General features: G+C 44.7%; 110 protein-coding genes (1 of these 110 running past the window's edge). 52 read left to right on the plus strand and 58 right to left on the minus strand.

Features of this window, described 5'->3' with window-relative positions:
• Both DK187_RS09060 and DK187_RS09065 read left to right on the plus strand, forming a co-directional pair.
• The coding region (locus tag DK187_RS09060) for a P-loop NTPase fold protein (RefSeq protein ID WP_111607035.1) at positions 1-1,016 on the plus strand (1,016 nt) is incomplete at its 5' end.
• Positions 1,017-1,126: 110 nt separating this feature from the next.
• Positions 1,127-1,489 carry a hypothetical protein gene (locus tag DK187_RS09065; RefSeq protein ID WP_111607036.1) on the plus strand — a complete coding sequence of 121 codons (363 nt, stop codon included), beginning with the start codon at positions 1,127-1,129 and terminating at the stop codon, positions 1,487-1,489.
• A gap of 19 nt (positions 1,490-1,508) precedes the next feature.
• On the opposite strand, the gene DK187_RS09070 is transcribed toward DK187_RS09065, so the two are convergent.
• Both DK187_RS09070 and DK187_RS09075 read right to left on the minus strand, forming a co-directional pair.
• A complete protein-coding gene (locus tag DK187_RS09070; RefSeq protein ID WP_442915034.1) occupies positions 1,509-1,820 on the minus strand; it encodes a type II toxin-antitoxin system RelE family toxin in 312 nt (103 codons plus the stop codon).
• Positions 1,783-2,031, minus strand: coding sequence for a type II toxin-antitoxin system Phd/YefM family antitoxin (locus DK187_RS09075; protein WP_111607037.1), 249 nt, complete (start codon positions 2,029-2,031; stop codon positions 1,783-1,785). Before DK187_RS09075 ends, DK187_RS09070 begins: the two co-directional genes overlap by 38 nt.
• Positions 2,032-2,234: 203 nt before the next feature.
• Here DK187_RS09075 and aphA point away from each other — a divergent pair, with 203 nt between their 5' ends.
• Positions 2,235-2,945, plus strand: a complete 711-nt coding sequence (aphA, locus tag DK187_RS09080; protein ID WP_111607038.1) for an acid phosphatase AphA — start codon at positions 2,235-2,237, stop codon at positions 2,943-2,945.
• Positions 2,946-3,016: 71 nt separating this feature from the next.
• Here aphA and DK187_RS09085 read toward each other — a convergent pair whose 3' ends face one another.
• The 3 genes from DK187_RS09085 to DK187_RS09095 form a co-directional block, all read right to left on the minus strand.
• Complete coding sequence (locus tag DK187_RS09085) at positions 3,017-4,066, minus strand: Stealth CR1 domain-containing protein (RefSeq protein ID WP_111607039.1); 1,050 nt, start codon at positions 4,064-4,066, stop codon at positions 3,017-3,019.
• Positions 4,067-4,583: 517 nt separating this feature from the next.
• On the minus strand, positions 4,584-5,399 hold the full coding sequence (gene dkgB / locus DK187_RS09090; protein WP_111607040.1) for a 2,5-didehydrogluconate reductase DkgB: 816 nt from the start codon (positions 5,397-5,399) through the stop codon (positions 4,584-4,586).
• Between the two features lie 19 nt (positions 5,400-5,418).
• Complete coding sequence (locus DK187_RS09095) at positions 5,419-6,606, minus strand: MFS transporter (RefSeq protein WP_111607041.1); 1,188 nt, start codon at positions 6,604-6,606, stop codon at positions 5,419-5,421.
• Positions 6,607-6,758: 152 nt separating this feature from the next.
• Here DK187_RS09095 and DK187_RS09100 point away from each other — a divergent pair, with 152 nt between their 5' ends.
• Complete coding sequence (locus DK187_RS09100; RefSeq protein ID WP_111607042.1) at positions 6,759-7,649, plus strand: LysR family transcriptional regulator; 891 nt, start codon at positions 6,759-6,761, stop codon at positions 7,647-7,649.
• Between the two features lie 75 nt (positions 7,650-7,724).
• On the opposite strand, the gene DK187_RS09105 is transcribed toward DK187_RS09100, so the two are convergent.
• The 3 genes from DK187_RS09105 to DK187_RS09115 form a co-directional block, all read right to left on the minus strand.
• Complete coding sequence (locus tag DK187_RS09105) at positions 7,725-8,498, minus strand: SHOCT domain-containing protein (RefSeq protein WP_111607043.1); 774 nt, start codon at positions 8,496-8,498, stop codon at positions 7,725-7,727.
• A gap of 311 nt (positions 8,499-8,809) precedes the next feature.
• Entirely contained in the window at positions 8,810-9,658 is an 849-nt protein-coding gene (gene yghU / locus DK187_RS09110) for a glutathione-dependent disulfide-bond oxidoreductase (RefSeq protein ID WP_111607044.1), read from the minus strand.
• Positions 9,659-9,703: 45 nt separating this feature from the next.
• Positions 9,704-10,480, minus strand: coding sequence for a ferredoxin--NADP reductase (locus DK187_RS09115; protein WP_111607045.1), 777 nt, complete (start codon positions 10,478-10,480; stop codon positions 9,704-9,706).
• Positions 10,481-10,794: 314 nt separating this feature from the next.
• On the opposite strand from DK187_RS09115, the gene msrA reads away from it, so the two are divergent.
• From msrA to nfsA, 3 genes are all read left to right on the plus strand, one after another.
• Positions 10,795-11,421 carry a peptide-methionine (S)-S-oxide reductase MsrA gene (msrA, locus tag DK187_RS09120; RefSeq protein ID WP_111607046.1) on the plus strand — a complete coding sequence of 209 codons (627 nt, stop codon included), beginning with the start codon at positions 10,795-10,797 and terminating at the stop codon, positions 11,419-11,421.
• Between the two features lie 274 nt (positions 11,422-11,695).
• Positions 11,696-12,265 carry a porin family protein gene (locus DK187_RS09125; RefSeq protein WP_111607047.1) on the plus strand — a complete coding sequence of 190 codons (570 nt, stop codon included), beginning with the start codon at positions 11,696-11,698 and terminating at the stop codon, positions 12,263-12,265.
• A gap of 144 nt (positions 12,266-12,409) precedes the next feature.
• Complete coding sequence (nfsA, locus tag DK187_RS09130; protein ID WP_111607048.1) at positions 12,410-13,147, plus strand: oxygen-insensitive NADPH nitroreductase; 738 nt, start codon at positions 12,410-12,412, stop codon at positions 13,145-13,147.
• Positions 13,148-13,152: 5 nt separating this feature from the next.
• Here the strand turns inward: nfsA and DK187_RS09135 are convergent, their stop codons facing one another.
• Both DK187_RS09135 and DK187_RS09140 read right to left on the minus strand, forming a co-directional pair.
• Positions 13,153-14,391 (minus strand): NAD(P)/FAD-dependent oxidoreductase, encoded by a 1,239-nt coding sequence (locus DK187_RS09135; protein WP_111607049.1) that lies wholly within the window; start codon positions 14,389-14,391, stop codon positions 13,153-13,155.
• A 103-nt stretch (positions 14,392-14,494) separates the two neighbouring features.
• Positions 14,495-15,445 (minus strand): LysR family transcriptional regulator, encoded by a 951-nt coding sequence (locus DK187_RS09140; RefSeq protein ID WP_111607050.1) that lies wholly within the window; start codon positions 15,443-15,445, stop codon positions 14,495-14,497.
• 157 nt (positions 15,446-15,602) lie between these two features.
• Between DK187_RS09140 and DK187_RS09145 the strand changes: the two genes are divergently transcribed.
• The 3 genes from DK187_RS09145 to DK187_RS09155 all read left to right on the plus strand — a co-directional run bounded on the left by DK187_RS09145 (position 15,603) and on the right by DK187_RS09155 (position 16,870).
• Complete coding sequence (locus DK187_RS09145; protein WP_111607051.1) at positions 15,603-16,259, plus strand: NAD(P)H-dependent oxidoreductase; 657 nt, start codon at positions 15,603-15,605, stop codon at positions 16,257-16,259.
• Between the two features lie 120 nt (positions 16,260-16,379).
• Positions 16,380-16,604, plus strand: coding sequence for an MBL fold metallo-hydrolase (locus tag DK187_RS09150; RefSeq protein WP_204355608.1), 225 nt, complete (start codon positions 16,380-16,382; stop codon positions 16,602-16,604).
• A gap of 86 nt (positions 16,605-16,690) precedes the next feature.
• The gene (locus DK187_RS09155; RefSeq protein WP_111607052.1) at positions 16,691-16,870 is read left to right on the plus strand and encodes an MBL fold metallo-hydrolase RNA specificity domain-containing protein; all 180 of its coding nucleotides are present in this window, start codon (positions 16,691-16,693) and stop codon (positions 16,868-16,870) included.
• A 103-nt stretch (positions 16,871-16,973) separates the two neighbouring features.
• Here the strand turns inward: DK187_RS09155 and DK187_RS09160 are convergent, their stop codons facing one another.
• Both DK187_RS09160 and DK187_RS09165 read right to left on the minus strand, forming a co-directional pair.
• A complete protein-coding gene (locus DK187_RS09160; protein WP_223232300.1) occupies positions 16,974-17,513 on the minus strand; it encodes a GNAT family N-acetyltransferase in 540 nt (179 codons plus the stop codon).
• On the minus strand, positions 17,510-18,004 hold the full coding sequence (locus DK187_RS09165; RefSeq protein ID WP_111607053.1) for a GNAT family N-acetyltransferase: 495 nt from the start codon (positions 18,002-18,004) through the stop codon (positions 17,510-17,512). Before DK187_RS09165 ends, DK187_RS09160 begins: the two co-directional genes overlap by 4 nt.
• A gap of 161 nt (positions 18,005-18,165) precedes the next feature.
• Here DK187_RS09165 and DK187_RS09170 point away from each other — a divergent pair, with 161 nt between their 5' ends.
• Positions 18,166-19,257, plus strand: a complete 1,092-nt coding sequence (locus DK187_RS09170) for an MBL fold metallo-hydrolase (RefSeq protein WP_111607054.1) — start codon at positions 18,166-18,168, stop codon at positions 19,255-19,257.
• Positions 19,258-19,279: 22 nt separating this feature from the next.
• Here DK187_RS09170 and DK187_RS09175 read toward each other — a convergent pair whose 3' ends face one another.
• Positions 19,280-20,173, minus strand: a complete 894-nt coding sequence (locus DK187_RS09175; protein ID WP_111607055.1) for a LysR family transcriptional regulator — start codon at positions 20,171-20,173, stop codon at positions 19,280-19,282.
• Between the two features lie 251 nt (positions 20,174-20,424).
• On the opposite strand from DK187_RS09175, the gene DK187_RS09180 reads away from it, so the two are divergent.
• The gene (locus DK187_RS09180; protein ID WP_111607056.1) at positions 20,425-22,461 is read left to right on the plus strand and encodes a TonB-dependent receptor domain-containing protein; all 2,037 of its coding nucleotides are present in this window, start codon (positions 20,425-20,427) and stop codon (positions 22,459-22,461) included.
• 164 nt (positions 22,462-22,625) lie between these two features.
• On the opposite strand, the gene DK187_RS09185 is transcribed toward DK187_RS09180, so the two are convergent.
• Entirely contained in the window at positions 22,626-24,002 is a 1,377-nt protein-coding gene (locus DK187_RS09185) for a glycine--tRNA ligase (RefSeq protein ID WP_111607057.1), read from the minus strand.
• Positions 24,003-24,317: 315 nt separating this feature from the next.
• On the opposite strand from DK187_RS09185, the gene DK187_RS09190 reads away from it, so the two are divergent.
• From DK187_RS09190 to DK187_RS09200, 3 genes are all read left to right on the plus strand, one after another.
• On the plus strand, positions 24,318-24,758 hold the full coding sequence (locus tag DK187_RS09190; protein ID WP_111607058.1) for a DUF3429 domain-containing protein: 441 nt from the start codon (positions 24,318-24,320) through the stop codon (positions 24,756-24,758).
• A 79-nt stretch (positions 24,759-24,837) separates the two neighbouring features.
• Complete coding sequence (locus DK187_RS09195; RefSeq protein ID WP_111607059.1) at positions 24,838-25,230, plus strand: thiol-disulfide oxidoreductase DCC family protein; 393 nt, start codon at positions 24,838-24,840, stop codon at positions 25,228-25,230.
• A 35-nt stretch (positions 25,231-25,265) separates the two neighbouring features.
• Positions 25,266-25,991, plus strand: coding sequence for an SDR family NAD(P)-dependent oxidoreductase (locus tag DK187_RS09200; RefSeq protein ID WP_111607060.1), 726 nt, complete (start codon positions 25,266-25,268; stop codon positions 25,989-25,991).
• 2 nt (positions 25,992-25,993) lie between these two features.
• On the opposite strand, the gene DK187_RS09205 is transcribed toward DK187_RS09200, so the two are convergent.
• Positions 25,994-26,722, minus strand: coding sequence for a DUF1826 domain-containing protein (locus DK187_RS09205; protein ID WP_223232299.1), 729 nt, complete (start codon positions 26,720-26,722; stop codon positions 25,994-25,996).
• Between the two features lie 79 nt (positions 26,723-26,801).
• Positions 26,802-27,062: a DUF5062 family protein gene (locus tag DK187_RS09210; protein WP_111607061.1), complete on the minus strand. Its 261-nt coding sequence runs from the start codon at positions 27,060-27,062 to the stop codon at positions 26,802-26,804.
• A gap of 273 nt (positions 27,063-27,335) precedes the next feature.
• Here DK187_RS09210 and DK187_RS09215 point away from each other — a divergent pair, with 273 nt between their 5' ends.
• From DK187_RS09215 to DK187_RS09250, 8 genes are all read left to right on the plus strand, one after another.
• On the plus strand, positions 27,336-28,025 hold the full coding sequence (locus tag DK187_RS09215) for a GntR family transcriptional regulator (protein WP_111607062.1): 690 nt from the start codon (positions 27,336-27,338) through the stop codon (positions 28,023-28,025).
• Positions 28,026-28,057: 32 nt separating this feature from the next.
• The gene (prpB, locus tag DK187_RS09220; protein ID WP_111607063.1) at positions 28,058-28,936 is read left to right on the plus strand and encodes a methylisocitrate lyase; all 879 of its coding nucleotides are present in this window, start codon (positions 28,058-28,060) and stop codon (positions 28,934-28,936) included.
• Positions 28,937-28,959: 23 nt separating this feature from the next.
• The gene (gene prpC, locus DK187_RS09225; protein WP_111607064.1) at positions 28,960-30,099 is read left to right on the plus strand and encodes a bifunctional 2-methylcitrate synthase/citrate synthase; all 1,140 of its coding nucleotides are present in this window, start codon (positions 28,960-28,962) and stop codon (positions 30,097-30,099) included.
• A gap of 40 nt (positions 30,100-30,139) precedes the next feature.
• On the plus strand, positions 30,140-31,627 hold the full coding sequence (prpD, locus tag DK187_RS09230; protein WP_111607065.1) for a 2-methylcitrate dehydratase: 1,488 nt from the start codon (positions 30,140-30,142) through the stop codon (positions 31,625-31,627).
• Between the two features lie 81 nt (positions 31,628-31,708).
• Complete coding sequence (locus DK187_RS09235) at positions 31,709-33,811, plus strand: tRNA(Met) cytidine acetyltransferase TmcA (RefSeq protein ID WP_111607066.1); 2,103 nt, start codon at positions 31,709-31,711, stop codon at positions 33,809-33,811.
• A 273-nt stretch (positions 33,812-34,084) separates the two neighbouring features.
• Positions 34,085-35,077 carry a TRAP transporter substrate-binding protein gene (locus DK187_RS09240; protein ID WP_111607067.1) on the plus strand — a complete coding sequence of 331 codons (993 nt, stop codon included), beginning with the start codon at positions 34,085-34,087 and terminating at the stop codon, positions 35,075-35,077.
• Between the two features lie 157 nt (positions 35,078-35,234).
• Positions 35,235-35,912, plus strand: a complete 678-nt coding sequence (locus DK187_RS09245; RefSeq protein ID WP_111607068.1) for a TRAP transporter small permease — start codon at positions 35,235-35,237, stop codon at positions 35,910-35,912.
• A 15-nt stretch (positions 35,913-35,927) separates the two neighbouring features.
• Positions 35,928-37,541 carry a TRAP transporter large permease gene (locus tag DK187_RS09250; RefSeq protein WP_111607069.1) on the plus strand — a complete coding sequence of 538 codons (1,614 nt, stop codon included), beginning with the start codon at positions 35,928-35,930 and terminating at the stop codon, positions 37,539-37,541.
• Positions 37,542-37,755: 214 nt separating this feature from the next.
• Here the strand turns inward: DK187_RS09250 and DK187_RS09255 are convergent, their stop codons facing one another.
• The 4 genes from DK187_RS09255 to DK187_RS09270 form a co-directional block, all read right to left on the minus strand.
• The gene (locus DK187_RS09255; protein WP_111607070.1) at positions 37,756-38,553 is read right to left on the minus strand and encodes an NAD-dependent epimerase/dehydratase family protein; all 798 of its coding nucleotides are present in this window, start codon (positions 38,551-38,553) and stop codon (positions 37,756-37,758) included.
• A gap of 25 nt (positions 38,554-38,578) precedes the next feature.
• On the minus strand, positions 38,579-39,865 hold the full coding sequence (locus DK187_RS09260; protein ID WP_111607071.1) for a TRAP transporter large permease: 1,287 nt from the start codon (positions 39,863-39,865) through the stop codon (positions 38,579-38,581).
• 1 nt (position 39,866) lies between these two features.
• Positions 39,867-40,424 (minus strand): TRAP transporter small permease, encoded by a 558-nt coding sequence (locus DK187_RS09265; protein WP_111607072.1) that lies wholly within the window; start codon positions 40,422-40,424, stop codon positions 39,867-39,869.
• A 119-nt stretch (positions 40,425-40,543) separates the two neighbouring features.
• Positions 40,544-41,542, minus strand: coding sequence for a TRAP transporter substrate-binding protein (locus DK187_RS09270; protein WP_111607073.1), 999 nt, complete (start codon positions 41,540-41,542; stop codon positions 40,544-40,546).
• A 259-nt stretch (positions 41,543-41,801) separates the two neighbouring features.
• On the opposite strand from DK187_RS09270, the gene DK187_RS09275 reads away from it, so the two are divergent.
• Positions 41,802-42,527: a FadR/GntR family transcriptional regulator gene (locus tag DK187_RS09275; protein WP_111607074.1), complete on the plus strand. Its 726-nt coding sequence runs from the start codon at positions 41,802-41,804 to the stop codon at positions 42,525-42,527.
• A gap of 119 nt (positions 42,528-42,646) precedes the next feature.
• On the plus strand, positions 42,647-44,407 hold the full coding sequence (ggt, locus tag DK187_RS09280; protein WP_111607075.1) for a gamma-glutamyltransferase: 1,761 nt from the start codon (positions 42,647-42,649) through the stop codon (positions 44,405-44,407).
• 9 nt (positions 44,408-44,416) lie between these two features.
• Here the strand turns inward: ggt and DK187_RS09285 are convergent, their stop codons facing one another.
• The 6 genes from DK187_RS09285 to DK187_RS09310 all read right to left on the minus strand — a co-directional run bounded on the left by DK187_RS09285 (position 44,417) and on the right by DK187_RS09310 (position 51,526).
• Positions 44,417-45,157, minus strand: coding sequence for a GGDEF domain-containing protein (locus DK187_RS09285; RefSeq protein WP_111607076.1), 741 nt, complete (start codon positions 45,155-45,157; stop codon positions 44,417-44,419).
• Between the two features lie 312 nt (positions 45,158-45,469).
• Positions 45,470-46,828, minus strand: a complete 1,359-nt coding sequence (locus tag DK187_RS09290) for a sigma-54-dependent transcriptional regulator (RefSeq protein ID WP_111607077.1) — start codon at positions 46,826-46,828, stop codon at positions 45,470-45,472.
• Positions 46,829-46,860: 32 nt separating this feature from the next.
• Positions 46,861-49,128, minus strand: coding sequence for an ATP-binding protein (locus DK187_RS09295; RefSeq protein WP_111607078.1), 2,268 nt, complete (start codon positions 49,126-49,128; stop codon positions 46,861-46,863).
• 49 nt (positions 49,129-49,177) lie between these two features.
• A complete protein-coding gene (gene epmA, locus DK187_RS09300) occupies positions 49,178-50,155 on the minus strand; it encodes an EF-P lysine aminoacylase EpmA (RefSeq protein ID WP_111607079.1) in 978 nt (325 codons plus the stop codon).
• Positions 50,156-50,256: 101 nt separating this feature from the next.
• Positions 50,257-51,231 carry a Fic family protein gene (locus tag DK187_RS09305; RefSeq protein ID WP_111607080.1) on the minus strand — a complete coding sequence of 325 codons (975 nt, stop codon included), beginning with the start codon at positions 51,229-51,231 and terminating at the stop codon, positions 50,257-50,259.
• Between the two features lie 85 nt (positions 51,232-51,316).
• Entirely contained in the window at positions 51,317-51,526 is a 210-nt protein-coding gene (locus DK187_RS09310; protein ID WP_111607081.1) for a hypothetical protein, read from the minus strand.
• Between the two features lie 149 nt (positions 51,527-51,675).
• Between DK187_RS09310 and DK187_RS09315 the strand changes: the two genes are divergently transcribed.
• Positions 51,676-52,497 carry a LysR family transcriptional regulator gene (locus DK187_RS09315; protein WP_111607082.1) on the plus strand — a complete coding sequence of 274 codons (822 nt, stop codon included), beginning with the start codon at positions 51,676-51,678 and terminating at the stop codon, positions 52,495-52,497.
• Positions 52,498-52,503: 6 nt separating this feature from the next.
• On the opposite strand, the gene DK187_RS09320 is transcribed toward DK187_RS09315, so the two are convergent.
• Positions 52,504-53,133 carry a LysE family translocator gene (locus DK187_RS09320; protein WP_223232298.1) on the minus strand — a complete coding sequence of 210 codons (630 nt, stop codon included), beginning with the start codon at positions 53,131-53,133 and terminating at the stop codon, positions 52,504-52,506.
• The gene (locus DK187_RS09325) at positions 53,133-54,023 is read right to left on the minus strand and encodes an EamA family transporter (RefSeq protein ID WP_223232297.1); all 891 of its coding nucleotides are present in this window, start codon (positions 54,021-54,023) and stop codon (positions 53,133-53,135) included. The genes DK187_RS09320 and DK187_RS09325 overlap by 1 nt, the downstream gene beginning before the upstream one ends.
• Positions 54,024-54,294: 271 nt before the next feature.
• Between DK187_RS09325 and DK187_RS09330 the strand changes: the two genes are divergently transcribed.
• Both DK187_RS09330 and DK187_RS09335 read left to right on the plus strand, forming a co-directional pair.
• Positions 54,295-55,719, plus strand: coding sequence for an aminotransferase-like domain-containing protein (locus tag DK187_RS09330; RefSeq protein WP_111607085.1), 1,425 nt, complete (start codon positions 54,295-54,297; stop codon positions 55,717-55,719).
• Between the two features lie 112 nt (positions 55,720-55,831).
• The gene (locus DK187_RS09335) at positions 55,832-56,824 is read left to right on the plus strand and encodes an NADP-dependent oxidoreductase (RefSeq protein WP_111607086.1); all 993 of its coding nucleotides are present in this window, start codon (positions 55,832-55,834) and stop codon (positions 56,822-56,824) included.
• Between the two features lie 98 nt (positions 56,825-56,922).
• On the opposite strand, the gene DK187_RS09340 is transcribed toward DK187_RS09335, so the two are convergent.
• Positions 56,923-57,651 carry an SDR family oxidoreductase gene (locus DK187_RS09340; protein WP_111607087.1) on the minus strand — a complete coding sequence of 243 codons (729 nt, stop codon included), beginning with the start codon at positions 57,649-57,651 and terminating at the stop codon, positions 56,923-56,925.
• 255 nt (positions 57,652-57,906) lie between these two features.
• Between DK187_RS09340 and DK187_RS09345 the strand changes: the two genes are divergently transcribed.
• Positions 57,907-58,344, plus strand: coding sequence for a DoxX family protein (locus DK187_RS09345; protein WP_111607088.1), 438 nt, complete (start codon positions 57,907-57,909; stop codon positions 58,342-58,344).
• A 121-nt stretch (positions 58,345-58,465) separates the two neighbouring features.
• Here DK187_RS09345 and DK187_RS09350 read toward each other — a convergent pair whose 3' ends face one another.
• From DK187_RS09350 to DK187_RS09385, 8 genes are all read right to left on the minus strand, one after another.
• On the minus strand, positions 58,466-59,101 hold the full coding sequence (locus tag DK187_RS09350; protein WP_111607089.1) for an RpiB/LacA/LacB family sugar-phosphate isomerase: 636 nt from the start codon (positions 59,099-59,101) through the stop codon (positions 58,466-58,468).
• A 48-nt stretch (positions 59,102-59,149) separates the two neighbouring features.
• Positions 59,150-59,470 (minus strand): cupin domain-containing protein, encoded by a 321-nt coding sequence (locus DK187_RS09355; protein WP_111607090.1) that lies wholly within the window; start codon positions 59,468-59,470, stop codon positions 59,150-59,152.
• Between the two features lie 211 nt (positions 59,471-59,681).
• Entirely contained in the window at positions 59,682-60,464 is a 783-nt protein-coding gene (kdgR, locus tag DK187_RS09360; RefSeq protein WP_111607091.1) for a DNA-binding transcriptional regulator KdgR, read from the minus strand.
• Between the two features lie 194 nt (positions 60,465-60,658).
• Positions 60,659-61,408, minus strand: coding sequence for a 2-dehydro-3-deoxy-D-gluconate 5-dehydrogenase KduD (gene kduD, locus DK187_RS09365; protein WP_111607092.1), 750 nt, complete (start codon positions 61,406-61,408; stop codon positions 60,659-60,661).
• Positions 61,409-61,567: 159 nt separating this feature from the next.
• A complete protein-coding gene (locus tag DK187_RS09370) occupies positions 61,568-62,854 on the minus strand; it encodes an ABC transporter substrate-binding protein (RefSeq protein ID WP_111607093.1) in 1,287 nt (428 codons plus the stop codon).
• A gap of 60 nt (positions 62,855-62,914) precedes the next feature.
• Positions 62,915-64,048, minus strand: coding sequence for an ABC transporter ATP-binding protein (locus DK187_RS09375; RefSeq protein WP_111607094.1), 1,134 nt, complete (start codon positions 64,046-64,048; stop codon positions 62,915-62,917).
• Positions 64,049-64,057: 9 nt separating this feature from the next.
• Complete coding sequence (locus DK187_RS09380) at positions 64,058-64,972, minus strand: carbohydrate ABC transporter permease (protein WP_223232296.1); 915 nt, start codon at positions 64,970-64,972, stop codon at positions 64,058-64,060.
• The gene (locus DK187_RS09385) at positions 64,972-65,853 is read right to left on the minus strand and encodes a carbohydrate ABC transporter permease (RefSeq protein WP_111607095.1); all 882 of its coding nucleotides are present in this window, start codon (positions 65,851-65,853) and stop codon (positions 64,972-64,974) included. The genes DK187_RS09380 and DK187_RS09385 overlap by 1 nt, the downstream gene beginning before the upstream one ends.
• Positions 65,854-66,131: 278 nt before the next feature.
• On the opposite strand from DK187_RS09385, the gene DK187_RS09390 reads away from it, so the two are divergent.
• Positions 66,132-67,280 (plus strand): oligogalacturonate lyase family protein, encoded by a 1,149-nt coding sequence (locus tag DK187_RS09390; protein ID WP_111607096.1) that lies wholly within the window; start codon positions 66,132-66,134, stop codon positions 67,278-67,280.
• A gap of 377 nt (positions 67,281-67,657) precedes the next feature.
• A complete protein-coding gene (locus DK187_RS09395) occupies positions 67,658-69,517 on the plus strand; it encodes a putative bifunctional diguanylate cyclase/phosphodiesterase (protein ID WP_111607097.1) in 1,860 nt (619 codons plus the stop codon).
• 235 nt (positions 69,518-69,752) lie between these two features.
• Here DK187_RS09395 and DK187_RS09400 read toward each other — a convergent pair whose 3' ends face one another.
• The 6 genes from DK187_RS09400 to DK187_RS21390 all read right to left on the minus strand — a co-directional run bounded on the left by DK187_RS09400 (position 69,753) and on the right by DK187_RS21390 (position 79,802).
• A complete protein-coding gene (locus DK187_RS09400) occupies positions 69,753-71,375 on the minus strand; it encodes a methyl-accepting chemotaxis protein (RefSeq protein WP_111607098.1) in 1,623 nt (540 codons plus the stop codon).
• Positions 71,376-71,804: 429 nt separating this feature from the next.
• The gene (locus DK187_RS09405) at positions 71,805-73,190 is read right to left on the minus strand and encodes a diguanylate cyclase domain-containing protein (RefSeq protein WP_111607099.1); all 1,386 of its coding nucleotides are present in this window, start codon (positions 73,188-73,190) and stop codon (positions 71,805-71,807) included.
• A gap of 128 nt (positions 73,191-73,318) precedes the next feature.
• A complete protein-coding gene (locus tag DK187_RS09410) occupies positions 73,319-75,109 on the minus strand; it encodes a sensor domain-containing diguanylate cyclase (RefSeq protein ID WP_204355609.1) in 1,791 nt (596 codons plus the stop codon).
• 498 nt (positions 75,110-75,607) lie between these two features.
• Entirely contained in the window at positions 75,608-77,434 is a 1,827-nt protein-coding gene (gene glmS / locus DK187_RS09415) for a glutamine--fructose-6-phosphate transaminase (isomerizing) (protein ID WP_111607101.1), read from the minus strand.
• Between the two features lie 127 nt (positions 77,435-77,561).
• The gene (gene glmU, locus DK187_RS09420) at positions 77,562-78,923 is read right to left on the minus strand and encodes a bifunctional UDP-N-acetylglucosamine diphosphorylase/glucosamine-1-phosphate N-acetyltransferase GlmU (protein WP_111607102.1); all 1,362 of its coding nucleotides are present in this window, start codon (positions 78,921-78,923) and stop codon (positions 77,562-77,564) included.
• A gap of 372 nt (positions 78,924-79,295) precedes the next feature.
• On the minus strand, positions 79,296-79,802 hold the full coding sequence (locus DK187_RS21390; RefSeq protein ID WP_223232295.1) for a hypothetical protein: 507 nt from the start codon (positions 79,800-79,802) through the stop codon (positions 79,296-79,298).
• A 205-nt stretch (positions 79,803-80,007) separates the two neighbouring features.
• Between DK187_RS21390 and DK187_RS09430 the strand changes: the two genes are divergently transcribed.
• The 10 genes from DK187_RS09430 to DK187_RS09475 all read left to right on the plus strand — a co-directional run bounded on the left by DK187_RS09430 (position 80,008) and on the right by DK187_RS09475 (position 90,797).
• Positions 80,008-80,355, plus strand: coding sequence for a metalloregulator ArsR/SmtB family transcription factor (locus DK187_RS09430; protein WP_111607103.1), 348 nt, complete (start codon positions 80,008-80,010; stop codon positions 80,353-80,355).
• Positions 80,356-80,383: 28 nt separating this feature from the next.
• Positions 80,384-81,400: an ACR3 family arsenite efflux transporter gene (arsB, locus tag DK187_RS09435; protein ID WP_111607104.1), complete on the plus strand. Its 1,017-nt coding sequence runs from the start codon at positions 80,384-80,386 to the stop codon at positions 81,398-81,400.
• A 73-nt stretch (positions 81,401-81,473) separates the two neighbouring features.
• A complete protein-coding gene (locus DK187_RS09440) occupies positions 81,474-82,484 on the plus strand; it encodes an ArsJ-associated glyceraldehyde-3-phosphate dehydrogenase (protein ID WP_111607105.1) in 1,011 nt (336 codons plus the stop codon).
• A 6-nt stretch (positions 82,485-82,490) separates the two neighbouring features.
• Positions 82,491-83,726, plus strand: coding sequence for an organoarsenical effux MFS transporter ArsJ (gene arsJ / locus DK187_RS09445; protein ID WP_111607106.1), 1,236 nt, complete (start codon positions 82,491-82,493; stop codon positions 83,724-83,726).
• 176 nt (positions 83,727-83,902) lie between these two features.
• Entirely contained in the window at positions 83,903-85,006 is a 1,104-nt protein-coding gene (locus DK187_RS09450; RefSeq protein WP_111607107.1) for an ABC transporter ATP-binding protein, read from the plus strand.
• Between the two features lie 126 nt (positions 85,007-85,132).
• Positions 85,133-86,017, plus strand: coding sequence for a carbohydrate ABC transporter permease (locus DK187_RS09455; RefSeq protein WP_111607108.1), 885 nt, complete (start codon positions 85,133-85,135; stop codon positions 86,015-86,017).
• Complete coding sequence (locus tag DK187_RS09460; protein ID WP_223232294.1) at positions 86,004-86,891, plus strand: carbohydrate ABC transporter permease; 888 nt, start codon at positions 86,004-86,006, stop codon at positions 86,889-86,891. The genes DK187_RS09455 and DK187_RS09460 overlap by 14 nt, the downstream gene beginning before the upstream one ends.
• A gap of 21 nt (positions 86,892-86,912) precedes the next feature.
• Positions 86,913-88,217 carry an ABC transporter substrate-binding protein gene (locus DK187_RS09465; protein ID WP_111607109.1) on the plus strand — a complete coding sequence of 435 codons (1,305 nt, stop codon included), beginning with the start codon at positions 86,913-86,915 and terminating at the stop codon, positions 88,215-88,217.
• 61 nt (positions 88,218-88,278) lie between these two features.
• Complete coding sequence (gene melA / locus DK187_RS09470) at positions 88,279-89,688, plus strand: alpha-glucosidase/alpha-galactosidase (RefSeq protein ID WP_111607110.1); 1,410 nt, start codon at positions 88,279-88,281, stop codon at positions 89,686-89,688.
• A gap of 74 nt (positions 89,689-89,762) precedes the next feature.
• On the plus strand, positions 89,763-90,797 hold the full coding sequence (locus tag DK187_RS09475; RefSeq protein ID WP_111607111.1) for a LacI family DNA-binding transcriptional regulator: 1,035 nt from the start codon (positions 89,763-89,765) through the stop codon (positions 90,795-90,797).
• Positions 90,798-90,828: 31 nt separating this feature from the next.
• Here DK187_RS09475 and DK187_RS09480 read toward each other — a convergent pair whose 3' ends face one another.
• The 3 genes from DK187_RS09480 to DK187_RS09490 form a co-directional block, all read right to left on the minus strand.
• The gene (locus tag DK187_RS09480) at positions 90,829-91,086 is read right to left on the minus strand and encodes a helix-turn-helix domain-containing protein (protein WP_111607112.1); all 258 of its coding nucleotides are present in this window, start codon (positions 91,084-91,086) and stop codon (positions 90,829-90,831) included.
• Between the two features lie 102 nt (positions 91,087-91,188).
• The gene (locus DK187_RS09485) at positions 91,189-92,127 is read right to left on the minus strand and encodes a DUF6933 domain-containing protein (RefSeq protein ID WP_111607113.1); all 939 of its coding nucleotides are present in this window, start codon (positions 92,125-92,127) and stop codon (positions 91,189-91,191) included.
• 277 nt (positions 92,128-92,404) lie between these two features.
• Positions 92,405-93,250 (minus strand): AraC family transcriptional regulator, encoded by an 846-nt coding sequence (locus DK187_RS09490; protein WP_111607114.1) that lies wholly within the window; start codon positions 93,248-93,250, stop codon positions 92,405-92,407.
• A gap of 261 nt (positions 93,251-93,511) precedes the next feature.
• Between DK187_RS09490 and DK187_RS09495 the strand changes: the two genes are divergently transcribed.
• Genes DK187_RS09495 through DK187_RS09505 form a run of 3 tightly spaced genes read left to right on the plus strand, consistent with a single transcriptional unit; the run spans position 93,512 to position 96,460 of the window.
• Complete coding sequence (locus tag DK187_RS09495; RefSeq protein ID WP_223232293.1) at positions 93,512-95,599, plus strand: TonB-dependent receptor domain-containing protein; 2,088 nt, start codon at positions 93,512-93,514, stop codon at positions 95,597-95,599.
• A 30-nt stretch (positions 95,600-95,629) separates the two neighbouring features.
• Complete coding sequence (locus DK187_RS09500; protein WP_111607115.1) at positions 95,630-96,022, plus strand: hypothetical protein; 393 nt, start codon at positions 95,630-95,632, stop codon at positions 96,020-96,022.
• 9 nt (positions 96,023-96,031) lie between these two features.
• Positions 96,032-96,460: a hypothetical protein gene (locus DK187_RS09505; protein ID WP_111607116.1), complete on the plus strand. Its 429-nt coding sequence runs from the start codon at positions 96,032-96,034 to the stop codon at positions 96,458-96,460.
• A gap of 120 nt (positions 96,461-96,580) precedes the next feature.
• Here the strand turns inward: DK187_RS09505 and DK187_RS09510 are convergent, their stop codons facing one another.
• Entirely contained in the window at positions 96,581-96,994 is a 414-nt protein-coding gene (locus DK187_RS09510) for an HPF/RaiA family ribosome-associated protein (protein WP_111607117.1), read from the minus strand.
• A 125-nt stretch (positions 96,995-97,119) separates the two neighbouring features.
• On the opposite strand from DK187_RS09510, the gene nhaR reads away from it, so the two are divergent.
• Entirely contained in the window at positions 97,120-98,016 is an 897-nt protein-coding gene (nhaR, locus tag DK187_RS09515; RefSeq protein WP_111607118.1) for a transcriptional activator NhaR, read from the plus strand.
• A 20-nt stretch (positions 98,017-98,036) separates the two neighbouring features.
• Here nhaR and DK187_RS09520 read toward each other — a convergent pair whose 3' ends face one another.
• The 7 genes from DK187_RS09520 to hutU form a co-directional block, all read right to left on the minus strand.
• The gene (locus tag DK187_RS09520; RefSeq protein ID WP_111607119.1) at positions 98,037-99,209 is read right to left on the minus strand and encodes a hypothetical protein; all 1,173 of its coding nucleotides are present in this window, start codon (positions 99,207-99,209) and stop codon (positions 98,037-98,039) included.
• A gap of 117 nt (positions 99,210-99,326) precedes the next feature.
• Positions 99,327-99,575 (minus strand): nucleotidyl transferase AbiEii/AbiGii toxin family protein, encoded by a 249-nt coding sequence (locus tag DK187_RS21570; RefSeq protein ID WP_111607120.1) that lies wholly within the window; start codon positions 99,573-99,575, stop codon positions 99,327-99,329.
• Positions 99,571-99,915, minus strand: coding sequence for a hypothetical protein (locus DK187_RS09530; protein WP_204355610.1), 345 nt, complete (start codon positions 99,913-99,915; stop codon positions 99,571-99,573). The genes DK187_RS21570 and DK187_RS09530 overlap by 5 nt, the downstream gene beginning before the upstream one ends.
• A gap of 303 nt (positions 99,916-100,218) precedes the next feature.
• Positions 100,219-101,034 (minus strand): N-formylglutamate deformylase, encoded by an 816-nt coding sequence (hutG, locus tag DK187_RS09535; RefSeq protein ID WP_111607121.1) that lies wholly within the window; start codon positions 101,032-101,034, stop codon positions 100,219-100,221.
• Positions 101,034-102,314, minus strand: a complete 1,281-nt coding sequence (gene hutI / locus DK187_RS09540; protein WP_111607196.1) for an imidazolonepropionase — start codon at positions 102,312-102,314, stop codon at positions 101,034-101,036. Before hutI ends, hutG begins: the two co-directional genes overlap by 1 nt.
• A gap of 122 nt (positions 102,315-102,436) precedes the next feature.
• The gene (gene hutH / locus DK187_RS09545) at positions 102,437-103,975 is read right to left on the minus strand and encodes a histidine ammonia-lyase (RefSeq protein ID WP_111607122.1); all 1,539 of its coding nucleotides are present in this window, start codon (positions 103,973-103,975) and stop codon (positions 102,437-102,439) included.
• A gap of 111 nt (positions 103,976-104,086) precedes the next feature.
• Positions 104,087-105,784 (minus strand): urocanate hydratase, encoded by a 1,698-nt coding sequence (gene hutU, locus DK187_RS09550; protein WP_111607123.1) that lies wholly within the window; start codon positions 105,782-105,784, stop codon positions 104,087-104,089.
• A gap of 303 nt (positions 105,785-106,087) precedes the next feature.
• Here hutU and DK187_RS09555 point away from each other — a divergent pair, with 303 nt between their 5' ends.
• Complete coding sequence (locus tag DK187_RS09555; RefSeq protein WP_111607124.1) at positions 106,088-107,488, plus strand: formimidoylglutamate deiminase; 1,401 nt, start codon at positions 106,088-106,090, stop codon at positions 107,486-107,488.
• Entirely contained in the window at positions 107,481-108,074 is a 594-nt protein-coding gene (locus DK187_RS09560; protein WP_111607125.1) for a HutD/Ves family protein, read from the plus strand. The genes DK187_RS09555 and DK187_RS09560 overlap by 8 nt, the downstream gene beginning before the upstream one ends.
• 102 nt (positions 108,075-108,176) lie before the next feature.
• Here DK187_RS09560 and DK187_RS09565 read toward each other — a convergent pair whose 3' ends face one another.
• Complete coding sequence (locus tag DK187_RS09565; RefSeq protein WP_111607126.1) at positions 108,177-109,019, minus strand: SDR family oxidoreductase; 843 nt, start codon at positions 109,017-109,019, stop codon at positions 108,177-108,179.
• Between the two features lie 102 nt (positions 109,020-109,121).
• Here DK187_RS09565 and DK187_RS09570 point away from each other — a divergent pair, with 102 nt between their 5' ends.
• Positions 109,122-109,460: a winged helix-turn-helix transcriptional regulator gene (locus DK187_RS09570; RefSeq protein ID WP_111607127.1), complete on the plus strand. Its 339-nt coding sequence runs from the start codon at positions 109,122-109,124 to the stop codon at positions 109,458-109,460.
• Between the two features lie 156 nt (positions 109,461-109,616).
• Here DK187_RS09570 and DK187_RS09575 read toward each other — a convergent pair whose 3' ends face one another.
• Entirely contained in the window at positions 109,617-110,507 is an 891-nt protein-coding gene (locus tag DK187_RS09575; protein ID WP_223232292.1) for a GlxA family transcriptional regulator, read from the minus strand.
• 135 nt (positions 110,508-110,642) lie between these two features.
• Between DK187_RS09575 and DK187_RS09580 the strand changes: the two genes are divergently transcribed.
• On the plus strand, positions 110,643-111,539 hold the full coding sequence (locus tag DK187_RS09580) for an MBL fold metallo-hydrolase (protein ID WP_188322952.1): 897 nt from the start codon (positions 110,643-110,645) through the stop codon (positions 111,537-111,539).
• Between the two features lie 127 nt (positions 111,540-111,666).
• Here DK187_RS09580 and hutC read toward each other — a convergent pair whose 3' ends face one another.
• Both hutC and DK187_RS09590 read right to left on the minus strand, forming a co-directional pair.
• A complete protein-coding gene (gene hutC, locus DK187_RS09585) occupies positions 111,667-112,422 on the minus strand; it encodes a histidine utilization repressor (RefSeq protein WP_223232291.1) in 756 nt (251 codons plus the stop codon).
• 94 nt (positions 112,423-112,516) lie between these two features.
• On the minus strand, positions 112,517-113,176 hold the full coding sequence (locus tag DK187_RS09590) for a cytochrome b/b6 domain-containing protein (protein ID WP_111607130.1): 660 nt from the start codon (positions 113,174-113,176) through the stop codon (positions 112,517-112,519).
• A gap of 166 nt (positions 113,177-113,342) precedes the next feature.
• Here DK187_RS09590 and DK187_RS09595 point away from each other — a divergent pair, with 166 nt between their 5' ends.
• The 3 genes from DK187_RS09595 to pepQ form a co-directional block, all read left to right on the plus strand.
• Positions 113,343-114,374, plus strand: a complete 1,032-nt coding sequence (locus DK187_RS09595; protein WP_111607131.1) for an SRPBCC family protein — start codon at positions 113,343-113,345, stop codon at positions 114,372-114,374.
• Between the two features lie 60 nt (positions 114,375-114,434).
• Entirely contained in the window at positions 114,435-114,635 is a 201-nt protein-coding gene (locus DK187_RS09600; protein ID WP_111607132.1) for a hypothetical protein, read from the plus strand.
• A 118-nt stretch (positions 114,636-114,753) separates the two neighbouring features.
• Positions 114,754-115,343: the 5' end (the start) of a Xaa-Pro dipeptidase gene (gene pepQ / locus DK187_RS09605; protein ID WP_111607133.1), read on the plus strand. 700 nt of this gene lie beyond the right edge of the window; 590 of the gene's 1,290 nt are visible here — the first part of the coding sequence; its start codon is at positions 114,754-114,756; the stop codon falls past the right edge of the window.

A 115,343-nucleotide genomic window follows, 5' to 3' on the forward strand; every position in this document is an offset into this window, starting at 1 on the left:
AGTTTAATGCTTGGGAATACGAACATACGGACAACCTACAAGCCGGTATCGCCCAAGAAATGATCAAAGCGCTATCTAGCCCAGAACCTAAACCTGTTTATTGGGAAAAAGCAAGTTGGCCTTTGAGAAAAGTCTTGTTGACAGCTCGGTTCGCATTGAGCTTACATGGCTTCAAAGTGCTCATCCCCTTGTCACTGTTTGCAGCCTCCCTTGCTCCTTTATGGGTGCCCGATTCGCTAAAAGGCGCTTTTACAAGCCTGGTTCAACCATTAGGAAACGGTGTCGCATCCATTTTACCTTATGCTTGGGTTGGTGCGTTTTTGATACCTACATTCAAAAAAACCAAAGAAGTGTTTGCAGGACCACTAGCAAAAGAGCTTTTAACCTATTTGAAGTTACCGGATTATGGCAAACACTTAGGCACGATTCCTGTGATGCGCGAGCATATTAAAAAACTCACCAAGGTACGTTTGGGTAATGAAAAACGCTTACTCTATGTGGTGGATGATTTAGACCGTTGTGGACACAAAGGGATTGTCAAAGTGCTTGAAGCGGTGCGCATGGTATTGGACTTGGACAATGTGATCGTAGTGATCGCCGTAGACCAACGGATTGCCTTAGCGGCATTAGCACTTAATTATAAAGAACTCGCCACACAACATCATATTGAAGACCCAAGGCTGATCGCTCGTGACTATTTGGCGAAAATTATCCACCTTCCTATTGTGCTCACTGAGCCAGATGAAGCATCTGTAGCTAGTTACCTAGCTAACCTTTGGGATGAAACCAGCTCACCCGAAAGTAAAGCGCTAGCCAAAAAAGCAGGCACCTTACTTCAAGAGGATAGTAGCTTTATTAAAAACAACACCAACAACACAGATGAAGCAAACCAGACAGATGGTATTGGTCAAGAAGCAAAGACTAAAAAGAAGGAAACGTCATTAGACAGAATACTGAAAAAACCAACACAGAAACGTCGGAAACAGACTCTCCCATTGAAAAAAACGAAACAGTAGCTCCCACAAAAGATATTAAACAAATAGAGCAACTCACCGAGCCACAAAAACGTGCCTTCACTTATTGGCTTAAGCATTTCGAGTTATCTAACCCTCGTCAGATAAAACGTTTGAATAACAGTTTTAATCTACTTCGTAATTTTTACTCCGGAGAGGATAAAGAGCCAGTAGAAGTAACAACCGAAGAAGCAGGAAGTGAACATGCCTTTCCCATGATGGTGACGCTGTTTGCTTTTGAATACCTGAACAATCTTGATGACATACAAAAGCGGCAAAAATTAAAAAAACTGAGTAATAAAGAAAGTGATGATTTAACTGAGAAGGAAGAGGCATATCTAACAGACTACAAAATAACGCCATTGGTAATTGAGCTGGCAAACCTTAGCTTAAAAAACACCACCATGATCCTAGGTATTGAGCCCTTCGTCCTTCCAGGAATTGATATGATCGATAAAACAACAGAAAGTAGCTAATCACGCACGACTACGCTATCTAAACCCGTTTAATAGCATTTTTATAAACCTCATTACGCTCCCGCTTTCCTACTGCCAACACAGTGACAATAACGACATCGTCTTGTACTTCGTAGACAAGGCGATAACCTGATTGGCGTAATTTGATTTTGTAAAGGTTGTCAGCCCCTGAAAGCTTTGAAGCAGGAACATGTGGATGATCTAAACGTTCGATCAGTTTTTTCTTAAATTGCTGTTGCAGCGTAGCACCAAGTTTTCGCCACTCCTTCAAGGCGCTCTTTTTGAATTCGAGTTTATAAGTCAGCGATGCTGACTGAGATACTTTCTTCATTGACGCGTTCCTTCGCGAGTGAGATCAGTTCCATATCTTCCAATTTATCCATTAAGGCTTCATAAGCTTCAGCAGGGACACAGTAAAACGCAGGTTCATTGCGATTTAATACTGCAACCGCTTTACCATGTGCGCTTGCAGCGACTTTCATCGGGTTGGCTTTAAACTCAGTAATGCTTGCAGCCACGTCGGAAAGGATTCTAGAAGTCATTTAAAAGCACCTTTAATCGACCTATTAAAAGATCATTTTAATTTCCATTTGATCACTTATCAAGCAGAAGTTTATTAACTAGCTCTAGATAAAGTATTTGCTCTGCCCTCCAATCAAACCAAACCAAACCAAGTTGATAGAAAATCTTATTTTTTAGGGATAAGATAAACAAACCATCAATAATGAAACCTATAGGAAACATTGTGAATTATACTCTACGCTCGATAACACTTGCGCTGGCTTGTATCGCCAGTCTCTCTGCTCACGCAGATCCAAAAACACCAGGCACTCATAAAGGTTATTCCACCATTGATATGACCACGGCGGGTATGCCATCAGATGTGACCATGATCTCTGTTGCGGACATTCAGCAAGAGCTGCAAGGCAAAGCGCCGTTTGCGGTGGGCTTTGATATCGATGATACGACCCTGTTTAGCACGCCGGTTTTTTATCGTGGCCAGCAAGAGTTCTCGCCAAATGGTTATTCTTACCTAACGAATCAAGACTTCTGGGACAAAGCAAACTGTGGCTGGGACGCCTTCAGCATGCCTAAGAACATTGCTAAAGAGTTAATTGCCATGCACCAAGAACGTGGTGATAGTATTTATTTCATCACAGGTCGCACTGGTTCTGATTGTAATTTCACGACAGAATATCTAAAAAAGACGTTTGATATCAAAGATATGCACGATGTCATTTTTGCAGGATCGAGTCGTACGGAATACACAAAAACCAAGTACATCAAAGAGAATGGCATCAAAGTGTATTACGGCGATGCAGATGGCGACATTATTTCTGCCCGTGACGCGGGTGCCGAGGGAATTCGAGTCATGCGCGCGGCCAACTCTAGCTACACACCGATTCCAAAAAATGGCATCTATGGCGAACGAGTGTTAAAAGACTCTCAGTACTAACCTATCTTTCGATGAGTATCAGATAACAAAAGCCAACAATCATGGAATTGTTGGCTTTTTATTTTCTACCCTTACGCGACTGACTCTATCGCTGCAGCTTTTGGTGGCAAACACAATGTATCAAGAGTTGTATGTTCAGCGAGCTCAGAAAAGCCACCTATTGCCTGCGTCACCCATTCAGCGGCATTTGGGATGATTTCTACCAATTGAGGGAGATCATTCACACATAAAAACTTGATATCAGGATCTGTCGCTCTGCTAAGCAAGGCTAGCGTGTCGCTGGCTGGTTGCCCTTTCCCCTGCCCGCTTGAAATATGAAGATGATCATCTACCAGGCTGATTTTGGCTTCTTGGTCATGGATACAAGCATGGTTGTGTAACCCCTGCGGGAGAAATTGCGCCAAGTTGCGAAATCGATACGTTATGTTATTGAAAAAGTCATCAGGATAACGGGCAAACAATTCGGCCATCTTTGAACGCCGAAAGGGATGCACAACATGCGCCGCAGAAAACAGTTTTGTAGCAGGATATCCTATGATTTGCGCCGCATTGATCTGCATAAAACAATGAAATTTCGCGGGGTCTTCTCGCATTTCAGCGCAACCAAGCACGCCGCTATAATCAACCCATTTGCCTCGCAGAACAGGAGTAAGGCCATCAAAAACATCTGCAGGACTTAAAGGTGCCGTCAAGAAAACATCGTCATTGAAGTACATAAATCGCTCGCTCAGCCCTTCTATCCGCCAGAGCATGCTCTCAATCGCCAAGGAATTGAAAGTCGGCAAAACCTGTGCAAAGCCATCAAAAATTTGCGAATGATAGGCAAGATGCACTTTAGCTCTAATGCTTTCTGAGAGACTGGATAAATCAGGGCCATCTTCATCCACAACCACCCAAATTTTGTTTATCCATGGCGCGTGGTTTTCAATGGATTGAATGCAGAACAGAATCTCATCGTTACACATCCAACGATGTGGATTAGACGCATTTTCGTGAAGTGGCAAAGACTCCAGTGCCATATATTTTTGTCTTTTTTGTTGATGTTTCGCAGCATTCCCATCGACCCAAGTGATAACCGCATCGATTGGGTCAAGCTCGCGCTCGATTGCATTACTTAGCATATCAGTATCCGTATACATTGATGATATTTTAGCTGATGCCACTACGGGTTCAGGCTGATCATCGAACGAGTCAATTCTAGGTGAGTCAGCTCGTCACTGAGATGACTTGATAGTGAATCTATCTTTATTCTCCAACCCTTTAGAAGGGGTAGATGTTTGTCTTAGGTGGCTTCTTCAACAGGATATTTGCTTCTTATGAGGGGGGGTTCTCTCGCTTTATAGTGAAGAAATACATAAAAACAGACGTTTGATCAGCTTACTTGTCTAACCTATACATACGCAAATATACAGAAAATGGATCTATAAAGAGCGGTATAAGCACACGATTCTGGTTTCATGCCACTACAATTCGTCATCTTGGTAAAAAAGAACGTAGCATCAAACAGGACTCAGACTCTCTAATTTTTGAGCTAAACCTAGACGAGTACAAAGCGAATCAAACGCTTGCTGATGGATAATGACAGAAGAAAAACGTGATAAAAGCCCATCAGTGGGCTTTTATCACTAGACTGAAACACTAACGAGAGGTGTCCCATAGGGGAGCGAAATCAGGATTAGCCTGTCGGTCATTACAATCCAGTTCCGCAATGTCCGCCATTTCATCTTTGCTTAATCTAACACCAGTTTCTTTAAGATTAGACACTAAATTATGACGCTTAGTAGATGATGGAATGGTCACTATAGCACGCTGAGCAAGCCACTGAATCACCAATTGTGCTGGACTAATCTGATGCTTCTCAGCCATGCTGTTTAGCACATCATCGACCAGCACTTTGCCATAAGCAAATGGCATGTAGCCTGTCACGGTAATCTTGTTGGCCTGACAAAAGTCCACTAATTTAATGTTTTGCAGATAAGGATGAACTTCAATCTGATTGGTATATATATTGTCCACACCAAGGATCTCAATCGCTTTTTTTGTTTGCGCAATGGTAAAATTAGAGATACCAATTTCACGTGCCAAACCCATCTCTTTCGATTTCTTCAATTCATTTAGATACACCGCCATATCAATTTCATCTTTCGGTGACGGCCAATGAATCAAGAGTAAATCCACATAATCGGTTTTTAACTTCGTAAGGCTATCTTTAACACTATCAATGAATTTATCCTCGCTAAAGGCTTCGAACCACACTTTTGTCGTGATGAACAGTTCATCTCGTGAAATATCGCTGTCTGCAATGGCTTGCCCCACCTCGGCCTCATTACCGTAGATTTGTGCGGTATCAATATGGCGATAACCTTCTTCTAACGCCATTTTTACCGAGTCGTAAGCGACTTGGCCTTGTAGTCGAAAAGTGCCCATTCCCATCGTAAAGCTGGTATTTTTCATAATATTTTTTCCATTCCTGTTAAACGTTATTTAATTGAGCAGTAAAGCGATCTTTTTTATCTAAATAGCCACTAAAACGTGTTAGAGCCAATGCCATCAAAACAATCACGGCACCAACCCAAGCCGTATCAACAAGACGATATTGATCAACAATATGACCGCCAACAAGCGCCCCAAACGCAATGCCGACATTAAACGCTGCGATGTTTAAACCAGAAGCCACGTCTACCGCATGTGGCGTTTCTCGCTCCGCGATTTGCACCACATAGACTTGCAAACCTGGCACATTGCCAAAAGCAAAAGCCCCCCAAAGTAGTACCGTTACCAAAGCGAACCAAGGATATGGCGCAGTAAAGTAAAATAGCAAAAGCACCGCCGACAAGGCCAAGAAGATGTACGATAAAGCACGAATTGGACCAATGTTGTCAGCCATTTTGCCGCCCCAAATATTGCCAAATGCGACTGAAACACCATACACCAACATGATCAAACCAATAGCAGAAGATGGAAAACCACTCACAGACTCAAGAATAGAAGCAAGAAAAGTAAAGGCAACAAACGTCCCGCCATAACCCACAGCTGTCATGGCGTATACTAAAAGCAAACGCGGTTTGGTTAAGACTGACAGCTGTTTTACTAAACTCGCACTCGGTGATTGCTTAAGATTATTGGGAACCAAGAGCGCACTACCGATCATAGCGACTAAGCCTAATGCCGATACCACTAAAAAAGTCGCACGCCAGCCAAAATGCTGACCAATCCAAGTACCTAACGGTACACCAGTGACAAGCGCAACGGTTAAACCTGTGAACATCAAAGCAATAGCACTGGCCTCTTTTTCTTTCGGTACCAAACGAGTCGCAATCGTTGACCCTATGGAGAAAAATACACCGTGAGCCAAACCGGTTAAGATCCGCGCCACAATGAGCGAGTGATAGCCTGGTGCCGCCCACGCCAACATATTGCCGACAATAAACACACTCATTAATCCGATCAGCAACCATTTACGGTTCAACTTCCCAGTCAAAGCCGTTAGCACTGGCGCGCCAACCGCGACACCTAACGCGTAAAGACTGACCAATAAGCCAGCACTAGGTAAAGACACAGACAAATCATTGGCAATGGTTGGAATCAACCCAACAATAACAAATTCCGTGGTTCCAATAGCAAAGGCACTGAGTGTCAGCGCCCAAAGAGCAAGTGGCATGATTATGCACTCCTAAGTTGAAGAGATACTTTATTAAAAAACATCTCATGTTTTGTTGGAGTGGAGTATGAAGCTTGCTAATATTCACAAAAATAGCATTAATGACAAATCACTTTATCAAAAACAGCAACAATAATACGATGGAATACTCAATGAATGGCATTCGATCTAAAACGGAAGACTTAGAAATATTGCTTGCAGTCGCTGATCATGGCGGTTTCTCAGCCGCTGCCAATGCACTAGACATTCAAGTGGCAAAAGTCTCGCGCGCGATTGCTCGTCTTGAACAAGAGCACGCCTGCAGCTTATTTACCCGTACGACTCGAAAAGTCAGCCTAACCCAGGAAGGCGAGCAGTTTATCATCGCGATTCGCAGCGCAATGGAGCAAATTGCGGGTGCAGAGTTTGCCCTCACAGCTCAGAAAACTCGCCCTAGTGGACGATTGCGCGTGGATGCCGCTAGCCCCTTCGTACTTCACCAATTGGTTCCACTCGTGAAGCCTTTTCGTACCGCTTATCCAGATATCGAGCTAGAGTTGGTATCAAATGACAACATTATTGATTTAATAGAAAAACGAACAGACCTTGCTATTCGCATTGGCGGATTGAGCGACTCGGGATTGCATGCAACCTTGTTAGGTAGGAGTCCACTCCATCTAGTTGCAGCACCGGATTATTTGGCACTACACGGCACCCCAACCACAGTTGACGCACTTACCTCACATACCATTATCGGCTTTTCCGACACGGCCAATCTCAATAAACTGCCCACTACCCCAACAATTCAACTTTCGGTGAACATAAAGGCCAGCAGTGGTGAAACCGTTCGACAACTTTGTCTCGAAGGCAATGGCATCGCTTTGCTCTCTCATTTCATGATCAGCAAAGACATTCAATCAGGCCACTTGGTTTCGCTGCTACCAGGGCTTATCGATAGCCCTAATCCAAGGGAGCAAGTCCAAGCGGTCTATTACAAACACTCCACTCTGGCTTCACGCATTGAGGCATTCTTAAATTTCATCAAAAACAAATTAACGATGTAATATTTATCACCCAAAAAAAAGAGATTGATTCACAACCTCTTCTCAATAGATGACATGCTATAACGTGTCTTTACATCAAATTCGATTCAGTAGATCGGTCTTTTTTGAATTGTATTCATTATCCGAAATCGCGCCCATATCTCGTAATTTCGCCAACTTCTCGATCAGCTGAATCACTTCATCAACAGACGATGCATTAGTCAAATTCTGAGGGGCTTGTATTGCCGGAGCTGGCGTAAACACCGTAGGCGCAGGCGGTTCAACAAAGTTATTGTGTGGTGCAGGCATAGGAGAAGAAGCAGAACTTCCGCCAGACACAACAGGTAAAGAGCTGACGAGAATGGTGCCGTATTGGCTGGAAAACGTCAGTGACGAATTACCGCCCTGCTGCTGGCTAATACCGCCAATATTATTGTCCAAGGTGTCATACACAGTCACCTGACCATTGACTTCCACCGCCAAACGATTCGGGAAAATCGCGTAACGTGTGCTATTTTGCGCACCACTGCTAAACGGCTGACCAAGATCACCAGGCCACCATTGATTGCTTGAGAGTGAGCCTTTGGGTAAAGGCATAAAGACTTGCATGCTCGCCAAGCCGTTGGCAAGCTCGTTACACAGGTTATCCACCATCGATTTCAAACCATAATTAAACATGTCGCCGACCATGGTCATACCACCACGCATCCACTGGCCACCGCCACCGAGCTCAGGGCAATTAAACTGCGCCATAGAACCATTGCCATTATTGACAGCAATCAGCATGTGCATCACAGCATCAAAACTTAGGTTGTAACGACGGGAAAGGGAATGAACGAGATTTTGTCCATCTTGCGTTAAATTTTGCATTATAAAGCTCTCTAAAAGGGACGTAGAGCTGTTCTCTTTTATCTCGCCGCTGCAAAAAAAGAAGGCATACATCGCCTCATACATAGACACAAACAAAGAGTAGGTTGCAGCATCATGCTGGCCAACAGATTTCGTAAGTCACTACTCTAACATATTCCCACCTTACAAAACGGTGACAAACCGCAGAATAGACGCAAATAACGGTTTATTTTTTGAGCACATGTTTTGTACGACTATAAAAAAAGAGACAAGTCATTTAATCAACTTGTCTCTTTCACTTATCGAGAAGCGCTCTACTAACGCGTTATTTTTTATTCAATAAGCCCATCAAAATCGGATGCATCATGACGCTCAGCAAGGGAAACCTCTCCCCATGTCCGATTAACGATGCGACCTCGTTGCACAGCAGGGCGCTGCTCAATCGCTTTTGCCCAACGCAGTACATTGGTATAACTGGCTACATCAAGAAACTCAGCCGCGTCGTACAAATTCCCCAGTACCAAATTGCCATACCAAGGCCAAATAGCGATATCTGCAATAGAATACTCGTCACCCGCCATGTAGGTATGATCCGCCAAATGCTTGTCCAGTACATCTAACTGACGCTTAGTTTCCATGGTAAAACGGTCAATTGGGTACTGCATTTTCGTTGGCGCGTAGGCATAAAAATGCCCAAAACCACCACCTAAATAAGGCGCCGATCCCATTTGCCAAAATAACCAGTTACGGCATTCCGTCTTAGAGACCAGATCTTTTGGCACCAAGGCATCAAACTTTTCGGCCAAATACTGCAAAATAGAACCCGACTCAAACACACGCGTTGGTGGCGTCGTCGAATGGTCCATCAAGGCGGGGATTTTAGAGTTAGGATTCACTTCAACAAACCCAGAACCAAACTGGTCGCCTTCACCAATGTTAATCAAATACGCATCGTATTCAGCCGCATCGATGCCCAATGCCAACAACTCTTCCAGCATGATGGTCACTTTTTGACCATTTGGCGTACCAAGGGAATGAAGCTGCAGTGAATGCTTACCAACAGGCAAGACTTTTTCATGTGTGGCACCCGCAACAGGACGGTTGGTACTGGCAAACTTACCACCGTTTTCGGTATTCCATGTCCACACCTTGGGAGGAAGGTAATCTTGGCTAGAACTCATAACATCTCCTAAATATATTCATCAACGAAAGCATAACCCTCGCGACTAATGTTCGACAAACGCTCGCTCAATAACATAATCCCCAGGCACACCGATTTTTGGCGACTCGTTAAAGCCCAGCTCATCAAGCAGCGCTGACGTGTCTTTTAGCATACTGGGGCTACCACAAATCATCACTCTGTCATTCATGGGGCTAAGTTGCGGTAATCCAATGTCTTCGGCCAATTTCCCACTGCGAATCAAATCGGTCAGGCGACCTTGATTGCGAAACGGCTCACGTGTCACGGTCGGATAATAAATCAGTTTGTCACGAACTTGATCACCAAAAAATTCATTCTCAGGCAATACTTTCTCAATAAAATCCGCATAGGCTAATTCATTAATATGACGAACCCCGTGAACCAAAACAATTTTTTCGTATTGCTCATAGGCGTCAAAATCTTGAATCACACTGAGAAATGGCGCCAAGCCAGTTCCCGTTGATAACAAATAAAGATGTTTTCCTGGCAGCAAATCCCGCGTCACCAAGGTACCAGTCGGTTTACGGCTCACCAAGATGTCATCACCAACCTGTAGATGCTGTAAACGCGAGGTAAGTGGACCATTAGGCACTTTAATACTGAAAAACTCTAAATGTTCTTCATAATTTGGGCTGGCAATACTGTAAGCACGCATCAAAGGCCGAGTCTCGGTTTCCAAGCCAATCATCACAAACTGACCATTATCAAAACGTAAACTCGGATTACGCGTGGTCTTGAAGCTGAATAAACTGTCATTCCAGTGGTGAACGCTCAAAACACGTTCCGTAACAAATGCGCTCATAACGACCCCATTCAAATTTAAAGAAACATTAACGATTGATAGGCATACTATAAGACAAGCCTATATTTGTTTAATTGATTATTCAGATGTCTTTAATATGCTCAGCATATATAAAGAAACCACACTAGACGAACCAATGAATAAGCACAGTGTGCCATGAAAATGGCTAAAAAATAGGCGATTAAATAGGAAGAATAGAGCATCATGACAATTAGTCAGCACAAACTGTAAGAAAAATGCTTCTTGGCGCGTCAAAGAAACCAATCAACAAAATAGTCGCCTGACTATTTTTGAACAAGCAGAGGGCTTTCAAAATGACAATGAAAAATACGCTCACTCGCACCTTAGGGTTGCTGGTTTTTGGTGGCGCTGCCAGCTTAAGTAGCATGCTGCACGCTGCGCCACAAACCATGGTGGTTGCTGGCGGATGCTTTTGGTGTGTGGAGTCCGACTTTGAATTAGTACAAGGTGTCAGTGATGTGGTTTCCGGCTACACAGGCGGCCACACTGAAAACCCAACCTACAAGCAAGTATCTGCAGGTGACACTGGACACTTTGAGGCCGTGGTTATTTATTTTGATGATGACATTGTCTCGCTCAACACCCTTGCCAATTATTATTGGAAAACCATAGATCCCACCGACGCAGAAGGCCAGTTCTGTGACAAAGGAGCACCTTACAAAACCGCGATGTTTTATCAGAACGACCAACAAAAAGCGGTTTTTGAAGCCTCACTCGCCAATGTTAAAAAAACCAAACCGTTCAAAGACGATGTTGTGACACAGATTCTTCCTGCAAAAACCTTTTACCCTGCAGAGGAATATCACCAAAGCTACTACACCAAAAACCCGATCCGTTATGCGTACTACCGCGCCAGCTGCGGACGCGACAACCGTATTGAACGCTTATGGGGCGAAGTGGCCAGTCACCAGTACCATTAAAGCGACACACTCGAGCCCTTTCAATGCGTTGTATTCCACGAAAAAGATGCCAAACGACAGGCATCTTTTTTTATTTAAAGCCGCTTAGCCTCTTTTATAAAACGAAAAACGGCCCTCGCAAGTATCAGCAAAGTGTTTCTTACCTAGGTTTACCGCATAGAAAATGAAGCAAATAGGTAACTGAACGCGAAAACCTAGCCTTCGATCTCGTCATACGCCACATTAATAGCGCAACTCACGAAGTTCTCAAAAAGTAACTAAAAGGAGTTATAAAATGAAAAAGTTCATTCCCGTAATAGCAGGTAGCATCGCTTTAGCTTCTCTCAGTGGCGTAGCAAAAGCTGAAAACATGGCTAACAACAACAGCGGCCTTTATGTTGGTGGTAACTACGGTTACCTTAAAGTGGAAAGCGACGACGACTTTGATGACAACAACGATGTAGTACAGGGAATTGTCGGCTATCGTTTTAATTCATTCCTTGCGCTAGAAGGCAGCTACATTGACTTTGGTAAATACGGTGGCAGCGCCGCTAACGCCGAAACAACAGGTTATACAGCGGCTTTGAAAGGGACCATTCCGATCACCCAGACGGTTGAACTGTTTGCCAAAGCGGGTCAACTTTGGCATGACACCGACTACAATATTGCCTCAGTAAAAGGCAGCTCAGACGACAGAAGCTTGTTCGCCGGGGCCGGTGTGAACTTCAAAGTAACGGAAAACTTGCTCGTAAACGCACAATACACCTGGTACGACGTCGACTTGAATGCCGATAACGTCAATTCCGACTCTTCCTTCGACACCGACTTCAAACAAGCCAGTGTGGGTGCTGAATACCGTTTCTAAAACAGACGTTTCCCTTAAGGGAAAGACTTAGCCCAGCGGTTAGGTCTTTCCTTTGTTTATGCTTATTTCTTAACCTGAAGCTCTTTGACCCATCACCACTAAGCCTCTAGTATTTGTGCATCTCATTAATAAAAGTTGTGAATTATGAACCCGATTCTTCAAGCACAGTCAAATCACAAATCCATTCGTCAATACACAGATAAAACGATTGATGAATCCCTAATAAAACAACTGATCCAAAGTGCCCAAGGCGCTGCGTCTTCAAGCTTTATTCAGGCCTACTCCCTTGTCCAAGTGAGCAACCCAGAAAATCGCCAAAAAATTGCTACCTTGGCGGGCGGACAAAAATGGGTCGAATCGGCAGCGGAATTTTTCGTTATTTGCGCGGACCTGACTCGCGTTGAATATTGCAGCTTAAAACAAGGCTTGGGCGCATTAGAAGGCAATACCGAACACTTCATTGCAGCCACAACAGACGCCACGTTTTTTGCGCAAAACCTAATGCTAGGCGCGGAGTCGGTCGGTCTAGGGGCTGTGTTTATTGGTGGCATTCGTAACGATCCTGAGCAAGTCGCCGAGCTGTTAAACCTGCCAAATCAAGTGTATCCCATCTTTGGCCTTTGCTTAGGTTATCCTGACGCCCAGCCCGACTTAAAACCCCGTCTGCCCGTCGATGTTATATTGCACAAAGACAGCTACGACAGCCACCGCTGCGCCGACGATGTCAACGCCTACGATGCACAAATGCAAGCCTACTACCAAAGTCGTGGCGACAATCAGAAAAACAGCAACTGGTCTGAGCAAACCGCGGCTGCAGTTCAAAGGAAAAAGCGCGAACACATGCTCGACTTTTTGCAAGCGCGCGGTTTCTTAAAACGCTAACCGGCTTATCGCATTAAGCGTTTGGCAGGTGAAAGCGCCTCTAATAAAGGATGGCTTTCACCGTCCATCGCCTGCACCAATAACGCCGCAGTCGTTGGCCCAAGCGTAAAGCCCTGATGCCCATGACCAAAATGAAACCACAAACCTTTATGATTGGGGGCAGCCCCTACTAAAGGCAACATATCTGGCATGCAAGGACGCGTACCCGACCATTGTGGTTCGTCTACTTTTTTCCCTAAATCGATCATCTCATTTAACGCAGTGGCTCCACGCTCAAGCTGCTTAATGTTTTTCGCAGCCTTCATAGGCACCAACGCCGCCCCCGTTGTGACTCTGAGCCCTTGGCACATTGGCGCGGCTAAAACCCCATTTGCCACATCTAAAAATGGACGTTGGAGCGTGTTAGGGGCATGAAAATGCCCATGATAACCTCGCTTGTAAACCATAGGAATGCGGTAACCGAAGCGTTTCAATAGCTCTGGCGACCAAGGTCCAAGCGCCACCACCACTTGCCCAGCGGTTAACTCGCCATCACGCGTTAGAATTTTCCAACTCGACACACCATGCTGCAAGGTACTGGCATCGCCTGTCACAAATCGTCCACCACGTTTAACAAACAAATCACAATACGCCTTGGTCAAACCTCCCGGCGAAGTACAGCTCCAACTTTGCGTATAATGCACGGCCCCAGCTGGTGCCTTCTTCAGAGCCGGTTCTTTTTGCTGATAACTCTTACCGTCAAAAATATCGGCAGTAACACCATATTCTTGCCGCAAAAATTCGGCTTTCTTCACGGCTTTTTCAAATTCACGTTCATCACGATGCAGCATCACAAGACCACAATGGCTAATCAAGTGCTCAGATTCCGAGTCACGAATTAAAGGCTCATGATCCGCCGTAGAGCGAAAGGTTAATTGCGAATGAATGTGAGAAATCTTAGCGTGCTTTTCTAACGATGAATGACGAAAATACGACCACAAGGCAGGCGCCATTTGTAAGGCTCCAGACAATGTCCAAGTCACATCATTACTGATCTCGAAGGCGTATTTAAGCAGTGTCACCATGTCCCTTGGTAACGCATAAGGCTCCGCCGCCTCGACTTGAATCATCCCGGCATTGCCGTAACTAGTTTCCAGCCCTGCGCCTATGCGATCCACAATGGTTACCTGATGACCACGAGCCTGTAGCGCCAAAGCACTGCTCACACCCACCATGCCAGCACCCAACACAAGAAACTCCGCCATATCCCTACCTCGACAGCATTGCAAAGGAAAAATAATTTACTCTCATCACTATAGCAATGAAATGACGTGACGCAGCAAGAGACCATAATATTTAAATAAAACGCTAATCCGCCAAAACAGCCTCTGTGACAAACCTCCTGTCGACCAACTGTTTTAATAGTCCCTCGGTTCGTTCACGAAACATATCACGCAATAGCCTTACGGTTGGGGTAATAGATTGACGACTAGGGCAAACCAGCCACAGTTCACCGGAGGGAATGCTATAATTCAGCAGAAGTGGTACTAAACGCCCTGCCAGCAGGTCGTTAGCAATATCCAGCGACGACTTTATCGCCACCCCTTTTCCAGCCACGCACCAACGCCGTACCAGATCCCCATCGTTCGCCGCACAATAGGCTTTGGGCTTAATTTTGTAAGATCGTTCCGTCCCTGACGCTTTACACGAGAAGTGCCAAGTATCATTGAGTATATTCTGCAACTGATAAAACAACCCCTGATGTTGCAGCAACTCTTTAGGGTGTTCAGGCACACCTTGAGCTTCAAGGTAACTGGGACTGGCCACCAGCAAGCGTGGCACATTGCAGATTTTAAAACCGTATAAATTGGAATCAGCTGGCGGGCCGTAACGCAATGCGATATCCAGCGCATCACGATAAAAGTCAATGTTGCTGTCACTAACATGCACCCGCAAAGTCACTTTAGGATGCTGTGTCATGAACGCATCAACCCAAGGGATCGCCACATTTCGACCTAAATCAGACGACACCGCCAAACGGATTTCCCCGCTAATAATGTCCAAATCATTGTGTATCGTCTGCTTGGCTTGCTCTAACAAAGCCAGCGCCGCCGTACACTGTGGTAAATAACGCTCGCCCGCACTAGAAAGACGTAAATGACGCGTCGTACGGACGAATAGCTCGACACCGAGTGACGCTTCCACTCGCTTAACCGCCGCACTGGCCGTGGCCATCTGCATATCTAGATGAGTCGCTGCTGCCGTGATATTGCGAAACTCCGCTACTTTTAGCACAACACGAAGATCTTCCAGCTGCATAGCTTAACCCTTAAAGAAAAAATGATGGAGTTATTATCAAATATATTTTGATAATAACTCAATAAAAACCCTATTTTTCATTTAATAAAGTCTCGTTACCATAGTGTCATCAAGACTCGCCACGCGTGAGTCATCACCCTAATGATGGAAACAAAAAATGGCACACCCAATTATTACCGACCTGGAAAAACGCTACACAGCAAAACACTACGATGCCGCAAAACGCATTCCCCAAGCAGATCTAGAAATCATCTACGAAGCACTGCGCTTATCACCTTCTTCCATTAACTCACAACCATGGAAGTTCATCGTGATTGAGAGTGATGCCGCCAAACAACGCTTCCATGATACTTTTGCGAACAAATTCCAGTTCAACCAAAAACATGCTAAAAGCGCGTCACACATTGTACTGTTTGCACACAAAACCCACTACAAACGCGAGGACTACGCAAAAGTCGTTGACAAAGGCATTATGGATGGCCGTACAAAGCCAGAAAACAGAGAGCAAGCATTTGGTAGCTTCGCTTTTGCCGAACTCAACACAGAAGAAAACGGCAGCACAGCACAATGGACCAAAGCGCAAGCTTACATCGCTCTAGGTAACCTAATGCACACATTGGCACGTCTCAACATCGACTCGACCCCAATGGAAGGTGTAGATGCCGAATTGATTGGCGAGCTATTTCATAATGAGCTCGTGGGTTACCAATGCGACGTAGCACTCGCGATCGGTTATCACCACAAAGACGAAGACTACAACGCGACATTACCAAAATCTCGCCTCGCCTTAGAAGACGTCGTCACCGTATTGTAAAATCCACCACAAATTAGACATAGATGACAGTTCAGGTCTGCCCCTCCCATTGGGTTTTTAAGGGAAAGAGACGGTTGTTGTGAGGTAAGGCTATTTTTTGTCTGTTGCAGAGGGATTTACATGTTGGATATTAAGCATCATGGTGCGGTGCAGAGTGTGACTGGGTCTTGCCATGAGTTGTTTGTGGATGGTGATAACTCAGTTCTGGTGGATTGCGGTTTGTTTCAGGGGGCCGAGACGTCTGGTGCTGGGGCGAATTCGAATCGTTTGGAGATCGAATTTGATGTGTCAGTGGTGCGGGCTTTGGTGGTGCCCCATGTGCACATCGATCTGGCATGTCACTAAATTGGGAGGATATTGATATTATTATCGACTCCCCTCTCGCCAGTCGTTTTACTCGTGTTTATCGATCTCTTGAACCCTACTGAGATGTGGAAGCGAAACGCCGTGTGAACGCGGGGCAACAGGATTTATTGGATTTTATAAAAGGCATGCGAGTGCGCCCCGGAAAAGTGCACTTGGTGCATGGTGACGACCGTGCTAAGCAAGCCTTAAAGGGATTGATTGAAATAGCTCATCCAATGTGTAAGGTGGACGTACCTCAAATGTAATTTGATATCGATAATGCCTCGACTTAAATAGATGACATACAATATAAAAATATGGCGGTTGGCCTTGGTTTTAGCAAGAGAGGCTTGGTGGCAAACTCCTTTTTCAAGGCACCCGTCTCCTCATGATTTTGGCGTCTTCACCGTAGCTGTCGCTGGCCTGTTGACTCGTTACTTCATTAAAACCATGCTTCTGCCAAAACGCCACTGAGTCTTGCACGGAAACCAGTAAAACGCTGTTAAACCCTAATAGGGTAGCGGTTTCCAATAAATGCTTGACCATTTGAGAGCCAACTCCTCTGCCTGCAGCCCGTTTTGACAAGGCTAAGTCATGCAAAAATAAGATAGAACCATGGCTGCCTTCCGGTAAGGTTTGATAGAGTTTGGGCGGCGTTTCACTGTGCCAAGCATGAGCCAATAAGTATCCCAATATGCCTTGTGCTTCTTCTTTATCTTCTGGCCCATTTTGCTCTTCCAGCTCTCTTTTTTCGTCAAGGTAAGCAAAACAACACGCTGGCGATTGTTGCCATTTACTCTGTAATACTTCTAGGCTTTCAGGTTCGATTTCTGAGTAAGCTTCGGCTTGAATCTGGCGTATGTCATCCCACATAATTTGCGAAATAGGTTGTATGGGCATGTTTTTCATTCGTTTTCAGCTCCAATGCTGGGTTCAATCGCTTTCATCAAAATATGCTGTGGGCCCGCTGGCCCACCATGGTACAGGTTGTTGGTATCTTCAAAGCCGCCCTTTAAATAAAGTTCTTTAGCAACGGGGTTTTGGCAGTTTACGGTTAAATAAATAATCGAATGCGTTGGAAATGTTTCTTTCAGATAATGGGGCAATGCCAAGATGGCTTGCTTGGCGAAGCCTCTGCCTTGGAACTCTTTACTGATAAAAAAACTACGCAGTCCTAGACTGTGTTTTTTAGCAAAATCAAAGTGTTTTGCATAAATGGTATCAATTAAAAAAAAGCCAACAACGATACCTTCTACAAAAATCACATGAGGACGAATTTGCGCATTAGCGCTTTTTAATATTTCCTCGATACTGCCAACAAACCGCTGCTGTTCGTCTGCAACGCTTAGCAATAGAACATCAGCTAAGTGCCGAGTCGTCATTTTTTCAATGTGAATCACGTTGGCTCCTTTCTACCTTAATCAAACGTTTGGCTCAGTTTACTCAACTACCATACAGATCTGAAGTCTGGACACTTGCTTATTATTAACACAATTCTATGATTGTGTTTTATCCATTAGCCCAAATTATAAGCTGCTATCTAACCTAAAAGTGATTATCTATGTTTGTGGTCAAACTCTTTGTTGCCTTAATTGTTGCACTCGCTCTGGCGATTTACATCGTTAACCTAAACATTAAATCAAAGGTGCCTCCTATTACGGAGGTCACTTCTGCGCCTTATAAAGACGCTAAATTTCATAATACAGCACCGCGTCAGCCCATGACGTTTAGCGATACTGCTGCCCTATGGGTGCGTTTTTTCACGGAAAAGAAAGTGGATACGACGCCAGATATCAACATTCCAGTTAGCCGCATAAGTCGTGCCGATTTAGACGCACTGAGCAATAACACCTTACACCTGGTTAAGCTTGGACACTCTTCTATTTTGTTAAAGGTGTATGGTGAATACTGGCTAATCGACCCTGTTTTCTCAGATCGAGCATCCCCCTTTCCGTTTGCCGGTCCCAAACGATTCCACCAGCCTCCCATTAGTTTAGAAGACTTACCGCCTATCGATAAAGTATTGATTTCTCACAACCATTACGATCATCTAGATAAGGCAAGCATCAAGATTTTACGCACAAAAACACAACAGTTTTTAGTACCAAAAGGCGTGGATGGTGATCTCATTGCTTGGGGCGTTCAGGCCGACACAATCACCACGTTTGATTGGTGGCAAGAGCTGCAAACCAGCCAAGGATTGGTCGCCTTCACACCAACTCAGCATTTCTCTGGGCGTGGCATGGGCGATGGTAATGCGACTTTATGGGGCGCTTGGGTAATTAAAACAGCGCAAGAAAGTATTTTCTTTAGCGGTGACTCTGGCTATTTTCAGGGCTTTAAGGAAACAGGAGACAAATACGGCCCCTTTGACCTCACCATGATAGAAACCGGTGCGTACGATGCAGACTGGGCTGACATCCATATGAAACCAGAAGAAAGCGTTCAAGCGCATATCGATCTGAAAGGAAAGGTTATGATGCCCATTCATAATGGCACGTTCGACCTCGCATTCCACACTTGGCATGATCCATTTGATCGCGTGGTGACTGAGTCTGCAAACCGAAATGTGGTATTGAGCACACCTCAGTTTGGGCACATTTTTTCGATCAACACACTTCCACCACTAACACCTTGGTGGAAGTCTGAGTAATAACAAGATAGAGACCTTAGAATCAATAAAACGCTTTGGCTTCGTCTCTTAGATACTGAATCAAAGCGTGCATTTTCCTTGGTAAATGACCGAAAGGGTATTGTAGGTAAACGGGCTGTGACTTGCCTTTCCATTCCGGCAAGCAGGACACAAATACTTCAGGGTGGCGGGCCAAATGCTTTTCAGCAAAATAATGTGGCAGTAGACCGACGCCTTTGCCTCGAATGACGGCTTCGGCATGCAATATATATTGATCCACGGTCAGTCGTGACTTAGGCAAATCAAAAGATACATCGCCTTGCGTCTCATGCTCCAACACGATGCTATTTTGCTCACTTTTTAGTGTGTCGATCCAAGCGTATTGACTCAGCTCGCTCGGATGACTCAGCCTTCCAGTTCGTTCTAAATAATCGGCACTGGCATACAAGCCTTGACTTAACTGTCCAATCCGTTCAGAACGTAATTGATCGTTAGCAGGTTCACCAACCCACACACACACGTCGTTACTTTTTATCTCTTGGGATAACTGATTACCTGTACGAACATCTATATTAACCTGTGGGAATTCCTCCAAGAAATCAAACATCAATGCTGAAAACCAGCCTCGTACTAGCGTGGTGTGTACATAAACGACTAACGACCCACTAACTTCCTCTTTTAACTCTTCCACTGCTTTATGGCCTTCATCGGCCACATTGAGCATTTTTCGAGCAAAAGGCAAAAATTTAAGCCCCGCCTCATTGGCGATAAGCCGATTCGCTTGGCGACGTAATAAGGGTTGATTTAAGGCATTTTCTAAATTACTAATCCGGCGACTCAAAGTGGATTTTGATACCCCAAGCTTATGAGCACTGTCTTTTAAACTGCCCGTTTCCATGACAGACACAAAGGTCTTCACTTCATTAAGATCGTACATTCATACTCTCCTGACCTTCTACCTGATGTAACCACTGAAGCCCATTAAATCTCATTGTTAACACGCCTTATTTTGTCCACGGGATATATCACGTCTTATCAAACCTGCCATGTTGCAAAAAGAGGAACAATACGTACCACCACAAAAAAGCAATATTACTAGATAATACAAATGATAAGGATTCTCACTACAATTTACTGACAATATGATACGAAATAAGTTCGACCATAACCAAGGAGAAAATGTTCACAATGATCCCTTCACCTCGTCATTATAAGCTTACGGCCTTAGCCACTCTAATTAGCGCCGCCGCTCATTCTTCCATATTGCTTGCGGAAGACACGCTTACAGAAGATTCAATCAACTTAGATCAGCTAGTTGTGACAGCATCAGGAAATGATATTGATATAAAGGATGCTCCAGCCTCTATCAGTGTTATTACTCGTGAAGACATAGAAAGAACACCAACCACAAGTCTGTCTGAACTACTCGGTGAACTACCTGGTGCTTCAGGTGGCTACACGAATGCTGGAGCGGGTTCTAAAATTTCGTTTCGCGGCATGCCAAGCCAATACACTTTAATTATGGTTGATGGTAAACGTGTGGGCGGATCGTCATTAACAGGGTACCGAGCAAACCTTGTAGGACAAGATCTGGATTGGATTTCCACTGAAATGATAGAACGCATAGAAATTATTCGTGGGCCTATGTCTACTCTGTATGGTTCAGAGGCGATGGGCGGTGTTGTAAACATCATTACTCGCAAAATCCCAGCAAAATGGGGGGGATCAGTCTCTACAAACTATCAAAAGCCAGACAGTGGTTCGTTCGGTGACACCACTCAGGTAGGAGCAAATATTGCGGGGCCACTAAGCGACAGTGTAGGGCTAAAAATTGGGTTAAATAAAACGGAGCGTGATGCCGATACTAATGCGCGCGGGAGCTCTGGTTTCGACAACAATAGTGTAAATACTGCCTTAAATTGGGAAGTAAACAAAAACCACACACTAAAGTTTGACTTTAACTATGGCTTACAAAAGTCAGACTCAGCGCCAAATGCGGAGTACGAACAATATCGTGTCGGTGAACTAGAACATCGTGGCTACGGTATTGGTTATGAAGGGTATTTAGGAAACGTTAAAAACACGATCAACTTGTACCACAATCAATACAACAATAATGACCAAGCATTACCAAATGGACGTGGTGGATATAGCACGGGAGATTCTGAAGCCAACGAAACCGTACTTGACGCAAAAACCAATATCCCAATGTCGTTAGGCGTGGATCAGGACTTGACCCTTGGCCTGCAATACAAAACCGAAGATATCTATAATCGCTCTATTATTGGCAACCTAAGCGAAGACAAAGATGGTAATTCAATTACGCCTGAACTAAACCCAGACGGCTGGTCTGGCTCACTGTTTGCGGAAGATCAATTATATTTGAAAGATAATTTAACGCTAACATTAGGGGCACGTTTAGATAAAACAGACGGCTTTGATGCCCACCTAAGCCCTAGAGCCTATTTGGTCTATCACCCTTCCCATATTTGGACGATCAAAGGTGGTATCTCGCAAGGCTTTAGAGCACCGACGCTACTTGAGCGATCACCTAGTTCTGGAACGTTCTCACGGGGCAACGGTTGCACCTCATTAGTTGCGTTAGGCTACACTGGTGGTGGCTGTACTATGTTAGGTAACCCTGACCTAGAGCCTGAGGTTAGCACCAATTACGAAGTCGGCTTTATCTTTGAAAATGCTGGCTACCAATTTGATGCGACTTATTTTTATACCGACATTGAAGACCTAATCCAAAATAATTTATACGGAATCATTGATGGTCAGTGGTACACCATCCAACGTAACGTTGGGGCAGCTAAAACCAGTGGTATTGAAACGACCTTTACCGCACCGATCGTAAGCACAGTTAACCTAAAAAGCAACTTAACCTACATGATTGAGTCAGAAAGGAAAGACAATAATGAGCCGTTATTGCTGGTTCCAGAAGTGACAGCCAATGTTGGCCTATACTGGGATGTCAATGAACAATGGAACACCTTTACAAAAGTACAATATTTAGGCAAGCAAGCCTACAACACAGAAGACGAAATACGCTTTGCGAAAGCCTACACCACACTGGATGTAGGCACGACGTTCCAGGTCAATAAGAGTGTTAGCTTGCGAGCTGGCGTTGAAAATCTAACTGGCACTATCGTTAGAACAGGTGATGACCATGGCGATGGCAACCCTCGTGTTTATTACATGGGGTTGACCAGCCGTTTTTAAGCGCCAAATACTGTAAAACTTTTTCCCTTAGTGCTTATTTGCACACAAAGACCGCTTTTTTAGCGGTCTTTTTTTGTTTGTATTTTGGCAAAAGCCACATCACAGATATAAAAAAACCACGACTCTCAAACAAGAGGCGTGGTTTTTAGTCCATCAATAAAAATTTAGTTTTGATTGATGAAATAGTTAATCACGTACGCTGGCAAGTCCGCTGCGTTAACAACGATTTGCTCCATTGTGTCACGATCACGAACGGTCACTGGTGCGCCTTCTTTCTCAATAGAATCGAAATCAACCGTCACACAGATTGGCGTGCCTACTTCGTCATGACGACGGTAGCCCTTACCTACGTTACCCGTGTTTTCATAAAGAATACGACCAAGCCCCAATTTCTGCAGCTTGTTTTTCAATTCTTTAGCAAGCTCAACGATTTCTGGCTTATTCTTTTTAAGCGGCATGATAGCGACTTTAATCGGCGCTAAATGTGGCTTGAACTTAAGTACTGTACGAGATGTGCCGTTTGGTAGCTCTTCTTCTGTGTAAGCTTCTGTCATCACAGCCAATAAACCGCGGTCTAAACCGGCAGAAGGCTCGATACAGAAAGGCACTTCCCATTTGTTTTCATCTAGATCACGAATCGCCAACTTAGCCGTTGAATGCTCGTTTTTCTTAACCTTGGCAGACAAACCAAACTCTTCTTGTGCTTTAGTGTGTGAACCTAGATCGTAATCAGTACGGTTGGCAACGCCTTCTAGCTCTTCAAAACCATGTGGAAACTTGTACAAAATATCCACAGTCGATTTAGAATAATGCGCTAGATCATCACCCGTCACATACTCAAACTGGATATTCTCTTCTGTCAGGCCTTGATCCAACCACCACTGTTTACGAGCATTAACCCAGAATTCATGCCATTTTTCATCTTCACCTGGCTTACAGAAGAATTCCAATTCCATTTGTTCAAATTCACGAACGCGGAAAATGAAGTTACGCGGTGTGATTTCGTTACGGAATGATTTACCAATCTGCGCGATCCCAAATGGTAAGGTACGAGAAGTTGAGTCCACCACGTTTTTAAAGTTGGTGAAAATACCTTGAGCGGTTTCTGGGCGAAGATAAGTGTAAGACTCTTCGTTCACCATTGGGCCAACGTTGGTTTTAAACATCAGGTTAAAATCACGTGGTGGGGTCACATTGGTGGAGCCACAATTGTCACACACCTTGATGTCTTTCATATGATCGGCGCGCATACGAGACTTACACTCGTGGCAATCGACCATTGGATCTGTAAAGGTATCTTCGTGACCAGAATATTTGTAAACATGTTTGTTTTGGATGATCGCCGCATCTAAGCCTTCAACATCATCGCGCTCATACACCATTGAACGCCACCAAGCGGCTTTTAGGTTGTTTTTCAACTCAATACCTAGCGGACCGTAATCGTAAGCACCTTGCATACCACCGTAGATTTCACTGCCTTGGAAAATAAATCCGCGACGTTTACACAGGGAGACGAGTTCATCCATTGTTTTAGCTGGCATTTCTAAACACACCTTAAGCAAATTTGTTTAATAAGGACATGAATACCAATGTGGCACCACGTTCAAGACATAATAGCCGTCCATTGTACTCTTTGACCGTATTCTGCTCAATGGCGATTCCATGCAAGGGAGGAATAAGTCTTCGCTGACACAAAACAAGGGAACAATCACTTTTTACCATTCAAAGAGTAGACAAACATTTACACTTTTATGCCAGAAAATAGGACAAAACAAGGAAATTAATTACTGTTTTAAAGTCCATTTTGTTAGATAATCCGTATTGTTTACATATTCTTCTTTTAGTTAGGTACAGACATGCGTTCTTATAAGCCCGTAGTGATGACAGTTGCTACGTTGAGCATACTTCCTTTTGTGTTAGCGACCTATTTTAGTCTCGCAAATACGCCTTTGTTTGGTAAAGCTGGCGTCACACTTTTCGCCACTTATGGCGCTGTTGTACTCAGCTTGCTCAGCGGCATTATTTGGGGGCGTGTAATCGAACTTCCCGAAAATCTGCACGGCAGAAAACTGTTAATTTGCTGCAATCTTCTGCTACTCACAGCGTGGGGATCCTTATTGATGAACACCCCAGAACTGTCTGTGGTGTTGTTATTGCTTGGGTTTGTCAGCATCTACTGGGTTGAGGCACGTTGGCTCAAGCCGTCTAATGCCCACAAGCCTTATCTATCTATGCATTTTAGCCTCACCTCAGTGGTGTGTATCATGCACCTACTTGTTTTATACCCGCATTACTAGTCACGACCAATATTGAAAAACTGATCTAACACCCTATTTGCTGCGTATAGTGCTTATACAAAGCATAGGGTGGTTAAATATGTTAACAATTTTTTACGATGGCTATTGTCCGCTTTGCACAGCAGAAATGGACACACTTCGGTCTTTAGATACCCATAAAAAACTTCAGCTTGAAGACATTCATGCCAGCAATTTTCAAGAAAGATTTCCACATATAGACCCTGTTGCAGCCGATAAATTACTCCATGGTCAACTGGAAAACGGACAAATAATCAAAGGGTTAGATGTCACCTGCCTAGCGTGGAAATTAGTGGGTAAACACAAATGGATGCAAACGCTACGCTGGCCTGTGATACGTATTTTTGCGGATTGGGGTTATCATTTTTTTGCCCGTTACCGTCATCAGATATCTTCTTTTGTGACGGGAAAACCTCGCTGCGAACCCTGTCAAAAAAATCATTGTGACCTTTGAGTCATCTACTTTGACCTCTCATTAGGAAGCTCAGCATGTCCTCATTTTATGCCCTTGTCATTGGTGCAGGCAGCGTCATCGCTCAGGCAACCATACAGAAATTTGAAGCCGACCCGAATTGCCTTGGTGTGTTTGCCGTTAGTCGCTCTTTGCCCAAAATTTCAACCGAATCGAAAGCGTTATGGCTGGAATCTGATTATAGTGAAGAGAGTATTCATCAAATCTGCAAACGCTTGGCACTCTATGCGGGGAAAATCACTAAAGTATTGATCTGTAATGGCATGCTGCATGACGAAAGCATAATGCCAGAAAGAAAATTAGAAGAAATTAGTGCATCGCAACTGGAAGCGGTTTTTCATGTAAACACTGTCATTCCTATGCTTTGGCTAAGTAAACTACTGCCTATTATACAAGGGGAACAACCAACCCAAGTGGCCCTATTTAGCGCCCGAATAGGCAGCATCTCAGATAATAAAACTGGTGGCTGGTACAGTTATCGAGCCTCAAAAGCGGCTCTTAACATGTTAATTCAAACCAGTTCCGTGGAATACGCCAGAAGAGCTAAGAATGTTAAGCTAATCGCTTTTCATCCAGGCACAACAGACACGCCGCTATCCAAACCCTTTCAGCGCGCTGTCCCGCAAGACAAACTTTTTACAGCGGAGTTTGTCGCTACGCAGTTGTTGTCTATTATGGAAGGCATAACAATGGACAACAAAGCCGCGTATCTTGACTGGAATAACCAAACTATTGAGTGGTGAAGTCAAATTATATCCAAACTTAAAAACAGTCGTTTATCTTCAGCGCTTGCTGAAGGTGAACGATGTACGACTCCGCGCCCTAAAGACGTTGGCCACTCGTCTCCTTTCATTACCGCGACATCCCCCACGTTTAACTGATTAATACGACCCTGCTCGTGTAACCCGCTGTTATAGTCTTTAATATGACCACCACGACCTAATTGGTCTCTGACCACATGAGCATCGTGCAACCATTCACTGCCCGCACCAATATAAGTTGACACAAGACGACAAGGGATTTTGTCTACATGGAAACGCGGACACATCGCGCTAGACAGCACACTCAAACGCAGCCCCACTTCTTTGAGATCAAACAAACAAGCAAACATGTCGGTCAATAATGACACGTCCTCTATAAATTCCTTTTTACCTGGTGCGTCCGGTAAAAGCCGTGCCATCAAGGCGACCATATACTGGGAATCGCCCTGAAGTTTAAGCGTTAAATTAGGAGCTAATATTAATACTGACTGCGCATACCGCGATAAAATACCGAGTTGACGCTGCCATATCGCCATACTGATATTGTTTTGATAAATGTCTGCCAGTACGTCTTGATGAATCGATTTCACCACGCCAAATAAGCTTGGTGTTTTGGCGGTCGCATTTTCATTTACAGACCCACCATCAATAAGTGTTAACACAGCGTCTTTTAAATCAACCGATTGTGGGATCTTCTGTAAACTCAAACTCACGGCTCTATTCTCCAATGTTATAAACAATAAAATGATATGTTATAACATATTTAAAATAAAGCCTCGCTGAATAAAAAATCTACTTAAGTAATGGATCATCTTTTGGTAAATGCTTTTGAATCCACAACGCCAGTTTATGCTTCATACTAGGCAGATCCTCTTTGTCAGCAGGCAAGCCTACGATCAACTTATCCAGTACCAGTAAACGATAAATGGCCTCGGTTTTTTCATTCGCTGACATGGTCGCGGAAAAGCCATTGTAACCACGTTTCAACGCGTAGTTCTCACCCACTTGGATGGCTTTTTTACTTAACGCGGCTTCATTTTTAATTTTTTTCATGGTTTTCCCCTATCTGTTTTTCCGATAAATCAACAGTTATGTCGACAACTAAACTCTAGCAGCTTTTTATCTCCCGCCCAGCATACCATTAAGAAATACCTAAAAATGCTTAATAAACATCACGTTAGCAACCTATGACACAGATTAAAAAGAAGCGACATACGACCAAAGGATAAGAGAAAAAACAACAAATTGTCGACAATATAACTTGATAAAACCCAAACAACCCACTATAAATAGACACATTGTCAACAATAAAGCGATTTGTCTTTTATGAACAACCTTATTTCTATCAAGTCCGCCACCCTGTCTGAAGACATCGCTCAGCAACTCACCAATGCCATAGTGCAGGGTCACATTCCCCAAGGCAGCAAAATCTCAGAACCAGAACTTGCCAAGCAATATGGCATTTCTCGCGGCCCGCTCAGAGAAGCCATTGTAAAATTAGAAGGGCTTGGTCTAGTAACACGCACCGCCAATGTGGGTGCTCGTGTTATCCAACTGAATACACAAGACATGCTGGATACCTTCACCATGCGCGAGGCGTTAGAAGGCATGGCGGCACGATTGGCGGCCACCACGATGCCAGCGGATGAAATAAACAATCTGTACGCATTACTCGATAAACACCAAGCCCACCTTGATGCCAACCAAGACGAACACTACGTGCAACAAGGCGGCAATGATGACTTCCACCTACGCATCATCCACGCCAGCGGCAACGCCAAGCTGATTCGTTTATTAACAGAAGAACTGTATGCGGTGATTCGTATGTATCGCCGTCATACGTCGGATCAACGCAGTGATCCACGCCAAGCATTGCGCGAGCACAAAGCCATTCTCGACGCGATTGCCAATCACGAAGGCGATCTTGCGGAACTATTGATGCGTCGCCACATTAGCCGCGCCAGTAAATTACTCGAACAAGCGATGCACCAAGCGGCATCGGCTGCCTCACGTTAGCCAAACATTAACAAAAATAAGAGGAGACAAGCATGACAAGACTTTCAGCCGGGGCCCGTTTTAGACACGCGGTTGCCACCCAATCACCTTTGCAAGTGGTAGGAGCCGTAAATGCCTATTGCGCCATGATGGCAGAACAAACGGGACATCATGCCATTTACTTATCAGGCGGCGGGGTTGCGAACGCTTCTTATGGCTTGCCAGATCTTGGCATGACAGATTTACACGATGTCTTAGAGGACGTTCGTCGCATTACTTCCGCGTCAAACTTGCCCTTATTAGTCGATATCGATACTGGCTTTGGTGGCGCTTTTAACATCACCAGAACCATTCAACAAATGGAAAAAGCGGGCGCGGCGGCGGTGCATATTGAAGATCAAGTTCAGCAAAAGCGCTGTGGTCACCGCCCCAACAAAGCGATTGTCAGCCAAGACGAAATGGTCGATCGCGTGAAAGCCTGCGTAGACGCTCGTGTGGATAGCAACTTTGTCATCATGGCGCGCACTGATGCCTTGGCGGTGGAAGGCATGGAATCGGCCATCGAGCGAGCCATTGCTTGTGTTGAAGCCGGTGCCGATATGATCTTCCCAGAAGCCATGATCACCTTGGACCAATACAAAGAATTTGTCGCTGCCGTAAAAGTACCAGTCTTGGCAAACATCACCGAATTTGGCGCAACGCCACTGTTCAGCAAAGAAGAATTAGCCAGTGCTGGCGTAGATTTGGTGCTTTATCCACTCAGTGCGTTTCGCGCTATGAACAAAGCCGCGCTTAACGTGTACCAACATTTATTACATGACGGTCACCAGCGCAATGTGGTCGACAGTATGCAAACCCGTAATGAGCTTTATGAGTTTCTCAACTACCATGAATACGAAGACAAATTAGACGCACTTTTCTCCAAGAAATAACAATAAATGAAAGGAGTATAAAAATGGCTAAAGTACTTTCTGGCGCCGGCCTACGTGGTCAAAGCGCAGGCGAAACCGCACTCTGTACCGTTGGCAAAGCGGCCTCCGGATTAACCTATCGCGGCTACGACATTGATGTCTTAGCTGACAAAGCGAGCTTTGAAGAAGTCGCTTATCTCCTACTGTACGGTACGTTACCTAACCGCACTCAGCTGCATGATTACCAACAAAGATTGATGAGTTTGCGGTGTTTACCAGAAGAGCTAAAAGCGGTCTTAGAACTTATCCCAGCCAGTGCACACCCAATGGATGTGATGCGCACTGGCTGCTCCTTTTTAGGCAATCTAGAGCCCGAGCTGCCGTTTGAAAAGCAACCTTCTCTAGCGCTGCATACCGCGGATCGATTGGTCGCGACGCTGCCGGCTATGGTCGTTTATTGGTATCGATTCACCCACGATGGCGTGCGCGTTAATACACACAATGCCAACGTACCTTCTTTGGCTGGTCATTTCCTCACCATGCTGCATGACAAAGAGCCAAGCGCTCTTCATACGCAAGTGATGAATGCGTCTTTGATCTTGTACGCAGAGCACGAATTCAACGCGTCCACCTTTACCGCCCGCGTTTGTGCTTCCACCTTGTCTGATATGTATTCTTGCGTCACTGGCGGTATTGGTAGCTTACGCGGCCCACTTCATGGTGGCGCCAATGAAGCGGCAATGGACATGATCGAACCATGGAAAACCCCAGACGATGCCGAAGCGGCCTTGATGCAAAAGCTCGCCAATAAAGAAAAAGTCATGGGCTTTGGGCACGCTATTTACAGTGAGCGCGATCCACGCAATGACATCATTAAAAAGTGGGCCAAAAAGCTCAGCGAAGACGTCGGCGACGACCATTTATATGCTGTGTCAGAACGTTGCGAAGCCGTGATGTGGCGCGAGAAAAAACTCTTCTGTAACGCCGATTTTTTCCACGCCAGCGCCTATCGCTTTATGGGCATTCCAACAAAATTATTTACGCCGATTTTCGTTTGCTCCCGCGTGACTGGCTGGGCCGCCCACGTGATGGAGCAGCGTGCTAACAACCGCATTATTCGACCCAGCGCCGATTATATTGGACCAGATCATTCTGAATGGGTGGATATTGACGACCGCCATTGAGCCAACATCAGCATTAAAATTTAACGATTAAGGAAAAGAAATGAGCAACAACGTAGACCTAAACAACCGCCCAGATTACGACCAAGTCATCCAAGACATCGCGGATTATGTACTGAACTTTAAAGTAGAAAGCCAAGAAGCCCTCGACACAGCTCGTAACTGTTTAATGGATACGCTCGGCTGCGGCTTACTCGCCCTACGCTTCCCAGAATGCACTAAACACCTTGGCCCCATCGTACAAGGCACAGTGGTACCCAATGGTGCTCGCGTTCCGGGCACGTCTTTATCGCTCGACCCCGTTAAAGCCGCCTGGGACATTGGTTGTATCATTCGCTGGTTGGATTACAACGATACCTGGTTGGCGGCAGAATGGGGACATCCTTCCGATAACTTAGGTGGCATTTTGGCGGTCGCGGATCATCTTTCACAGGTTCGACTATCAAAGGGCGACAGCCCAATGACCATGCGCGAAGTGCTAGAAGCCATGGTCATGGCTCATGAAATACAAGGTGTTATTGCCCTAGAAAACTCGTTCAACCGTGTGGGTTTATGTCACGTTCTTTTAGTACGGGTGGCGTCGGTTGCGGTCGTTACCAAGATGATGGGCGGCGACAGGGAGCAAATCATGGCGGCGATTTCGCAAGCTTGGGTCGATGGCTCGGCTTTACGTACTTATCGTCATGCGCCAAACGCTGGCTCACGTAAATCTTGGGCAGCGGGCGATGCCACGTCCCGCGCGGTGCGCTTAGCGGACATGTCGATGCGAGGTGAAATGGGCATACCTGGTGTACTAACGGCTGATCAATGGGGCTTTTATGACGTGTCTTTCTCAAAAACCAACAAAGACCAAGCCATTAAGCCGAATGACAAACGTCAGTTTTCTTTCTCGCAAGATTACGGCACTTATGTGATGGAAAACGTCTTGTTTAAAATCTCGTTCCCAGCCGAGTTCCATGCCCAAACGGCAGCCGAAGCCGCGGTGACCTTGCATCCTTTGGTGAAAGACCGTTTAGCCGACATCGACAAGATCGTTATTCGTACCCATGAATCGGCGATTCGTATTATTTCCAAATCCGGTCCTTTGGCGAATGCCGCCGACCGCGATCATTGCTTGCAATACATGGCCGCTGTGCCGCTGGCCTTTGGTAATTTGATCGCTGAACATTACGAGGATGACTTTCATGCGGCTAATCCCATCATCGATGAACTGCGTAACAAAATGGAAATCGTCGAAGATAAACGCTTCACAGCCGAATATCTAGAAGCCGATAAACGTTCGATTGCCAATGCCATTCAGGTGTTCTTTAAAGATGGCAGTAGCACCGAAGAAGTGGTGGTGGAATACCCAGTCGGACACCGTCGTCGTCGTGAAGAAGGCATCCCTCTGCTTGAACAGAAGTTTAAAAACAACTTGGCAACGCGTTTTCCAAGCCATCAATGCCAGAACATTTTTGCCCTTTGCAAAGATCAAAAAGCCCTTGAAAACACTGCAGTAAATCGCTTCATGGATTTATTTGTCATCGCGTAAGCGTATTTATCCAGCAAACATTCATTGGCTCTGCCTTGTGGTCACAGTATGATAATGCGACCACAAGGAAATTTTATTGATATGTCTGACCACCATCGCCATTGTTTTCTCTTAAAAGGCTCGCCCAACGAGGTGTTGTCTGGCTTTCTGACTCTTAGTAAAAATTTTTCTACCCCCTTGATCGCGGCGTATGATGTTAGCCAGTACGACACGGCACTCCTGTCTTCTACCACGCCTTTTATAACCTGCTCTTTTAAACAAGCTCGTCAGCAGCTTGGTCGCAGTCATGAGGCTATTTTGGTGGATTTGAATCAAGGTGTATCGGCGAGTGCATTGGCTATTTTGTCTGGTACGGTTCGAGGCAATGGCCTCTTTGCCATTGCACTGCCTGATGACGAGTGGTTATCAATGGCAGATCAAGACTTGGCGAGATATTTACCTTGGCCTTTTGAACCAGAACAAGTCACATCGTATTTTAAGCATTACCTGCTGAATAAATTACAAGACGCGACATCACCTTTTACACTATTACTCTCTGGCAAGAACAAAAAACATAGCGTAAACCCGTTACCGGCTTTAAAACCAATAGAACCTAACGCGCCGCTAACCCAAGAACAAGCGGAAGCTCAGTCGTGTTTATTGGCAGAACTGGCCAAATCCTATGTATTAATTGCCCCCCGAGGTCGAGGAAAATCGACCTTATTAGGCGACAGCTTAGCCAAGCTGTTAGGACGTGGCAAACGTGTAGCCATTACCGCGCCGAACCAAGATGCGATCCTCTCTCTGCGATCTCGTTTCGAAAGCACTCTGAGCCAAATCGGCATAGAGTATGAACTGCCTTTTTTCGCGCCTGATGCCCTCATCAATGACCCTAATGAGTGGGATTTTCTCTTTATCGACGAAGCAGCCATGATTCCTTTACCTATGCTCATGGCCTTAAATGAAAAAGCCAAACATTGTCTTTTTAGCACCACAGATTATGGCTATGAAGGCGCTGGCAAAGGCTTTGGCATACGGTTTTGTCGTGACTTATCCGCGCAAAAAACCACGCAAAGCATAGCGCTACAGGAGCTCACATTAAATCAACCCATTCGATGGGGGGGAAATGACCCACTGGAAAATTGGATCAATGATTGCTTTTTTCTAGCCGCTACCGACTCACACACTATCGATAGTATTGATGAAAACACAACCAAACCAGCAACAGAATTCAAACGCCTCACTGGTGAAAATTGGTTAACGCACTCAGACAGGCTCGCTGATACCTTTAACCTACTGGTAAGCGCTCACTATCAAACATCACCCGATAACCTGCGCTGGATATTAGACGACCCTTCTGTGTCAACTTACCTTTTGCTCGATAAAGACCAAGTCCAAAGTGTTGCCATTATTACCGAAGAAGGGGATTTACCAGCCGCACTTAGCCAAGAAGTCATGCAAGGAAAACGTCGACCGAGAGGCCATTTAGTACCGCAATCCCTGCTTGCTCACGAAGGCATTGAGGACGCTGGACAGTACTGTTACTGGCGCATTAGCCGAATTGCGACCATACAAAGCCAACAAAATAAAGGCTCGGCAAGTAAACTACTTACGCATATAGAAAGCCTTGCCAAGGATCGTTGCGACTTTCTATGCAGCAGTTTTGCAGCGACTCCTGATGTCGTATCTTTTTGGTTAAAAAATGGCTACGTTCCGGTTAGATTGGGTACCACCAAAGACCAAGCCAGTGGTAGCTATTCTTTGATGATGGTAAAGCCAATAACAGAACAGGCCTATAAGCTAGCCAGTGCATGGCGGACTCGCTTCATTGAACACTTTTTACTGAACTTATTGCTGCAATATTCCGACCTATCAACCGATTTAGTCATGCTTATGTTGGGACACAAACATGACCCAAGAGCAAACCTGCCCGCTTTAGCCCAACTATCAAAACAGGATTTACACGATATTGTGCTATTTGTCGAACACCATCGCCCGTTCGATAGCATTCGTGCCATTTTTCTCAAAGCAATGCTGTCTCTCACCCTGAAAGGCTTACTCAGCCCTAATAACCCAATCGAAAAACTGGCTCTCGAAGTGGCGTTAGGCCGTGAGGTCAAACAGACGCTGCAAAATGCGCAATTATCAGGTAAAAAAGCCATGCACCAAAGCTTCAAAAGCCTTTTACAAAAGAAAGCCCTATAAAAATGGGCGGCATTCCACCCATTTCATTTTCTATCATGTGTGCAATTCCCCCTATTCGATAATCTCTGAATAATTTAAAAAACTGAAAACAAACAAAAAATCCTTATTAATCAAAAGTCTATAAAAAAGTTAAAGACTTGGCATAGATTGTGTAAAGAGTATGGTTAAGCATCGCCTGTTTTGCTCTGCCTGTTTCTTACGTTAAAAGCGAGATGCACTTCAGGCTAAAAACCAGGTAAACAATAATAATTCAGTTTTTGGAGTCTTATAACAATGAAAAAAATCAGCCTTGCTCTTACCTCTTTGGCACTTGCACTTTCTGCGAGTACTGCAATTGCAAACTGCGATCCAGGTGAACGTGTTGTAAAATTCAGCCATGTAACTGGTGGCACAACGCACCCTAAAGTGGTGGCAGCAAATAACTTCGCAGACCGCGTAAACAAAGAAATGAACGGCAAATTGTGTGTAGAGGTTTTCCCTAACTCCACACTATTTGGTGACTCAAAAGAACTGGAAGCCCTCTTATTAGGCGACGTACAACTGCTTGCCCCTTCTCTTTCTAAATTCGGTTCTTATACTGACAAATACGGTGTATTCGATCTTCCTTTTATCTTTAAAGACATGGACCATGCCATCCGTTTTAGTAAGACACCAGAAGGTAAAAAACTGTTACTGGAAATGGATGAGTACGCGGGCTTCGTTGGTTTAGGTTACTGGATGTCTGGTATGAAATATTTTTCTGCCAAAAAACCTCTTTTGGTTCCTAGTGACGCGAAAGGCATGAAATTCCGTGTACAAACCTCTGATGTTGCGAAGCAAATGATTGAAGCCATGGGCGCGTCACCACAAGCGATGGCATTTTCTGAGGTATACGGCGCTCTACAAACAGGCGTTGTAGACGGTCAAGAAAACACTTGGTCAAATATTTACACACAAAAATTCTACGAAGTACAAGACAGTACAACCGACACAAACCATCAGTTGTTGGCTTACTTGTTCATGACGTCGTCTGAATTCATGAAGAGCCTGTCTCCTGAAGATCGTGCTCAATTCATACAGATTGCTGATGAAGTCACTCAAGAAGCCAACTTAAGTGTGAAAGCGGCAGAAGAAGAAAATCGCGACAACATCATCAAAGCTGGCGGTAAAATTAACTACTTAACGCCTGAGCAACGCCAAGAGTGGGTAAACACGATGAAGCCTGTGTGGCAACAATTTGAAAGCTACATTGGTAAAGATCTGATTGACGCTGCTGCCGGCGCATAATCACTTTTTATCCAGCAATCCAGCTGACCCTAACGGGTCAGCTTTTGTGGTTGTGTGGCGTACTTTTTGATACCAATCGCTGGCCAACGCTGACGCAAAGTACACCAACACACTACTTATTATTTTATACCGGTCCACTTAATACTAGGAGACCCCCATGGCATATTGGCCGCACCTTTATCTACTTATTTTTATACTTATCCTTTGGGCATTAGAAAAACGCTTCCCCAAAGTCATGGAACGAGCAGAAGAAAACCTTTTGATCCTAGTGATTTCGTCGATTATGGCGGTCTCTTTTGGTCAGGTCATCGCTCGTTATGGGTTTAATACCGGCTGGGATGCAGCGCTAGAATTTAACATGGTGGCTTTCTCTTGGCTTATTCTGCTGGGCATGAGTTACGGCATCAAAACCAACCTTCACCTTGGTGTCGACATTGTGCTGAATGCTGTTCCTAAGCGCACAGCAAAAGTTTTGTCTTTAATCGGTGCCGCGGCGGCGATGCTATATGGACTACTGCTTCTCGATTCAACTTGGTTGGCGATGCTAGGTGTCAATGTCAGCGGTGGCGCTATCGAATACTGGTTGAAAATGTTCAAAATTGGCATAGGTTCAGATGAGCTACGCTACCCAGAATTTGTGCAAGAGTTGTTTGGTTTACGTCCTCGCGTGCATCGCTGGCTCGTACTGGTAGTTCTGCCTATTAGTTTAGCGTTACTTTCCTATCGTTCTTTACAAGCGTTTATCGATATTGCTCGTGATAAGCGCAGCATGCTGATCAGCGGCCATGAGGCGCAAGATCTTGTTAAAGAAAACCAAAACGTCTTGAAAGACTAACGCGGGAGCTTCATTGTGGAATCACTTATTCTCTTTTTATTGGTAATCGTCCTGCTGTTTATCGGCTTGCCGGTTGGTATATCTTTGGGCTTATCGTCCATATTGTTCATTACTTTTTTCTCACATGATTCTCTGTCATCTGTCGCCATATCTCTGTTTGGGGTTGGTCAACATTATACCTTGTTGGCTATCCCGTTTTTCATCATTGCCTCGTCTTATATGTCGACGGGGGGCGTGGCTAAGCGACTCATCAACTTTGCAATCGCCAGTGTCGGTCACTTCCGCGGTGGTTTAGCCATGGCGTCGGTATTGGCTTGTATGATGTTCGCGGCCTTGTCTGGTTCTTCTCCAGCCACAGTGGTTGCCATTGGTACCATTGCCATCGCTGGCATGGTGCAGGTGGGTTACTCAAAAGACTTTGCCGCCGGTATTATTGCCAACGCGGGTACATTGGGGATTTTGATTCCGCCTTCTATCGTGATGGTGGTCTATGCGGCGTCTGTTAACGTTTCTGTTGGACGTATGTTCTTAGCAGGGGTGATTCCTGGCCTAATCGCAGGCGGTATGTTGATGTTGGCTATTTATGTTGTCGCTCGCATCAAAAACCTACCCGCAGAAGAATGGAAAGGCTTCAGTCACATTGTGAAAGGTGGTAAAGAAGCGGGTTGGGGCTTGTTCCTAGTCGTCATTATCATGGGTGGTATCTACGGTGGTGTCTTTACACCAACAGAAGCGGCTGTTGTGGCTGCCGTTTACTCCATGTTTATCGCTTTGTTTGTTTATCGCGACATGGGACCACTGAAAGGCAAAACATGGACGAATGACGAAGACGCGCCTCACGCACGTGTTGGCTTTAACGGCATGGTTTACGGTGTATCCTTCTTCCTAGTGTGGGAAATCATGTCTTTCTTCGCGTTCGCAAGCAGTGAAACCGTTACAGGTGGTGATCGTGCATTGTGGGGCGCTATTATGTCCGTGATCATCGCCATTTTTTACGTTTATAAACGCTCAAGCAAATTGGAAGAATCGGTCGGTGCTTGTTTGGCCGCTGGAACGCCAATCTGGGGACGTAACTTGTCTATGATGCTGCGTGGTTTTTTCCCTTCTTTGTTTGGTGAAGAATCTCGTAAAGTGATGCTTGAAGGCACAAAAACAACTGTGATGCTGATGTTTATCATCGCTAACGCTTTGCTGTTTGCTCATACCTTATCGGCAGAACGTATTCCACAAGCCATCACTGAGTGGATGCTCGACGTTGGCTTTAACTGGTTTACCTTCCTGATCGCCGTTAACATCTTGTTGTTAATTGGTGGTCAGTTCATGGAGCCGTCAGGCCTATTGGTTATCGTTGCCCCTATCGTGTTCCCTATTGCGATGGAGCTAGGTGTCGACCCTATTCATCTAGGTATCATCATGGTGGTAAACATGGAAATCGGTATGATCACGCCACCTATTGGTCTAAACCTATTTGTGACCTCGAGTATCACTGGCATGAGTTTAGCTCGCGTAGTAAAAGCCGCGATGCCGTTCGTGTTGGTATTGATGGTGTTCTTGGTAATGGTCACTTACATTCCAGCACTGTCTACCGCTCTTCCATACAGCATAATGGGACCAGAGATCATTCAGTAACCCTCTCTGATCTTCTCAGCGTACGCCCTACTGTACGCAAAAAGTTTATACAGTTTAGCGCCCTTCGGGGCGTTTTTTTTTGCATCGGATTAGAAGCACTGAGAAAGGATATGGTAGCCACTTAACGCCGATCATTCTTTTATCAACCGTTAAGTGACTTATCTTAAGAGGGAAAAGCTTACGTTATGAATCAAAAAACACCTAAGCGTATGAATCATTTATCCTCAAAATGACCGGCCGTCGCAAAAACGCCACCTTGATAAAGCAACACAGGATCATCTGAACGTAATAGCGGATCATTGCGCAGCACTTCTTCTTCAAACTCGGCAGAGGAATCCTGTGGTTGCCACCCAATAAAATTAGCGTGACTATTATCCCACCATGACCATGGATTATTCGAAGCGCCATACATCATGGTGCAACCTAAGCGATTGACTACAAACACTCTTTTAATCAAATTCGCCAAATCCCTTTCACTTAGCCAAGTGGCTAGCATACGACGATTAACCGGTTTAGGCAGACAACTGCCAATTCGAATCAAAGCAGACTCAATACCAAATTTATCAAAATAATATTGGGCAACTAATTCACCAAAACCTTTTGACACACCGTATAAACTGTCTGGCCGCATTGGACTTTTATCATCTAACCGCTCTTCACGAGAATGGAAGCCTGTAAGATGGTTTGAACTCGCAAAAACAATGCGCTTCACCGACTGTTGGCGTGCCGCTTCGTAGATATGATAACCTCCCTTTAGATTACCATTCATGATGTTTTCAAAGCTTCCTTCGACAGACACACCACCTAGATGAATAATGCCATCGCAGCCTTTAACAAGCGCTACAACGGACGCAAAATCCCCCAGATCACATTTAACAAAAGACTCACCTTTGTTTAGCTCTGTGATTGGCACTATATCTGATAACACCAGTTCATCGACCCAGCCCACTAGCGCTTTTCTCATCGCTGAGCCAAGCGTACCCGCTGCGCCAGTTAATAAAATACGTTTCATTTATTACTCCTTAGCACTTTGAGCTTTAAAGACCATTGATCCAATTAGGCAGAGTCATTGATACCGCTGGAACAAATGTTACCAACATCAGCGCGGCTAAAATCGCCAAATAAAATGGCCAAATACTTTTCACTGCTTTTTGAATCGACACACCACCTATAGCGCAGCCTACAAACAGACACCCACCAACCGGAGGCGTACAGAGTCCCAACCCTAAATTCATCATCAGCATTACGCCAAAATGGATCGGATCCATGCCTAGACCAATTGCCACAGGAAGGAAGATAGGTGTACAGATAAGAATTAACGCAGCCATGTCCATAATCATGCCCAACAGAAGCAAGATTAGATTCATCATTAGTAAAATAACAATGGGGTTATCAGAAATGGATGTTAAAGTCTCAGCTAATACTCTTGGCACTTCGTATAGGGCTAACATGTAACCAAATGCAGACGCACAACCCACTAAGATCATCACTAAACCTGTGGTTCGAACAGAACGTATCACCGCAATCCAAAAGTCTTTTAGACTTAAAGAACGGTACACTAACCCTGTGATGATGATGGCGTATATTGCACCAATAGCACCCGACTCCGTCACTGTAAACACACCAGATAGCGCACCACCGACAACAATCACAGCGGTAATCAATCCCGGAACAGAGGCCAAAAAGGCTAAAAATACCATTTTAAATCCGGGAAACGTCTCCGTCGGAAAATGCTTTCGAATCGCAATCCAACGCGCCACTAATCCCAAGAATAAACACATAAGAATGCCAGGTACCACTCCCGCCATAAATAAACTGGCGACAGAAATACCACCACCCGCTGCCACAACGTACAAGATCATATTGTGACTAGGTGGAATCATGATACCGGCAATGGAGGACGTCACCGTTACGTTGACGGCATAATCATCATCGTAGCCTTTCTCTTTCATCACAGGAATTAACAAGGAGCCTAATGCCGAAACATCCGCAACCGCCGATCCGGAAATCCCCCCAAATAACATGCTAGAAAACACATTTACCTGACCTAAACCACCACGCATCCAACCCACTGCAGACGAAGCAAGACGGATTAACCGTGCGGCGATACCGCCATGTAACATCAGTTCACCAGCAAAAATAAAAAAAGGAATTGCGAGAAGAGAAAACGTTGAAGTGCCCGCGACAATACGCTGAAAGCCAATCATCAAAGGCAAACCTTCATACCAAAAAGCCGAAATGGCTGCCATCCCCAAAGCAAACGCCACAGGAACACCAATGAAAGTGAGTAATGCAAACAAACCTAATAAAATCGCCAATCCCATGTTACTGATCCCCTTTTACGCGTGAAGAAAGTGAATCAGTCGCTTCAGACTCAGGTTCTACAATAAATAACGCCATCACACCCATTACGACCCGATAACCAGAAAACAACGACATCAACACACCACAAGCAACCACGGGGAAATAGCGAACGCCATCCGATATACCCAATAGAGAAATTGTTCGCAGCCAAGCAAAATCGACTAAGGCTTTGCCATATACCAACATCGCCACACCAAAAGCCAGTAACGTTAGATCAATCACAACATTAATGATCTGGTTAAACCGCTTTGGCACACACAATGACAAGATATCAACACTTAGATGGGTACGTTCATGTATACCAACAGCGGCGGCCAAAAAGGTGATATTCGTCACCAACAATAAAGCCATTTGTTCTACCCAAGTCGGCGTATCATTCAACACATAACGACCAAATACCAACCAGCCAAAAGAGGCAACAAGCACGACCAAAAACACTCCAGACAATGCCATAGCAAGGTAAGCAAGCGCATCTAAAAAGGTTTTGATAGGAATCTGTTTAGAGTGAAAAGAATCCATAGAGCTACTCATTCTGTCAAAATCATCAAACAAAGCTTATCGATAGACCATCATCAAATAAGCTTCGCCAAGAGAAACGCAAGGCGTATAAGGTCAGCCTTACACGCCTTTAATCGCCATTACTGTGTATTTTGAATTTGCTCGATGAAGCTCTTGAGAGTGGGATTGTCTTTTACCGCTTTAGCATAAACGGGTTTCATTGCATCTTGGAAAGCAGATTTGTCTTGGATTTCGTTGAACTTAACCCCTGAGGCTAAAACTTTTTTACGGCTTTCAGCATCGCCTTCCGCCCATAACTTACGTTGTAATACGGAACTGTCACGTGCTGCTTTTTTCACAGCGACTTGATCGGCTTCAGACAAACTATTCCATGTTTTTACGTTGACACACAAACACTCAGGCAAAATTAAATGCTCGGTTAATGAATAATAAGGCGCCACTTCAAAATGGTTACTCGTGTCATACGATGGCCAGTTATTTTCAGCACCATCGACCACACCAGTTTTCAAAGATTGATAGACTTCTGAATAGGCCATAGGGGTTGCGTTGCCACCTAAAGCTTCTACCATGCCAACATATAATTCATTGTTCATAACACGGAATTTTTCGCCTTTCATATCCGCTGGCGTTTGTATCGGCTTAGATGTGTTGTAGAAAGACCGAGCACCACCGTCGTACCAGGCCAAAGATATAATGCCTTGTTTCGCCATCGCCTCACTCAATTGATCGCCAACGGGGCCATCCATGACACGATGCATATGATCCAAATTTTTGAAAATGAAGGGCAAAGACACCACGTTAACCTCAGGTACCGCTTCCCCCATTGGCCCTAAGTTAAAGCCCGCAAATTGGATCGCGCCAACTTGCAACATTTGAATAGAATCAGACTGACTTCCTAGTACACCGCCGTTGTAGACACGACCACTAACACGACCATCTGTCACTTTATTGGCTTCTTTGATGAAGGATTCCATGGCTACCGTAACAGGGTAATCGGCGTTGTGGATATTCCAGCCTTTCCATTCTGCCTGAGCCAGAGCGGAAAAAGTGACAGAAGAAACAGCAGTAACAAGTGCTAAGGTCGTTCTGAGTGTTTTAGAGTGAAGCTTTATTATCATTGTTATATCTCCAAGTGCTAACGTTTAATTTTTCCCATCAAATAGTTAAGAAACAGCTTTTCAAAAAAAACGCATAAACTTAACAAATTTATTTGTAACACAATGGCTATCAAAGAAACAACAGTCATACTATGAATTTTAGACTATTTTTCACTCAACCATGGCAATCACCTATTAAGCCAACATCAAGGCATGTGATACATTAACAACAACCTAATTTCAGCCCTACAGCAGAACACTGACACTGAGTCTTCAAAACATGCCACCGATCAAAAAAAACAAAACAAGCTTACCGCAACAAACGGCTGAAAAAATTCGTCGTCGCATTCATACCCAAGGCATGAAAGTAGGGGATAAATTACCCACCGAACCAAATCTAATGGTTGAGTTTAATGTCAGTCGTACCGTCCTTCGTGAGGCGATCGCGACATTGAAAGCAGAGGGCTTAGTTGAAGCAAAACAAGGCATTGGCGTCTTTATTGCACAACCTAAGGCAGCCCTTACCCTGTTGCTGCAAAAAAGTACCCAGACCCTTACGGATACCATAGAGTCTCTAGAACTCAGGACTGCTGTGGAAGTAGAAGCGGTTGCATTAGCGGTGGCTCGTTGTTCCCTTGCCCAAGAAGCGGATCTTTACCGTTGCTATGATGCCTATGAGAAAAAAGCTCAAAATGGTGAAATCGCAGAACAAGAGGATTTTGAGTTCCATCTTGCGATCGCCAGAGCGACCAACAACCAACATTTTATCGACTTTCTAGAGCTGTTAGGAAAACGCACCATACCCCGTGCTAGATTAAGAGAAGAAGCGGGGCTGCCACGTGACCCAGCCATGGAAATAACCCTAAACAATGAGCATAAAGCCATTCTTGATGCCATCGTGGCACGTGATACCAAGGCCGCACAGCAAGCAATACGCAAGCACCTTCATAATGGCTGCGAACGTTATCGTGCCTTAATGAGAGAAATCGAACGCAGCAAGTCATAGTATGATAAGTGAGATGGCTTCACTTTTTACAACTTCATAGCATTTATAGCACTTCACTCAGCGGCGTTTTTTTGTTTTGATGGTGTGAACGATTTATGTTTGCATCAATAAGGATTTTTATGACGCCTAGAAAACGCTGGTTACCCCATTTCTGTTTACTGAGTTTATTCGCTACCGGACAAATGGCATTAGCAGCGGGACAAGCTGCCGATGCAGTCGCCCCAGAAGGGGCGAGTGGCGTTCAACAAAAGACGCTCGTGCAAGCAAAGGATTTCATGGTCGCCACAGCTAACCCAGAGGCCAGCAAAGCGGGTTACGACGTGCTAAAAGCAGGAGGCTCTGCCATCGACGCACTGGTTGCCGTACAAATGGTACTGGGGTTAGTCGAACCACAATCTTCGGGTTTAGGCGGTGGCGCTTTCGTGGTGTATTACGACGCCGTTAATAAAAAACTCACCACCTTTGATGGCCGAGAAACCGCGCCACAAGAAGCGACTCCAGAACTGTTTCAAGATGAAAACGGTGAGCCACTTGCCTTCTACGACGCGGTTGTCGGTGGTCGTTCTGTCGGCACGCCAGGTACAGTCAAACTGATGGGAGAGCTTCACACTCGCTATGGAAGAATGCCATGGGCTGACCTTCTGGCGCCAGCGGAAAAACTCGCTCAAGAAGGCTTTATTGTCTCACCACGCTTGGCTGGTGCCATCAAAGAAAGTGCCGAACGCCTATCACGCTATCCTGAAACCAAAGCGTATTTTTTTAATCTCGATGATACACCTGTCGAAGCCGGTAGCCGTTTACAAAACACCCAGTACTATACAACTTTACGGACCTTAGCCACCTATGGTGCCGATGAGTTTTATAATGGACAAATTGCTCAAAACATTATCTCTAAGGTACGCGGTGCACTCGACAATCCAGGTGTACTATCGGAAAAAGATTTTGCCAGCTACCGCATCAAAGAACGCGCCCCTGTGTGCTTGCCTTATAAGGAATACGACATTTGTGGCATGGGACCACCGAGTTCTGGTGCCTTAACGGTTGGACAAATATTGGGGATGACCGAACAATTTGATCTTGCTAAATTAGGGGCCAATTCGCCTGAAGCGTGGCAGATTATTGGCGATGCTTCTCGTCTTGCCTTTGCCGATCGTGGCCGTTACATAGCTGATACGGACTTTGTCCCTATGCCACAAGGTTTACTGGATAAAGACTATCTAGTTGAACGAGCCAAGTTAATCACTCCAGGAAAAGCCTTAACCTCTGTGTCAGCTGGGGAGCCTGAATGGCGACACCCTATCAAACAAGCAGACGACATATCGCTTGAGCTGCCTTCAACCAGTCATATCTCCATCGTCGACAAAGAAGGCAACGCGGTCTCCGTCACCACCACCATTGAAAACGGTTTTGGCTCCCATTTGATGGCCAATGGTTTTTTGCTAAACAACGAATTGACCGATTTTTCTTTTAAAACCTATCAAGATGGCTACCCCATTGCCAATCGCTTAGAGCCAGGCAAGCGCCCTCGTTCTTCCATGTCACCAACCATAGTCATGAAAGATGATAAGCCTTACTTAGTAGTCGGCTCTCCCGGTGGTTCTCGTATTATTGGTTACGTGGCTAAAACGCTGATCGCACACCTTGAATGGGATATGGACATACAAGATGCCATTACATTACCAAATGTACTCAATCAATTTGGCACCTTCAATCTTGAAAAAGGCACCCAAGCTACCGCCCTAGAAAAATCCCTCACGGATATGGGCTTTAAGGTGTCGATACAAGATCTAAACTCAGGTGTACAGGGTATCGTTATCGAAGATAAAGCCTTATTCGGCGGCGCCGACCCAAGACGGGAAGGCTTGGTATTAGGAGATTAGAATCTTTTTCTAAGAAAGGTAAACGCGGTAACAGTCTCGCCCTGATTTTTTGGCTTCATACAGGGCGAGATCTGCGTACTTAAAGGCATTTTCAATAGTACTTTTTTGACCGTTCATGTTAATAGAAACACCAATACTAACGGAACAGGATACCTTTTCACCATCCCACTCGATTACTGAACACCTCATGGTTTGACAAATGCGAACCGCTAAATTTTCTGCTTCTTGTTGGCTCGCGTTTGGGAGAAACACAGCAAACTCCTCACCACCAAGACGACCAACAATATTCGGACTTGGTGCTATTTCTTGCAAGACAACACCAAATCGCTCAAGCATTTTGTCTCCACAGAGATGGCCATGCTGATCATTAATACCTTTAAAAAAATCCAAGTCGAGAATAAAAAAAGCATATACCCTGCTTCGATTAGACTCAGTGGCTAACCAGTCACTGGTTTGTTGATAAAAATATCGACGATTAGAAAGCAACGTTAAACTGTCAATTCTCGCTAATACACTCATATCCTTTTCTAACGAATCCAGCAGATAAAACATCCCCACTAAATACCAAGACAATAAAGGTGCCAAAAAAATAGGAATAACAGCAGCACGAAACACATCTTCAAACCAAGTCGTTTGAAAATCAAAAAGCCAAGATATAAATAAGTTTGCTAACACTGCCAGAACCACAGCAGCAAGAGTAATAGCACCAACTAGCTTAACTCGGCCCAAGTTTTGGAGTCGCTCTCTCATAATTACCTTCCTTTGCAAATCGCGTTGAAGTTACGCCGTAAGCAAAACGATCGACTGCCAAATCAGTCTTAATGCCAGTGTTAACACTATATAAAAACGCCATGAAAGTAACGCTCTGGCATAGGCTTTAATCGCATAAGAGCAATCCCTGCTCCCATTATCATACGGATAAAGGTAACCACGCACCAAAGAGGTCACCTGCGGTTTCAAAAAAAAGAGAGTAATCCAGAAATAACAACAAGAATAGAAAGGGCCTTAGAAATATCATCAAGCCCATTAGTGTTGGTAATAGCGACTATACAAGAGCGTCTATTACTGTTTATAAATATCCTTATCTAAACCGTATTTTCGCATTTTATCGTAGAGGGTTTTTCGCGGTAGTCCAAGTGCGTCCATGGTGTCTTTGATGGAACCTTTTTGACGAAGCAACTCTTGCTCTAACAGGGTTTTCTCAAAACGTTCTAACTGCTCGGGAAGCGTCATCACGCCTGGATTATTCTCATTAATGATAATTTGATCAAACTCAAATGAACCCGCCTCTCCCATCAACACATAACGCTCAGCAAGATTGCGTAACTCCCGCACATTTCCCGGCCAATCATAACTTAACAAACTGTGCATACGGGCGGCAGAGAGCGGTTCCGACTCACGCTTATATTGCGCAATCGCTACCAAACAAAAGTGCTGCCAAAGCAGAGAGATATCGTCTTTTCGTTCTCGTAGCGGCGGAATATCAACACGCACGACGTTGAGCCGATAGTACAAATCCTCACGAAAAGTGCCGCCTTCGCTGAGTTGTTTCAAGTCCACTTTGGTGGCCGCCAGAATACGCAGATCCAGATCAATTGAGGTATTAGAACCCAAACGTTCTAAGCGCCGTTCTTCCAACACTCGCAATAAGCGAATTTGCATGGACATGGGCATGCTTTCAATTTCATCTAAGAAAAGCGTGCCGCCATTGGCATGCTCCAGTTTACCAATACGTTGGGCTTTAGCATCGGTAAAGGCACCTTTCTCATGACCAAAGAGTTCAGATTCCATAATAGAGTCGGGGACCGCACCACAGTTAATCGCCACGAATGTACGACCTCGGCGAGAGCTGTGTTCATGAATATAACGTGCCACCAACTCTTTACCTGTACCCGTTTCCCCCTGAATCAGAATATCCGCTCCGGTATCAGCGACATGCAATAAAGCCTGACGCAAGCGATGTATTCCCGGTGTATTGCCGATAATCCGTGGACCGGGGGCATTTTGCGCCACCAATTCTAAACGTAAATTACGGTTTTCTAAGGTGAGGCGACGTTTTTCTGAAGCGCGACGCACCACCTCAAGGAAATCTTCATTGGAAAAGGGCTTTTCAATAAAATCATAGGCACCATCACGAATAGCACTCACCGCCATGCTAATATCACCGTGACCCGTGATCAAAATAAACGGAATCTCGGCATCAATTTTTTTAACGTCTTCGAACAACTCCAAACCACTTTTACCCGGCAGGTTAATATCGCTAACAATCACCCCAGACCAGTCTAAAGACAGTTTTTCAATCACACCTTGTGCCGATGCAAACTCCATGACCTGAAAATCTTCAAGCTGCAATGTCTGAGAAATGGCCATGCGAACCGCTTGCTCATCATCAATTAATATTACTTGCTTGCTGTCCGGCATTAGAATTCCTCTTTAGACTCTCAACATAGAGACTAGGATAACTGGTGATTAAAACGCGGTAGCCTAACACAAAATTCTGCACCGCCAGAGTCTCGATTTTTTGCACTAATTTGCCCACCCATTGCTTCAACGATACGCTGACTAATCGACAACCCCAAACCTAATCCCAGACCGAGCGACTTAGAGGTAAAAAAGGGCTCAAATAAATGACGAATCGCCTCTTCACTCAGCCCATTACCAGAGTCTTTAACGCAGATCACGACTTGATTTTCCTCGCAGGTTTGCTCAATACAAACACATTTTAGATTATCTGATGCCTCTAAAATCGCATCCGCAGCGTTGGCGAGTAAATTCACCAGCACTTGTTCCAAAAAGACCATATCGCCATTGACAATAAAGCCCTGATCTTCTGTCACCTGCAGCTCAATACCCACTTCTTTGTAACGTGGCCCCATGATTTTCAATGCCCCCATGATCGCGGTTTGCACGGCAATCGGTCCTTGGTGAACATCGCCTTTACGCGCAAAGACTTTAAAGCGCGCGATAATATCCCCCATGTGGTGACCCAATTGACTAATGTGCTGCAAATTCGTATGGGCTTGTTCGTACTGCCCACGATCCAAAAATTTTAAGCCATTCCCCGCAAAAGCTCGAATCGCGGTTAACGGCTGATTCAGCTCATGGTTTAACCCAGCACTTAATTGTCCTAATACCGCTAATTTCGCGGTTTGAATCAGCTCCCGTTGCGTGCCTTTATGCTCTTCTATCTCATGGCGCAATCGAGTATTGGCGCCCTCTAATTCAACAGTACGCTCTTTTACACGCTCTTCTAATTCTATTCGCGCTTGGGTAATGTCTTGCTCGTACCGTTTACGCTCGGTCATATCATGAAACGTGACCAAATAACTCAACCGATTTGGCAGTTGCATCTTACACAAAGTCATTTCAACGGGAACCGCTTGATCGGAATAGCATAAATGCCCTTCTCTAGTTAGCACTTTGATACCCAAATCATTGGCCGCCCCCCAAAAATCCGCGTGGGAAGATAACGCAGTAGAGTCTTGCTCATCAGGTTGGAACAACACACCTAATGGCTGTCCAACTAGCGGTGCTAATGGGCGCCCTACCAACCTTTCTACCGCCGGATTAAAAGATTCTATTTTGTGATGTTCGTCCAAGGTCACCAAACCCGCTTGTGTATTTTGAATCACTTCACGAATATAGGCCTGATTATGCCGTGTCATTTCATTGGCGTCAGAGCGCTCCCTGAGCATTCGTCTGCGCAATACAGCCAAACCAAATAGCAACGCAGTGATGGTTGCGCCACCAGCAAAAATCGCTCGCCAGAGTGAGATTTCTTCATTGATGATTCTTAATGGTGCCAGAATGGAAATCTGAAAATCCAGTAATCGAATCGGACGGCTCATTCGTAAAAACGATAACCGCTGTAGCTCTTCTACACCATTGGTTGCGCTATTTTCTAATACATCAACAATCTGCGATTTTTCATCAAACGGCTTTTGATAAACAATCGCTAACTTTTCAATCGACTGACCAAAATAACGTTGGGATTCAGCAATACGCTGTAGCTCAGTGTGAGACAATTCGCCCAGCACTCGATACAACCAATTTGGTCGAGAACTACTAAACACTATGTTATCGGGGTCTAATAAAAGAAACTCATAATTTTGATTAGCAAAGCGTTTTTCAAACTGCGTTAAATCCACTTTGACGACAGCAATACCAATGATCGAACTGCCTTCATAAACAGGGTAGGAAAAGTAATAACCACGACGGTTAGAGGTGGTACCAAGCGCATAATAGCGCCCAGGCTTACCTTGGATAGCGTCTTTATAGTAGGGTCGAAAAGAAAAATTTCCGCCGACAAAACTGGCGTCCTCTCGGTAATTCGATGCCGCAATGGTTAAGCCATCAGTGTTTAAAATATAGCTGTCCGACGCTTCTGTGATGCGATTAATCTGTTCCAGTTCGCGATTTAACTGATTAATATCCGATTCTAGGCCATCTCGTAGTGCCTTTTTCACCCTATCGTTCGAGGCCAATAGGGTCGGCATATGCTGATACTTGGCAATGGCACTTTCCAGCACACTCGCAAGCTGATTGAGTTGTTCAAAAGAGTCTATTCGTAATGCTTTGATCTGCTGATTCCGTAAAGCCTCACCACCTTTCCAAATCAGCAGAACCACAACGAGAAAAGCACACACATAGAGCCAAACAAGTTGTTTTGAGGACAACAACCACCTCATATCCAAACCGTACTTTTCTTTCAATGTGTTCACTTAACAAGCCTATTTTTATTATCATCAAATTCGCTTTGTGCCTGCATTATTAAGCCCTAGCATGGGCAAAGGGCAACACCTCAGCAATATGGTGTTTATGGCACAGTAACATCAACAAACGATCTACGCCTAATGCCACGCCCGCACAATCCGGCAAACCGTTTTCTAACGCGATTATTAAGCGTTCGTCAAATTGTCGGTTCGCCAAACGCATTGCCTGACGTGTTGCTTTATCTTCGGCAAAGCGTTTTGCTTGCTCTTTGGCATCGGTCAATTCATGGTAGCCATTTGCCAGTTCCATGCCTTGCCAATACAACTCAAAACGGGCCGCGACTTGCTGGCCTTTTTCATCCAAATGCGTTTTAGCCAGCGCCGCCTGAGAAGCAGGATAACTGTGAATAAAACAAGGGACATATTTACCAATAGCGGGTTCCACCACACTGGAGAAAAGCAACTCAAGCAGGGTATCGCGATCCTCTTCTTGCAAACCGTATTCCGTATGCTCATGAGCGCATGTTTGTAACTGGAGCAATGTCGCGGTGAAAGGATCCAATCCCGTGTGACGTAAAAACGCCATTTGATAGCTGAGTCGTTCACACGTTAACGATGCATCGTCCAATAACACCGACAGCAGATCTTGGATCTCATCCATCAACTGCCAATGATCAAAACCGACTCGATACCATTCCAACATAGTAAATTCGATGCTGTGGCGGCGGCCGATTTCCTCAGCTCTGAATACTTTACCCAACTGATAAATAGAACCAGAGCCCGCGCAAAGTAAGCGTTTCATAGCGAACTCTGGGGAAGTTTGCAGGTAATAAGTAAGGTCTTGGCCTTGGGAGCGTGTCTTGCTGGTTAACACTTCAATATGTGGATCAGTGATACTACCCAGTGACAAACATTGAGTGTCCACCTCCATCACCTCACGCGCATCAAAAAAAGCGCGAATGGCTTTCAGTAACTGCGCGCGTTTTTGCAAGATAGAAAGATCCGCACTGGGTTGCCACAAAGAAGCATCGTACATAGCAAACACTCTGAAAAATAAAGTGCATCATAACAAATACAGCGAAGTCTTTGCACGAGAAGACAAAACAAGGGGAAATAGAGTGAGCTCTTTAATGCTGACTATTGAATCTCCCAATAACCCGCTTTATCGGAACCGATCCTTTTTAACTTACCCACTTGCTGCAATTTAGCAATCGCTCTGCTAATAGTACGCACATCTTTAGCAACAATATTGGCTATTTGTTGACGTGTAATCGCTGGATTTTTCTGGATTAACATGATGATCGCATCAGGCGTTTTACACTCGGCCATATTTACAGGGGCGTTTACAGGGGCGCTTACAGGGGCGTTTTGCGCTAAAGTTTGAGCAATGACTGACAGCATAAAATGAATAAACGGCGTGCTATCCGCTTGTTGATCAGCTTGTTCAAGCGCTTGGTAATATTGTTGTTGATTGTCTTTGATGACACTTTCCAGCGGTAACGACAAAAACAGTGGATGCCATTGGGATAAAATTAAGGTTTGCCATAAGCGCCCCATACGCCCATTACCATCACTAAAAGGATGGATAAATTCAAATTCATAATGAAACACACAGCTTGTTATTAACGGATGATCTTTTGCTTGTTTTAACCACTGGGTTAAATCAGCCATCAAACCCGATACCTGATGCGCAGGTGGGGCTATATGATGCACCACACCCCCTTTATGAATACCTACCGCCTTATTACGAAACGTGCCAGCGTTTACCAAAATATCTGACATCATCAAACCATGAGCAATGAGTAAATCATCGATATTGTCAGGTTGAAACATTGGCAGAGCATCATAAGCTTGAATCGCACCTTTTACCTCAGCCAATTCACGCACATTACCCAACACCCGGCGACCATCTACAATTGCCGTGACCTGCTCTTCGGTTAAAGTATTGCCTTCAATTGCCAATGTACCTGTTATGGTTTTAATACGGTTTTGCTTGCGTAATTGTGGCGAAGAATGTAATACACTGGCATTAAGTACGCCCATTTTTTCACTGATTTGAGCGACCAAATTAAGAATATCAGAAGTAATGGTAAAGGGGGGGTTATAACGCATACATTGACCTCATTGATGTCTACTTTCTTAATTTTCACAGATGCCCAGAACACCTAACGTGTAGCCCTAAATATTCCAGTCTATGCTAGTGAAAAATTTTACGCTTCAACGTCTTCCAAATCACCTTAATGCTGCCCAAAATTTTATGAAATACAAAACTGCTATCAGCACTGTTGGCCTCATAAAAAGCTTGTTCTTCACGTTGTTTAATCGATGGTGAGGCGTGAGAAAACGGTATATGACTAACCCCATTATACTTTTTTTCTGGCTTATCCCTACCCATTTCGTTTTCCATATCCATACCCCCTTATCGCTATTGAATATTATGTCATTTAACCTCTTGGTGAATTTTCTTATCAGCAATTGGCTTGTTAGTTATTGACCCACTCATAGGGTACGAGATATTTTCTTTTCATCAATAAAACAGAAAGAAAAGGAATTTTCATGAATGAAAAGAACATAGACTGGAATGACCTTAAACTCTTCCTTGCTGTGGCACGAGAAGGTGGTCTTTCCGCTGCGGCGAAATCGACTCAGCGGAGCCCAGCAACATTGGGCAGAAGAATGTATGAGCTAGAGCGGAGCATGGAACGTGAATTGTTCATTAGGCATGATCGAGGCTATGAATTAACACCAGAAGGCAAAGCTTTATTAGACGAGCTAACTTTGGTTGAACATCAGATTCACCGCCAAACAACGCCAACCAGCCAAAGTGCTCGCCCCTTGGTTAAAATCTCTGCGGGCACTTGGACGACGCTTTCATTGATTAAGAATCTAGACATGCTCGCAGGTTCACCGCCAGACATCCTACTACGCTTTGTTTCTGCAGAAAAAGTACTCGACATATCACACCGCGAGATAGTGATAGGAATCCGTAATCAACGACCAAAGGAAGACTCTCTGGTATGCCGTAAATTAGCCCGTGTTGAGTTCGCGCCTTATGCAACAAAAAGTGCGCCAGACTTTTATATAAAGGTAATGGCTGATACGCCATCAGCACGCTGGATTCACAACAATATTAGTAGCAACGGTATTGTCTGTGAAGTTAACACCCCAAGGAACAGCCTTGATTTGGCTCTTGAAAGCAAAGGCATCGCGCTGCTTCCCACCTTTATTGGTGACGCTCAGTCACAATTGCAGCGCGTTGGAAATATTGTTGAAGAATTAAGCCATGAACAATGGTTGGTGACTCATCATGAAGACCGCTACCTGCCAGAGGTAAGGAGATTGATCCAACGCATCGGAACGGCATTAGACCAATTGTAAAACGAGTTAGGGAGCCAACTTACTCAACAATATTTTAATGCCCGCTGCGCCAAACATCAGCGCGAAGGTGACATCAAAGCCGCGTTTCATTTTGAAATACCCTTGACGAATGCTTGGGTTGGAAAACAGCATAGCGTAGCCAAAGAAAAGACACGCACTCTGTATACCCACTAAAAAAATAATAGACAATAGACCGTCTATACCGACGGTACTAGGCACGCCCATTGAATATAGTGCACCAAAAAACAAGATGACTTTAGGGTTGGTTAAGTGAATCGCCAAACCACGTAAATAGTCATTCTTCACCGAAAGTGAAGCCGTATTTTCCAGCACTAATTCTTTATGAGACAAAGCAGACTTAAAAGACTTGTATGCTAAAAACAATAAATAGGCGGCGCCAAAATAACGAAATAAGTCAAACAACCAAGCATTGGCGTACATCAAAGCGGCCATGCCAAACGCCGCCGAAAACGACCATATAAAAGACCCTGTGAGAATCCCAAACGCCATAGCAATTCCATTACGTCGACCAGAATTCATGGATGTTCCAGCAATCGCCAAGGTTGCAGGCCCAGGACTTGCCGTCGCAACTAACGCCGCAATCAAAATCAAACCATAATTAATTTCTTGCATCATTAAACTCCCTTATATTGCTTAACAGATAAAAATCTCGGCAAGGCCATTTGCCCCACAAACAACCCCAATAAAATCAGCACGGCGGCGATGATTTGACTCGTTTGTATTGCTTCATCGTAAAACCAATAACCTCCTAAAATACCGAACACAGGGACCAGCAAGGTCATTGGTGCAACACTGGATACTGAGTATTTCATGATCATCTTATTCCAAAACCAGTAGCCCAATAATGTCGTCGGGTAAGCTTGAAACAAAGCAGAAAACAGCGTCCATTGGGTTAATTGATTCGGTAGCTCAGTAATAACCTGCGTCCCTTCCAACATAACCGCCAGCAACAATAAAGGCAAAGGTGCAAACACCATTCCCCAGATATTAAATGCAAAAATCGATTTGGTGTTTGCGCGTTTTACAATCAAGCCATTAATACTCCAAAACACAGACGCCATTAATACTAAGACTAGCCCCTTGCCAGTCACCGATCCACCTTCGGAGTACATGATCAATATAAGCCCAAGCAAAGCCAATCCAGCGCCAAGCAATTTGTTACGCGTCATGGTTTCGTTTAAGCACAGCCACCCCACCAGCAAACTACTGACCACACTCATATCCAACAGCAAAGACGCCATGCCCGCCGAAACGCCAGCACCAATGGATAACGTCGTTAATCCCCACACACCGACACCAAACGACAAGCCGTAAGCGATCAAATAACGCCACGGCACATCTGGCTTCTTAATAAAAAAGATCAAAGGAAACACCGCAAAACTAAAGCGCAATGCGGTTAATATCAAAGGATGAACGCTGCTCACCCCCAGCTTAATCACACTGAAGTTCAATCCCCATAGCGCCATCAAGGCAAACAATAAGCCGAAGTCTCGTAGTTTCATCATTCGTTCCTAAATTTTCTAGTAAATTATGCATGTCGCAACATTCCAATAAACACCGTGTTTCGATGAGGTAGGCGCTAGTTTCGAAAAGAAACACGGTGTTTCATGTTGAGTCAGTGTGGTGATTCTTGAGGTAGGCGCTAGTTTCGAGAAGAAGCACCACACTGACTCAACATTGCCGCTAGTATCACTAGAAAACCAAAAAGAACACAGATTCAATTTTTGATAAAAATAAGAGTACAATCTAGAGAGATGAAACACTTTTGGAGAGGTTATGGCGCTTTACGAAACCCTTGCTCAGCATTATATCGACGACATACAAGCACAAAGACTGCCTGCGGGAAGCCGTTTGCCAGCGTTACGAACCATGGCAAAGCAGCATCAAATCAGCATGACGACAGCGACTAAAGCCTATGATTACCTGCAACAAACGGGTTGGATTTATGCGCAGCCTCAGTCTGGTTATTTTGTTGCCAATCAACTCGAAGCCACGACATTCCCCAGTCTAGACATCAAAAGTATTGAACAACGGGACCCAAAACGCTTTGCGCCGTTAAATGGCTATAACCCTGCCTCGGCGCTTTTTAGTCCGCTCGGTACCTCGATGATTGCGCCAGAATTACAACCAAGCATCGCACTGCAACGCAGCATTAAACGTGTCACCCAAAGAGCCGAAAAACATCTGTTTCAATATCCAGAGACACAAGGTGATAAAGGGTTAAGAAGTGCGCTAGCCGAGCATTTTCGTCATCACAATCTCGCCTTTTCAGCCGCAGACTTTGTCATTACCAATGGCTGTATCGATGCGGTAAGACTGGCGATAGAAAGCGTGACCAAAGAAGGTGACACCATTGCCATTAGTTCGCCCTGTTTTAGTGGCTTGCTCGATTTGCTCAGCGCCCTATCTCGCAAAGTGATTGAAATCCCCGTTAGTGATAAAGGCTTGGATTTGGACCATCTAGAAACCTTAATGCAACAAGGATTAATTAAAGCCTCTCTGTTTAGCACCTCGAATATGAACCCAACCGGCATGACGCTGCCCGTTGAGCAAAAACAAGCTTTAGCCAGACTCGCTGCACAATACAACACGCCGATGATAGAGGACGACGTGTATTTCGAGTTAAGCCATCAGAAACAACACACACTACCCGCCAAATATTGGGACAAGGAAGGTTATGTGATTTGGTGCGGGTCTTTTTCAAAAACCTTAGCGGCAGGACTGCGACTTGGTTGGTGTGTTCCGGGACGATATTTAACGCCTTATATCAAACAACACGCCTTAACCAGCTTTGGTGTGAACGGACTAATACAATCTTGTATGGCAGAGTTTATTAACACCGGTGAATATCGCTCTCATGTGAATAAAATTCGTACGGTATTGAACCAACACATCCACCTTTATCAGCAATGTTTGATCGAGCATTTACCTGAACAAGCCAAAATCAGCACCCCACAAGGCGGGATCGTGCTGTGGGTGCAAATCCCCAGCCTAAATGCGGTACAGCTTGAAAAAGAAGCCAATAAACAGGGCATCGACATCCGCAGCGGCGCGTGCTTCAGCACCCATGACTTCTACCATGATTGCTTTCGCCTAAACTGCGGTTGGCCGCTCGATAATACCGAGGATAAACACAGCACTTATCAACAATTAATCAGCTTATGCGACATAATCAACCGTTTGATAAAAGCAAAGACTTAACAAGATTGGAACAATTGCACATTTACTCCTTCAATCCTAACCTTTAGATCAATAAAAACAGCCCAAACTCTCTATGTAACTATTAAGAGAAACATTAAGAGGAATATTTGCTATGTCTTACCGTTCCGTAAAACTGATAAAGCGTCCTGAATTAGAAATCACTGCAGATGTCTTCAACATTGTTACTCAAGATATCCCAAGCCCAGCAGAAGGCGAAGTCTTGGTAAAGCTTTCTCACCTTTCGTTAGATCCGGCTATGCGTGGTTGGATGAGCCCAGATGAAAACAGCTACATTCCACCGGTAAAATTAGGCGATACCATGCGCGCCAGTGGCATAGGTGAAGTGGTTGCATCCAATAATGAAAAATTCCCCGTTGGTGCTCGTGTCATGGGGCTAATGGGGTTAACAGAATATGCCATTAGTGATGGCAATGGTTTAAACGTCATTCCAAAAGAATTGCCTGCCGAAGCGATTTTATCTGTTATTGCTCTACCCGGCATTACCGCCTATCACGGTGTGTTTGAAGTGCTTAAACCAGAAGCGGGGCAAACGCTGATCGTCACTGCCGCAGCAGGATCTGTCGGTTCTCTTGTGGGTCAAATGGCGAAAAACCTCGGTTTAACCGTGGTTGGTGTCGCAGGCACAGATGAAAAATGCCAATGGTTGACCAAAGAGCTGGGCTTTGATCACGCCCTGAACTACAAAGACGCAGATTTTGTCGAACAACTGACCCAAACCACGCCAAATGGCATTGATCTTTTCTTTGAAAACACCGGTGGCGCGGCACAAGGGCCCATTTTTGAACGCATGAACGCCCATGGACGTATTGCCGTCTGCGGCCTGATTGCTGACTACCAAACCGCTGAACCCTCCCCTGGGCCAAGCTGGGTTGGCATCATCAAACGCCGCTTGTCTATTCAAGGCTTCACCATGCCGGATCATTTCCATCGCATCCCTGAATACGGCCAAGCACTGGGTGCTATGTTAGGAAAAGGCGAATTAAAATATCGTGCCCATGTAATTGAAGGTCTTGAAAGCGCCACCACGGGCATTAACCTGTTATTTGAAGGGAAAAATACCGGCAAATTGATCGTTAAGCTGTAACGTTTTCCGACGATAAGATTTAGTAGAAACGCAAAAGGGAATGGTTAGACGACCATTCCCTTTTTCTTTTAGATCAGTTTCATAAGCCGAATGGCGAGTTATAGGTCAAATTGCGACGGCAACATCACCACATCCCGAATCGTCACATGACGAGGACGCGTGAGCATAAAGATTAACGCCTCTGCTACATCGCTGGCATCCATCAAGCTGCCTTTCGCTTTCGCCTCCGCAAGTTTCTCTGCTGGCCAATCAGATAATAAAGACGTGATCACTGGACCAGGCGATACCGAGCCAACACGAATACCATGTTGACCCACTTGACGACGTACGGTTTGCACGAAGCAATTCATCGCCCATTTCGATGACGCATAAACCGGTTCCCAAGGCGTCGGATAGTGCCCCGCCAAAGAGCTGGTGACTAATATATCGCCCACGCCTCGTTCCATCATATGCGGCAAAACATCACGGACATTTTTCATCACCACGTTAATGTTTAAATTGAGCATCCGATCTATCGCATCGTTTTCGGCATCAACGAGATCTCCGCCCACATACAAGCCCGCATTGGCGTGAAAAATATCAATGACGTTGGTTTTTGCTAAAATGTTTGGTATCAAGGCAGCGCACGCGGCAGGATCCAATAAATCCACCACTAAGGTCACAACCGCACTGCCATGTTTGTCTTGCAACGCCTTTAGTGCCGACTCATCTCGGTCAACAATAACTACCTGGGCGCCTTCGGCCATCATGGCTTCGGCACTGGCAAGACCAATTCCCGATGCGCCCCCCGTCACGACAGCGACTTTCCCTGTTAAAGTTTGAGACATGTTTTATCCTGCTTATTGTTATTGAAAGGTATCAACACGCTACCATTCTAACCACGGAAAGTTCTGCTACTTTTTTGCTTATAACTAAACCAAATAGGGAGATTTACCAATAAAAAGCGCATCCGAGGCAGCATTTCAGTGAATGTTCAATTTTTTTGATCAATTACCTCAAAAAGCTCCGTTACTCTATTTCTTTTTTTTATATATAGTACACACAACTTAAACAGAGCATCACTCACACCGAGGTAAATAAATATGGCATCTTTCATTCAAAAAATGACTAACACAACGTCTGGCGTCGCTAGCACTATTCTGCGTATTCCAGTGGGTTTAATCCTAATGGCACATGGCGCGCAAAAATTGTTTGGGTCTTTTGGCGGTTACGGTTTGGAAGGCACTGGACAATGGATGGCCTCTATCGGTTTAGAGCCGGGTTACTTGATGGCACTTTTAGCCGGTAGCGCAGAATTCTTTGGCGGCTTGGCGCTCGTTATCGGTTTACTGGTTCGCCCAGCAGCCGCGGTGGTTGCTTTTACTATGCTTATAGCCATTTTCTCTGTGCATTTTTCAAATGGCTTGTTCATGGCAAACAACGGTTATGAATACGCGCTGACCCTATTGATTGTTGCGGTTTCTTTGGTGTTCAGCGGTGCGGGTGCTTTCTCTGTGGATAAAGCCATTTCTGCTAAATAAAAAGTTGCTTTACCAAACACTAAAAAACCTCTATGGAAATCCATAGAGGTTTTTTAACATTAGACCTACCAATCCCCTCAAGAATCCATCTGGTTGTTGAGACCAGATTGAGCCTTTAAATTTATAACAAAGAACGCACGTAGGCTTCGATATCTGAGTTTTGGTTGTTGTCGAAGAAGCATTGCTGGAAGCGTTCGCCGGATACGGCGGTTTTCACTAAGTCTTGGTCCATGGCTTTTAGGCCATCCAAGTAGTTGTCTTTCATGGTGGCGGCTTTGATTTGGTTGAGAATGCCGGCGTTTTTGACTTGTGGTTCTTTACGCTCGACTGGGTAGCCTTCGCCACGGGGGCCGGTGAAGGCTTTTTCGAAGATGTAACGTGCGTTGAGTTCAGCGGCCCAGCCGAAGCCTTTGGCAAAGGCCATGGCGATGGCGTTGCCATTGTTAATTTGGTTAAACAAGAAGGCGTCGGAAGGTTCTAGGCAGTAGCCACATATCACGCCTGGATGAGCGTTTAGCGACATCATGGCACCTTGTCCTGTACCGCAGCCAGAAACCACGAAGTCGACGGCTTTTGAGTTCAATAATAGGCTCGCCATGATGCCTAGGTGAATGTAGGTTAGGTGGTGATCGTTTTCATCGCTCATGCCCACGTTAAAAACGTCATGGTTTAAGGGGCCTGCAACGGCGTTGAGTTGTGCCAGGATGGTCGCGTTTTTGCCCGCTTGGCTGTTTTCCATCATCAGTGCAATTTTCATTATTTTCTCCTGAGTGGTGTGATTAGGTCCTTGTGGCAGGACGCTTGTTCATAAAAAGTCTTTACGTACGGGGGTGAAGTTGTCGAGCAGTGTGCCGGGTTCTAAACAACGGCAGCCGTGCAGGACGTTTGGTTTTTTGTACAGAGTGTCGCCTGGGCCAACGATTTTGGTTTCATCGCCGATAGTGAATTCAAATTTACCCGACAAAACATAGGTCAATTGTTCATGAGGATGGCTATGCAGTGGACCAATGGCGTCTTTTTCAAAGTGCACTTCCACTGTCATGATGTTATCTGAATAGGCCATGATTTTGCGAGATACACCTGCACCAAGGTCTTCCAGAGGAACTTCGTTATTGTAAACAAACATAGGACAACTCTTTGTATTTTTGTTTTAGACCTCTCTACTATAGCAGTGATAAAACATTATTCAATCTTTTATGAAAAGCTGTTTCATTTATTTTTATAGCTATACAGTTAATTTTCTACAATCCACATGCAGCGATGATAAACCCAATCAAGAGCCCAAAAAAAAAGCTGGCGTCATAATGAGGCCAGCTTTTAAAGAGACTAAGGTCATACTATTTAGTGTGACCGAGTTTTTCCGATATTTTGCTCGTTGCTTCTTGCAATAGGCTAACGTACTTTTCAAACTTCTCTGGCGTGTAACGTAGGGTTGGGAAAGACAAACTTAGCCCTGCAATAACATTGCCTAGACGATCATAAATAGGGCTACCTATGCAGCGTAGACCTTCTTCTTGCTCTTCATTGTCAACGCCATAGCCTTGTACTTTGACTTGCTGGAGCTCTTCTAACAAGGCGTCTATGGTACGGTGTGTCTTTTCCGTAGAAGGTACAAATTGCGTGTCTTTAAAAACGTCGCGAATATAGCTTTCTGGGCGTTCCGCCAGTAACACTTTACCAATGGCAGTGGAGTAAAGCGGGTTACGACCACCAATACGAGATTGCATGCGCAGATTGTATTGTGCGTCTACTTTATAGATGTAGATGATGCCATCACCGTCACGAATACCAAGGTGTAATGCTTCTTTGGTTTGCTCGGCAATGCTCGCCATGTAGGGTTCCGTTAAGGACACAAGATCTACATGTTCCAGTGCTTTTGAGCTAACTTCAAACAGTTTTAACGTTAGTGAATAACGGTCATCGTCGCCTTCTTGGGAGACGAAGCCGAGCATCTTCATGGTTTGTAAAAACCGATAGACGGTACTTTTTGATGTCATAACGGTTTGCGATAACTCTGTTACGCCGACGGATTTGTGTTCTGCCATCGCGTTTAATATCGCAAACACTTTCATGACCGAGGATACAGGTTCGATTTGTTGATTGTTCTCTTCGTTTGTCATATTAGTTTCATTTTTTTTGAAATAGGATTTTGCAATTGTAATGCAATTTTATAGTTGTTACAGCCAAGATTACAAAATGAAACCGTATTAGTCACTCTCACCTATCAAAAAACGTCAGACATGACGGGTGCGGACATCTGTTATGGCTTACACCATTGTCCGCAAACTGTCCGCACGACTTGAAAATAGGCAAGTTATCGCGCTAGCCAGCCTCCGTCTACCGCAATGGTATAGCCATTTACATAACGCGATGCCTCCGATGCTAAGAACACAATGGGTCCGGCCATGTCTCCAGGCGTTCCCCAACGACCCGCAGGGATACGACTTAAGATTTCACTTGAACGATCTTCATCGGCGCGTAACGCCGCTGTGTTGTCCGTCGCCATGTAACCAGGAGCGATAGCATTGACGTTAATGCCATGTTTTGCCCATTCGTTAGCCAATAAGCGAGTCACGCCCATTACGCCACTTTTTGATGCTGTGTAAGATGGTACTCGAATGCCACCTTGGTAAGACAACATAGAGGCAATATTGATAATGTTGCCTGAAGTGCCTTGGGTGATGACTTGTCTGGCAAAGCCTTGAGACATAAAAAAGACCGCTTTAATATTTAAGTCCATTACATCGTCCCAATCTTTTTCGGTGAAATCCAGCGCATCATTGCGACGAATGATTCCTGCGTTATTCACAAGAATATCGACTTTCCCAAACGCTGAAACCGCCTCTTTGATCACATAATCAACGCTGTCCATTTTGCTCATGTCGGCAATAACGCTGTGAAATTGACGGCCTGTTTTTGCCATGAGTTCGATGGTTTGTGTTGGATTGTCACGATTAACACCCACCACATCAGCGCCTGCTTTTGCCAATGCTAATGCCATTCCTTGCCCAAGGCCGGTATTACATCCTGTCACAATGGCTACTTTTCCTGTCAGGTCGAACATAGTGTTTCCTCATCTTTATTAAATTTTGGACAATATAGGTCGTGTCTTTAGGCCGACAAAAAACTCACTACAACAAATTACGTCTTGTCGGGCTAAAGCCGCGACCTACAAAAGTCAATTGTGTGTCATGCCTCTTTCCTAGGGTTTACAACGCTATGCTTATTTAATCGCTCTACGCAAAATGCGATTTCCCTGAGACATGAATTCCTTTGCCGCTTGTTCGACCGTCATCGATCCTTGGTCCATCTTTTCGATCATCTCTTCAAATAACCCCAGTAATTTCGGATTCTCAAAATGCGGTGAGGTGATCAGTTTTTTTGGCAAATCGTCGATTTGAGCCAAACCAGCGACCGATAAATCATCGTCTTTGATGGTACCATCCAGTGATAAGGCACGACGGGCAGCCAGACTCAATGGCACACCACGAGCCAAGCCCATTGCGTTGTAGCCTTCTGGCTCGTTTAATAGGAAGTTAATCAACTTCGCAGCATCTTCCGGGTTTTGGCTGTTTTTGCCGATAGAGAGCATCAGTGCAGGTTTGTAGAACAGACCTGCGTCATCGGCGCCTTTTTGCATTAGGTAAAAGCCCAATTCCATTGACTGTGGTGGTCTTAAATTGTCGTTGTATTTGTTGATGGCAGAGTTCCACATATACACACCTGCCCATTCCCCATTAATCCAAGGTTTATGCTCGTACAGGTTGGCTTTACCGAAACTCGCCACGTATTTACTGCTGGGGGTAACATGGTTGTTGACCATGTCTTCGTACATTTTGAAAAATTCGAGCATTTGTTCATCGCTGTAAGCGAACTTTTTCTTCGCTTCATCGATCATCGGGATGCCGTATTTTTGCACCATAAAAGAACGGTTCATGGCAATAATGTCACGGCCTTCTAACATGAGAGGAAAGTATTCATCTCCCAATTTTTCTTTAAAAACAGGTCCCGCTTTCATCAAATCATCCCAAGTAACGGGATAAGGCAATCCGGCTTTTGCCCAAGTGTCTTTGTTGTAATAAAAGACTCGTGCAGTCATGGAAACAGGAATACCGTTTAACTTGCCATTATTAGTGCCTGCCTCAAGGGCCGACTGATCAAACTGAGATAGGTCCAGCACATTACTGTATTCACGCAAGTCTTTAAAACCATCCCCTCGCGCGGAGAAAATTGGCATCCAATTCCAGTTGGTTTGCATCACATCTGGCTCGGTATTACCCGCTATCTGGGTGGTTAATCGTTCTAAATGACCACCCCAGCCGGTGTATTCTGTTTTAACAGAAATCTCTGGATGCACTTTTTCGAACTCTTTAACAGCCTCGTTGGTTGCTGTGTGTCGGGAGTTCCCTCCCCACCATGACATGCGCAGTTCTTCTGCGCTGGCATTGATGCTCATCATGGAACCTGCGGACGCTAATCCGACGAACAGAGCGATTGTTCTTATTTTCATGCTGCTTTTCCTCGTTGGCTTTTTTATTTGCGATACAATTTTTTCGTGTGTGGCTGTCTTTTACAGCGAGATGTTTATCTCGGTTGCTTTGCTAAAAATATGACCGTTGTTCATTTCAAAATGGAAAAGGTGTTCTTTGCCAATGGCGTCTAATAATTTGGCTTCGACCACATCCGCAGGTATCCGTGTACAAAGTTCTCTGTCTTCTACGGTAAAGTGGACATAAAACTCTGCGCCCATGTTTTCCATACGCACAATCGTGCCTTTGATAAGTTCATCCCGTGGTGAATTGTCATCGGCTAATTTGATGAATTCAGGGCGAATGCCAAACACCACGTCTTCGGTGAAGTTGGTTAAGACTTTCTGCAGTTTTTCATCTGGCAAACCCAACATCTGAGACGACAAGGCTAAGTGGCACTTACCCTCACCCGTACGATCTAAACGGGTCTCAACCATGTTCATTTCTGGCGCGCCAATGAATCCGGCAACGAACAAGTTTTTTGGGTACTTATAAAGGTTGGCTGGCGTATCTACTTGCATGATGTGTCCGTCTTTCATCACGCAAATACGGTCGCCCATGGTCATGGCTTCGGTCTGATCGTGGGTGACATAGACACTGGTGGCCGAGCGGTTGGTTTTTTTCAGGGTTTTATGCAGATCTGAGATACGCACCCGCATAGATGCGCGTAACTTGGCATCCAGATTAGATAAAGGCTCATCGAACAAGAAGACTTGAGGGCGTTTGACAATGGCACGACCGACCGCAACGCGCTGCGCTTGGCCGCCAGAAAGCTGACGCGGCAAGCGATCTAGCAAAGGCGTAAGCTCAAGCAGCTCAGCAGCTTCATTCACTTGTTTCTCAATATCCGCCTTACTGACTTTTGCTAATTTCAAACCAAAGCCGAGGTTTTCCCGCACACTCATATGGGGATACAGAGCGTAGTTTTGAAATACCATGGCAATACCGCGATCTTTGGGTGGCAAACCATTTACGACTTTTCCGCCAATGCTGATCGAGCCGCCAGTAATGGACTCCAATCCCGCCAACATACGTAAGGTCGTTGATTTCGCACAACCAGAAGGCCCGATGACAACGAGAAATTCACCATCTTCAATTTCTAGGTTAATCCCATGAACGGCTTTAAACCCGTTCGAATACACCTTGGTCAAATTTTCAAAGACAACTTTAGACATACGATTCACCTACCCTTTAACGCCGCCAGACGAAATACCTTCTACGAAGTAATTCTGTGCGATTAGGAAAACAACAATGGACGGAACAATGGCAATGGATGCCATGGCTAATATTTCATTCCATTGAGTGCCTTCGGTGACATCAATGGATAATTTGAGCGCCAAAGCGATGGGGTATTTTTCCACGCTGGAAATATAAATAAGTGGCCCCAAGAAATCGTTTACTGACCACATAAACTGGAACAGTGCGACAGAAATAATGGCGGGTTTCAGCATGGGCACGACTATGTACCAAAGCAGCTGATAAGAGTTGCAACCATCGATTTGTGCCGCTTCTTCCATGTCCGTTGGCAAACCACGTAGGAACTGAATCAACATAAAGACAAAGAAGCCTTGTGTGGCAAAGGCCATTGGCAAGTACAAGGGCAAATAACTATCTAACATACCCATTTCACGAAACATTAAGTATTGAGGGATCAGCAATACAGACGTAGGCAGTAAAATAGTGGCCACCAAGGTGACAAACCAAAATTTCTTAAAGGGAATCTCAAAACGAGCAAAACCATAGGCGACAATCACCGATGAGATCACCGTCAAAATCACTTTCGGCACCACGTAATACAAGGTATTCAGAAAGAATCGACCAAAGGTATATTCCGTGCCGGTATTCCACCCATTGATAAAACCATCTAGGGAAAATTCTTTCGGCCATAAACTCAACGAACTAAAGATTTCATGGTTGGGTTTAAACGCCGCTGAGAACATCCAAAATAACGGGTACAACATCACCAACCCAAAGAACAGCAAGATGATGTAGCGAATAGTCGCTCCTACTCGTTGCTTACGAATTTCTGCTCTGAGCATTGGATTGTTCTTTAAGTCAGCAGACAAGGCTGCTTTATTTGGGAATACTTTATTCATCATCACTTACCGCCCTTATCACCTGAGTAGAACACCCAGTACTTAGATGATTTGAATGAAATCGCCGTAAAAACCGCCACAGCTAAAAACAACACCCAAGCAAGCGCGCTGCCATAACCAAGATCGAAATACTTAAACGCTGTTTCATAGATATAAAGTGAGAACAAATACGTCGATTTTGCTGGGCCACCACCAGTAATCACGTAAGGCGCGGTAAACTCTTGGAACGCCTGAGTGGTCTGCATGATGAAGTTAAAGAAAATAACCGGAGTAATAAGAGGCACGGTAATCTTAGTAAACATCTGCCATTTAGACGCGCCATCTATCAATGCCGCTTCATACTGAGATTGCGGTACGCTCTGTAGCGCCGCCAGGAAGATGACCATCGCTGAACCAAATTGCCATACTCGTAACAAGGTCACAGAGAACATGGCAAACACCGGCTCCCCCAACCAAGAAATCGCTTCGACGCCAAAAATCCCTAAAAAATTATTGAGCAAGCCATCAAGGGAAAATATCGCCCGCCATAACACGGCGATCGCCACACTGCTTCCCAAAATAGAAGGAATGTAATAAGCGGTGCGGAAGAATTTGATACCACGCAACTTAAAGTTCAGAACAAAGGCAATGAAGAGTGCAAAGGCAAGTTTTAGCGGAATGGTCAGAAACACATACGCAAACGTGACCCCCATAGATTGGTAGAAGGTATCGTCATCCATCATGTAACGATAATTATCTAAGCCAACGTATTCCGGTGGATTAATGAGATCGTAGTTGGTGAAACTGATGATCAAGGATGACAAAAAAGGAAAGGCTGTAAACAGCAGTAAGCCGATGATATACGGACTGATGTACAGCAACCCTAAGCGATGATTTTCATACATAGTGTGCAACTCTGATTGTTGTTTTTATTGGATGTTGTCAAAACATAGTAGAAGAAGAATAAAAAAATAACAACGGTAAATTTATTTTTTTAAAACAGCTTTTCATTTTTATTTTTTTATTATTTTTTAAATGCTATCTTTTAGGTCTTGTGGAGGGGAATGGGACGCAAGATATGCAGTCGTCAATAAAAGCAGTCCTGATAAATAAAAAAAGCCCCCGCTGATACGACATGAGCAGCACAGGCAATACCGTACTAACAAAAATAAGAGAGGATATTATGTCACTTGGACAGATCACACCTTTGGCATTTCAGCGCACTGTTGATGCCAGCACTGGCACCATTGTTACTCAGTTAACACCGAACGGTAGCGTCTGCCACCGCAACTATTTTTACCAAAAATGCTTCACTGAAGATGGCAATAAACTGCTTATCTCGGCTAATTTCGACACAAACAGAAACTACCATCTTTTAGATTTACAAAATGAAAGCGCCATACAACTTACTGAAGGCAAAGGCGATAATGTCTTTGGTGGCTTTCTTACCACACAAGATGACGCGCTGATCTTTGTGAAAAATAACAAGCAGCTCATTCGTGTTGATCTTAAAACCCAAGAACATAATGTGTTGTATGAGGTGGCTAATGGCTGGGTTGGCTACGGCACTTGGGTACCCAATTCAGATTGTACGAAAGTGGTTGCGATTGAAATCAAAGATACAGATTACATGAGTTTGGACAGTTGGGAAAAATTTGCCCAGTTTTATCACCAAAAGCCACGTTGCCGTTTGATCTCAATCGATCTTAACACTGGCCAACGCACCACGATCTTTGAAGAAAACATTTGGCTTGGGCATCCGCTGTATCGGCCAAATGACGACAACACCATTGCGTTTTGCCATGAAGGTCCCCACGATTTAGTGGCAACACGCATGTGGATGATTGACGAAAGTGGCGACAACATGCGCAAAGTCCATGAGCAAGATGACGATGAGTCCTGCACCCATGAGTTTTTCGTACCAGATGGCTCAAAGATGATGTTTGTGTCTTATCGACCACATATGGATAAACGCCAACTTTGCTCCGTCGATGCGCAAACGCTGGCTTTTAAAGTCGAAGCGGAGATGCCCGCCTGCAGTCATTTGATGAGTAACCATGACGGTAGTTTGGTCGTGGGAGACGGCTCAGGTACGCCAGTTGACGTATCCGATCATGATGGACACACGATACAAAACGATCCCAACCTGTACCTGCTCAATCTCAATACAGGCGATATTCGTGCCATTGCCGAACACAACACCAGCTGGACCGTCTTGAATGGCGATCGTCAAATCAATCATCCTCACCCATCGTTTACGCCAGACAATAAGTCGGTACTTTACAGCTCCGATGTAAACGGTTCCCCGGCGGTGTATTTGGCGAGCTTATAAAAGACCGTCACGCTGTTTTTTATAGAGCATGATATTCGTTGTCGACACAATCTGATGTCATCAAGAAATACGCTGGATGAGGGAGTCACGCCCCTAATCCGGCATGACATTCGTAGCCTGCGGCTTTTATCAACATGGATACACTGCCAATTTGATGGTTGGTTTCATCAAAGTTTCTCCGCATAAACCATTCCCTCTTGCTATCTCTCTCATCAACAGGTAAAAGGTCGCATCACAATGGTGGTTGTCATTATTATATTCTGTTGCGCCAGAAGACCTCTATCTGTCATTTGTGAATATTGGCACTGGCGTTCTGATTACTTAAAATACTTCACACTCAGTTGTTTAATAACAATTACTATTTAACAGGAGTAGTCATGCTTTATAAGCCAGCAGAACTTGCTCAAAGACAAAGAAAACACTTTATAAAGGTGATCTCGGTATTTTTTGTCGGCTCTCTTGTTGGATCGACTTTTGCTGGTCCCATGGCACAAATCATCCTACTTTGCTCGGCGGTTGGGATGTGCGCTATCTTTTGGCTTATCCATTCGCGCCCCAACAACAAGCTGGCTGTGGCTTGCTTTCTGTGGTTAATCACGCTGCAAATAAGTGCTCTCATTACTAATAATAACGCTATTTATAGCCCTATTGTCATGTGTTATGCCATTATTTTGGTGTATGCGGCACTTTTTTGCTCAAAACTCACTTTCCTATGTTTGGCCGTATTTATCAGCCTTTACTGCTCTCTACTCTTGCTTGCTATTCGTCTGGGCTATTGGCCTAATCCAGCACCAAAAGTCAGTAATGTCTCTATTGTGGTGATCAACTTATGCCTTTTTATTGCCAGTTTTAGCGCTTGGTTTATTGCTAAAGATTTTCGTTCATTGCTGTACGATTTATGGAGCGAAAATCAAGCATCTAGGAAATCTCAAAAAGAAGTTCGACGAATTGCGACATTAGACCCACTAACTGGTTTATCTAATCGTACCAATGCCGAACAAACCTTTAATACGCTTGCCAAGACAGAGAAACAGCTGTCTGTTGTGTTTATCGATCTTGATAACTTTAAACCCATTAATGACGCCTATGGGCATCATTATGGCGATATCACACTGCAGATTTTGGCTGATCGCTTAAATGCATTGCTAAAGCCTGGTGAGATTTGCTGTCGATTTGGAGGTGATGAATTTGTTTTGGTACTCCTTTATTCAAATAGTGCCGATTGCAGACAGCGTTACGAATTATTTCTCGAAACAATCGCTCAAGAAATACAAATAGAATTACATACCTTTAAAGTCTCTGCTTCCATTGGAGTGTCACATTTCCCCGCTCATGGCTCGAATTTTAATGAGCTTTGTCGGCTTGCTGATCAAGCCATGTACCGATCAAAACTCAGCCGTAAAAATGCAGCTCTACTTTACCAACCACAGTGGCAAGATGAACATCGTAAAAAATTAGAAATGATCCAATCGTTGCGCTCAGCGATTGATCGTAACGAACTTTTTTTAGCCTATCAGCCTAAATACGATCTGGCGTCCTTGGCGATTAATGGTGTGGAAGCCCTCGCTCGCTGGCAATCCAAAGAGTTTGGTTGGGTGAGTCCGGCGGTGTTTATTCCCTTAGCGGAAGAAAACGGTTTAATCGATGATCTTGGCCTGTTTGTACTAAAACAAGCCTGTAAGGATTGCAAACATTGGCTAGAAAAAGGCTACGATATTCCCGTTTCAGTGAACTTATCAGCCGCACAATTAAGCAGCGGTATGTTGCCAGAACATGTGTTTGGTATTTTGGCGGCGTCAGGCTTGTCGCCTCAGTATTTAGAATTAGAAATTACGGAGTCCATGTTGATGCAAGATCAACAGGCGATCGATTCGCAAATCGAAACCCTTAATGAGAAAGGGATCAGCTTTGCGATTGATGATTTCGGGACGGGGTATTCTAACTTACATTATTTAAGTCGCTTCAAAGCCGCTACATTAAAAATTGACCAATCCTTTGTCAGGCAGCTCGATGAATCTGCAGACAATTACAGCTTAAAGAACTATAGCCTAGTAAAAGGCATTGTGGTGTTGGCAAAAACACTTGGACTAACCACTGTGGCAGAAGGGGTCGAGGATAAAAATACGCTTAATACCCTTAGGGCGATCAACTGTGACTCAGCACAAGGGTATTTTTTATCAAAACCCGTTACGCTAGAGGATTTCTATGTCGCCCTGCAAAATCAAGACAGCGAGTAAAACCTCTGCCAAGATTTTGCTTGTCACATTATTCGATCACCGCTCCCTCTAAGCGGTTTAACAAATAAAAAGCCCGATACGTCTAGAAAAAGTTTTCGTCGCATCGGGCTTTGTTCTGTGTTTCTGACGCTAACGCCTTCTATGTTGACCTGTCCATCTTGTCCAGTTCATCCATCTACCATTCAACATTAGAAACAACTTAAACGTGCTCCAATATGAAACACATCTCTCTTTTTTAAAGCCTAAATTTTAAAACCAGATTATTCAATTGCTCAGCGAGTCGTGATAGATCCAGACTCGACGCGCTGGTTTGATTCGCCCCTTCTGCAGTTTGCGCTGACAGGTCAAGGATATGGATTAAGTTCTTATCGACTTCCCTTGCTACGCTGGTTTGCTCTTCTGCGGCACTGGCAACGGTGACGTTTTGATCGCTAATCTGACCAATCAAACGGGTTATTTCATTGAATGCCTGACCTGCGTCATTTGCCATCAGTAACGTAGATTCAGCACGCTGATTGCTGTTGGTCATATTCGTAACCGCTTGATCGGTTTCGGACTGAATCAATTGAATCATTTTTTCAATTTCTTTGGTGGACTCTTGCGTACGATGCGCAAGCGCTCTGACCTCATCGGCCACAACGGCAAAACCTCTACCACTTTCACCCGCACGCGCGGCTTCAATGGCTGCGTTTAGAGCGAGCAAATTCGTTTGGTCTGCAATGGCTCGAATCACATCCAAAACAGAAACTATGTTTTTAACATTGCCCGCTAACGTGGTTACGCCATTAGCCGAATGCTGAATGTCTGTGGTTAACAATTCCACTGTTTTAATGGTTTCATTGATTTTAGCTTGGCCTAACTGTGCCTTTTCATCCGCTACTTCAGCGTTATCACTGGTCGAGCTGGCGCTGCGAGCCACTTCTTCAATCGCAGCGGTCAATTGATTCACCGCGGCCGCGGCTTGTTCTAACTGATTACTCTGTTGAGACATGGTTTGAGAAGACTGATTGGTCACCACACTTAATTCTTCGGACGTAGCCGCAAGCTGCTGAGATGAATCGCTGATTAACGTGAGTGTTTGTCTCAGTTGTGTTTGCATCGCTGCTAACGCCCTAAGCATATCTGCGGCTTCATCATTGTGGTTATCTGTGATTTGCTCGGTCAAGTCGCCATTTGCAACACGCTTAGCCACCGCCACTGCGTAGCTAAGAGGCTGTGTCAAACTGCGACTGTAGAAATACGCAAGTGCACTTAACACAATTAGGGTGACAATAATGCCCGAAATCAACGCACTTCTGGAGTTGGTATAAGTTTGTGTGGCTTGATCATTAACTTGACTCGCACGCGCCAACTGAAACTGCCCCAGTTTATCCACTTCTGTCGTTAACACTTCAGCGGCGGGTGTCACGATATTACGTCGATAAGCTAATGCTTCCATAACCTTTTGTTCATTAGAAAGTGTGTATAGCTGTGGTAGGGTAGAAGAAAAAGAATCGTGCAATTTTGCAACACTATCCAATATCGCTTTTGCTTCTGGACTACGAGCTAGCGTGTACATAATTTTCTCTGACTCATCGTATTCCTTAACGATGGCATCCATTTGTCTTTTAACGTCATCACGTTCTTGCTGATTCTGTGCATCAGACAGTTCCGCAATCAATATTTGGCTGCGCAATATATCGCGTCTCAACTCTGTCGCGGTGGACAAAGCCGGAATTCTATGCAAACTCAAAATATCTGTCACTTCGTTTATTTTCGCTAGCTGCATAATAGAAAACACACCTAACAAAAAGGTGATGACACCTAAAATCCCAAAGGCGACGGCGGAGCGCACACCAATCTTCATATCTCTGATCATTTCTTTCCCCTGTACCCGTTTCGTCGTTTGCTATGATGCTAGCCTACTTAAGAACGACTCATCTTTAAGTAATCTATTTTGTTTTTTAAATAACCTACTGTTATCAATAAGACAAAATAAATAGATCCTCCCTTCCTTTTGCATCCTGGTTATTACTATCAATGAGAACCATCGAACAACCTATTTCTTCATGATATACATACTAGAATCATAATGTTCCAGCATGTATTAAACGCCTATCAATTATAAATGAAAATAATATTTCACATATCGGTTATTAAATTAAAATACAAAAAATGACAAAAAAACACGTAAACAAATCAAATACATATCACCCTTCTCTTATCAATAATAGGTTATTGATGCTCATATACTTTCATATATCTGCAAGCTATTTCCTACGGAATAAAAAGAATAAAGATGATGTGTTTATTCATCCAATGCGGTATGAATAGACGCGCCGGTTTGATTCTGTTTCGCTTGATACATCGCCTGATCTGCCAGTTGAAACAGCATTTTTACTGTGTTTGCATCGTCTGGATAACGCGCCACACCGATGCTCATACCAAACGCGACTTCATCGCCCGTTTCTAATAAGATAGGTTCTAAACACAGCTTTAGTAAACGTTCACACGTTCGCGTTATTTCGTACTGAGTGATGCCATTGATAACAATGGCGAATTCATCTCCTCCTAATCGAGAAAGGATGTCTTCTTGCTTGGTGACGTTGATGAGTCGAGAGGCAACTTCTGCCAAGACTTCATCACCTGCGAGGTGCCCAAAGGTATCATTGATTCTTTTAAAACCATTGAGGTCTATAATAAAAAGCGCTAACTGCGTATTAATAGAAACAGACGCTGTCAGTTGCTCTAGACGCTCATCCAAATACCTTCGATTTGCTAAGCCTGTTAATTCATCTACATAAGCTAATTTTTTTAATTCTAAGTAGCTGTTCATTTTTGCGGTTACATCACGCTGTATGGCGATATAACCATAAATATCCCCTGTACTGCTTCTTAAAGGCACACCATATATATGAACCCAATAGGCTTTACCACTTTTATTGTAATTCAGAATATCCGCTTCAAAAGGCCATTCTTTGTCTATTTGGCGCTTGAGTTTTTGAATGGTTTTTTGAGAGGTTTCTGGCCCTTGCAATATTTCGCTTGGCTTCTTACCTTTTAATTCATCGAGACGATAGCCAGATAATCGACTAAACCCTTCGTTGCACCACACTATGCGCTTATTAACATCAGTGTATAAAACCCCATTAGAGATTTGTCCACTTATCCAAGATAAGCGCTGATTTTCTTGCTGTAGAGCGTGCATAAAATGAAGATGAAGTTCGTTTTGTGCACCTTGCGCCAAATCCAATAACAGTGTCTGTTCGTGCTCTGATAATTGACGTGGTTTGGTATCAATAATACACAGTGTACCTATTGGATATTGATCGTAGGATCTAAGTACCGCACCGGCATAGAAACGTATGTGAGGGTCGCCAATTACTAAAGGATTGTCTTGAAAGCGCTCATCTAGCAAGGCATCTTCAACAATCATCAATTTATCTTGTTCAATGGCGTGATGACAAAACGAAATGCTTCTTGGTGTATTGGTAATATCGGTCCCAATGCTGGACTTCAGAAGCTGCTGATCCTTGCCCACAAAACTGATAAACACAATAGGGGTATCAAATATGACTTTAGCTAGGCGGGTAATGCGGTCAAAACGATCATCATCAGGCATGTCAAGAAGTCCTAATTCTTGTAACGCTCTGAGCCGTGCAACTTCGTTTTCTGTGCTGGTAGTCTGATGCATAGTAAGCCCTTCCAGTGATAGAGGCCAATGACCCGCGAATTATAGATTAAGCATCAACACAACTCTATGTCGCTTTACAAGAGGTTACGAATCAGGCGAATGTCCATGAAACTCCGTTGCGAATGACACTAACTGTCCATTAAGTCCGCTGTTTCAACCCTGTTACGCCCTTGATTTTTTGCTTTGTACAAAGCATCGTCTGCACGCTTAAGCAATTCATCTGGCTGGCCTATTTCAGCCGCTAAAGCGGCTACACCGATCGATAGGGTAAAGTGTAAGGGCTTGCCATCCGTAAACAACGTCATGGCTTGGCAACGCTCTCTAAGCTCTTCAGCTCTTTTTACTGCGCTTGCTAAATCGGCTCCAGGCAATAAGACAACAAACTCCTCCCCTCCAAAACGACAGGCTACGTCCGTACCTCTGAACATATCTTCGAGTAAATCCGCCAAGAGTTTGAGTGCTTCATCTCCAACAGCATGCCCATGTACATCGTTCAATTTTTTGAAATGGTCGATGTCGACTAATAAAACAGACAGTGGCGAAGATTGCTCTTCTGCCTCTTCAAATGCTTCCTCAAAACTTATGTCCATCTGCCTTCTGTTATAAAGCCCGGTTAATGCGTCCCTCAAGCTTTGCTCTTGCAGGGAGTCTCGGAGTTTAATGTTCATCAGCGCTAACGCTAATTGCTCAGCGAGGTTCGCGGCACCTTCTTGATTTTCCTCTAACCAGCTTGCTGCTGACTGAAAATCAAGACAAGGTTCTATACTGAGCACGCCGACAAGATCGCCCCTTGCCAACAAAGGAATACACAAAACCGGCTCAGCGTGGTCATGTAGATGATCGCACTGCAGTGCGGTATCATTACTCTCATAAAAATGCGATTTGGCTCGACGCACGGCCCAACAGCTATCATGTTCGAAATGCGCTTCATAGCACTGTGTTCCCCAGCCAGATGCCTGCTCAAAACCGTCGTCAGCGGATAAAAAAAGCGCGCCACTACTGCCGTTAAAGATTTTCTGACAGCTAATGCGTACCACATCGGCGGCTTCGGCTTCGTTTTGACAGCTTTGCAACAATTCGCCCACCAGCTTCAATTGACGTGCGTCTTCGATTCTGGCTTTTACCAATTTTTCCACTTGCAAATGCAGCTGTTGCGTCTGTTGTTTTTCCAACTGCATCATTTGTTGCAACTGTTCAGCGAGTTGGTTAAAAACGGTACCCAGTATATTAAATTCGTCTCTTCCCTTGGTGTTTGCTCTTTGCTTTAAATCCCCTGCCGCAAAGGCTCTGGCAACCTGAGTAATTTGATTTAAAGAGTTGGCGGTATAAAAAGCCGTAAAACTGGCAAACACAAACGCCAACGCTAAACTAAAAAACATGCTCGCCATCAAAAAAGAACGTGCGTCGTCTGCGGCGTCATCACTTTGTTGCTGACGTTGTTTTAGCCGTGAATATTCTACCGAGATGAGATCATCTACCAAGGTTTTTAGAACATCAATTTTCTGCTTACCTTCATCGGCAAAAGACGCTTGCTGATTACTTCGATTGGCTCTGAATGTCGTAATTTGCGCTTTCGCCACTGTATTTTGCCACTCGGCAAACCCAGCGATAACGGCGGTCAATATTGTTCTGTGCTGATCTGTTAACTCAGGGCCATTGAGCATTTTTTGCTGCAAAGCGCGTACCGCTGACAAACTTTGGTAATAGGGCTCTAGAAAGCTGTCGTCGCCAGTGAGCAAATAACCACGCACCGCCGTTTGCGCATCGACAATAAATTGCGTCAACTGATTCAAATCGGCCATGATGGAATAAGACTCTGCCACCTGTTGATTGGCAATCGACGTTTGCTGGCTAGTTTGATAGACGGGAAGAAACGCCAACACCAACAGCAATGTTGGTAAAAAAGTGGTAATAAACACGCGAAAAATTAGCCTTGACTGAAACCACTGCATAATAAACCTGCTTAAACTTGTCCAAAGGGCATTGCTGAATTAACGCCTTCACTTATACCATTACCTAGCACGAAGACCATTTTTTTCGCTAAAAAACCGCTAACTAAACCTAAATTTAAGTAGATTTTCAGAACAGCTCGCCTTTTAAGGGTCTCTACAGACTTTCATTATAAAAAAACCTAGAAGATATATCTCAGTGAGCAGATTTTAGTATGGTGTATGTTTGATGATTCTAGGAGGGAATGACGCAAATTGTTTTCTTGAAACTATATAAAGACCAATGATACAAAGATCAAAACCTTGACGCGCTAAAGTACGACCTACATAAAACCAATCACTTGTAGGCCGTCAAAAGCCGATTACACCAGACCAAAACCTTGACGCGCTAAAGCACGACCTACATAAAACCAATCACGTGTAGGTCGGCCTTTAGGCCGTCAAAAGCCGATAATACAAAACCAAACCTTATTCCACCGTAACGGATTTCGCTAGGTTACGCGGTTGGTCTACGTCTGTACCTTTCACCACAGCAACGTGATAAGACAATAACTGTAACGGTATGGTATGAACGATAGGCTCTAAAATGCTATCGACCTTTGGCACTTCGGTGAAAATAATATTGTCTTCGTTATGTAGGTCCGTGTCTTTATCTGCAAAGACATACAATTCACCACCGCGGGCTGCCACTTCTTGCAAGTTAGACTTAAGTTTGTCTAGCATGTCGTTGTGAGGTACGAGGGCAATAATTGGCATGTCTTCATCAACCAAAGCCAATGGGCCGTGCTTGAGTTCACCCGCAGGGTAAGCTTCTGCGTGGATATAAGAGATTTCTTTGAGTTTTAATGAGCCCTCTAACGCAATAGGGTACATGGTGCCGCGGCCTAAGAACAAAGCATTGTGTTTGTTGGCAAAGCGATCAGCCACTTCCTTAATGTGAGCGTCTTGCAATAGTGCTGCGTTCACGTGAGCAGGCAATGAGCGTAAGGCTTGCACCAGCTCTTTCTCTTTTTCAGCAGACAAGCCATTTTCCACAGCAATGGCAACGCTGGTGATCAGCAACGCGGTCAGTTGAGTGGTAAAGGCTTTGGTGGACGCCACACCAATTTCTGGGCCCGCATTGGTAAGAAGAGTCAAGGCAGACTCGCGCACCAAGGTGCTGGATGGCACGTTACAGATCGCCAATGTCGTTAGATAACCCAACTCTTTTGCCATGCGCAACGCGGCTAACGTATCGGCGGTTTCACCCGATTGCGACAGGGTCAAAAACAAGGTTTTCTTTGGTACGGCCACTTTACGATAACGGTATTCACTGGCCACTTCGACGCTGCACGGTATGCCCGCTAGGTCTTCGATCCAATATTTTGCCACCATACCGGCGTGATAACTGGTACCACAGGCAACGATGTGAACATTTTCCACTTCTTTTAAGAAAGCAGAGTCGGCACCAAAACAGCTCGTTAGCACTTTGCTTTCGCTGATGCGGCCTTCCAAACAAGCGCTAATGACTTTCGGCTGTTCGTAGATTTCTTTCATCATGTAGTGGCGAAATTCGCCTTTGTCCGTGGCATCAATGTTGTGGTTGAACACACTGATTGGACGCTCTTGCAAGTCACCATTGGCATCATAAATAGACACACTATCGCGGCTGACTTCAACCACATCCCCTTCTTCTAGGAAGATAAACTGGTCGGTCACGTGCAATAAGGCCAATTGATCGGAAGCGACGAAGTTTTCTTCGATCCCCACACCAACCACCAACGGACTGCCTTTACGAGCCGCGATGAAACGTTCATTGTCGTCTTTTTGTACCACGCCAATCGCAAAGGCACCATGTAATTTGGTTAATGTGGTTTGCACGGCTTTTAATAAGTCCGGCTGTGTTTTCATCGCATCGTGAATGAGGTGGACGATGACTTCGGTATCCGTTTCGGATCTGAATTCATAGCCTTTTTCTTTCAATTCGCGGCGCAAGGGTTCATGATTTTCAATGATGCCGTTGTGCACCAAAGCAAGATCATCGCCAGAAAAATGCGGGTGAGCATTGGCTTCTGTCGGTTTACCATGGGTCGCCCAGCGAGTATGCGCGATCCCCATTTTGCCATCGAGGGGTTGCACTTCAAACTTGTCTTTTAGTGCCTGCACTTTGCCCACGGCACGGTGTGAATACACCCCTTCTTCGTTGTTAATTGCCACACCAGAAGAATCATAACCACGGTACTCTAAGCGGCTAAGTCCTTCGATAAGAATTTTTGATACATTACGGCGTGCTATGGCGCCAACTATTCCACACATGTGAGAGTCCTTTTTTGAGTCTACTAAAAGGGTCAGATCCCTTAAAAAAATAAAGAGTTATTCAATTCGAAAAATCGTGTCGGTTGAGGGATCTGACCCCTTTTCACTTTCACTTTTTCAAGAGTCGTTACTTTTTAACGGGTCGAGGCCAATTGTCTTTGTTGGTTTGTCGCGCTCTGGCAAACGCAAGTTGCTTCTCACCGACTTGTTTGGTGATGGTCGAACCCGCCGCGATCGTCGCGCCCTCGGCGATTTGTACCGGGGCAACAAGCGAAGTATTTGAGCCGATAAATACGTTGTCGGCGACCTGTGTAAGATGTTTATTCACGCCATCGTAATTGCACGTAATCGTTCCGGCACCTACGTTTACATTGGCACCCATGTCGGTATCGCCAATGTAACTCAAATGATTGACCTTACTGCCTTCGCCAATTCGTGCTTTTTTGGTTTCAACAAAATTGCCGATTTTGGCTTTGTTCGATAACTGTGTGCCAGGACGCAAACGCGCAAAAGGCCCAATGTCACAAGACTCACCCACTTGGCTATCGTCTATTAAAGTATGGCTTTTAATGACGGTGTTATCGCCAATGATGCAGTCTTTTAAGTGGCAGTTAGGGCCAATTTCAACGCCATTGCCCAATACCACTTTGCCTTCGAACACACAGTTTACGTCTATCACAACGTCATGGCCTGTGGTCAATTCACCGCGCACATCAATGCGAGATGGGTCTAATAAGGTGGCGCCGTTTTGCATCAGATGGATGGCCTGCTGATGCTGCAGCTCTCTTTCTAATGCAGCCAATTGTACTCGGTCGTTGACGCCCGCCACTTCCGCTGCGTTGTCAGGATTCACTGTGACGATATCCACACCGTCACGAGCGGCCATGGCAATCACATCGGTCAGGTAATACTCACCTTGGGCGTTGTTGTTGGTTAGCGCCGCAAGCCAAGTCTGCAGATGGTTATTGGGTGCCAATAAAATCCCCGTGTTCACTTCGGTGATAGCAAGCTGACTTGGTGAGGCGTCTTTTTGCTCCACAATGGCGGTCACTTTACCCTGAGCATCACGCACGATACGGCCGTAACCGGTTGGATTATCAAGAGCAATGGTCAATAAAACCAAGGTATTTGGCGTCGATAACGCGGTCATCTTTGCCAATGTCGAAGCTCGAATCAGAGGAACATCACCGTATAAGGTTAATGTGGCGCCATCGGCTTGCAGATAAGGCGCAACACGACGTAGCGCGTCGCCTGTACCTTGCGGATTATCTTGCCAAACAATATTGGCTGAAAAATCCTGACAATTCGCTTCGACTTGCTCGCCTTGATGTCCTACAACAAGATGCAATTTGGATTCTGGAAGGGTGCTAGCCGTGGTTAGCACTCGTCTCACCATGGCTTTACCACCGACTTTATGCAATACCTTAGAAAAAGCGGATTTCATTCGGCTGCCCTTTCCGGCGGCCAGAATTACGATGTCCTGAGTCATGAAGCGTCCTTGTATTGGCGTCTTAAAATAATGAATGAATTAAGGATTTGGCCTATTAGACCCTGTTACGAAAAACGTCACAACCCAGATTGTCACAAAAAAAATGACAATTTTTCACTAAACACGGTAAGTCGATGATTTGTTGGCATTTCAGAGGCATTTAAAATAAAGATTGTCAGGAAAAAATTAACCGAAAACAACATAAACTCAGGCATATTGAGATTGTTACTCCATGGCGTCTATCGACCGACAAAACCATCGTCAACGGCGTGACATTCAGAAACAAAAACGCCCCAACAAAACTACCTTGTTCTGTTGGGGCGTTTATTTTAGATATCGGCTATTGGCTTTTTAGAAGCGGCCGATACTGGCTTATTTTTTGTAGCTAGATAGGTATTTATCCAACGCTTCTTGGCTGGCCGCTTTCACTGTCATGCCATTTGGGCCGGTACCAATGCTGGTAAACTGTTTAGCGGGTTCACCGTGCTGTTCAAAGAAAGCCAAATCTTCAGAGCCCGCTTCAAATACCCATAGACGACCATCTTCTATCTTGGTTTTAAAACCTTGGATGTCAAACTCAGAACCACCAGACATAGCCGCTAGATATTTGTCTAGAGCCTCTTGGCTGGCCGCTTTAACCGTCATGCCGTTTGGACCCGTACCAATGCTGGTAAATTGTTTTGCTGGCTCGCCATGCTCTTTAAAGAATGCTAGATCCTCAGAGCCTGCTTCAAATACCCAAAGGCGACCGTCTTCAATTTCTGTTTTGAAGCCATCAATGTCGTATGTTGACGCCATAGACGATTCTGTCGCCGTAGTGGCGCAAGCGGTCAAAGAAGCGCCTAGCAACATGGCAATAAGAAGTTTGCTTTTGTTCATAGTAGTACCCTCTCAAATGGATTGTTTAAAATTGAATAAACCCATAATGAAAGATGTACATGACAGAAAGATGACAGAAAATACTCATCTTATATTTTTTTTCATATATATTAATTTTCATATATTTTAAAAAACACATGTATTAACATTGCCAATATCATAAGACTTAGACCGTCTTATGACCCAGTAGCATGAGGAGCATCCTTTGAACCCTATACAATTTTACAAGTGTCTTGCTGACGAAACGCGCTTACGCTGCATGTTACTCATTCATTTAGAAAAGGAATTATGCGTCTGTGAGTTGATGAAGGCACTTGACGAAAGTCAGCCTAAAATTTCTCGTCATCTGGCCCAATTACGCCAGTGTGGTTTATTAACAGACCGTCGTCAGGGTCAATGGGTGTTTTATAGTATTAATAAAACACTGCCTGAGTGGGCCTTGTCCGTTCTATCCGAAACCGCCACTCAGAACGAAGATTTTCTTGTTATCAATCAACAACAATTGCAATCCATGGGTGATCGACCAGACCGTGCCGTTGCTTGCTGCGCATAGTCTTTAGACAACATAAGGAAGTTAAAAAGTGGGTGTGTTTGAGCGTTATTTATCGGTTTGGGTTGGCCTTGCTATTGTTGTCGGCATTGTGGCTGGTCGCCTTTTTCCTAACTATTTTTCTCTTATCGCGCAATTTGAGTACGCACAGGTCAATTTTGTCATTGCGGTACTGATTTGGTTAATGATCTATCCGATGATGGTACAAATCGATTTTTCATCGATAAAAGACGTGGGCAAGAAGCCCAAAGGGCTGGTGTTAACCTTGGTCATTAATTGGTTAATCAAACCCTTTACCATGGCTTTTTTGGGCTGGTTGTTTTTTAAAGTCTTGTTTGCAGACTGGGTCGATCCGCAAACGGCATCAGAATACATTGCTGGGATGATCTTGCTGGGCGTTGCGCCTTGTACCGCCATGGTGTTTGTTTGGAGTCAAATGACGAAGGGCGATGCCACTTATACTCTGGTACAGGTGTCGGTTAATGATCTGATCATGATCTTTGCTTTTGCGCCTATCGCCGGATTTTTATTGGGCATGACGGACATCACTGTGCCTTGGAATACGCTGCTGTTGTCAGTGGTGTTGTACGTTTTAATTCCGCTCATTGCAGGCGTTCTCACTCGCCAGACACTAGAGAAAAGTCAAAACACCCAAAAACTGCAGCATTTTCTTTCTACGATGAAACCTTGGTCTGTTATTGGTTTACTGGCCACCGTCGTGCTGTTGTTTGGCCTTCAGTCAGACACGATCCTGTCTAATCCTCAAGCGATTGTGCTGATTGCCATTCCCCTATTGATTCAAACCTATGGCATCTTTGCCATTGCGTATTTTTTAGCCAAGCAAATGAAGCTGCCGCACAATATTGCGGCGCCAGCTTGCATGATTGGCACGTCAAACTTCTTTGAATTGGCGGTCGCGGTCGCGATTGCATTGTTTGGCCTGCATTCTGGTGCGGCACTTGCCACCGTGGTGGGTGTGTTAGTGGAAGTGCCTGTGATGCTTAGTTTAGTGTGGTTTGCGAATCGCACTCGGCATTGGTTTGGCTAATTTATGGCTGATAAGCCTACTGTTTTGATGGCTCATTCTTTTCATTGGTTACTGCATTCTATTTGAGGTTGTTATGACAATTAAGGTCGGTATTAACGGTTTTGGTCGAATGGGACGTTTGTCTTTTCGAGCGGCATTCGATTGGGATGACGTGGAGTTTGTACAAATCAATGATCCCGCTGGCGATGCCGCAACATTGGCGCATCTGATCACTTTCGACTCAGTTCATGGACGCTGGCATCACCAAGCTCACGCGGAAGACAATGTGATGATAGTGAATGGCCAACGCCTCGTCTGCACACAAAACAAAACCATCGCAGAAACCGACTGGTCTGGCTGTGATGTGGTAATCGAAGCCAGTGGCAAAATGAAAAGCAAAGCCCTACTGCAAGCTTATCTTGACCAAGGTGTGAAACGTGTTGTGGTGACTGCCCCCGTAAAAGAAGACGGTGTACTGAATGTGGTCATGGGGGTTAACCAGCATTTGTACGATAAAACCCAACATACCATTGTGACGGCGGCGTCTTGCACCACAAACTGTTTGGCGCCTGTGGTAAAAGTCATCCATGAAACACTGGGCATCAAACATGGCTCGATGACCACCATTCACGATATTACCAATACGCAAACCATTCTTGATGCACCCCACAAAGATTTGCGCCGTGCCCGAGCCTGTGGCATGAGTTTGATTCCAACCACGACGGGCTCTGCAACGGCCATTACGCATATTTTCCCTAAGCTAACAGGCAAGTTAAACGGTCATGCGGTGCGCATTCCTTTGGCCAATGCGTCGTTAACCGACTGTGTGTTTGAAGTGGAACGTGAGACCACGGTAGAAGAAGTCAATCAACTGTTAAAAACTGCATCGGAAACCGAATTAAAAGACATTTTAGGGTACGAAGAACGTCCGCTGGTGTCCGTGGATTATAAAACCGATCCACGCTCCAGCATTATCGATGCCTTGTCCACCATGGTAATCAATGGCACTCAGGTAAAGCTGTATGCTTGGTACGACAATGAATGGGGCTACGCCAATCGCACCGCGGAGTTGATGCGTATGGTTGGCCTTGCTGATCAGGAATAATCCAACATGTTAAGCCTTGCGCTGCTTTCTCCAGACATTCGTCAATACCTGGTCGTTACGGGTAATTACTGGGCTTTTACCCTAACCGATGGCGCCTTGCGCATGTTGGTGGTGTTGTATTTCTATGGGCTAGGTTACAGCCCATTTGACATTGCTATGTTGTTTGTCTTTTATGAAATCTTTGGGGTTGTTACCAATCTTGTCGGAGGTTGGCTTGGTGCCCGGCTTGGCTTAAATCGCACCATGAATGTGGGGCTGTTTATGCAAATCATCGCCCTCGCCATGTTGCTGGTTCCGGCCAGTTTACTCACCGTGCCTTGGGTTATGGGAGCACAAGCTTTATCGGGCATTGCAAAAGATTTGAATAAAATGAGCGCCAAAAGCTCGATCAAATTGCTGGTGCCCAATGACGCTCAGGGACAGCTGTACAAATGGATCGCCATTCTCACTGGGTCTAAAAATGCTTTAAAAGGCGTTGGCTTCTTTTTGGGGGGCGCACTGCTTAGTCTATTAGGATTCCAAGGCGCTATTTTGCTCATGGCGGCTATGCTGACGTTGGTGTGGATCGCCAGCTTGATTAGCCTAAAAAAAGACCTTGGCAAGGCGAAAAACAAACCTAAATTCACCGACATTTTCTCAAAAAGCAAAGCGGTTAACTATTTATCCGCTGCACGGCTATTTTTATTTGGCGCACGAGACGTATGGTTTGTAGTGGCGCTACCTGTGTTTTTAGCCAGCACCTTTGGCTGGGATCATTGGTATGTAGGGGGATTTTTAGCCCTGTGGGTCATTGCCTATGGCATTGTGCAAAGTTTTGCGCCTTTGCTAACAGGTAAGTCACAAGGCAAATTGCCCGATGGGCGACACGCTTTGGGTTGGGCACTGGCGCTGGGAGTCACGCCTATTTTTATCGCTCTTGCTTTGGATTATAACTGGCAGGTGGAATTCGCGGTTATTGTCGGCTTGCTCGCCTTTGGCGCTATCTTTGCGGTGAACTCATCTTTACATAGCTATTTGATTGTCAGTTATGCAGGGGAAGATGGCGTTTCTCTCGACGTGGGTTTCTACTACATGGCAAACTCCATGGGCCGACTCATTGGCACCGTGCTCTCAGGATGGCTTTACCAAGAGCATGGACTGGCTACCTGCCTTTGGTTTTCCACAGGATTTATCGGTTTAACCGCGCTCATTTCAGTGGGATTGCCCAAACATAGCAGAGCGGCTAAGCCTATTTCGCCTTAGTGCTGTGTTATTTATCTTATGAAGATCAACGACTTTTTCGCAAATAAAGCCATATTTAGCCTACCTATTCAATATCAATAATCGATAGTTTGCGAAACCACACTTGACTTAGTCCTAATTGGGTAAAATAATGGAACCACGTTCCATTATAAAAACAAGATAGGAAATAGCAAAATATGGCAAATATAACCCTAAAAAACGTGACCAAACGTTTTGATAAGCTAGAGACTATACACAGTGTCAATCTTGAACTGTGTGACGGAGAATTTGTGGTTTTTGTCGGCCCTTCCGGCTGCGGTAAATCTACCTTACTACGCTTAATTGCCGGTCTTGAGGAAATAACGGAAGGCGTTATTGAAATCGGCGATAAAAACATGAATAACATCGCGCCAGCTAATCGAGGCGTCGCCATGGTATTTCAATCTTATGCCCTCTATCCGCATATGAGCGTCAGAGAAAATATGAGTTTTGGCATGGAAATGCGTGGCGAATCAAAAGAAAACATTCACACACGAATCACCAAAGCCAGTCACATTCTGCAACTTGATGAACTGCTTGATCGCAAGCCAAGACAACTGTCTGGTGGTCAACGACAGCGTGTGGCAATTGGTCGAGCCATCGTACGTGAACCTGATGTCTTTTTATTCGATGAGCCGCTTTCCAACTTAGACGCTGAGCTACGTGTTGATATGCGCATACAGATAGCCCAACTTCATAAGAAACTCAAAGCGACTATGATTTATGTTACCCATGATCAGGTGGAAGCCATGACATTGGCGGATAAAATCGTTGTTCTACGAGCGGGTCATATTGAACAGGTCGGCTCTCCTATGGAGCTATATCATAATCCCAACAATATGTTCGTCGCCGGTTTTATCGGCTCTCCCAAAATGAATTTTTTACCCGCACTGATCAGTGATATTGAAGCTGACAATTCGGTTATAGTTGCTTTTAATGGACAAAAAATACTCTTTAAAATTCAATCAGATAAACTTTCTATTGGAGACCCTGTAACCCTAGGGTTCCGTCCAGAACACATCCACTTAGCAAAGCAAGAAGATGGCTTTCATTTTGATATCACAGTTGATGTCGCGGAACATCTAGGTGGCATCAGTTACCTTTATAGCCGCTTTGAAAACAACAATATGACGATTGAAGTATCTGGTGAGAATGTACTTACCTCTGGTGATGTTTTAAGCGTGGGAATCAAACAGAGCGATTGTTACTTATTCGACCAAGCAGGCAAAACATTGATCGAACGCGTTCTACCAAATCGATAGACGTATAAAAATAACCCTTTACTAACACGCGTTAGTTTAGTATTTATTAGATCGTTAATTGGTAGCAAATTTTTTAAACCAAACAACTAACGCGCGTTAGTTCTATAAAAATAAGAAGGAATAACCATGCCATTTATGTCGCGCAAAATGAAGAATTCACTCTTTGGGTATCTGTTTATTTTTCCTGCTTTGATTGGCTTTTTGCTTTTTTACGCATGGCCTGCTGGTCGGGCTGTTGGCATAAGTTTCACCGACTGGAACTTACTGAGTGAGCCATATTATGTTGGGCTCGACAACTATGTCGACATGCTCGAGGACGATCAGTTTTGGAATGGTTTAAAACTCTCCGCTTACTATGTGCTGCTTAATATTCCTTTACAAGTCATGCTGGGGTTGTTTTTAGCGGTCGCCATGGATCGTTTAACCAAATCGCTTTTTGTCAAAGCCGCTATCTTGCTGCCGTATTTACTCTCCAATGTATTGGTAGCGTTAGTCTGGCTGTGGATGTTAGATCCGATTCTAGGCATTGTGAACAGTCTAGTTTCGTTCTTTGGTTTAACGCCTCAAGCCTATCTTGGTGACCCTGATCAAGCGCTGGTGTCAGTAGCAGCCATTAACATTTGGCGCCATATGGGATTATGCGCCATGCTCTTTTTAGCGGGTCTACAAACAATTCCTAAATACCTCTATGAGTCAGCGTCTTTAGAAGGGGTCACGGAATTTCAAATGTTCCGCAAAATCACCTTGCCTCTGTTAAGGCCAGTGATGGTGTTTGTCTTAGTCACCAGTGTAACAGGGTCATTTCAAATCTTCGACACCATTGCCGTCACCACGGCAGGTGGCCCTCTCGATTCCACTCGAGTCATTGTCTATTACATCGTTCAAAACGCTTTTAGCTTTTACAAAATGGGCTATGCCTCCGCAATGTCAGTCACCTTATGCATGATTATGTTGGCTTACACTCTTCTTCAAATGCACATTATGAGGGCTTCCGAAAGTGATCTTAATTAAAAAAATGACCCCTGCACGTTGCGTCGCTTGGTTGGTCTTAATCACCATGTTGGTGGTGACCCTCTTTCCATTATTGTTTGTTGCAAAGACATCATTTGTCCCAGCGGGAGAGCTTTATACGACATCGACACAGCTCTTGCCTGACAATCCTACGTTGTCTAATTACAAGAAGATTTTTGGCCTATTGAGTACAGAGGAATCCATTGCCGCTGGTGGTTCCGGTGCGAATATAAACATCACAACATCAATGATTAATTCGGTCATTTTTACGGGCATTATTGTCATTGTACAAACCTTTAACTGCGCATTAGCGGCTTACGCTTTTGCTCGTATTCCCTTTTATGGCAGCAAATTACTTTTTGGTGCCTTCGTTGCCTCAATGATGATCCCCAGTGTGGTTACCTTGATCCCAAATTTCGTTTTAATGAGAGATTTAGGTTTACTGAATTCCATGCTGGGCATGGTGGCTCCCTTCTTCTTAATGCACGGTTTCGCCGTATTCTTTTTGCGACAGTTCTTTATTTCTTTACCCAAAGATATTGAAGAGGCGGCTCAGCTTGATGGCGCAAATTCTTTCATGATTTTTTTCAAAATTGCCCTACCACTTAGTTGGGCACCATTGATGACGGTCGCCACCTTAACCACCATCAATATGTGGAATGAGTTTCTCTGGCCTTTTCTTATTGCTACCGATGACAGCATGAAAACCTTACCCGTTGCCCTGCAGTCATTTAAATCTCAAACCCCTCAAGGTCAACCTGATTGGGGCGGTTTAATGGCAGCCACCGTTGTTGCCACTATTCCGACCATCATCATGTTGTTCTTTTTTGGTCGTCGTATCGTCGAATCTGTCCAGTTCACTGGCGGTAAATAAAAATAACAAAGGAGATATACCATGAAAATACAACGCCTTACATTCACTTCTCTGGCCATTGCCGTCAGTGCAAGTGCCGCCCACGCGGTAGAAATAAAATATGTACTTTGGGATTCCAATCAGCTCCCAGCTTACCAACAGTGCGCCACGGATTTTAGCGCGAAGCACCCAAACATCAGTGTCAAAATCACCCAATCGGGTTGGGATGATTATTGGACGGCTCTCTCTACTGGCTTTGTTTCTGGTACTGCGCCCGATGTGTTCACAGATCATTTGGCAAAGTACCCTGAGTTTGTGAAAAACAACCAGCTTGTGGACCTATCGAGCTATATCGAGCGTGACAAACTGGATCCCAGTATCTACACAGACGGCCTTTACGAAGTGTGGGGCAAAGACGGCAAACAATTTGGCTTACCCAAAGACTGGGACACCATTGCAATGATCGTCAACATGGACATGGCCGAAAAAGCGGGGGTGACCTTAGACGAGCTTAATTTCATGACGTGGAACCCGCAAGACGGTGGCAGTTTCGAACAAATTGTTCGCAAACTGACACTGGATAAAAATGGCAACAACGCAACCTCAGATAAATTTGATCCCAATAATGTGGCGGTTTATGGCTACCAGAATCCTGGTGCTGGCGGCATGTTAGGACAAACAGAATGGAGTCATTTTGCTGCTTCAAATGGCTTTAAATTTCAAGACAAACCATGGGGAAGCCAATTCTATTACGATGATAAATCCCTTGCAGATACACTAGATTATATTACTGGGCTGGCTAAACAAGGCCTTTCTGCTGATTTTAAAAACACTCAGTCTCTTGGATCGGATTCCATGTTTATCGCAGGTAAAGCCGCCATTATTCCTCAGGGTTCATGGATGATTACCTACTTCGATAACAATGTGAAAAGTAAGTATCACTGGGTGCCTCTGCCTAAAGGCCCATCAGGTAAACGCGCCACCATGTTTAACGGCCTTGCCGATTCGATTTGGAGCGGCTCTCAGCACAAAGAAGAAGCATGGCAATGGGTGAAATATTTAGGTTCTGCCGATTGCCAAAGCGTAGTCGCATCAAAAGGTGTGGTCTTTCCTGCCATTAAAGGCATGGCGGAAAAAGCCGTTGGCGCCCAAATGCAACGCAATATCGACTCCTCAGCCTTTCTGACCATGTCGCAATCTGAAACCTATCTTCCTCCGATTGCTAAAAATGGTGCACGTATCGATAGCACGATGGAAAGCGCCATTCAATCAATTTTACTCGGCAAAGAAAGTGCACAAGAAGCCCTTTCAGATGCCAACAAAAAAGTTCTCCGTTACAGCAAATAACAACAATTAATCTGGCCAAACTCTTTTTACGTGAATGGCCACTGACTAAAGGATAGACATAATGCTTTCTCCTAAAATTGTACTTATTGGAGCGGGTAGTACCGTTTTTACTCGAAACCTATTGGGCGACATCTGGTCTTTGCCAGCCCTTAAACATGCCAAAATTGTGTTGCATGACATTGACGAGCATCGCTTGGATCTCTCTTTAGCCGTAGCACATAGATTGGCTGATATGCTTGATATTAAACCCGACGTTAGTACCGAAAAAAATCGTCGCATTGCCTTAAAAGACGCCGATTTTGTCCTGAGCACCATTCAAGTGGGTGGCTACAAACCAGCGACAGTGCGCGACTTTGATATCCCCAAAAAATACGGTCTTGAACAGACGATTGGCGATACACTGGGCATCGGCGGCATCATGCGAGGACTGCGCACGATCCCAGTCATGTTAGAGATGATAAAAGATATGGAAGAAGTCAGTAGTGATAAGGTCATCCATCTCAACTATGTAAACCCAATGGCAATGATTACTTGGGCTTTAAACAAAGCAAGCGACAAAGTCAAAACCGTTGGCTTATGTCACAGCGTACAGCACACAGCATATGAACTGTCTCAAGATCTTGGCATTCCAGTGAATGACATAGCGTTTCAGTGTGCTGGCATTAACCATATGGCGTTCTATACAAAATTAGAGCACAAGGGTGAAGATCTATACCCCAAATTAAAAGAGCTGGCCAAGCACAATACAATGCCAGACTGGAACCGTGTTCGCTATGAGGTGATGCAACAATTCGGCTATTTCCCGACAGAATCCAGTGAACACTTTGCCGAATATGTGCCATGGTTTATCAAACCCGGACGTGAAGATTTGCTTACTGACTTTCATATTCCACTCGACGAATACCCAGGCCGATGCCAAGTCTATGAGGTAGCGTGGCCTTTTATCGAAGAAGAATTACGTCACCCAGGATCACAATCCACAGCGATGCTGAAAGATCAGCTGAAAGCAAAAAATATCAAGGTGATGTCACGAGAAATTGACAATGCAGCGCACATGCTTTCTGGCTTATCCGAAATCAAACGTTCCGTTGAATACGGTAGTACGATTATCAATTCCATGGTGACGGGGGAGCCGAGCGTAATCTATGGCAACGTTATCAATGATAAGCTCATTGATAACTTACCCGAGGGTTGCGCCGTTGAACTCGCTTGCTTAGTCGATCATAATGGCGTTACTCCAACTCGTGTTGGCCGTTTACCTGTTCAACTTGCCGCCCTAATGCGAACCAATGTGGGCGTACAAGAAATGGTGGTAAACGCCGTTTTAGAGCAGAATAGAGATCACATTTATCATGCTGCCATGTTAGATCCTCACACCAGTTCCGTGCTCGATATAAAACAAATACGTGCTATGGTGGATGAATTGATGGAAGCACATCGGGACTACCTACCCGACTATTTTTACCATTAACCTTACTGTAACTTTTGCGCCACTCTTTACTCAAAAATAATAAGCATTGAGTGGCGCTTATTTAGGATACCGATATGAAACCAACCAGTATCGAGGTGGCTAGACTTGCAGGCGTCTCTCGAACCACCGTATCCTTTGTATTGAACAATGTTAAAAAATCTGGCATCAGTGAAGCAACTCGCACCAAAGTGCTCAATGCGGCAGCAGAACTGGGTTATGAACCTAATGCGGCAGCACAATCTCTTGCTTCTGGCTCGTCAGCCACCATAGGACTCGTGCTACCTGACATTCAACATCTTTATGTGGATGCCTTCTTAGCTCGTGTTGTCGCTTCTGTAGCGGAAGAATCTCGTGCACAAAATATGAAACTATTAATCGAGTCTACCGATGGCGAAGCGTCACAGAACTATCGAAGATTGGCTAAAAGTGGTCGCGTAGATGGTTTGATCGTCGTAAACCCCAGAGAAGGTGATTATCGAGAGCTCTCTGAAATCAATCGTTTATTTATGCCTCTTGTTGCCTTTGGCAGTCCATCACGCAGCATTGCAACGGGATACGAATTCAGCACGACAGGGAGTAATAACTTTGTTAATGCGAAACTGGCCGTCAATCACCTAATTCAACTCGGCCATAAAAAAATAGCTCATATTGGATTTGCATCCTCCACCTTTGCCAGTGTGCATTCTCGAGAAAGAGGCTGGTTAAGTGCTCTAGAAGAAGCCGGTCTGGAGCAGTACGCAGTCAAAGAATTTGCCAATTTAAGTGCCGACAGTGGATACCAAGCCTGTCTGCGCTTATTGCAGAAAAACACCTCCTTTAGCGCGATTTTTGTTGGTAACGATACGGTTGCCTTTGGGGTAATAAAAGCACTGTCAGACAAGGGATTAAAAGTACCTGAAGACGTCGCTATTGTCGGTTATGATGACATTCCACTGGCTAATTATGCTCCTATTCGTCTCACCACCATAAAAACCTTCCCAGAAGAACATGGTCAGAAATCGGTGGCCATGCTGCTAGAACAGCTAAACGGCAACACTGCAGCAACACATCATAGAATTGAATCTCAGTTGATTGTGAGAGACTCTTGTGGTCCGAAACTAACAGCATAAAAAGCAGAATAAGAAGACGTTTCAGCAGACATCAGTCATCCTCCGAAAATAGGGTTTCTATTTCATCCCATTGGGGTAATCGATGCTTTTTAGGCGTCACATCCAGTGTTAAACCAACCGCATCTAGGTAACGTTGCAGAATATCTAACGACCCAGTGAAGTGGCCATTTTCGATCAAGGACAAGGTCGATTTATGTATACCTGTCTGCTCTGCGATCTGCTTTTGCGTTTTTTTCAGCGCTTTGCGTGCGGCACAAATTTTCTCGCCGATTTCTTCTCGATTTGCCATTCTGCTATCCAACACCCTTACTGACATGCAAAAGTTTACTATATAGCAAACAATATAGTCTAAACATTAAAAGTTTACTATATAGCAAACAAATTAGTCGATTTAACGCTTCTTCTGATACACAGAGAAGTCGATGACATTGTCTTTGTGTTTAATGTCTTTTTGCTTAACGTCTTTGTTCTTCTCAGGGCTGGGTTTGGCGTTTTTTGTTTTGGCATTTTTTTGATTCCGTTCACCTTCCCCCAAATGCGCAACACCAACTGGCAAGGATTTGAGCAATTCGTCAAGGGCGGCGTCGGCGGCGTCGTCATCCAAGTCTTCTACCATATTGTCTAACGAGAAGCGTTGAAAGTAATTTTTCACTTCCAACAAGTTCGGTGTGATGGTTTTTTCTGGATCAGAAGAATAGGCGTTGAGCCATTGCAGTAAAAAAGCTTGAACAGGATAAAAATAATCTTTTTGGCCTTTCGCATGACGGAGGATTTCGCCAGTATAAAGGTTGAAGTCGAGTAAGTCCTCTTCCTCTTCGAGCATGAAGTCTTCGTAACAATGACGCTGCAAATGCCAAGACACATCATTGATATGAGCTTGCGCGCTGCGATCATTGCGTTGATAAAATAACGCATTGTTACCTCGTCGATGGCACGCGTCTAAGGATTCCGCAATCTCTTCCACGTTCATATTATGCGGGGCGGTAATGCCCATAACATTCAGGTATAAATGCCCTTCAAAATCGTTTAAAAAGCTGGCTACGTCTCCTTTTTTTGGCGCTAACATGGTCATGCAATAACGTGTATTGTAATCCATTACCAGCAAGTATTTTTGCCGTTTCACCGAGATACAGTGTACCAACCAATGCCACTCTGTGTCGTATGCGTCGGTTAGCCCTAACCGATCAGGAAACACCACCCCCTCTTTGGCCTGTTCAATGGATTCAGCAATGGTTTTGTGCGGTGGCGTTGCGACACAGGTGCGTTTTTCGCCTTTCACCGTGGCAGTAAAACACTCCGTCGCTGCTTTCGTACAGTTAAACACCCACATTAGAGGCCTCCGGTATTAGATTGGTAGGGAATACATTCTTATCAACTACCCGTTATTTTGCCACATATGGACAAAAGCTCATTGGACTTTCGTTAAAAACAGCGTTTTTTTGTCGGTATGTCTCAGCAGTCACCTTGTGAGCCTAATGGAATGCCCTGCTCTGCAGAATAAAAAAGGCGAACCGATTAATTGGTTCGCCTAAAGCGGTTGTTACTTATCAGTTCAGGGAATCGAGATTGTTACTCAAGCATGTTTGTTAATAGGGTCTTTTTAATAACTAAATGTCGTTGTGATCTGGAAGGATTATCGTAGGCACACCGGCCGTTTCTAATGCTGTTGTCCGTTCGAAAAGGTATCTCGCTGGTGGCTTACCAACCACCTTACGGAACATGGTGACAAAACCACTGGCATTCTCGTAACCTAATTCCAGCGCCACCATTTGCACGCTTTCGCCTTTGCTCAGACGCTGAAGAGCAATCATTACATGAAGCTGTCGACGCCAGCGTCCAAAACTCATTCCGACTTCTGAGGACATATATCGGCTCATGCTTCTCTCACTCATACCGATGCGAGAAGCCCAACTGCCTTTGGCGGTTTTTTCTGCCGGATCGGCTAATAACATCTCGACCAGTCGACGTAGTCTAGAGTCTCTCGGCATCGGCAAATAAAAATCCTCCACCGGAGCCATGGTTAATTCATCGAGTAAAGTAGCAATTAATCGTTCTTCACTCCCTCCCAAAACATACAGCTCTGGAATAATTGTCGCTCTTATAAGCAGTTCACGTAACAGAGGAGACACAGAAATGGTGCAACAGGTTTTAGGAAGGTTATCGACAGCGTCAGGTTCTACAAACAAACAATAACATTCACCAGACCCCTTAGCCGAATGCAATACGTCTCCAGGAATCCATACCGCGCACTGTGGCGGGACAATCCAAACGCCATCTTCAATTTCACAGCGAATAGTGCCACGAACAGAATAAATCAATTGCGCTTTACGATGTTGGTGTTGCTCATGCTCCCAGTCTTTGGTGATCGCTGTCGCACTCAATGCAACAACATGACGCTGCACACTGTCCACGTCTATCGTCTTACTAGCAGTCAAATCAGTTTTAATAATCATAATAGTAGGTACAACATGTCTAGTCAGATATCTGGCCCAATTGCAAACAACTATAGTTAAATTATTCAATAGAACACAAGCGACGTTAATATCATGACGGAATTTAAGCGGGAAAGTTAAGGTATCTCGTATTACGGCTAGTCAAATACCCCCCCCCCAGAAATTGGCCGAATTGAACAATAATTTGGCCAATATTCGCTATCCGCCATGAATCTATGTGGTGTTAAATGACTCATCACAAATGAAAATGAGTCTTATTTAATGAAATGTCACCTTTTCCCTCTAGCACCAAGCATTCGACCAATCTCACCAACAATAGCGCCGCCTTTAAAAAATTCTGGGTATTACAACGTCATACATCTCGGACGGTGTGTATCACTTGGTGTCGCAATTGCCGCAGGTACATCTATTAGCACACAGAATGCGTTTGCAAATGAATCAACCACTCAAGAAGCTCAAAATACAGCCGTTCAACTAACTGGTATTGTTGTTACAGCATCACCAGGTGGCGTTGCACAAGATGTTAATGATGCGCCCGCTTCAATTAGCGTTATTACCCGCGAAGAACTCGAAAGTAAACCTTACCGTGATTTGGCGGACGCTCTTTCTTCTGTTCCAGGATTAACCACTACTGGCGGCAATGATCGCAAGGAAATTAGTATTCGAGGAATGGGATCTGCTTACACGCTGATACTGATCGATGGTAAGCGTACGGATTCTCGAGAAACAAGTCGTCTTTCTGACGGTCTGGGCCAGATGAACGCTTGGACACCACCCATTTCAGCCATTGAACGTATCGAGATAGTACGTGGACCTATGTCTTCATTATACGGTGCCGATGCAATGGGGGGAGTTATCAATGTTATCACTCGTAAGGTTGCCAAAGAATGGGGCGGCGAAGTGAGTACAGACTCATTATTGCAGGAGAATTCCAAATCTGGAGACGCAAATCAGGGCAGTTTTTTTCTAACAGGTCCAATCAAGCAAGATTTGCTCGGCTTGCAGCTCTATGGTCAGTATTCTAAGCGCGACGAAGATAATATCTACAATGGATATCGTGATAGCACACGCAACAACATCACCGCAAAATTCGCACTGACTCCAACACCAGACCACGACATCATTTTTGCAGCAAATCACACAGAGCAGCATGTTGAACAAGAACTGGGCAAAAGTATCGACCCAAACTGCGCTACCTATTCCTATTACGGTTGCGCCACACCCTATGACAAAAAGGTAGATGTTGATCGCTTCTCGCTATCACATACAGGACGTTGGATGCTAGGAACATCAGAAACCTATGTTCAGCAGGAAACTTTCAATGTTTCCTCACAAGATATTCGCTTAAAAAATACCGAATTTCGTACCTCCTTGGCGATGCCACTGGAAGAACATCTTGTCACCGTAGGTGGTGGCAGTCGACATAATACGCTACACGACAGCTTTTCGAATCGTGTGACAAATCAATATGATATTACCCGTAAGCAGAATTCCCTATTTGCAGAAGATGATTGGTATTTGACGGACACTTTTACATTAACCGCAGGTGCTCGTCTCGACGACGATAACCGTTACGGTCATCATTGGAGCCCTCGTGTTTATGGTGTTTGGGGAATCACTCCACAATGGACATTAAAAGGAGGTGTGACTTCAGGCTTCAAATCACCTGACATGACAAAAGTAGCCAGTGGCTACGCATCAGCCAGCGGCCTCGGTAACATCTATGGTAATGACGACTTAAAGCCAGAAAAATCGCTTAGTCAGGAAATCGGCATTCTGTACAGTAACAATGGAGTGACTGGCGGATTGACTTTATTCAACAACAAATTTGAGGACAAGATAACCACCGTTGCTTGTGGTAGTGATTGTCCACCATCAAGAGGCACGAACGCTCTCACTTACGCAAATGTAGATAAGGCCATCACTCGCGGCGTTGAAGCGAGCTTAGGACTTCCTCTGTCATCGAACATAACCTTGGATAACAGCTACACCTTCACTTACTCCAGACAAGAATCTGGTAGTTATGAGGGAAAGCCCTTAAACAAACTACCACGCCACCAGCTAACGAGTACGCTAAATTATAAGCCAACAGCAGAGTTTACCTCTTGGGCTCGCTTAGCTTATCGCGGTAAAGACAGTGATAACGTTGGTGGCACAGCCGCCTTACTATCCCCCGTCGAATCGCCTGCATTCACTACATTCGATATCGGCGCTAGCTACAATATCAATCAAACTCTCAGTCTTCGCGCTGCAATTTATAACCTTGCAAACCAAAAAATTGACTACAACGAATATGGATTTGTCGACGACGGCCGCCGCTATTGGCTGGGAATGACTGCAAAATTTTAACCCCAACCCACTACTATGAAAGGTATTAAGATGAATAATGAAGCAAACAGAATCACGTTATTTTGGCTAACAACGGCTGTCGGTGCGGTACTTTTTGTGACACTGCAGTTATTTTTCTTCCTCAATGACTATGTTATTGCGAAAGGTCAGGGCCCAGCAATCACCTTTGATACCAATACGTTATGGATGTTTTCCGCATACTATGGCATTTGGATCGTAACGGTTCTAATGACCTTAATTGGAACCACGAAAGCGCAATGGTTGGCTCTCATTATCGGAGGACTTCTTGTCGCGCTAAACACTCTTGGAGGTATCTTTGATGGGATCCGAGATGGCGCTCACGTTGCATTCTCAGCACTGTTTTTCATCACACTTCCTGGTGTATGTGCCATCGTCGCTACTTGGCGGGCGTTAACAAAATAGGAGTACATTATGTCAATGAATAGTTCGCAATTTCCTTTTGTTTGGATAAGTCTTGCACACGAACCTGGGCAAGACTCGCAAAAAGATTTCGATGAATTCGAAGCAAACTTGAAACGAGGAGAACCCTTTGTGCTTTTGAGCGACTCGGCTCCGACAGGTGATCACGACCACTCTAAGGAAGAAAAGAAACGCACATCACTGTGGATGAAAAAAAACAAGGCAGAGCTTCGCAAGTTAGTTATCGCCATGATTCTAATAGAACCCAACACAGCCAAACGTTTGGGATTCAAAGCATTCTCGGAAGTTTTTGCCAAATTCTGGGGCTACCCTTTGATTTTGGCATCGTCAACAGATGCTGCTATGGAGATTGCCAAAGGATTGCTTCCCACTCACAACGAGGCAAACATTAATGAATCAGGAATGACGAATCAGACATAATGAGCCCTGCTCTCCATAACGCCTTTGACACCGCCAATTCAAATCAAAAAAAGGCGAACCGATTAATTGGTTCGCCTAAAGCGGTTGTTACTTATCAGTTCAGGGAATCGAGATTGTTACTCAAGCATGTTGGTAGTAGCCGTATTCATTTTCGTATTCTTCATAAATGTCTCGCGGCATTTTCTTCTGCGGTCTCATCTTATGAAACGCAGCTTTTAATCGCGTGGCTTTGTGTTGTAGTCGTTCAATGCGTCGTGTCACCGTTCGGCTTGTACGGCTAGCAGCGCTGTCTATGGCCGAATACAAATCGGCTTGTTGCTCGCTTATTACCACTTCTTTTTGGCCATTGAGTTTGACCAGAACTTGGCAGTGTTTGTCTTCACCACCTTTCGGACCGTTGACATCGGTAAGCGTCACGGTCACTCGTTGAATATTGTCATAACGGGAATTCAAGGCAAAATTAAGACGACGTTTCACATACGCTTTTAAACTTTTGGTCAGCGCTAGACGACGTGCTTGGACTTTGATTCTCATCTTGTTCTCCTTCACTCATGAATGAGTAAGTTATGTTGGAAACTTCACGTTACTCACAAAAACTCGTAAGATATAATCGAATTATTAATGTCAATAATTAGTTTTTCTCGAACTGTTGGTAAAATATGATCAATTTCAAACATTTGCATTATTTTTGGATGGTGGCGAAGCAAGGCAGCATTACAAAAGCCAGCGAACATTTGCACATTACACCGCAAACCATCAGCGGGCAGATAAGTCTGCTAGAAGAGCAACTGGGTAAAGATCTATTTAGCAAGGTGGGTCGCAACCTGGCGTTGACCAGTACGGGTCATATGGTACTGAGTTACGCCGATGAGATATTTTCCTTAGGCAGCGAACTGGAACAATCTGTGCGCATCGCATCGACCGATAGAACACAATTACTGCGCGTCGGCATTGCGGATTCGATACCAAAATCCATCGCTTATCGTCTATTGGCGCCGGCTATGGCGTTAGAAGATCCGGTACGACTTGTCTGCAAAGAAAACAGTTTAGAGGATTTATTGGGCGAGTTGGCGTTGCATAAATTGGATCTTATTATTGCCGACGGTCCGATTCCAGCACATTTGAGCGTGCGAGGATTTAATCACTTTTTGGGCGAATGTGGTACGTCTTTTATGGCGGCACCAAAGCTAATCGAACAAGGTGAAGCAGATTTTCCCAAGAGTTTAATCGGCGCACCATTTTTGATCCCAAGTGATCAATCTTTGATACAAATTCAACTCTTACAATGGCTAGAAAAACACCATATCCATCCGAAAATCATGGGCGAATTTGATGACCGAGCGTTAATGAAAACCTTTGGTCAAGCAGGTGCGGGCGTGTTTATCGTGCCATCGGCCATTGCGAGCGAGGTGGCAAAGCAGTTTCAGGTGGAGATCATCGGCAGCAGCGAAGAAATACGCGAGCAGTTCTTCGCCATTGCCACCGAACAACGTCTCTCCAACCCAGCGCTGGTTGCCATCACTGACGCAGCGAAAGGCTGGTTAAAGCGTAAATAGAAAACATAAATAGCAACGTTTTATAGGCTCTCTTTTACGCTTTTTTTAGCTCGCTCTATCAGGTCAGACGGTTTCATTTGCCAAATCAATGTAAAGCCTTTTGCTCCTAAATAAAGAAACAACACTGGAATAAAGACAGTGTTAAAAGCAAATAATGCCAGTAAGGTAAGGAAATCGTTGACGAGGTCATTGAGCGTGCCCACGTACTCGCTGATCTTGTCTTTAAAATGACTCAGCCCAAAAGCGCTTTGTTTAATGGATGAGAAAAAACCTTGGTCTTCTAAGGTAAGATTGCCTAGATCAGTAATGGATTGCTGCAAGGCATTGATCTTATTTTGCGAGGTCTTGATGTTTTGTTCCGTACGCTGGCGATCATCGCTCAGAGCGCTTTGCTGTGTTCGCAGATCAGCTAGTATTTCATCGTTATTAAACAAAATATCTAAGGCTGATAACGTATCTTTACGTGCCGATATTTGACGATTAAGGGACTCATTCTGAGCGTTTAATTCAACCAATCGCTCATCCTGTTTCGACAAGGTTTGTTGCTCTTCATCTAGTTTGATTTGAAGCGTTTGTTTGTCTTTATCGAGGGATTGCTTGAGATCCGCTGCGACGCCTAAACCTGTTGTTACTTCGTTCATATCTTCAGAATGAACTTGGATTTTATCCATGGTTTGCGTCTTTTCATCGTTTAAAAACGATGCATCAACCAGCGCTGACAGTAACACCACCAGTACCAATAAAAACTTCGCGCCCACGGCAGTAACAAAGACTTTATACGCCACTTCGGCAAAACGGCTTTTGCACCAATATAAGTAGCCAAACAGCAAACCCGACAAGGTAGCAAAGACTTTAAAATACACAGTAGAGGTGATTTTGAGCAAAATGCTTTGAAAAATAAGCGACGACACCGCCACCTTCATCACACCAGAAAAATCTTCCACCATATCGTTAAATGGGTCTAATAACTCACCAATAGTCACAGAACTGACAAACACACTGATTTGGATGCTTTGCAGCACAGAAACAGTGGCGTTAAACAATTTCGCCAAACCAAACGCACTTAACGCCTGCACTAAGGAAGAAGAGACATAGTCAGATGCTTTACTGTCGAGCAAGCCCCACCACGAAAAAACAATCGCCAACACAATGGCGAGGTAATAACCGTTTATTTTACCGAGTTGCTTAAGCACTTGTTTACCCTCTTCCTTTGGATGTGTCTTTATAGCAGTTTAGACATGAAAAGAGCGACAAAAGATAGAAATGAATAAAACGGGTGATTAAAAATAGTACGTGTGAACATTTTTAAGTCAGGCTCCTGCTGGTCCAGTGGGATGTCGTAAAAGGATCGGCAAAGAAGTATTGATAAGACAATTCACATCATACCAATGCCGCGCTAAACGATCTAGATTCGGTTCTTTTGTTTGAGTGGAAAACTGATGTAGGGCAGTTAGTTTTTCCCAAAGTATGGAGTATTGCTGATAGGCCATAACCTTAGCTTTAGGCAGGCCGAGAGACTCAAAGCCTTCAATATCGGATAAGTAGCTACTAATTTCAATGTCTTAAAGTTCCAGAACATTCAAACAAGCTACTCCTTAGCTCTATTAATTTTGGTTTCCATTCTTTTAACATAGGTTCAGTTTGAAGCTTATCTAAGAATTTTTTTGTTTCCAGATCCGACAAACCGAACCTTTTTGCAGCCTGCTGAAGAGACGATACAGGCGTAAATTCCGGCGACAATGACAATAAACTACGATAAAAACGCCCTATAGGCTGATTCGCCCAACGAAGCTTACTTTCGCAAACATGTTTCACCGTGATGAGTTCATTACCAATACTAAATTCTCTGCTCGCTCCATTCGCCCAATAGATCACTTTGATAGGGGCTTGTGTTTGCATACCCAATCGATACGCCGACTCATCGTCTTTTGGACAGCTGACACAGATACTAGAGAATAAAAATTCTCTATTGAAAAGGAACTCCCCGTTTCATTCGATCACGTTTATTATTAACTAAAGCGGCAACTGACACAAAATTATCCTGACATATTTAGATCAAAGTGACTTTATTCTAGAGCATATAAATAAAGCCCTAAAGATACATTTATGTCAGGATAAATCATTCTAGATAGAATGATATTACAAAAAAATCCCCATGCTGTTTTCACAACATGGGGATTCTTGAACTATAAAAAGTTGAAACTAAAATCGAACGTATAGACAGGCTTCAATCACGTCTTTCAGCTGTTGTGTGATCAATGGCTGTTTCTGTTCATCCAGTTGATATTCTGACTGTTTTGCCAGCTCGTCATTAAGGTACGTAGCTTGGGAAAGTTCGAGCTGGATGGCGTGAATGCCTTCTTCTGGCTGGCCAAAATAGCGCGTGATATAGCCGCCTTTAAAACGCCCATTGAGCACTTGTGTATAGTTTGGTCGCAATATTTGCGTGACGGCATTGGCTAAGGCTTCATGACACGCCTTACCTTCGTTGGTACCCCAGTTGAAGTCTGGCAGTGTGCCGTCAAATAACATAGGCACTTCGGCGGCGATGCTGTGGGCGTCAAACAGAATAGCATAGCCAAATTTAGCTTTTAAACGCGCCAGCTCTTGTTCAATCGTATTGTGATAAGGCCTCCAGATCTGTTCTTTGCAAAAGGCTTTGTGTTCATCACTTGGTGCTTTACCTTCGACAAAAACTGGACTGTCTTCGAATAAAATGTCTGGGAACAGACCCGTAGTTTTGGTCGCATAAAGCGGTTTATCATCATATGGACGGTTAAGATCGATCACATAGCGAGAATAATTCGCTTTGATAAAGCCGACACCTAATGACGCCAAAAAACCATACAGTTCAGGGATAAACCAATCCGTATCGGGCAATTTTTTGGCTTGATCTGTTAAACCCGCTTGCGCCTCTGCCGTCAGGTTCAAACCCGAATGTGGCATGCTGACCAGTAAGGGCGAATCCCCTTGCACAAAGTCAAAGGCCGGTACGGTTAATGAAGCGTGTGTTGTCATTATGCTGGTTCCCCTTGGCTATTTTTACCTAGCCTATTGCTACCTTGGCTATTTTTACCGTCAGATTGTTTGCCCTCGTAGACCCTGGTTTTCACAAGATCACCGCCCAACCAATAACTGAGCTCACCGGGGCTGTCTACCTGCCAGCAGACAAAATCAGCGACTTTCCCAATTTCTAAACTACCATGAGAATCCGCCATTCCCAATGCTTTTGCCGCATGAATTGTCGCGCCAGCAAGGGCTTCTTCAGGCGTCAGCGCAAACAGGGTGCATGCCATGTTCATCATTAGACGAAGCGATAACGCAGGAGAGGTGCCTGGGTTCGCATCCGTGGCAATCGCCATGGGCACACCATATTGACGTAACAAAGCAATCGGTGGACGCTGTGTCTCTTTTAGGGTGAAAAACGCCCCCGGTAACAATACGGCAACCGTTCCCGATTCGGCCATGGCTTTTACGTCTGATTCTTCAATAAATTCGATATGATCCGCCGACAATGCCTTGAACGACGAGGCCATAGCGGTGCCCCCTAAGGAAGACAACTGCTCAGCATGGATTTTTACTGGCAAGCCTAATGACTCAGCGGTTCTAAAATAACGCGCCACTTGCTCGGTACTAAAGGCGATGCCTTCACAAAAAGCGTCTACCGCATCGGCCATGCCAAGTTGGGCGACTTTCGGCAATACCTTCTCGCAGAGGTAATCAATATAAGCGTCTTTATCGTCGAACTCTGGCGGCATCGCATGGGCCGCCAAACAGGTTCGTTTAATGGTCACAGGCCACTCATCACCTAGTTTTCCGGCGACGCGTAACATTTTCAGCTCTGAATCGAGGGACAAACCATAACCCGATTTAATCTCTACCGTGGTCACGCCATCGGCCATTAAGCTTTTTAAACGACGTAATGCACTGGCAACCAACTCAGCTTCGCTCGCCTCGCGGGTGGCTCTTACAGACGACGCAATGCCACCACCCTGCTTAGCGATGTCTTGATAGCTCACGCCATTTAAGCGTTGTTCAAACTCCCCAGCTCGATTACCACCAAACACTAGGTGCGTATGGCAATCGATTAAACCGGGCGTAATCCAACCACCACCCAAATCATGCTCGTGTTGCGTCTGGTATGCGGGTAAATCGTGCGCTTTGCCGATCCAAACAATACGTCCACCACGAACACCAATGGCGGCGTTTTCAATGATGCTATATTGGCCACCTTTCATAGTAGCGACATGCGCACCGCGCCATACGCTGTCTAACGTTATCAAAGAATCGCGTGTCATCTTGTGCTCCATAGCCCCTCTTTTTCACTCACATTCTAAAACGGTTATTGCTGTCACCGCATCACTGCCAAAACAAAAAAGCAGTTCACAAAGAACTGCTTTTGGTATTGGGTCTAAATTACTTACACAGCCAGACTTGGTAGTAAACCGACAGGCATGGTCTCGTTATGCACGGCTTCTAATAACAGGTCGTTGGCTTTCTCAATGTCGGTCGCAAAGTAACGATCTTTGTCATAGAAAGGCACACGAGCGCGCAATGTCGCACGAGCGTTTTCTAGACGTTTGCTGGATTTCAATGGTGCGCGGAAGTCCAAGCCTTGTACCGCAGACAAAATCTCAACCGCCAAAATACCGCGTGTATTTTCCGCCATGTCTTTCAAACGACGGGCCGCGAACGTTGCCATAGAAACATGGTCTTCTTGGTTCGCCGAGGTTGGCAAACTGTCTACCGACGCAGGATGCGCGTAGCTTTTGTTTTCACTCGCTAGTGCAGCAGCCGTTACTTGAGCAATCATGAAACCAGAGTTGACACCGCCGTTATCCACCAAGAATGGCGGTAATTTACTGAGATTGCTGTCGATCAACAACGCCATACGACGCTCAGACAAACTGCCGATTTCAGCAATCGCCAAGGCTAAATTATCCGCTGCCATAGCAACGGGTTCGGCATGGAAGTTACCACCAGAAATGATGTCGCCTTCTTCCGCAAACACCAATGGATTGTCCGATACCGAGTTGGCTTCCACACACAAGACTTTCGCCGTGCTGCGGATTTGCTCCAAACAGGCGCCCATGACTTGCGGCTGACAACGTAATGAATACGGATCTTGAACTTTTTCACAGCCTTGGTGAGAGTCGCCCAGCTCAGACGTTTCGCCTAAAAGATGACGATAAGCCGCTGCCGTATCAATTTGTGTTTGATGACCACGCACTTCATGAATGCGCGCATCAAATGGACTGCGGCTGCCTAATGCCGCTTCGACTGACAAGGAACCACATACAACGGCGGAAGCGAACAAATCTTCTGCTTCAAACAAACCTTCAAGAGCAAAAGCGGTGGAAGCTTGCGTACCATTTAATAATGCCAAACCTTCTTTTGGTGCCAAGGTGATCGGCTCTAATCCAGCGATAGACAAGGCCGCACGACCTGAAATCACTTCGCCACGGTAACGGGCTTTGCCCTCACCCAGCAAAACGGTGCTCATGTGAGCCAAAGGCGCTAAATCGCCAGATGCACCCACAGAGCCTTTTTTCGGAATGCAGGGGTAAACTTCTTTGTTAATCAAAGTAAGCAGTGCTTGAATCACTTCCAAACGAATGCCCGAGAAACCACGCGCCAGGCTGTTTACTTTCAAAGCCATGATCAGTTTGACAGTTTTGTCTTCCATCAACTGACCAATACCCGCCGCGTGCGACAAGACAATACTGCGCTGCAACTCTTCCAAATCTTCTGGCGCAATACGCGTATTCGCCAACAAACCAAAGCCTGTGTTAATACCGTAGACAGTACGGTTTTGGGCAATCACATCGTTGACCACTTGGGTGCTGGCGTGAATCGCAGGGAAAGCGCTCTCGTCTAACGTCAATTTAACGTGACGACGACTGATTTGGCGCAATTCATTCAGCGTCAATTGACCGGGTTTTATGGTTAATTCAAACATGGTGTTCCTCAATTTTTTATTCTCAAATCACAACACCGGATAACGGTCGTACCTCCCTCATCCGGCCTACAAACTTCCAATCAAAACAAGGCATTGAAAATTAACAACGAATTATTTTGCTTGGGCGCCAGTGATCATAGGTAAATTTAGCCCCTGCTCTTTCGCGCAATCGATAGCAATATCGTAACCCGCATCCGCGTGGCGCATCACGCCTGTGGCGGGATCATTATGCAGAACACGTGCAATACGTGCTGCCGCATCATCACTACCATCGCACACAATGACCATACCAGAATGTTGTGAAAAACCCATGCCAACGCCGCCGCCGTGGTGCAAAGATACCCACGTCGCGCCTGATGCGGTATTTAACAAAGCATTCAATAATGGCCAATCCGATACGGCGTCAGAGCCATCCTTCATGCCTTCAGTTTCACGGTTCGGGCTGGATACAGAACCCGAATCCAAATGATCACGGCCGATAACGATTGGCGCCGACAACTCACCGCTGCGAACCATTTCATTAAAAGCTAGGCCAAGTTTGGCACGTTGACCAAGACCGACCCAACAAATACGCGCTGGCAAACCTTGGAACTGAATACGCTCACGGGCCATGTCTAACCAGCGGTGTAAATGCGCATCATCCGCGATCAATTCTTTTACTTTGGCATCGGTTTTATAAATATCTTCTGGATCGCCAGACAAAGCCGCCCAGCGGAAAGGCCCGATACCACGGCAGAACAAAGGACGAATATAAGCGGGAACGAAGCCTGGGAAATCAAACGCATCTTCAATGCCTACTTCCAATGCCATTTGACGAATGTTGTTGCCATAGTCAAAGGTCGGAATGCCCATTTTCTGGAAATCCAACATGGCTTGAACATGTTTTGCCATAGACTGCTTAGCGGCTGTGACAACATCTTTTGGTTGAGTTTGTGCTTTTTCGCGGTACTCTTCCCAACTCATGCCCAATGGCAAATAACCATTTAATGGATCGTGAGCCGATGTTTGGTCGGTCACCATATCTGGGCGAATACCACGTTTTACCATTTCTGGCAGAATGTCTGCCGCATTACCGCAAAGCGCGATAGACATCGCTTTTCCTTCCGCTGTGTATTTTTTGATGCGCGCCATGGCATCGTCTAGGTCAGTCGCTTGCTCATCCACATAGCGAGTACGTAGACGGAAATCAATGCGGCTTTGCTGACATTCGATATTCAACGAACACGCACCCGCTAAGGTTGCCGCCAGTGGCTGAGCACCGCCCATACCACCAAGGCCAGCGGTTAATACCCAACGACCCGTTAAGTTACCATCGTAATGCTGACGACCTGCTTCAACGAAGGTTTCATAAGTACCTTGCACTATGCCTTGGCTACCAATGTAGATCCAAGAACCCGCCGTCATCTGGCCGTACATGGCCAAGCCTTTCGCGTCTAACTCATTGAAGTGTTCCCAGTTCGCCCAATGTGGCACTAGGTTTGAGTTAGCAATCAATACGCGCGGCGCGTTGCTGTGGGTTTTGAACACGCCCACGGGCTTGCCAGATTGCACTAATAAGGTTTCGTCTTCTTCTAGTTCTTTTAGAGATTCAACAATTTTGTCATAACATTCCCAGTCACGCGCCGCACGACCGATACCACCGTAAACCACCAATTCTTCTGGGTTTTCCGCTACATCAGGATCGAGATTATTCATCAGCATACGCATGGGCGCTTCCGTGAACCAAGATTTGGCGGTAAGAGTCGTTCCTGTGGCGGCTTTTACCACACCAGCGCGGTAGCGTTTCTGAGCGAGTGTTTGCTTAGTCATTTTTTCACCTATCAAAGAATGTCTTTTGATTCTGATTAAAAGTAAGATTTAACGAACATGTATATACAATTAACTTAAAGATAAAATCTAATTTTTCTAGATGCAAGCCATTTTTTAAAATAAATCCAGCAAATTCAGATTAAAAAAGACAAAGAGCTCGTTGTGAAAAGCAAAAAAACCTTAACAAACAAGCACTACATAAGTGCATTATCAGAAGAAAAAGAAACGTATTAAAAACAAACTTGTATATACATTATATTTTCTATTACACTCGAAATACCCATCTTCATTAGGAAATGACTTGTGACTAGCCAATACTCAACTCATTGCGATAGCACTCAATACTATTTTGCGCAGCGCGCTTTGCTCTCTTCAGGCTGGGCGAAAGGTGTGCTTTTCTCTGTTAAAAATGGTCAATTTCACTCTTTTGAAGCAGACAGTTCACCAACAACAGACTGCCATGTATTATCTGGCCCCGTCTTGCCGACCCTAGCAAATGTTCACTCCCATGCCTTTCAGCGAGTGATGGCCGGTGCTGCGGAAGTCAGTTTAAATCCCAATGACAGTTTTTGGAGTTGGCGCGATTTAATGTACAAAATCGTACAAAAGCTGACGCCCGATGACGCACACATCATCGCTAAGCAGCTGTATATCGACATGCTAAAAGCGGGTTACACACAAGTGGGGGAATTTCACTACTTGCATCACGATGTTGGCGGCAAGCATTACAATCAGCTCGGAGAAATGTCGAATCAGATCATCGCTGCAGCAGACGAATCTGGAATGGGCTTAACTTTGCTACCCGTGCTGTATTCTCACTCTGGTTTTGGCGGACAAGCACCGAGCGCCGGACAAGCACGCTTTATCAACTCCACCGATTCTTATTTGGCATTACACCAAGCCTGCGATAAAGCGCTAGCCAATCACGCTCGCCATAAATTGGGCATTTGTTTTCACTCTCTGCGCGCAGTGACCAAACCACAAATTGAAACTGTGCTGTCTGCCTTAAAACAAGAGGTTCCGATACACATCCATATCGCCGAGCAACAAAAGGAAGTACAAGACAGTCTCGCCTTCAGCGGCCAACGCCCTGTGGAATGGCTGCATAATGAAATCGGTTTGAATGAACGCTGGTGTTTGGTTCACGCCACCCATTTAACAGACGCTGAACGCCAAGCCATTGCCACCAGCCAAGCCATTGCAGGATTATGCCCCACGACTGAAGCCAATCTTGGCGATGGTATTTTCCCAGGCGTCGCCTTCGAACAAGACAACGGCCGCTGGGGCATAGGTTCAGATAGCCATGTGAGCTTATCGATTGTCGAAGAATTACGTACCTATGAATACGGGCAGCGTCTGCGTGATCAACAACGCAACCGCCTATACCGTGCGGACCAAACCAGCGTGGGTGACAACCTTTACCAACAAGCCTTATTAGGTGGAAATCAAGCCTGCGGCGTATCATTGGGATTAAGCCAAGGTAACCGCGCTGACTTTATGGTGCTGGACGAGTCTCATCCTTTCATCGCCGCCAGCGAAGCCAAAGACCTACTCAACCGTTGGCTATTTGCCACCAATGAAAACCTTGTAAAAGACGTTTTTGTCGCGGGCAAACACATCATAAAAGACTTCCACCACCAGCAAGAAGAAAGCAGCCGTTTGGCCTTTACTCAAGTCATTAAAAAGGCCATGTACCATGCCTAACTTCATCATCATCGAGCAATCACAATACCAACGAATGCCGTGGAAAAACGGCCTTGGGGAAACCCTAGAGATTCAACGTCATGACGATGAAAGCGGCCTGCGTTTTCGCATTAGTCAGGCATCGGTTGTTGAAGATGGCATGTTTTCCGACTTCAGCGGCTTGCATCGCACCTTGGTGTTGTTATCTGGTGAAGGCATGACACTCGAACACACTGACACAAACACAGACACGCACAACCGCCACACTCATGTTTTGAATAATGTGTTGGATATAGCACGCTTTTCTGGCGGTGATAAGACTCACGCTACCTTGAAAAATGGCAAGATCGAAGACCTGAATATCATGGTGCGAGAAAGCGATACCCAAGCCAAGGTGAAAGCATGCGCCGCCCCCTGCTCGCTCTTGCTGTCAGATAGCGACACCTTGTTCAGTGGTTTCTACGCCTGTGAAGAGGCCGTACTGGATATACATGGTGCTGATGCGGTCACCATCAAGGCTCACGGCATGGTGATCTTCTCGCAAAACGCCAAGGCCACATTAATCCTAGGCCGTGGCGTTTTGATCGGTATAACAGCGTTAGACTAGCGTCCAAAGTGCCCAAACAGTTTAGAGCGCTCTGTTATTTATCTTAATTTAAACTAGATCTCAACAACCCTTCATTTAATTTGATGGGATCCACAAAAGAACTCAAACATTCATATCCGTTAGCCACTGTCCAACAGTACGTGGTGTAATTCCTAGCAATACTTGTGCGCTAATCGCTTGTTGGATTGCTGAATCTTGAGTCAGTGCTTTTGCCTTATACCCTTCAACAACCTCTGCGGCAGCACCTTCCCCAAACAGAACCGCTAATTTAATACCAAACTCTTCAGGAGCTAGGCTTTCAAAGTTAACATCATGACCAAAATGCTTAGCAAAGGCATTTGCTAATTCATTACCCGTGATGGCTGGCAGTTGGCCAACTTCAACAACTCCTGTCACAGAGGAATCAAGAAGAAGTGCTGCTGCAACATCAGCTATATCAAGATGAGAGCACCAAGAAACTGGATAGTCACTACGTAATGGATAAGGAAGCTTATGCTCATCTTTTACTGGTCCAATCACCATTGGCAACAATAAATTTTCAAGATAGAGCTGCGGCGCGATAATTGCTAAGGATATTCCTGTTTTCTCAAGCTCGTTAATCAAAGTAGGTAATGCGCTTTTATCGTCAGGAATCCCTAACGGCCATCCACTAGTTGAAACAACTACCCGCGCAGGCTTAGCTTTATCAATTGCTTTTGCTATGTTATGTGCAAATTCATTGCGCATTGGCTCAGGGCCTATTGGTAGATGTATAAATACTCCATCAGCACCAGTATAAGCAGAAACAAGTGAGTCCAATGAAGCTAAATCCAAAGCAACTGCTGGAGCCCCTTTTAAAGAGCTAGGATCACGAACAGCTGCAATAGCATTCTTCCCTTGCTCAATTAATTTATTATAAAGCGGTGCACCTTGAGCGCCTGTTGCGCCATTAATAATATATTTCATGCGTATTCCATCTTGGTTATTAAAACAGAGTAATGATAGTGCTAAAATAAGTTCAGTTACGTCAAATGCACTATTAGAAAAAGTTACAAAAAAGAGAAATATATGAATAACAGAGAAACACCTTGTTGCGGTGTAGCGCGTTTTCTAATACTTATGGATGGTCCATGGGCAACGTTAATCATTCGAGAGCTATTGCATGGCCCATTGCGATTTACTGAACTTAAAAATAAGTTAGATGGTATTAGTGCACATACTCTTACCCACCGACTAAAGCAATTTGAAGCTAACGGACTTGTTACACGCACAGCGTATGCAGAAACACCGCCTCGAGTGGTGTATGAGTTAACTACTTTAGGTGAAAATCTGCGAGATGTTTTAGAAGCAATGGGGAAGTGGGGGGAAGCTGTCCCGGACCAACTGATCCAACGCAATAAATTATAAAGAAAGGTTATAGGGGCATTTAATCTTGGTTCACTTATTGAACCTAATTAACTTCCCGCAAACGTTTTACGCCAAGAGCTTGGACTAACTTGAAAGCGCCGATTAAAGTGCTGACGGAAGGAAGTTGATGTTTGAAAACCTACAATTTCAGCTATTTTATCGATAGAAGGAAGTTGATGTTTGAAAACCTACAATTTCAGCTATTTTATCGATAGACAGTGTTGTACTTTCAAGCAGCTCAAGGCTTCGCTGTAGGCGTGCATAAACAAACCATTTGCCAAATGACATGCCAGTAGCTTTATTGAAATGCCGAGTAAAGGTACGACGACTCATACATAAATTTTCAGCTAAATCGGCAATGGAATATTGCTTGTCGAGGTTTTCACGTAAGTTATCCAGTAATCGATTAATTTCTACATCTTGAGTGGATTTAGGGATTGGTTGTGCAATAAATTGTGCCTGACCTCCTTCTCTATGTGGAGGGACCACTAAAACACGAGCAACTCCATTCGCTATTTTTGTGCCATATACGGACCTTACGATATACAAACAACAATCTAAAGCCGCAGCCGTACCCGCAGAAGTGACTAAACGGTCACTTTCAACATAAAGTGCATTTGTATTTAGCTTTATATTTGGAAACCGGTTTGTAAAATCATCCTCGGCCATCCAATGTGTCGCTGCCTCCTTTCCATCCAATAGCCCTGAGTAGGCTAATGCATAAGCGCCATAACAAAGTCCTACTACCATTGCCCCTCTTTCATGGGCTCGGATTAATGCATTCGTTAAGTTGAGTGCAGGCGGACTGTCTAACTCATGCCAACCAGGAATAATGACTATATCGGCTATATCTAATAGCTCCAGCCCGCCATCAGGTCGTATCGTCATACGATTTTCCGCATGCTCTAATTCACCATCAATTGATACTACTTTCAAGTCAAAAATAGGCTTGCCATCTGGTGCCACAGAAAAAACAGCCTGCGGAGCAGCGATATGAAAAGCACTGAACTGTCTATACAGAACGATAGCTACCTTTGGAATTTTCATAGGCTGAATTCTCATATTTTACAGTTACACATTATTTGGCCCAATTTTTTCGTTTTTTGTCATTTGGGTCAATATTCATATAGATAAGTATTGATAATAATGACTCATATTAATCAACTACCAAAGAGATCTACTATGCGATTCAAATCTATTTCCACCGTACTCGCGCTAGGCCTAGCGACTTTTATCAACACTGCAAACACATTTGCCGAATCAACACCTACTATTAACAAGGAATTCCAGCAGATTCAATTTCAGCATATTCGAAATGCTACCTCTAAAATTACTTATGGTGATACAACATTTTTAATCGACCCCATGCTGGCAAAGAAAGATGCTTATCCAGGTTTTGCTGGTACTTACCGTAGTGAAATACGTATACCAATGACTGATTTACCAATTTCTGCTGAAGCTGTTATTGATAATGTGGATGCCGTCATCATCACTCACACTCACCTTGACCATTGGGACGATGCCGCCCAAAGTTTACTACCTAAAACGCTTACTTTATTTGTTCAAAATGAAGAAGATGCAAGCATGATTCGCTCTCAGGGGTTCAAAGATGTGCGCGTGCTTGGCGTTAAAGCAACTACATTTAATGGCGTTAGTTTAACCAAAGCAGGTGGACAACATGGAACGGATGAAATGTACGCAATCCCAACATTAGCCAAAACGTTAGGAGAAGCTATGGGGGTCGTATTACAAGCAGATAACTACAATACTGTATATTTTGTAGGTGATACAATTTGGCGTGACGAAGTAGAAAACACACTCAACAAATTTAAACCTGAAGCTGTTGTTCTTAACACGGGTGATGCTCGTTTAGACGGCGTTGAAGGTGCTATTATCATGGGTAAACAAGACACGCTTCGAGCCATTGAACATGCACCTGAAGCTAAAATTATTGCTGTACATATGGATACGGTCAATCATGCGGCACTGTCTCGTAACGAATTAAGAACATTCGTACAAGAAGAAAAAGTTGCGGGACAGGTATTCATCCCTGAAGATGGCGAATATTTACCGCTGTAATCATCTCTACTACATAGACACATCTAAGTAAACTGATACAGAAATAGTTAGATCCTCCAATTGATATAGGCCTTTTTATACAAATTTCTTGTAATAAAAGGCCTCCTGCACCAAAAAAACGAGCACACTAGCGACCAAAATGCCCAAACAGTTGAAAGCGCGAGCCGGGGTGAAGTAAACGCGCGGCGGTAACGATGTCATCACCCGCCCAAGTGCGACGTTTGATTTGTAAGCAGGGTTCTGATGCTTTAATACGCAAACGCTCGCACTCTATCGGGCTAGGCAATATCGCTTCTACCAAATGCTCGCCCTCTGTCATGGGGGCAACACTCATTAAATATTCATAGGAGGTATGCAGAGAAAAATCCTGTTTATCATAGTCAGGAGCAAGATTGGCATTCACTATGCGTTCTTCTATTTGAATAGGTAAGTCGTTTTCAAAGTGCAACACCACAGAACGAAAAATTCCATGGTTAGTACGAACCCCCAGTGTCATGGCTTCTTCTACCGTGGCTTTCGCGGACTCTAATACCAATAACTCTGAGCGATGTTTATGACCACGGGCCGCCACTTCTTCTGCGATGTTATGAACCTCAAACAGTGCCGAATGGGCTTTTTTCTCCGCCACGAAGGTGCCTAAGCCCTGATGGCGCACCAAAAAACCTTCTGCGGTGAGCTCGCGCAAAGCACGATTCACCGTCATACGACTGACGCCCAATGCTTTCACCACTTCAGACTCAGACGGTATACGCTGGTTAACTTGCCACTGACCAGAGGTGATTTTCAATGAAATCGCCTGTTTTAATTTAGCGTAAATGGGCTGTGGGGCATCCGGTAAATCATCAAACAAATTGGCTAGGTTAGGGCTGGTTATTTCAGACACTGAGGGTTCCATCTATTCATATGTGTTAAAAATTTATACTGCAGGCCATCATAACAAACAAAGCACCTGTCTATACATTTTAAACGCGGCTTATTTAAATTGGCATCATGAAAAGTGCCGCCAACCAAGCAAGCCCCATTAGCAAAGAAAAAACCACACCCCAACGTGGGGTTTTTACAGCAATAGAAGTCGGAGCTGGGTGTTTTTTACGCCCATGAATCATGGCCTCGATCAGTCGCTCTTTTAGACACAACTCGTGATAAAGCACAGCGAGTACATGGACTGCCACTAAACCCAATAGTACATTGGGTAAAAAGCGATGAATAGACGCCAACTCACTTGCCCAGTCTTCTGGAATATATGAGTAAAAAGGCCCAAACCAAAAAATGTCATCGCTGGTAAACAGCCCCGTTCCCCATTGCACTGAAAGCGCAAAAAGTAAAACAATGACCATTAACGCTCCAACCGGGTTGTGTCCTAGGTATTTTTTAGGCCGACCTGATAACAAGGACACAGCAAAGCGAAAAGCAACTTTTGGCCCTTTAACAAACTGGCGAAAACGTGCGTAATACGATCCATAAAAGCCATACAGCACACGAGCAATGATCACCGCAGACAAACCATAGCCCATGTAAAAATGATATTGAACGTAGTCTGCGTCAGATTTGCCAGTAATGATCAAACCGGTAAATAAAAACACCATTAACCAGTGGCTAATTCGCACTGGCCAATCCCACACTAGTGTCGATTTCATACTAACCATTCCCACCATGAATATTATTGACTCAAAAAACACTCACTTGCCAAAGAGTGACATTAAACACTATGCTGTGAAAAGCAAGATTCTGGCCATCAAGTTTGCCACAATTGGTTAATAAACACGTTTATGAACACATCATAACTTCAAGAGTGAGACAAATATGGTTGTCATATTGTTGCTAATCACATTTGCAAGCATCCTATTGCTGGCTTATTTCATTTTGTTTAACGGTCGTTTTTTTGGTCGACGCAATGCGGTAATTGATGCGCCTATTGATAAACTTGCAGAAGATTTGAGCGACCTTACTCATTGGCAAAGCTGGCTACCTTGGCTCATTTATGAACCCGATGCCCATGTTGATTATGAATATTTAAACTCAGGCATTCATTCGGTTTTTCCCAGTTGTTTAGTGTGGCAGGGGAAACTCATCAAAGACGGACACATGACATTAGAGCCCGCTCGTTCAGGGGCTCATTACTTTCATACATTGTTAGAAGCCCCTGCGTTTTACCCCAATGATGTACACTTTAATATTGACCTTACCAAACAAAAAGAACGCACACTCATAACGATTCAGGTCACGGGCAAATTGCCTTTTTTTCGTCGCTGGAAGCAAAAAAACTACAGCCTTCGTGCCAATAAAGACGCGGAGTTAGCACTGTTAAAAGTCTTAACCTACTTGAGCAAATATAACACCACGCCAGATCATGAATACCATGAACCTCACTTTGAGTGGCTTGCTAAGGCAAGATTGGATAATGTGGACGCCGTAACACGCCCCTTTGTGGTCAGTAATCAACCCATGTCACAGAAGATGGATCAGGGGTTTCATGATTTACTGACCCAACTTGGCCCAGAAAACCCACCAGCGGGTCCCAGTTTTGCGCTCTATAAAAAAGCCGATATTACTCATCACTATTTTTCTGGGCGCTTAGGCATTCCTGTACAAAATTTAGTGCCTTGTGAACTCTACCCGGAACGTATCGTTCTGCGTGGCTATTATTTACAACTACGCTATTACGGCAGCTACCAGAATTTATCGTTGGCGTGGCATGTCTTGTTCAATTTTATGCGACTGCACCATTTAACACTCAACCGCCATCGTTATGGCGTCGAAGTCTTCGAAGTTGGTCCGACCCATACAGAAAACGCCAAGGACTACGTCACACTCGTTTGCCTACCCATTAAATAATTGGCTTCATTGCTATTTTATGGGACAGTCTGGTCTCAATTGTAAAAAAGGAACCCGTTCATGCTCGAATCTCCCAAAGTCATGTCGCTTGTTGACAGTCTTGTGCGAATTATTCTAACCATAGTGTACTTCTATACTTTTAAGCATTTTTTCGTTATTGAGAATGATCTGTTGCTGGCTTTTGTGTCTGTACTGTGTGCATTTATCACCTTCAAAGGTGGCATTTTTCTCTTCCATAAATTCATCGCCAACAAGCAATAGCAGTACAAAACATTATGCCTTTTAGCGTATGCTAATGCGCTTCATCCCCCTGAAAAACACAACGCAGACGAAATGGACACAGATCGGCGTTCTAGCCCAATGAACAAGAGTCTTTTTTATGACGACACTCTATCAAGCACACCTCGCCATCCTCGTAGATCGTTACGAAAACGCCATGGCACATTTTGGCCTTGATGCCATTGTTTTAGCGTCAGGGGAAAAAAGTTATTACTTTCAGGACGATCACACTCACCCATTTCACGTCTATTCTGGCGCGCAACAGTGGCTACCTTTTAGCTTAGGCGCAGAAACCTATATCGTGCTAAGAACAGGTGAAAAACCGATTTTGGTTTGGCCTATTCGTGACGATTTCTGGCACGCACCAAACCCAGTCCCTAGTGGCGATTGGCAGCAAAATTGGAACATTATTACAGCGAAAAAAACAGACAAATGGTTCGGCGATCTACCCAAGAAAACCGCTTGGCTTGGCCCTCAACCTATGGCATTTGCTGTGTCTTGTGAAGGCTTAAAAGCCTATGTAGATTTTGCTAAAGCCGTTAAAACGGACTTCGAAATCCACACTATGCGTCAGGCAAGCCTTCGCGGTGCGGCTGGGCATCTCGCGGCAAAAGAAGCGTTTCTTGCCGGAATGAGCGAATTAGACATTCATCTCGCCTTTTTAAAAGCCAGTCAGCAAAGTGCTTTTCA

The sequence above is a fragment of the Marinomonas arctica genome, from assembly GCF_003259225.1.
GTDB lineage: Bacteria > Pseudomonadota > Gammaproteobacteria > Pseudomonadales > Marinomonadaceae > Marinomonas > Marinomonas arctica.

What these genes read in the sequence shown, in the direction of transcription:
- DK187_RS09070 (WP_442915034.1), bottom strand. Translation starts at nt 1,820, where the DNA reads ATGAAGAAAGTATCTCAGTCAGCATCGCTGACTTATAAACTCGAATTC.
- DK187_RS09075 (WP_111607037.1), bottom strand. Translation starts at nt 2,031, where the DNA reads ATGACTTCTAGAATCCTTTCCGACGTGGCTGCAAGCATTACTGAGTTT.
- DK187_RS09085 (WP_111607039.1), bottom strand. Translation starts at nt 4,066, where the DNA reads ATGCTAAGTAATGCAATCGAGCGCGAGCTTGACCCAATCGATGCGGTT.
- dkgB (WP_111607040.1), bottom strand. Translation starts at nt 5,399, where the DNA reads ATGAAAAATACCAGCTTTACGATGGGAATGGGCACTTTTCGACTACAA.
- DK187_RS09095 (WP_111607041.1), bottom strand. Translation starts at nt 6,606, where the DNA reads ATGCCACTTGCTCTTTGGGCGCTGACACTCAGTGCCTTTGCTATTGGA.
- DK187_RS09100 (WP_111607042.1), top strand. Translation starts at nt 6,759, where the DNA reads ATGAATGGCATTCGATCTAAAACGGAAGACTTAGAAATATTGCTTGCA.
- DK187_RS09105 (WP_111607043.1), bottom strand. Translation starts at nt 8,498, where the DNA reads ATGCAAAATTTAACGCAAGATGGACAAAATCTCGTTCATTCCCTTTCC.
- yghU (WP_111607044.1), bottom strand. Translation starts at nt 9,658, where the DNA reads ATGAGTTCTAGCCAAGATTACCTTCCTCCCAAGGTGTGGACATGGAAT.
- DK187_RS09115 (WP_111607045.1), bottom strand. Translation starts at nt 10,480, where the DNA reads ATGAGCGCATTTGTTACGGAACGTGTTTTGAGCGTTCACCACTGGAAT.
- msrA (WP_111607046.1), top strand. Translation starts at nt 10,795, where the DNA reads ATGACAATGAAAAATACGCTCACTCGCACCTTAGGGTTGCTGGTTTTT.
- DK187_RS09125 (WP_111607047.1), top strand. Translation starts at nt 11,696, where the DNA reads ATGAAAAAGTTCATTCCCGTAATAGCAGGTAGCATCGCTTTAGCTTCT.
- nfsA (WP_111607048.1), top strand. Translation starts at nt 12,410, where the DNA reads ATGAACCCGATTCTTCAAGCACAGTCAAATCACAAATCCATTCGTCAA.
- DK187_RS09135 (WP_111607049.1), bottom strand. Translation starts at nt 14,391, where the DNA reads ATGGCGGAGTTTCTTGTGTTGGGTGCTGGCATGGTGGGTGTGAGCAGT.
- DK187_RS09140 (WP_111607050.1), bottom strand. Translation starts at nt 15,445, where the DNA reads ATGCAGCTGGAAGATCTTCGTGTTGTGCTAAAAGTAGCGGAGTTTCGC.
- DK187_RS09145 (WP_111607051.1), top strand. Translation starts at nt 15,603, where the DNA reads ATGGCACACCCAATTATTACCGACCTGGAAAAACGCTACACAGCAAAA.
- DK187_RS09150 (WP_204355608.1), top strand. Translation starts at nt 16,380, where the DNA reads ATGTTGGATATTAAGCATCATGGTGCGGTGCAGAGTGTGACTGGGTCT.
- DK187_RS09160 (WP_223232300.1), bottom strand. Translation starts at nt 17,513, where the DNA reads ATGAAAAACATGCCCATACAACCTATTTCGCAAATTATGTGGGATGAC.
- DK187_RS09170 (WP_111607054.1), top strand. Translation starts at nt 18,166, where the DNA reads ATGTTTGTGGTCAAACTCTTTGTTGCCTTAATTGTTGCACTCGCTCTG.
- DK187_RS09175 (WP_111607055.1), bottom strand. Translation starts at nt 20,173, where the DNA reads ATGTACGATCTTAATGAAGTGAAGACCTTTGTGTCTGTCATGGAAACG.
- DK187_RS09180 (WP_111607056.1), top strand. Translation starts at nt 20,425, where the DNA reads ATGATCCCTTCACCTCGTCATTATAAGCTTACGGCCTTAGCCACTCTA.
- DK187_RS09185 (WP_111607057.1), bottom strand. Translation starts at nt 24,002, where the DNA reads ATGCCAGCTAAAACAATGGATGAACTCGTCTCCCTGTGTAAACGTCGC.
- DK187_RS09190 (WP_111607058.1), top strand. Translation starts at nt 24,318, where the DNA reads ATGCGTTCTTATAAGCCCGTAGTGATGACAGTTGCTACGTTGAGCATA.
- DK187_RS09195 (WP_111607059.1), top strand. Translation starts at nt 24,838, where the DNA reads ATGTTAACAATTTTTTACGATGGCTATTGTCCGCTTTGCACAGCAGAA.
- DK187_RS09200 (WP_111607060.1), top strand. Translation starts at nt 25,266, where the DNA reads ATGTCCTCATTTTATGCCCTTGTCATTGGTGCAGGCAGCGTCATCGCT.
- DK187_RS09210 (WP_111607061.1), bottom strand. Translation starts at nt 27,062, where the DNA reads ATGAAAAAAATTAAAAATGAAGCCGCGTTAAGTAAAAAAGCCATCCAA.
- DK187_RS09215 (WP_111607062.1), top strand. Translation starts at nt 27,336, where the DNA reads ATGAACAACCTTATTTCTATCAAGTCCGCCACCCTGTCTGAAGACATC.
- prpB (WP_111607063.1), top strand. Translation starts at nt 28,058, where the DNA reads ATGACAAGACTTTCAGCCGGGGCCCGTTTTAGACACGCGGTTGCCACC.
- prpC (WP_111607064.1), top strand. Translation starts at nt 28,960, where the DNA reads ATGGCTAAAGTACTTTCTGGCGCCGGCCTACGTGGTCAAAGCGCAGGC.
- prpD (WP_111607065.1), top strand. Translation starts at nt 30,140, where the DNA reads ATGAGCAACAACGTAGACCTAAACAACCGCCCAGATTACGACCAAGTC.
- DK187_RS09235 (WP_111607066.1), top strand. Translation starts at nt 31,709, where the DNA reads ATGTCTGACCACCATCGCCATTGTTTTCTCTTAAAAGGCTCGCCCAAC.
- DK187_RS09240 (WP_111607067.1), top strand. Translation starts at nt 34,085, where the DNA reads ATGAAAAAAATCAGCCTTGCTCTTACCTCTTTGGCACTTGCACTTTCT.
- DK187_RS09245 (WP_111607068.1), top strand. Translation starts at nt 35,235, where the DNA reads ATGGCATATTGGCCGCACCTTTATCTACTTATTTTTATACTTATCCTT.
- DK187_RS09255 (WP_111607070.1), bottom strand. Translation starts at nt 38,553, where the DNA reads ATGAAACGTATTTTATTAACTGGCGCAGCGGGTACGCTTGGCTCAGCG.
- DK187_RS09260 (WP_111607071.1), bottom strand. Translation starts at nt 39,865, where the DNA reads ATGGGATTGGCGATTTTATTAGGTTTGTTTGCATTACTCACTTTCATT.
- DK187_RS09265 (WP_111607072.1), bottom strand. Translation starts at nt 40,424, where the DNA reads ATGGATTCTTTTCACTCTAAACAGATTCCTATCAAAACCTTTTTAGAT.
- DK187_RS09270 (WP_111607073.1), bottom strand. Translation starts at nt 41,542, where the DNA reads ATGATAATAAAGCTTCACTCTAAAACACTCAGAACGACCTTAGCACTT.
- DK187_RS09275 (WP_111607074.1), top strand. Translation starts at nt 41,802, where the DNA reads ATGCCACCGATCAAAAAAAACAAAACAAGCTTACCGCAACAAACGGCT.
- ggt (WP_111607075.1), top strand. Translation starts at nt 42,647, where the DNA reads ATGACGCCTAGAAAACGCTGGTTACCCCATTTCTGTTTACTGAGTTTA.
- DK187_RS09285 (WP_111607076.1), bottom strand. Translation starts at nt 45,157, where the DNA reads ATGAGAGAGCGACTCCAAAACTTGGGCCGAGTTAAGCTAGTTGGTGCT.
- DK187_RS09290 (WP_111607077.1), bottom strand. Translation starts at nt 46,828, where the DNA reads ATGCCGGACAGCAAGCAAGTAATATTAATTGATGATGAGCAAGCGGTT.
- epmA (WP_111607079.1), bottom strand. Translation starts at nt 50,155, where the DNA reads ATGTACGATGCTTCTTTGTGGCAACCCAGTGCGGATCTTTCTATCTTG.
- DK187_RS09305 (WP_111607080.1), bottom strand. Translation starts at nt 51,231, where the DNA reads ATGCGTTATAACCCCCCCTTTACCATTACTTCTGATATTCTTAATTTG.
- DK187_RS09310 (WP_111607081.1), bottom strand. Translation starts at nt 51,526, where the DNA reads ATGGAAAACGAAATGGGTAGGGATAAGCCAGAAAAAAAGTATAATGGG.
- DK187_RS09315 (WP_111607082.1), top strand. Translation starts at nt 51,676, where the DNA reads ATGAATGAAAAGAACATAGACTGGAATGACCTTAAACTCTTCCTTGCT.
- DK187_RS09320 (WP_223232298.1), bottom strand. Translation starts at nt 53,133, where the DNA reads ATGATGCAAGAAATTAATTATGGTTTGATTTTGATTGCGGCGTTAGTT.
- DK187_RS09325 (WP_223232297.1), bottom strand. Translation starts at nt 54,023, where the DNA reads ATGATGAAACTACGAGACTTCGGCTTATTGTTTGCCTTGATGGCGCTA.
- DK187_RS09330 (WP_111607085.1), top strand. Translation starts at nt 54,295, where the DNA reads ATGGCGCTTTACGAAACCCTTGCTCAGCATTATATCGACGACATACAA.
- DK187_RS09335 (WP_111607086.1), top strand. Translation starts at nt 55,832, where the DNA reads ATGTCTTACCGTTCCGTAAAACTGATAAAGCGTCCTGAATTAGAAATC.
- DK187_RS09340 (WP_111607087.1), bottom strand. Translation starts at nt 57,651, where the DNA reads ATGTCTCAAACTTTAACAGGGAAAGTCGCTGTCGTGACGGGGGGCGCA.
- DK187_RS09345 (WP_111607088.1), top strand. Translation starts at nt 57,907, where the DNA reads ATGGCATCTTTCATTCAAAAAATGACTAACACAACGTCTGGCGTCGCT.
- DK187_RS09350 (WP_111607089.1), bottom strand. Translation starts at nt 59,101, where the DNA reads ATGAAAATTGCACTGATGATGGAAAACAGCCAAGCGGGCAAAAACGCG.
- DK187_RS09355 (WP_111607090.1), bottom strand. Translation starts at nt 59,470, where the DNA reads ATGTTTGTTTACAATAACGAAGTTCCTCTGGAAGACCTTGGTGCAGGT.
- kdgR (WP_111607091.1), bottom strand. Translation starts at nt 60,464, where the DNA reads ATGACAAACGAAGAGAACAATCAACAAATCGAACCTGTATCCTCGGTC.
- kduD (WP_111607092.1), bottom strand. Translation starts at nt 61,408, where the DNA reads ATGTTCGACCTGACAGGAAAAGTAGCCATTGTGACAGGATGTAATACC.
- DK187_RS09370 (WP_111607093.1), bottom strand. Translation starts at nt 62,854, where the DNA reads ATGAAAATAAGAACAATCGCTCTGTTCGTCGGATTAGCGTCCGCAGGT.
- DK187_RS09375 (WP_111607094.1), bottom strand. Translation starts at nt 64,048, where the DNA reads ATGTCTAAAGTTGTCTTTGAAAATTTGACCAAGGTGTATTCGAACGGG.
- DK187_RS09380 (WP_223232296.1), bottom strand. Translation starts at nt 64,972, where the DNA reads ATGATGAATAAAGTATTCCCAAATAAAGCAGCCTTGTCTGCTGACTTA.
- DK187_RS09385 (WP_111607095.1), bottom strand. Translation starts at nt 65,853, where the DNA reads ATGTATGAAAATCATCGCTTAGGGTTGCTGTACATCAGTCCGTATATC.
- DK187_RS09390 (WP_111607096.1), top strand. Translation starts at nt 66,132, where the DNA reads ATGTCACTTGGACAGATCACACCTTTGGCATTTCAGCGCACTGTTGAT.
- DK187_RS09395 (WP_111607097.1), top strand. Translation starts at nt 67,658, where the DNA reads ATGCTTTATAAGCCAGCAGAACTTGCTCAAAGACAAAGAAAACACTTT.
- DK187_RS09400 (WP_111607098.1), bottom strand. Translation starts at nt 71,375, where the DNA reads ATGATCAGAGATATGAAGATTGGTGTGCGCTCCGCCGTCGCCTTTGGG.
- DK187_RS09405 (WP_111607099.1), bottom strand. Translation starts at nt 73,190, where the DNA reads ATGCATCAGACTACCAGCACAGAAAACGAAGTTGCACGGCTCAGAGCG.
- glmS (WP_111607101.1), bottom strand. Translation starts at nt 77,434, where the DNA reads ATGTGTGGAATAGTTGGCGCCATAGCACGCCGTAATGTATCAAAAATT.
- glmU (WP_111607102.1), bottom strand. Translation starts at nt 78,923, where the DNA reads ATGACTCAGGACATCGTAATTCTGGCCGCCGGAAAGGGCAGCCGAATG.
- DK187_RS21390 (WP_223232295.1), bottom strand. Translation starts at nt 79,802, where the DNA reads ATGAACAAAAGCAAACTTCTTATTGCCATGTTGCTAGGCGCTTCTTTG.
- DK187_RS09440 (WP_111607105.1), top strand. Translation starts at nt 81,474, where the DNA reads ATGACAATTAAGGTCGGTATTAACGGTTTTGGTCGAATGGGACGTTTG.
- arsJ (WP_111607106.1), top strand. Translation starts at nt 82,491, where the DNA reads ATGTTAAGCCTTGCGCTGCTTTCTCCAGACATTCGTCAATACCTGGTC.
- DK187_RS09450 (WP_111607107.1), top strand. Translation starts at nt 83,903, where the DNA reads ATGGCAAATATAACCCTAAAAAACGTGACCAAACGTTTTGATAAGCTA.
- DK187_RS09455 (WP_111607108.1), top strand. Translation starts at nt 85,133, where the DNA reads ATGCCATTTATGTCGCGCAAAATGAAGAATTCACTCTTTGGGTATCTG.
- DK187_RS09465 (WP_111607109.1), top strand. Translation starts at nt 86,913, where the DNA reads ATGAAAATACAACGCCTTACATTCACTTCTCTGGCCATTGCCGTCAGT.
- melA (WP_111607110.1), top strand. Translation starts at nt 88,279, where the DNA reads ATGCTTTCTCCTAAAATTGTACTTATTGGAGCGGGTAGTACCGTTTTT.
- DK187_RS09475 (WP_111607111.1), top strand. Translation starts at nt 89,763, where the DNA reads ATGAAACCAACCAGTATCGAGGTGGCTAGACTTGCAGGCGTCTCTCGA.
- DK187_RS09480 (WP_111607112.1), bottom strand. Translation starts at nt 91,086, where the DNA reads ATGGCAAATCGAGAAGAAATCGGCGAGAAAATTTGTGCCGCACGCAAA.
- DK187_RS09485 (WP_111607113.1), bottom strand. Translation starts at nt 92,127, where the DNA reads ATGTGGGTGTTTAACTGTACGAAAGCAGCGACGGAGTGTTTTACTGCC.
- DK187_RS09490 (WP_111607114.1), bottom strand. Translation starts at nt 93,250, where the DNA reads ATGATTATTAAAACTGATTTGACTGCTAGTAAGACGATAGACGTGGAC.
- DK187_RS09495 (WP_223232293.1), top strand. Translation starts at nt 93,512, where the DNA reads ATGAAATGTCACCTTTTCCCTCTAGCACCAAGCATTCGACCAATCTCA.
- DK187_RS09500 (WP_111607115.1), top strand. Translation starts at nt 95,630, where the DNA reads ATGAATAATGAAGCAAACAGAATCACGTTATTTTGGCTAACAACGGCT.
- DK187_RS09505 (WP_111607116.1), top strand. Translation starts at nt 96,032, where the DNA reads ATGTCAATGAATAGTTCGCAATTTCCTTTTGTTTGGATAAGTCTTGCA.
- DK187_RS09510 (WP_111607117.1), bottom strand. Translation starts at nt 96,994, where the DNA reads ATGAGAATCAAAGTCCAAGCACGTCGTCTAGCGCTGACCAAAAGTTTA.
- nhaR (WP_111607118.1), top strand. Translation starts at nt 97,120, where the DNA reads ATGATCAATTTCAAACATTTGCATTATTTTTGGATGGTGGCGAAGCAA.
- DK187_RS09530 (WP_204355610.1), bottom strand. Translation starts at nt 99,915, where the DNA reads ATGCAAACACAAGCCCCTATCAAAGTGATCTATTGGGCGAATGGAGCG.
- hutG (WP_111607121.1), bottom strand. Translation starts at nt 101,034, where the DNA reads ATGACAACACACGCTTCATTAACCGTACCGGCCTTTGACTTTGTGCAA.
- hutI (WP_111607196.1), bottom strand. Translation starts at nt 102,314, where the DNA reads ATGACACGCGATTCTTTGATAACGTTAGACAGCGTATGGCGCGGTGCG.
- hutH (WP_111607122.1), bottom strand. Translation starts at nt 103,975, where the DNA reads ATGTTTGAATTAACCATAAAACCCGGTCAATTGACGCTGAATGAATTG.
- hutU (WP_111607123.1), bottom strand. Translation starts at nt 105,784, where the DNA reads ATGACTAAGCAAACACTCGCTCAGAAACGCTACCGCGCTGGTGTGGTA.
- DK187_RS09560 (WP_111607125.1), top strand. Translation starts at nt 107,481, where the DNA reads ATGCCTAACTTCATCATCATCGAGCAATCACAATACCAACGAATGCCG.
- DK187_RS09565 (WP_111607126.1), bottom strand. Translation starts at nt 109,019, where the DNA reads ATGAAATATATTATTAATGGCGCAACAGGCGCTCAAGGTGCACCGCTT.
- DK187_RS09570 (WP_111607127.1), top strand. Translation starts at nt 109,122, where the DNA reads ATGAATAACAGAGAAACACCTTGTTGCGGTGTAGCGCGTTTTCTAATA.
- DK187_RS09575 (WP_223232292.1), bottom strand. Translation starts at nt 110,507, where the DNA reads ATGAAAATTCCAAAGGTAGCTATCGTTCTGTATAGACAGTTCAGTGCT.
- DK187_RS09580 (WP_188322952.1), top strand. Translation starts at nt 110,643, where the DNA reads ATGCGATTCAAATCTATTTCCACCGTACTCGCGCTAGGCCTAGCGACT.
- DK187_RS09590 (WP_111607130.1), bottom strand. Translation starts at nt 113,176, where the DNA reads ATGAAATCGACACTAGTGTGGGATTGGCCAGTGCGAATTAGCCACTGG.
- DK187_RS09595 (WP_111607131.1), top strand. Translation starts at nt 113,343, where the DNA reads ATGGTTGTCATATTGTTGCTAATCACATTTGCAAGCATCCTATTGCTG.
- DK187_RS09600 (WP_111607132.1), top strand. Translation starts at nt 114,435, where the DNA reads ATGCTCGAATCTCCCAAAGTCATGTCGCTTGTTGACAGTCTTGTGCGA.